The following is a 115,343-nucleotide window of genomic DNA, read 5'->3' as shown; positions in this document are numbered from 1 at the left end:
TCTTTTCGATTGCGGTTTTGATTATATCAGGCAGCATTAAGTTTCTGACGGGTGGCATGGAAGCGGCAGCGCCTGAATTCGGAACAAGTCTGTCTCATGTGAGCATGTTTCTGCTGCTGAAGGCATTCAGCTCAGGCTGTTCCGCTCTGACCGGCGTGGAGGCAGTCAGTAATGCCATTCCGAACTTCAAGCAGCCTGCGGAGAAAAATGCAGCCGGGACATTAATGCTCATGGGATGTATTCTCGGGGTCATGTTTATCGGGATCACCTTGCTGGCCTTCGGATACGGAGTGAAACCGGATCCCCATGCTACGGTCATTTCACAGATTGCCGAAGCAACCTTCGGCAGAGGCTGGATGTATTTTATCATTCAGGGTGTAACGGCACTGATCTTGTTCCTGGCAGCGAATACGGCCTATTCCGCATTCCCGCTGCTGTCCTTCATGATGGCCAAGGACAAATATATGCCTCATATGTTTATGGTTAGGGGAGACCGGCTGGGCTTCTCGAACGGCATTATTTTTCTCAGTGTCATGTCTGCCTTACTGGTTGTTGGATTCAAAGGAAATACGGAAAGTCTGATTCCGCTCTACGCGGTAGGCGTGTTTATCCCATTCACCCTGTCGCAGCTCGGCATGATGATTCGCTGGATCAAGGTTAAGCCGTCTGGCTGGCAGATGAAGCTGCTGGTGAACACAGTCGGTATGCTAACCACACTGTCGATCACTTTGATTTTTATTTTCACCAAGTTCACGCAAACGTGGGTCATCTTTATCTTTTTGCCACTCGTCGTATATGTCTTCATGCGTATTCACCGCCATTACTGCAACATTGCAGATGAGCTGCGCATTGATATCAAGCTCGATAAGCCGGCCCACAAAGGCAACACGATAGTCATTCCGGTAGCTGGGATCACGCGGGTGGTGATGAACACAATCAGTTATGCGCAGACGATGTCGGATCATGTGGTTGCCCTGTATATCGGATTCGATGATGAGTCCATTCGCAAAATGGAGCAGAAGTGGGAGGAATGGAATCCAGGTGTGCGGCTGGTTGTTATTAAATCGAGATATCGCAGCATTATGGGCCCGTTGAAGAGATTCATCGATACCGTGGAATGGAAAACGGCCGAGACCGATCATATCACGATTTTGATTCCGCAATTCATCACCAAGCATTGGTGGCAAAATGTACTGCATAACCAGACCAGCTTCATGATCCGGGCCTATTTAATTAATTATAAAGACGTGATCGTGACGACGGTGCCGTATCATCTTAATCGGTAGATTGCTTTTACCGGAGACTTAACCGAATCGACAAGTTCATTGGACTTATTGTAGATAATTGTAAAAAAAGGATGAGGATATTACGGCATTCCTGTTTATATTTTGATTACACAACGAACCGCAGGAAAACCCCGGAATGGGGGTTCTTGCGGTTTTTCCGTTCGTTTATAAGCACTTAACCTGGCTATGTGAAAGCTTGTTCAAATGGTAAAGCCTCTTGTCCACGATTAACGCTGCGTTGATTCTGAGTGAATTCTGCTGTGACATTCGACTTTTACACTAGATAACGTGGTGTTGAAGTTTAAGTAACGTTCACACACCGAATGCGTAGACCAAGGGGGAAGAAAATCCGATGAGTGAGCTTGACAACCGGATCAGCTTGCCCGCCGCCAGACGGCGCGTATCCGGTACCCAAGAGCGCCGGACAGCTTCGCTGCGAGTGCAGCGGATGCGGGAGAATTTGCTGGCCTATGGTTTCCTGGCACCATCGCTGCTTTTGTTTGCAGTGTTTCTGTTTTACCCAATGTTTAAGTCTGTTTATCTGAGTTTGCACTCCACAGATCCTACCGGTCAAATCGCGGCTTACGTGGGACTGGACAACTTCAAGGCTGTGTTTCAGTCGGGGCTGTTTTTGCAGGGAATGAAAGTAACGCTGCTGTTTGTCCTGTTCACTGTGCCAACCGGCATACTGGCTGCCTTGATTCTGGCAGCATTGACTCACAACCGTTTCAAGGGCATGCGCTTGTTCCAGTTTGTATTCTCTCTCCCGGTTGTATTATCGGTGGGTTCGTCGGCCGTCATCTGGAAGTTCCTGTTCCACCCGACTCTAGGCATGTTGAATTATCTGCTTAGCAAGGTGGGCATCGATCCAATTCCTTGGCTGACCAGTCCGGATTGGGCGCTAGTCTCCATCTCCATCATGACGATCTGGATGAATCTCGGATTCAATTACATCATCTTGTCCAGCGGATTGCAGGGCATCCCGGATGAGATTTATGAAAGTGCGAAGATTGATGGTGCAGGTCCGCTGCTTACGTTTCGCAAAATCTCCATGCCACTGCTTTCACCGACCCTGTTTTTTGTAACAGTCGTTTCGATCATCGGTGCTTTTCAGTCGTTTGGACAGATTAACATATTAACCCGTGGTGGCCCGATGGACAGTACCAATGTATTCGTCTATTCCATCTATCAGGAAGCCTTCGTTAATTTCCGCTTCGGAACGGGAAGTGCACAGGCACTCATCCTATTCGCGGTTATTATGCTGCTGACCCTGATTCAGTTCAAGTGGGTGGAAAGGAAAGTACACTACCAATGAAAACACCATGGACGAAAACACTGTTGTATGCATTGCTTACCATCTGTGCGGCGCTTGTGCTCTATCCGGTGCTGTACACCTTTTTCATGGCAGTCATGACACCTGAGGATGCCAGCGCCTATCCGCCGCATATCATTCCACAGTCGATCGATCTATCCAATTTTACCGAAGTGTTCGATATTGTTCCCATCGGCTCCTTCATCGGAAATACGTTCCTGGTTGCAGGTCTTACGATGCTTGGACAGCTGATAACAGCGAGTATGGCTGCGTATGCTTTTGCCAAAATGCAGTTTAAAGGCAAAAACGTCATCTTCAGCATGTTCGTTGCAACGATGATGATCCCATGGGAAGTCACCATGATTCCCAATTATCTGACGATCCGCAGTTGGGGATGGCTGGATAGTTACCAAGGGCTTACCGTGCCGTTTCTGGCAACGGCATTCGGCACATTCCTGTTAAGGCAGTTCTTCATGCAGCTGCCGAAGGAGCTGTTCGAGGCAGCGAAGATCGATGGATGTGGACATATCCGCTATTTTGTATCGCATGTTCTGCCGCTGTCCCGTCCTGCATTAGGAACGCTTGCGATCTATTCATTCCTGAATATGTACAACTCCTATCTGTGGCCACTGCTTGTAACAAACACGCCAGAGATGAGAACGGTGCAGATCGGAATTTCAATGCTGGAGTTTCAGGAATCCACGGCATGGAACCTGGTGTTTGCCGGAACGGCACTGGTTATCCTGCCTTCGTTGCTGCTGCTCGTTTTCGGGTTGAAACAGCTTGTCCGGGGGATGGCTGCAGGCGCACTGAAGGGCTAGTTAAGTAAATATGTTGTGCATTCAGGTTGGCGGGTTTTGTTACCCAGGAGCGAATAAATAAGGCGCACTCTTAAAATCATTTTTGGAGAAACTGCGAAAGTAGTGGAGGGGACGAAGTCGATTCTGAAGAAGCGAAGCGTTTGCGTTTAGCACCGGATTATCCCTCTAAAGAGTGGATAAAAGAATCCGGGGATAACAGCAATCTGAAGAACGATTCGTGACCGCAACGGCCACCTTGCAGAATTCCCAAGATTGATTTTTGAAATGAGCCACAAAAAAAGGAGAGAGATTATGCGTTTGAAAAAAAGAGGCACATTTGCATTGATGTTGGCTGCACTCATGTTGGTGATATCCGCCTGCGGCGGCAAAACAGAGACAAGCAGTCCGGTAAGTGGAGCTCAAGCGGATGCGGCATCTGCTGAACCAACTCAACTGACGTGGTGGCATTCCATGTCCGGAGCAGGGGAGAAAGCCATTAACCAGCTCGCTTCCGATTTCAATGCAAGTCATCCGGATATTCAGGTGAAAGCAATCTATCAAGGGAAATACGATGAGAGTCTGAACAAGCTGAAAGCATCCATGGGATCGGACAGCGGTCCGGACATCATCCAGGTATACGAGATCGGCAGTAAGTTCATGATCGATTCGGGCATGATCACACCAGTACAGAATTTCATCGATAAGGACAAGTTCGACCTGTCCCAACTGGAGCCGAATATCATCCGTTATTACACGATTGATGGCAAACTGAACGCGATGCCTTTTAACACATCGAACCCGATTCTGTACTACAACAAGGATATGTTTAAGGCAGCAGGTCTTGATCCGGAAAACCCGCCGAAGACATATGAAGAGTTTGAACAAGCGGCCAAAGCGCTGGCAAAAGACGGCAAGCCAGGTGCATCCATGGCGATTTACGGCTGGTTTATGGAGCAGTTCTTCGCAAACCAGAATGCAGATTATGTAAACAATGGTAACGGAAGAGACGGAGCTGCAACGGAATCTCTCTTGAACTCCGAAGCGGGTGTAAAGACGCTGACATGGTGGAAAAAGATGATTGACGAGAAGACCCTCTCCAATCTGGGTCGCAGCACAGACGATACAACGGCAGCGTTTACCGCAGAGCAAATCGGCATGACACTGGATTCCACCGCTGGGCTGCGTAAAATCGTGGAGGGCGCTGGTGACAAGTTTGAACTGGGAACAGGCTTCCTGCCTCGTCCGGCAGATGCCAAAGAAGGCGGCGTGGTTGTAGGTGGCGCAAGCTTGTACATCATGAACAACAAATCGAAAGCACAGCAGCAAGCTGCTTGGGAATTCATCAAGTACTTGGCTACACCTGAAGTACAAGCCAACTGGAGTGTTGCGACAGGATACTTCCCAATTACGACAGCAGCCTACGATCAGCAAGTATTAAAGGATAATATGGCGAAGTACCCGCAATTCCAGACAGCAGTCGACCAATTGCACGCTTCCGCTGATTCGACAGCAACATCCGGGGCTGTAATGGGCGTATTCCCGGAAGCCAGACAACTTGTCGAAGGAGCGATCGAGACGGTACTGAACGGACAAGGTACACCGCAAGAAGCGCTGGATGCAGCTGCGAAGCAAATTACAGACAAGATTGCACAGTATAACAGCACGGTGAAGAAGTAAGGTATTATTTTATAGTTTGGAAGAGTGGGTACAGCAATTAGGCTGTATCCACTTTTTTTACTTTCATGAAGAAATTGAGAATGTATTAAAACCAGTTAGATGGCAATTTAGAAGAAAAATAATAAAAAGAAATGAACAAAAAAATATGTATTAATTTCTCCAAAATAGAATTATGATCTTCATGAAAGACATGAAAATAGAGAGGGGGATTTCCTGAATTAGAGATTTATTAATTTAGTCTAATACATAAGTAAGCCAAGACCATTAGATCGGGTTGAATGGATACTGGTTCTGTAACTGAATTACCAGCAACACTATGAAAAGGAGAAAAGTAAAATGAAGAGAATAACCGTTTTATTAATGTTTTTTATGTTTTCACTTGTATCGGTTGCATATGCCCAGGAGCGCGAAATTAAAGATATTCAGCTTATGCCTAGTAAAATCGAAGCGAAAGTTGGCGACAAAATTGATTTTGATGTTGCTTTGATTTATGACGAAAAGAATATGATGACCAGCGTGGATTATCCCTTTCTAGGTAATCATATAGCACTCTCCAAAACAGACTACACGATAACCAAACCTCATTTACTCAATCTCTTGAGTAATGGGATGTTAAAAGTGACGGGGGTGGGTTCATCAAAAGTCACAGTTAAGGTAGGAAATATTGAGAAATCGGTTATCATATCAGGCAGCTTGGACGATGCCGTTGATGGGGGATATATAAAAAATGGTGTTACTCTTCTTCCGATGAAAGAGGTATTCAAGGCCTTAGGAGGGAGTGTTACATACGTAGCTCAACAGGATAGCTTTACGATAAAAGTTGGTACTACCTTAATAACCCTTCCGAAAAGCGGAACAAAGGCAACTTTAGATGGGGAGCCATTAACGCTCAAGTCACCACTTCTTATTCAGAATGGCGTAACTTTGTTTCCTGCTTCTCTTCTCTCGGATGCTTTGGATGGAATATTAGTCTATAATGCCAATGCCAAGAAGATGGAAATATCTATAGATAAAGGAAAAATGGCTGTTAATATCGAACCATCTCAAAAACAAAACAGTGGAACATCAGTGACTTCAACTAAGGGAAAACTTTATGCAGTTGCGGCTACTGGGGATATGATGGGATGGAGCATTCTTAAGGGGCATCCCTATGAGAAGAGTATACGTGTTTACTTTAAAGTGAGCGGATCGAGTGTTCAAATCCATACTAAAGATATTCGTAAGGTCGACCTAAATAAAAAAGTAACATGGACAGATCTGGATGGTAAAAAACACACAAACACTATAAAGCAGTTGTATGTTGTTTTCGGGAAGTTAAGCAACGAATATACAAGTGAGATACTATACAAGATGTTTGGGAAAACCTATTCCGACTGGATTTTTGCATCTTCAGTAAATGCAGAAAGATATGTTGATCAGTATTTGGAACAAAAAGGATTAATCGAATCACCAGGGAGTAATATTACGTTGTTACCTGAAACCGAAGTTTATTAGCAAAAGTGTGTTAGTAACTAGGAAGTATTAATAGTGAGCTTTAATTTATATTCTAAACCACAAGAAACTCTCTGAATTCGGAGGTTATCTTGTGGTTTTCTTTATTGTAGATATTAACTTTTTACATACCTGCTCCAAAATTAACATTCCATTAATTAGGTTTGACTATGTTTTTAATATTTCAACTTTAGAATAGTGAAATGTGGTGGTCCAACTTGATCGTCATATCGTTTTGTCATGTGAAAAACATGACTTAAGTCCTGGTTCCAAGTGGATTTAAGGAAGAAATACTTGTCATCATATGTCGAAATTTTAATGGAGAGGATTATTTGTATGTTAATTTTAATGACGTAATTAGTTTGATTCGCACATAAATGTGACCTCGAAAGAACAAAATGACATATTTCTAATCAGGAATTAGTCCTATTTATCGATTTTTTATAAGTTTAATTCAAATTGTGTAATGTATATGTTCTATTTTATATCGTTTCATAAAAATAATGTTTACATCAGCTAATGGTTCAGTTATCTTATATTTGAACTAATGTACAAGCTCATTGAACAAATGATTGGAAATCCAAAACATGGGGGTAGGAAAAAGATGCACAGTAAGCAAATAAAGAGTTGGCTCAGGTTATTCTTAGCCATGGTCCTGCTGATAACAGGGGCAATACCGGCTGGGTTATTTACTAGCAAGGCAGCTGCAGCGGACGAGCCATTAACAGTTGCTCAGGCACAGGCTAAAAATTCTGACAAATCAATAGCAACTGTCGAGGGCTATGTTGTTGGTTACTACAACAGTGGATCTTCTATCCAGTTAAATCCTCCGTTTACTTCAGACACCAATTTTGCATTGGCAGATCGTCCTGAAGAAACGGATGTAAGCAAAATGATGCCAGTTCAAGTCCCAACCAATGCTCCTCGTAGTACTTTTGGTTTACAAAGTAATACTTCCTTGTATCATTCCAAAGTCCGTATTAACAGCGCTTCGCTGGAAACCTATTTCACGGTTAATGGAATTAAAAGCACCTCTTCAACCACCTTCCAACTAATTGATGAAACGCCTGAAACCAAGGTGGCAACCGTCACCGCAAATCCCTCCTCTGGTGCTGTTCCGGCTGGAACAAAGGTTACTTTGGGAACGACTACAGTTGGTGCAGCTGTTTACTACAAGCAGAATGGAGACACCGACTATCTCCCTTACACCATACCGATCACAGTAAATGATGCAACTCATATTGAAGCTTTTGCGGCAAGAGATGGTCTGGAAAATAGCGATGTTACGAATTTCGATTACACGATCGTGGACAATACTCCAATCTCCATCTCCAATGCCAGAAACCAATCGGAGAATACCCCGGTTACCGTTCAAGGGATTGTAACCTACCGAGAAGAGTCCGGAGGCCTAGCGAATCTGTATATTCAGGATGAGAATGCCGGAATCGTCGTTCGCGGAACGGATTCCACAGTAGAGCCGGGAGACCGTATTGAAGCGTATGGTCCACTGACTATTTATAACGGTTTGCTTCAGATAGAGAAAGACAAAACAGGGTTCCCAGGCGGTTACATCAAAATCCTGGATAAGAATCAAGAAATCCCTGAACCGATCACACTCACGTCCAAAGACTTCGCGCCTGCTGAGGGCGGAGGCAAGGGTGCAGGCGGTATTTTTGAGGGGATGCTTGTCGAAGTAAATGCAGTTACAGTGACAAGAAGCAGCAGTTCTACCTTTTTTGCGACAGATGCCGATGGTGCAGAAATCACGATCTATGCAAAAAATAGTCCAACTGCACTGGCAACAGGCAAAACATACGAAAAAGTGACAGGCGTCATGACGTATCACACAAGCTATGGCCTGGAGCTGATTCCACGTACGGCAGCAGATGTTGTCGAAAATCTGCTCTCAGTAACAGCTAGCGCTCCGTCCGGCGGTATCGTCAAAGGATCAGCCGTGACGTTATCCTCACCAACAGCAGGAGCAGAAATTTACTATACGATTGATGGAACAGAACCAACCCAAACATCTACACGCTATAGTGGCCCGCTCACAATAGACGAAGATACGGTTGTTAAAGCGATTGCCGTATCAGCTGGAAACACAAGTGGTGTATATAGCTTTTCGTACACCGTTCTTCAGGAACTGGACAACTTGAGAATCCACGATATTCAAGGAGGATCTCATAACTCCCTGTATAATGGTCTGGCTGTCCAAAATGTGGAAGGTATCGTGACTCATGTTGTAAATGCAAGTTCGTTCTACATGCAGGAGATTCCTGGCATGGAAGATGACGACGAAAAAACGTCTGAGGGTATCCTTATTTATAAATCTACGCATGGAATGGCGATAGGCAACAAAGTCACCGTATCTGGTCAAGTGAAGGAATATGCGTCAGCAATGACCGAGCTGGCGACAACTGAAATTGTTGCTACAGCCATTACGGTTGAAGGTGAAAATCAGACACTGCCTGAACCTGTTATCCTTGGGAAGAATGGGCGAATGATCCCTACCGTAATTGATTCGGATCAGTTTGGTGAATTTAATCCGGATGTGGATGCAATCGACTTTTATGAGAGTTTGGAAGGCATGAGAATACAGCTTGATCAAGCCACGATTATTGGTCCGTATTCCAGTGAGCCAGGATTGGCAGTCGTAGTAGATAATGGTGAAAATAATCTGTTACGAACGCCTGCAGGAGGCGTCATTCTGACAGGTGATGGTGCGGAACCATTCGAGAGTTCCCTGAATCCACAGCGGCTGTTTATCAATAAAAAGCCATCTCAGGCGGTTAAAACCGGAGACAAGCTCGCTGATTCAGTCAAAGGTGTGATGACTTATGCTAATGGAAATTTTAAGGTAGCTCCGGAGGGGAATCTGCCGACAATCATTTCGAGTGACCTCAAACAAGCGACAACAACAATTCAGCACTCCGAAGATAAGCTGACCATTGCAACTTTCAACGTGGAGAATTTCAGTCAGAAGGATGCTGCAAGAGCTATCAAAATCGGTGGTATTGTAGTCAACAATCTCAAAAATCCAGATATTATTGGCATTATGGAAGTACAGGATAACGATGGAGCTACCGACAGCGGGACAACTGCTGCGGATGCAAGTTTTCAGACTTTAATTGATGCCATTGCCAATAATGGTGGTCCAACTTATAAGTACACGGATATTGCTCCGGTAAACAACCTGGATGGTGGCGCTCCGGGTGCCAACATTCGTGTGGGATTTCTGTACAACGAGGCACGTGTTTCTTTGAAAGAAGGAACGAAAGGGGATGCTACAACAGCAATCCAAGTGAAATCGGATGGAACACTGTCCCTGAATCCAGGGCGTATTGATCCAACAAACGATGCATTTGCCAGCTCACGTAAACCTCTTGCGGCTGAGTTCGAATTTGGCGGGGAACGAGTGGTCGTGATTGCGAATCACCTTAACTCCAAAGGTGGAGATCTGAAGCCTTATGGTAGCATTCAGCCTGCGACACGAAGCAGTGAAATACAGCGTGCTAGACAGGCAACGGCAGTGAATGGTTTTGTGAAGGAACTCTTAGACAAAGATCCTAACGTAAATGTAGCGGTGCTTGGGGATTTCAATGACTTCCAGTTCTCCAAGACTTTGAATATTATTGAAGGTAATGAAATGGACAATCTGGTGAATAAACTGCCAGAAAATAAACGCTATTCCTACATCTACGATGGTAATTCACAAACGCTGGATCACATCTTGGTGAGCAAGAATCTGTCCGAAACGGCAGCCATCGAAGTGGTCCATGTAAATGCGGATTTTGAAACAGCTGACGGACGAGTGAGTGACCATGATCCACTGCTTGCACAGTTGAGCATTGGCAGCAGTGCGGAAGAAGGTGACTTCGATCTTCGTGTATTGCATACGAATGACACGCATGCGCACCTGGATAACATTCCGCGCCGCGTAACGGCAATCAAGGAAACTCGCAATGATAATACTTTGGTTTTGGATGCTGGGGACGTGTTCTCCGGAACCTTGTACTTCAATCTCTTCAACGGTCAAGCGGATCTGGAGTTCATGAACATGATCGGATACGATGCGATGACCTTTGGTAACCATGAGTTTGATAAAGGGACGGGCGTGCTGAAGGAATTCATTGAAAAAGCGGAGTTCCCATTCGTGAGTGCCAATATCGATTTCACAAAGGATGCCAACCTGGGCAGCCTGTACAAAGATACCATTGGTCAACCGGGTGAGGCAGCCGAGATCTATCCGGCAATAATCACGGAAGTGGGCGGTGAGAAGGTAGGGATTTTCGGCTTGACGACTGCGGATACCGTATCCCTGTCTTCACCAGGAGATGACCTGAAATTTGAGAATTACATTGCAAGTGCACAGGCAACAGTTGCAATGCTGCAAGAAGAAGACATTAACAAAATTATTGCACTGACCCATCTGGGCTATTCGGAGGACCTGAAGCTGGCAGAAGCTGTAGCTGGTATCGACATTGTAGTGGGTGGTCATTCACACACGATTCTGAACAAGCCGGTTGTGGTGGATACTCACACAGACCCAACGCTGGTTGTACAAACGGGAGAATATGATGTTTCCCTGGGTCAATTGGATGTCACATTCGATGCAGAAGGCGTATTGAAATCGTGGAATGGCAAATTACTGAGTCTGGACGCGAAAGATTCCGCTGGTAACTATGTATATGAAGATGATCTGGCTGCAAAAGAAAAGCTGGCAGAGTATGCGCCACAGCTGGAAGAGTTCAAGAAAGAAGTCATCGGCAAAACGAACGTATTCCTTGATGGAGAACGTGGTAACGTGCGCAAGCAGGAAACCAACCTTGGGAACCTGATGACAGACGGCATGCTGGAGAAAGTGAAATCCATCGTCAAGGAAAACGATGTGAAGGGATACGTAGCCATCCAAAACAGTGGTGGTATTCGGGCATCGTTCCAGAAGGGTGACATTACCTTGGGTGATCTGCTCACTGTCATGCCATTCGGTAACAATCTGTCTGCACTGAAAATGACAGGAGAGGAAATTACGGCAGCTCTGGAAAATGGCGTGAGCGGTGTGGAAACGGGAGAAGGACGCTTCCCGCAAGTGTCGGGCATGCGCTTCTACTACGACTCCACAAAACCGGGCGAGAAGATTGATTCTACGACCAACACTGTGACACAAGAAGGTCAACGCGTGGTGAAAGTGCAAATCAAGAATGCGGATGGAACGTACACGGATATGGATCCAAACGGATACTACATCGTGGCGACCAACTCTTTTATGGCAAATGGCGGAGACTTCTACCGCTCCATGAGAGCAGCGAAGGATGATAACCGATTCTATGAACTGAATTTGGTAGACTATGAGATATTCCATGAGCATTTGGATCGAGTAGGTGCAGTTAATCAGACAACAGAAGGCCGCAGTACGGATCTGAAAGGATCTCCGCTTCCGGGTGACGGAAACGGAAGCAATCCTGGTAATGGTGGGGGCAACAACGGTAGCAATCCGGGCAGTGGCAACAGTGGTGGAGGTACAACAACACCAACAACACCGGTAACACCAACCAAGCCAACAACACCAACAACGCCAACTGTTCCGGGTAATGAAAACGGCGGTGGAACAACAACACCGAATCCGGGCGTCATTCTCAAGGATATCGGCAATCACTGGGCAGCTGCTGCAATCGAGCAGGCCATTTCCCGGGGAATTGTAAACGGATATGCAGACGGTAATTTCCGTCCTAATGCTCCGGCAACACGTGCTGAATTTGCAGTAATGCTTGCGAGAGCATTCGAACTTCCAGCCAGCAACAAGGCGTTAACGTTCAAAGATGCTGAACAAATCCCGGCTTGGGCACAATCGTTTATAGCTCAGGCGGTTGAGCAAGGCATTATCAGCGGATACACCGATGAGACATTCCGTGCATCAGGCAAAGTATCACGCGTGGAAATGACAGTCATGCTGGTAAGGGCACTGGGACTTCCGATTGAATCAAATGCAACGCTAAGCTTCGCTGATGCAAATAAAGTTCCGGCTTGGGCAGTTCCTTACATTGCGGCAGCTTATGAAGCCGGATTGGTTAAAGGATCAGGCAATAACATGTTTAATCCGCTTGTGGAGGCAACTCGTGCGGAAGTGGTTACATTGCTAATCTCGGCAAGTGATCTTTAATTGAATCCGTAATCGAAGAAATCTTGTTTACAAACAAAAAACAAATCAGGGTTGTTCTAACCTCTAATGTGTTTTAATGAGTTTGACTTCTAGCGCTCGATTGAAACGGTTTGCAGATCACAATCTGTAAGCCGTTTTTTTCTATTTAATTACTGTCCAATTTCGCCGTGAGCGCGTATAGTAGACAGGATTATAATGGAAGGAGTGACGGGATAGCATGCAGGATCAGCCCGTTTTGCTTGCTTTGGTAGCGATCATCGCAGGGATTTTCAGTATGGTGGGCGGTATGAAAAATTGGGATTGGTTTATGAATACCTTTCAGGCTGGAATTTTCGTGAAAACGATCGGGCGTCAGGCAGCGAGAGTTGTCTATAGCATTTTGGGAGTAGTACTCATTGCCATTGGCGTGTTATTGTTCATGATTGGATAAGAAATTAGAAAGTTTACGTATACTTACATAGCTCCATTAGAAACGCACTGTGAAGATTAGGAGATCGAGATTAGGCTCGAAACAAACCCGTTTATCCGATGGTGAAAAAGTAGCCCATAAAAAAGACCACCGAATTCGGTGGTCTTTTTTCCAAATTGAGGTTGATTCAACTCGATCTGGTTTAATTATCTTTTAAATCGTTAATGGATTGAATATCCATATACGCCGGGACAACAAGTCCGGTTTTGACACCTGTCATGTTGGCACCCAGATCATCGATCTGATCTTTGTATTTATCCCAGTAGTCTGCATGTGTGAGCGGAAGCCAGGCAGCTGGTGAAGCATCGACATCACCTGTGGCTACCCCGGTCCACATTGGACCAGCTTCGACTTGCAGGGCGTTGACAGTATAACCCAGTTCCGTCTCAAGCACGTACTTCAGGAGGTTGGTGCTTGCAATTTCAGAGTCCCATGCAACATAACCGAGACGCAGGGTTTTACCACTAACCGGCGTTAAACCTTTGGTCCATTCGCTAATTTGATCTGCATGTTTTTCGGCATAATCCTTAGCTGCCTGTTCTGGTGAAGTGCCACCTTGGATGGCGATCATCATCTCGCCCATTTCTTCCGAGGTCCATTGGAATCGGGACAGGAATTCATAGGCAACAGGTTGATCTTCTTTCAGTCCCTTGCGTGCAATGGTGTGAATCTCTTCAGCATCACCGTACACTTTGTCGGGATCATCCAGATACTTCAGGTCATATTGATTGAACATCCAGTGGGGTGTCCATCCCGTAATGATAATGGGCTCTTCATTTTTGAAGGCTTTATCGAGTGTAGCTGTCATGGCCGCACCGGAACCTTCAACGAGGTTCCAGTTGGACAGACCGTAATGTTCAATTGCATTTGCTGTGGATTTCATGATGCCGGCGCCTGGATCGATACCGATGATCTGATGGTTCACTTCATCGCCTACTTTGGCATTAGCCGTTGGCGCGGAGGAAGCAGCACCTGTTTCCAGATCTTCGATCGAATTCACGTCCGTCATGTATGAAGGAACAACGAGACCTGTGCGTACACCGGTCATATTGGCTCCCAGATCTTCCACTTGGTCTTTGTAACGTTCCCAGTAGTCAGCATGCGTGAGTGGCAGCCAAGCTGCTGGAGAAGCGTCTACGTCACCTGAGGCAACGCCAGTCCACATCGGTCCAGCTTCAACCTGAAGGGCGTTTACTTTATAGCCCAGTTTGTTCTCCATCACATATTTCAGCAAGTTGGTGCTGGCAATTTCGGAATCCCAAGCAACATAGCTAAGTTTAAATGCATCGCCGTTAACAGGAGTCAGACCTTTGGTCCATTCGTTAATCTGATCCGCATGTTTCTCAGCGTAGTCTACGGCAGCTTGTTCAGGAGACGTACCATCCTGAATGGCAATCATCATTTCGCCCATATCTTCCGAAGACCACTCGAAGCGGGACAGGAACTCATAAGCTACAGGATGATCTTCCTTCAAACCTTTACGTCCAATGGTATGAATCTCTTCGGCATCACCGAAGGATTTCTGAGGATCTTCCAGATATTTCAGATCATATTTGTTGAACATCCAGTGCGGAGTCCAGCCTGTAATAATAATTGGTTCTTCCGCTTTAAGTGCTTTGTCCAATGTGGCTGTCATGGCTGCACCAGATCCTTCGATCAGAGTCCAGTCAGACAGATTATAATCATCAATGGCTTTGGCAGCAGATTTCATGATCCCTGCACCTGGGTCAATACCAATGATCTGATAATTGACTTCTTCGCCTACAGCATTTGCTGCGGAGTTGTTGCCGCCGGCAGAAGTACTGCTGCCAGTGAAGTATTGAGAGAATCCGGCAACGAGTACAACGAGTGCAGCTGCTGCAGCAATCCACGCTTTCTGTTTGGAAGATACGCGGGAGGTCTTTTTACGACCTGGCATAAACAGGTTTTGCGTGAAACGGTCGAGTACAATCGCGAGTACCACGACAGCCAGACCCGCTTCAAAACCTTTACCGATCTGAAGCTGCGTTACCGCACGATATACTTCCGCACCAATACCCTGTGCACCGATCATGGATGCAATGACAACCATGGACAGCGACAGCATAATGGTTTGGTTGATACCCGACATCACGGTAGGCAAGGCGAGAGGAAGCTGTACTTTGAACAGTTTTTGCATGGAAGTCGAACCAAATGCATCGGCCGCTTCAACCAGTTCGCCAGAAACCTGTTTAATACCCAGATGGGTCAGACGAATGGTTGGCGGAATCGCGAAGATAACCGATGCGATAACACCCGGAACGACACCAAGACTAAAGAAGGTTACAGCTGGCAGCAAATACACAAAGGCAGGCATCGTCTGCATGAAATCAAGCAAAGGCGTAATAATGCGTGCTGCGGTTTTGCTGTAAGCCAGCCATATTCCGACCGGTACACCAAGCAGGATCGAGATCAATCCTGATGTGATAACCAGGCCGAGTGTATCCATGGATTGGGCCCAATATCCCAGGTTATCTACGAGCAAGAACCCGATCACCGTAAATAGCGTAAGTGGCAACCGGCCAAGAAGAAACGCGAGTACACCAAGTATCGCAATAAACAGGAGTGGATGGGGGAGCATGAACAGCCCTGAGAAAAATCCGACAACCTCCTGAATAACAACAGAAATGACGTTAAACAATCCGGAGAGCGAGGAGCTCATCCAGTCAACGATGGCTTCAATCCACGACGCTAGTGGTATTTTGGGAATCATTCACGAGTTCCTCCTTTACTGCAACTTCACCGCTAAGTGCACCCAGCAGGGCACCGCGGACGATAACACCTTGCAGACGGCCATTCTCACCGACGACAGCGAGAGGCACATGGGCTGAACTTGTAATCTCAAACAATTCGTGAATCAGAGTTTCAGGTGGAACCGTTGGTCCATCTGTAATCAGAATGTCATTCAATTTTTTGCTTTCACGCATCGCACGGGACGCATCTTCTGCAGTGATGACACCAAGCAATTTCTTCGAACGGTCAATGACAAACAGGTTGGAAATACCACGTTCGCGCATTAATTCGAGGGCAACACGAGGACCACGGTCAAGCGTAATCGTTTCAGGGCGCCGCATAACATGTGATGCAGTGAGGACTTTGGACAAGTCCACGTCTTCGACGAAGCGGGCCACATATGAGTTGGCCGGTTGAATCATAATTTCTTCCGGAGTACCGATCTGCACGACAGCGCCGTCCTTCATGAGGGCAATACGATCGCCGATGCGCAGCGCTTCGTCCAAGTCATGGGTAATGAAAATAATCGTCTTTTTCATTTTATCCTGAAGCTCAATCAGTTCATCCTGCATATCCCGGCGGATCAGTGGGTCAAGCGCACTGAACGCTTCATCCATTAAGAGTACTTCCGGGTCATTGGCAAGCGCACGAGCCAAGCCGACACGCTGCTGCATACCACCACTCAGTTCATCTGGCATCTTATCTTCCCAGCCTTTAAGGCCAACCAGCTCAAGTGAGGTTTTTGCTTTCTCCCGGCGAACAGCTTTGTCTACCTTTTGGATTTCAAGTCCATACTCCACATTATCAAGAACGGTACGGTGCGGGAACAACGCAAATTTCTGGAATACCATGCTGATTGTTTTCCGACGTACTTCGCGCAATTGTTCTTTGTTCATTTTACGTAGATCCTTGCCATGAACGAGAATTTCGCCGGACGTTGGTTCAATCAGTCGATTGAACATCCGAACCAGTGTGGATTTACCACTCCCCGAAAGTCCCATGATGACAAAAATCTCACCTTGCTTAATTTCCATGTTGACCCGGTTGACACCAACCGTTATCTGTTTTTCTTTGGCCAACTTTTCTTTTCCCCAACCTTGCTCTAGTAATTGTAGACCTTGCTCGGTTTGGGGGCCAAACAGTTTACTTACATTCTTTACTTCAAGTATGGTCATGTTTTCACCCCTTCTGATGTGTTGTGCACTTCGAACGGCTTTCAGCATCCACAAGCCCATACACTTGTGCGCCCAGCCACGAAATCCGGTAATTGTTGCTTCGCTTCCCGTCTTTCTGGGTAACGTTTTGTATTGTATCAATACTTAACCAGTATATCAACCGAATAAACAGTACATAATGTTTGTACAGTAAAAACTGTACAAAGTTTTCCTTCCGAATGCTCTATCTTTCTCCTTATTCTGGCTAATAAGTCGCCTTTACATTTGATTTTGCTTTTCCTACAATAGAAAATGAGCTAATTTAAGCTGTTTTTGGTTAAAAGTTAGTCGTAGGCAGATGCAACCTGGTAAGGTTCCATTTTCATACATTGGGTGAATGAAAGCCCTCTGGCATATAGGATGTCCGGCCGGATGCTTTCCCATGTAAGCAGGATCTTGTATGGTTGCAATTATTTGTGCCAAGACTGGGAATGTTCAGAATGGAGGTTGCAAGCATGGGCTTGGACCATTTACAAGAAGAACAGCAGGCAACCGTGCTTAGAATCCGTAAACGCGTCATTGAAGCTATCGGGCGTAATATGGATCTATACGGTGTTACGCTGTCCACGGGACACTTATATGGATTGCTTTTTTTTGCAGACAAACCAATGACCCTTGACGATATGGGCCGGGAAATGGAAATGAGCAAAACGAGCATGAGTACCGGCGTACGTACACTGCTGGATCTGAAAATGGTGAATAAGGTATGGAACAAAGGCTCACGGAAAGACCTATATGAAGTGGAGTATGACTGGCACCAAACGTTTACGGATTATTTTGCGATTAAATGGAGAAAAGCTGTGGAGAGTAACCTGCAGGTGCTGCGCAAGTCCGTTGAGGAGCTGAATCGATTGATTAAGGACCTGGACGAACATGCAGATGCCGAACTTCTTCACATTCTAAAGGAAGACAAAAATAAAGTGTTGCAAGCGGAAGCATATTACAAATGGCTGGACCGACTGATCGACACCATGGAAAATGAAGAAATCTATAAACTGGTTCCGCGGGAAGAGATTCAAGATCACTCTTAAGTAGAACCAATAAGTAGAACCAAGAAGGCGCTCTCCTGAATGGAGGCGCCTTTTTGTTGTCTATTTATTAATGAAGAAACTAATTTGATTTCGTTCCCGGATGGATTACAATTGTCCGATGAGTCCGGCATGAGAGAGGGCTGCATGCTGTTCTGCAATGTGCACTAGTTCATCCATAATTCGGTGGCGTCCCGAAGGCGTCCAGCTCATCATCAGCCAACTTGAAATATCATGCACATTGCCACCAAGTACAGCAGGCGAACGATTCCATGAGGACGTTTGTTTCAGTCGTCGCAGCAGTTTTTCGCTGGCCGGATGCATGGAGAGACGGTGAATGAACAAGTGATCCGTATCCAGCAAAGGAATGTGCTCGGTGGGGTAATCCACCCACTGGTGTTCTGGCGGAGCGATCTGTGCAGGCTGCAGCCTCAATTCGGTATACAACAAATCACTCAGGGGATGATTGATGGAACCCTGAAGCCGAATCATTGGGGGCTTAACCTCGACAAGTGTAACCCGTTCATGATCAAAAAACTGTTGCAGACGTTTGCCCACATCCAGCGTTCGGAATTCAAGCTGTTTGAAATGATCCATGGCTTGTTTCTCCCGCCCAACCAGCTCGGCAATACGGGCATGAATTTGTTTCCAGTCCTGAACAGGTTCAAGTAGGACGGTTGGCGCAATACTTTTCAGTTTATCGTAATAAGGTTCATGGTGTGTGTCGGCAATAATCAGATCAGGCTTCGATTGACGGAGCTTGTTGAATTGCATTGTTAGCCTACGCTGGTGATCCTTATCGCTCAGTTCCTGATCATTGAATCCGTTCAGAGTCGCGATCGCTTCCAGCCCTAGTGAGGATAAATTATTCTCCAGGCCCAGTACGGATGCCGTCGCTATTCGTAATTGCTCTCTCTTCATATATATACTGGGTGCAATGCCTACGGCCTGTTTAAATTTGCGGTTAAAGTAATATTCGTTGCCATAACCTACGGATTCAGCGACATCTTTGATCGAACAATGCTCCTGCTGCAGTTGTTGTTTGGCTTCGTTAATCCGTAGTCGATTCAGGTAGTCCGTTGGTGACATGTCTTTGGCCTTTTTGAAGCTGCGGGAGTATGAGCTCGGAGTGAGTCCGGCGATCTTGGCCAGCTGGTCCATACTTATCCCTTCACCCATGAATCGGTGCATATACCTAATGCTACGCTCCAGCGCAGGGTCGACCTTCTCTTGATTAGCTTCTAGACGATTCTCGGAAATGTACTGCAGCAATTCGTGGAGCTGGGTGTGTATATTGATAAAATGTTCCTGCTGAATGCCTTGGTAGGCTGTATATAATTGTTCAATGCGCGAGACCATCTGCTGCTCATGGCGAACAGGCATTGGACCGGTGGACCATTGGAAGGGTAGACAGGAATCTGAATTCATCTTCCATTCACCACGCACTTGCTTTAAATGGACCGTATCCATGGATAGGAGAATACATTCTGTTATTCCGGACCGTGAGGCAGCCTCAATTGTGGTTCCTTTTTCTAGCACAAATAGTTGATGGGCGCGCGCTTTATGTATTTGATCATTAAGGATCAGGACACCTTCTCCTTGCAAAACAAGACACAGCATAGGCCGGGAAACCGTCTTGCCATGCACACGGAAATTCTCCCCACGGCGCACACGGCACATGGAAGAGAGGAGTGGTAGAGTTGAGGTTTCAGAAATGAAGGGGAGCTGTTCATTCATACGGACCATCCTTTTGTCTTATTTTCTTAATGATAACAATTATCATTCTCATATGGAAGACGTTTTTCAAAAATAGTTATAAACATATAAAAAAAGAGGATACCAGGAGCCGCAGGGCTGCAGGGTAATCCTCTTTATCTTTGTAAAAGGTTTAGTTTGGTGTTATCAACAGAATGTCGTCCAGGAAGACTTCACTTAACACATTGTTGCTCGATCCATTTGCCTGGATATGATACAAACGATAGAGGTCTTTGGCGTTAATGTAGAACATGCCGGGTACGTCATCTCTGAAATGGAAGGTGTCCCATTCATCTCCGACGAGTTTAGTTACTTTGAGCGCCGAATTTACAGCGTAGAGACCATTGTCCCCGGAAATGTAGGCAAGTGTTGCTGTGCCATTGGTCAGCTGATCCGCAACGTAATTCACATTGCTCAAATTCAGATTGGTCGTTTTGGTGACCTTGCTACCAGATACGGTTTTTGCGTACGCTTTTTTCGCTGCATCAATGATGACTGCCTTGTCTGTGCCAAGTGCACCTACTTCTCTGATGCTCTTGCTATGAAGCTGGAATGTCTTGCCTGAAGTCGTAAGGGCAAAAGCTTTACCTGTTGCGTAGTTATAATCCTTGTTGCTGTCTAGGCTAATTCCTTTGTTATACACGTAAAACGAGCTGCTCCAGCCACCGGAATATACTGCATTAACATCCAGCTTGGCTTTTGGATTCACAGCACTCGCCTTGCCTGTACTGTAGTTAACGGAGTACATGACCACCGCATTGGTGGAGTAGTACGTTTCATAAGGGTTGGTGTTAACCATCAGTTGCAGTTTGTTTTTGGCCGGGTTCATAAAATAACTGCTCTCCACCGCGCCTTCAGCAATCCGTTGTACCGTTCCGCTGCCATTTGTGGCTTTGGAGACGACCCAGGTATTGCCGTTAAGAAGCGCGTTGTAATAGACACGGCCCTTGATGACAGCGAGCAGCGGAAAATCTGTATCCGCTTTGTCCGCGATCTTTTTGACGGAAGATGGTTCACCATCACCACTCGCACGATAGATCGAACCTTTGGCATCCATGTAATAAATGAATCCGTTATCCGTATCGTAACGCAGAACGTCCGTTGCAAACGTCTCGGCGGTATCGCGCGATCCGTCATTCGGGACCCGAAGCAGTGTGGTGGACGTTTCGGATGAAGTGTAGTAGAGGTGAGAACCTGCTGCTACAAGGTCAACACCCTGAAAATCAAGCAAAACTTCTGTCGTATTGCTGCCATCCCCGGATACTTTGTACAATACACCATCCGAATCATAATACACGGTAGATTGATTGAGGGAGGCTGCCTGTACTGCAGTTCCTCCACCCAATATTGCTGCAGTGACCAGTGTAAACAACAGGAAGGTACTGATCTTGCGCTGCATGCCTGTAAACCATTTGCTCATAAATCCATCGACACCCTTCATCCATATGTATGTAGTTCATTCCTTAAGTTATATCGGTAAACAAGGGAAATAATGTTATATCTCCGCTGCCTGATGCTGGAAGCATGAAATTGAATTTCACATTACCCCATGCCAAGAATTGAATTTCGCATGATGCGGCCATTCCTTCTCCAAAGCGTTCACCGTGGGTCAGCTGCATGATAACATAGCGCTTAGATAGGGAGCTTAGTATTATAAATAATCAATCAAGTAATGGACTGTAGAAAAAGAGGAGCGGAACAACCATGAATATAGCAACCATTGGAACAGGATTTATTGTAGATGCCATATTATCGGCAATAGATGAAGTGGATGGAGTGAAATGTACCGCAATATACTCCCGGAAAAGGGAAACAGCAGAGCCGCTTGCGGACAAATATGGGGTACAAACGATCTACACGGATCTGAACGAACTCTACGTTGATCCAAAGGTGGACTTTATTTATATCGCATCACCTAATAGCATGCATTATGAGCAGGCCTATCAGGCACTTCAGCATGGCAAACATGTCGTCTGTGAGAAACCTTTCACATCAACGGCATTGGAAGCACAAACGCTCATCGAACTGGCCCGGGAAAAAAATCTGTTCCTGTTTGAGGCGATCTCCAACATCCATCTCCCTAACTACAACAAGGTGAAGGAGCAGCTGTCCAAACTGGGGAATATCCGGTTTATTCAATGCAATTACAGCCAGTATTCGAGTAAATACAATCAGCTGCTTGCCGGGGAAACGCCAAATGTATTTAACCCTGAATTCTCCGGTGGTGCGCTGATGGATATCAACATATACAACCTTCATTTTGTCATGAAAATGTTTGGCAGCCCGGATACCGTATCCTATACGGCCAACCGACACGCCAATGGAATTGATACATCAGGGGTTGTGGTTCTGAAATACCCCGAGTTTATTGCGGAGTGCGTAGGATGCAAGGATACCAGCAGCATGAATTTTGTCCTGATCCAGGGAGAGAAGGGATATATTCATGTCGTGGGAGGAGCCAACGGGTGCAGGGAAATCAAGGTCCAGATTGGACAGGAGCCACCGGAGATCATCAATGTGCAGACACAGTCAAACTGGCTTTATTATGAGTGGGAAGCCTTTAGGGATATCTATTCCAATCAGGATAATATGAGGTGTGATGAGCTGCTGAGCCACAGTCACTCTGTAATGAATGTATTGGCAGAAGCACGCAAGGATGCAGGGGTTGTGTTTACGGCTGATCAGGTTTAATATTTGTCACGAATACTGCTCATGTACAAGATATCGAAGATATAGAGTACAGAAACCATGGAGGACATCTTGGAAAGTCTCATTTGTTCATTGTAGCCATAGGTGAGCAGGGTTTCAGTAGCTAGTCTGGACAGGCCCGAATGGTTATTGCCCGTGACTGCAACGACGTTCATTTTTTTCTCGTTCAGAATTCTGGCGGCATCAATCATCGATTGATTCTCCCCGGTATAAGAGATGACAAAGGAAAGTGTGGATATGTTGGGGTTCATCGTGTTCAGATAATGCATATTCGGACTGTTGTGTGCAATGGCGGATATGCCGAGTTCATTCCACTTGGTGCAGGCTTGCTGTGCAAGATAGTAATTCATATTACTGCCATAGATATCAATCCGGCCGGATTCCTTCACCCAGTTTGCAATTCGCTGCATGACAGAAGTGTTCAGCAGACGGCGTGTTTCTTGCAATGCCTGATGATAAAGGTAAGGTACGGAATCCATTGCAGAACGCACATCATCCAATTCGGTGTAGGGATGATCCAGAGGTGTGATCGTGGCAGGAGCCCGCTGATAATCGAGGGCAAGCTTCAACTGGAAGTCTGGGTACCCTTGGGTACCCAGCTTTTTGCATAAACGAACAACGGTTGAAGAGCTTGTATACGTGGCTTGAGCCAGTTCATGAGCCGTGGATTCAAAAACGACTTCGGGATTGTTCAGAATGTAGTCCACAATATGCTTCTCCTGTGCCGTTAATTGCTGTGCATATTTCATTTTTTGAAGCAGACTGTGTTCCATCGTTATTTCCATTCCTCTCTGCGGTCATTCCCAAGTGCATGTCCTCCTATCATAACCCGTTGGTTTTGTTTTCTCAATCTGTCCACCATCTGAAAGACTTGTTCTTGCTGTCCCATAATCAGATCTGACTCTCGGCCAGCTGCTGGCGGCTGTTCCAGAGCGCAACCAGACGAAGCAAGACCAGGCTGATGAGTAGAAGTGCAGCTCCGATCAGAAGCAGCAATACGGGACTGATCAGCAACATTCCGCTTGCCTGACCGGCAATTAGTGCAAGCAGTGGAATAACGACAAGGCCTCCCAGCTGGTAAGCTTCCTGAAATCCACGAACCTTGGCCGAGATCAGCACATTGAGCAGGATGACCATAAGACTGCAGGACGGAACCACCCACAGCACGAGAATGATCCAATTCCAGTTGGGGAACATGATGGCTCCGAACATGGGGTACATCAGAATATTGGCAATGACCCCATAGATGAGAAAGGTAATCCAGGACAGCATAATGGAAGGAATCAGAGCAGCCAGTACTTTGCCTTTGAACAGCGTATCCATGCTGATCGGTGTGAACAGAAGGCCTTCAAGCGTCTTACGTTCCTTCTCGCCTGCGAAGCTGTTCGCAGTAAGAATACTGGAGGCCATCACTGGAATAATCAGAAACAGTGGTGCGAACATATATAAGGCCAGATAATAGATAATTCGATGGTTGTCTGTTGGCATAGAGGCCAGTTCCGGAATCTGTCCCGAGCTGCTTAATAGATCAAGACTGTCGAGCAGGAACCCGAGATTGCCAATGGAACGGATTTCGACTCTGGAGGCCATCCATATGAGTAAGGCGGGCATGATAACCCCGACTATAAGCGGAACGATCAACATGGGAAGCCATAGCTGAATGCTGGCTGTGATGGCCCGGATATCTTTGCGAACAAGTGCCTTTATAGCTTGATGATTATTCATAATGGTGTGCCTCCCTGATGGCAAAATAGATGCTTTCCAGATCACTGCCGATCATGCGAGCCTGATAGACTTGTCCCTTCGTGGTTAATTGTCTGAGCAGCATGGGGATTTCCTCACGGGACTGGAGCTGGAATATGGCTTTGTCCGTGGAGATGATCTCCGGATTAAATTCAGATGCCGCACTCCATCCATCAGTCAAGACGGCCTCTATCTCAAGCCGTGGCGCAGTAAGATAACGATTCACGATCTCCTGCTCCGAACCTTCCTCAACCTTGCGTCCCTTTTCCATAAAAATATATCGATCACATACGGCTGAGAGTTGGGACAGGACGTGCGAGGAGACCAGAATGGTCATCTTTTCCTCTTGGTTCAACCGGCGAATGATACGGAGTACCATCTGAATCCCGTCAGGGTCCAGACCATTGGTCGGTTCATCCAGAAATAGAATGGACGGGCGATGAAGCAGAACTCTGGCAAGGCCAAGCCGTTTCTTCATGCCTGTGCTGTAGGTGCCCACTTTGCGGTGCTGGTACTCCTGTAGTTCGAACAGCTCTGCAAGCTCGTCAATTCGTGCGGTATGCTGCTGTACACCAAAAGCCTCTGCGAAGAACATGAGATTGTCACGTCCGCTCATATTCTCATACAGTCCACTCTGTTCCGTGAGTGTGCCGCACATGGCCAGCACCTTCTCCGCATGGGTGGAGGGATCCAATCCGTTAATCGTTACGGATCCGCTTGTAGCCCCAAGGACACCGTTCATAATGCGGATCAGTGTGGTTTTGCCCGAGCCGTTGGGGCCAATTAACCCGGTAACACTGCCTTGTTCAATCGTGAAGCTGACATCACGCAGGGCCTGATGCTCCTTGAATTGTTTGGATATGCTGCGAACTTCAATCATATGCTTTCACCATCCGTTCTGAATTTGAAGATGATACGTTTAGCTGGACAAAATCGTTCAAATGGATTGCAAAAAAAATATGATTCCGTCAAAAGTCCCACGGGAAAAAATTCATTTCCACCCTAAAGTCCGGGAAAATCGGGTCTCAGGTGTGTTTTCTCATTCTCTTGTTCATTGTATTGTGGTTAAAAGGATGCAATATTCCGTTTCATTGCCATCGATAATGAGGTAATGAGAAGGAAGGCCTTATACATATGATGTAAGCCTGAATATTCATCTAACGCCGGTCTTGGTTACCACCAGGGCCGGCTTGGCGTGGTCGTTTGGCATGTTGTGATATGAAATGCCGATGTCATAGAATTACATATCTGATAATTTATAATTCGTCTAACACATTGTACGTACACATATGAAGCCTTCTGAAATAATGCAAAATGCTGATATGAAGTCGAAGTTTCGGTGTGTTGGACCAGAGGAAGGTGAGCAAAATGGCAGCATCTAATGAGTATCGTTTTCAGGTCAACCTGAGTGGCATGATTCAGATCTTATCGAACCATCTCTACAGCAGTCCCAAAGTTTTCTTGCGTGAGCTGATGCAGAACGCGACCGATGCCATTACAGCACGAAGCGAGGCAGAGCCCGGGTTTCAGGGTGAAGTGCGCGTTGAGCTGACAGGCACGGGTGAGCAGTTAACGATGATGGTGGAGGATAATGGCATCGGATTAACCGAAGCGGATATTCACGAATTCTTGGCCATGATCGGACAATCCTCGAAGCGTGGACAGCAAGCCCTGCTGGATGGAGAGACTTCTTTTATTGGACGATTCGGAATCGGGCTGTTGTCCTGTTTCATGGTGAGCAATGAGATTGTCATGCTGACCCAATCCGCGAAGGGCGGACCTTCGATGGAATGGCGCGGCAAGCCCGATGGAACCTATACCATTCGGCAGCTGGAGACCCAGTTATCCCCGGGGACCAAAGTGTATTTGCGTTGTACACCGGATGCCGCCCATTATTTTGAACCGGAATATGTGAAGGAAGCTCTGTTCTACTACGGAGCCTTGTTACCTTATCCCGTGACGCTGCAGAGCGGAGGTGTACAGGACATTGTCAATGCCGAGTCGCCTGTGTGGCTCACACATCCGGAGCTTGCCAAAGGTCGCAAAGCGGAGGTGCTTGCGTTTGGTGGGCGCCTGCTTGGGGAGACATTTGAAGATTTCATCCCATTGACGACAGCCTCAGGTCGTACCGGAGGAATTGCATTTGTCCTTCCACACGCCGTGAATCTGAATGCCAAGCGTTCCCACCGGGTATATCTGAAGCGGATGCTGATCTCGGAGAAAGCAGAGAATATTTTGCCGGATTGGGCTTTCTTTGTGAAGTGTCTGATCTGGACCGATGAGCTTCAACCGACGGCTTCGCGTGAACATTTTTATGAAAATGAACAGCTGGAAGAAGTACGTTCCGAACTTGGTGACGCACTTCGTCAAGGACTGTCCGACATGGCAGAGAATCAGACGGAACGTCTGAAGAAGCTCATACGCCTGCATGCACTCTCCATGAAAGCACTGGCTGTGCAGGATCAGGGTTTTTACGCGATGATATATCGCTGGCTGCCATTTGAAAGTACCCGGGGCCACCGGGAACTTGGAGAGTTAATGGATGAAGGAGAAACATTATACTTCACGACTACGGTCGATGAGTATCGTCAGATTCATCATGTCGCTTCTGCACAGTCCCTGCTCGTTATTAATGGCGGGTATATCTATGACAACGAATTAATGGCGACCTTGCCGCTTGCGGTACAGGGTGTGCATACAGAGCGACTTCAGCCGGATCAGGTTTCGCTTAGCTTCACCGATGTTCCTCCAGCCGAGCGCAATGATTATTATGATGCGCTGCGTCTGGCCGATTCTGCACTTCAACGCTTTCGCTGCCGTGCCGAGGTAAAAGGATTCAAACCGAAAGATCTGCCCGTACTGTTCACGCTATCACAGGAATCTTCTACGCTTCGTGCATTGGAAAAAGCGAGTGAGGAGAGTACAGAACTGTTCTCTTCCGTACTTGGCTCATTATCCGCTGGTATCAGTTCTGCTGGCTACTCAACCTTGTATCTGAATGTGAATAATCCAATCATTCAGCGCGTGTTAACGACGCCGGATCCCCAAATGACGCCGATTGCTATTGAAATGCTTTATGTGAATGCGCTGATGATGGGGCACTATGCCATGAACCGGCAGGAGCTTGAGGTGCTGAATCAGGGCATCGTTCGTTTTATTGATTGGGGTTTACGCGCTAATACGGATCGTAAGGGGGATGCTTGATGAATACAGAGATGGATTTTGAGGATTTGATGGATGAGGCCTATGGCTTGCCTAATGGAACAGCGAAGCTGGGCATGCTTGAAGAAGCAGCCAGAGTGGCTGACGTAAATGGCATGGAGGAAGAGGCATACGAAGCACGGTCCGAGATTGTAGAAACAGCCACATTCTGCGGATATCCGATGAAAGCTCTGATTGCCTTTTCCTGGCAGCTCGGCAAGTTTGATCAGCAGCCTGAACGATATGACGAAGAGACATTAATGTGGTCGTACAAATGGATCTTGGGCGAACTCTCGAGTTTCCCTGAGGTCTCTCGCGATAAGATGATGGAGCTGCTGGAAGACTTCGGACGACGTTTCAAATCCTTTGGTTACAGTGAGCGTTCATACTGGTATTACCGTTTCCGCATATTCATGGATCTTGGCGATCTGGAGGAAGCAGGAAACAGTTATGCCAAGTTCAGAACGATGGACCGTGACTTTATGAGTGATTGTGAAGCCTGTGAACAGGATGAAATCATGCGTTACTGGATTCTTGTGGGAGATGACGAGAAGGTCCTGGAAGAGGCCAAGCCGATCTTGAAGGGACGTATGAGCTGCGCTGAGATTCCGCACCTGACGTTATCCGAAGTCCTGATGCCGCTATATCGGCTTGGACGGATTGAAGAAGCGGACAAGCATCAGCAGAAGGGTTACCGGATGATCAAGGGCCAAAATGATTTTGTGCAGAGCTTTGCGGAGCAGATGGATTATTTGGCACGAACCAACCCGTCGAAGGGAATCGATGTGTTGGAAGAAACGCTGGTAATGGCCTTCGATCATGAGGATCCTTTTGCCAAAATGATGTTCTACGCCAGAGCAGCCCAGCTGCTTCGCCGCTGGGCGGACGAATCACCAGGATACCGATTGCGGCTCCCTGCTTCATTCCCGTATGAAGGAGACCCTGGAGACTTGCTTGCATTGGCTGATTATTTTGCGGAATATGCTAAGGCGGCTGCAGAGAAATACGATCAACGGAATGGCAATCATCATGTTTCTACGTTGCTTGCCGGAGTATAACCGGACACAATAAGAAAACAGGCTTGTTCAACGAAGGTATGAACCTTCCGAACAAGCCTGTTTGACGTCTCTAGAGATGCGTTACACTTTGGTCATTTAAGGTGTTTCAGTATTGGCAGATGATGGCTGCTCCTCAACAGCTTCACTAGCATTGGAGGTTTCCGATTTAGGCTGCTTAGCCATAAGTTCAGCCACAATCATATCCGTTGGCTGAGTAAACAATTGATACATGATGGCAGCCTCTTCTTGGCGAATAAGCGGTTTGCGAGCGAGGACATCGACAGATCCATCCTCGAGTACTTTCACTTCCGGACCATGGATTCCGAGCTTAACCATCATCTGGATTGCAGGTACAGCCCACTTATCCGCTTGGCCTGCAAGCTTCACATCCTGGAACAGCTCATTCGGATACTGCAGCTGCAGTGATCTCCAGATCATGACCATTGCTTCCTGGCGAGTAATGACTTGATCCGGCTTGAACTGTTCCGAATCCGCACCTGTGATCATGCCGGACTCGTAGCCGAGCTGAATGTAGCCAGCTGCAGAGTGACTGGCCCAATCGCTATCAGCGGGCGGTGTTGTTTTACTTGGTTTGAGTCCGCTCATTTTCAGTACATCTTCAATGAATTCAGCACGTGTAACGGCCGACTTGGGCTGAAATGCTTCGGTTGCATCATTGTCATAGTGACCGAGCGACTGTAATCCATAGATGGCCTTGGCATAAGGGCTCTCCGGACGAACATCCCGGAATCCCTGAGGCTGCTGCCCTTTTTTCTCATATCCAAGTGGATTGAGGTAGGGTTCTTTCATATAGATCGTTCCATCTGCTTGTTCCTTAAAGGCTGTAAATTGACCCGTTAACTCATCCTTGAACAGATTCTCATCAACCTGGATCAGGGTACGTGGGCCCAGGAAGGCATCTGAAATGCTCAATTTCCCGGGTTCCGTGCCCCCGTTTTGGAGAGAACTGACAATTGTGCTAAGTCTTAAGTCAGCATATAGCCCGGCGAAGCGCTGCAGTTCATTGGTGGATTGGGGCGTAAAACCCTTGAATTCGACCGGTTCCGCATATTGCGGGAAGAAGGTCTGAATGAAAGCCGGGTAGAACAGATTACGAAGAGCACCCGCTTGGTTGTACGTAAGGAAGACGCCTGTATTTTGCTCCGGAATAAGGAAGAGATAAGAGCTGAAACCGATCAGGTCGCCTGCCTTGGTAATAATCTCGGGACTGCTGCCCGCACCAGGCAGCTGAAATGCTGCTTCAAATCCATACGTAGTGTCCGGGAGTGTCGGATGAATGGAAGAGCGATATTGCTCCATGCTTTTTACGGTGGATTCCTTCAGAATACGCTCATTGTCCTTCACACCATCATTCAGGAAAGCGATCATGAAGTTCCCGATGTCCTCAGCTGTGGACAACATGCCTCCTTGAGGCATCGGAGTTGGAGCGATGGTGTACAGATCGAGCGGGTTATGTACCGCATCATACGCTGTCGCGAGCTGATCCTTGAACTTGTCGTTCAGCACGAAACTGCTGTTAGCCATACCAAGTGGTTTAAAAATATGCTGCTGCATGTAAGCCTCAAACGGTTCGCCGCTGACATTCTCCACAATCATGCCAAGCAGCAGGAATGAGAAGTTGTCGTACATGTAGGCACTGCCTGGTTCTCTGATGACAGGAGGCATGTGCTGCTGTGCATATTCCTCCATGGAGACGGTTTTGTTGAAGTCGGCGTGAATATCTTCCTGCTGCGGATCGCGAATCTCGAATCCAGTGGTGTGTGTAAGCAGGTTTTCCACAGTGACGGGTTTGTCAAAAGGGTTATCAAACTCAAGTCCCTTCACATACGTTTGAAAGTCCGCTTGCAGATCAACCTTGCCCTGCTCCACCAATTGCATGACGGCTGCAGCCGTAAATGTTTTGGAGACAGAGGCTACGCGGAAAGCCGTGCTCTTCGGATCGACGGGCGTTTTGCTCTCCTGATCGGCATAGCCGTAGCCTTTCTCTGCCAGGACTTTGCCATCCTTGACAACAACAACGGAAGCACCGACATATTGTGCCTTAGCTTCAGCTGAATCAAAAAACGTATCCAGAAATGATGTTACTGATTCGGTGGTCAGTGCTTGGGCTTGTTCCTTTTCATTGACCTGAATGGATGGGGTTTCCGCATGAACCGCTGGTGCCCAGAGACTTAACGAAAGGACGAAAGCCATAAATGCTCCCGTTAGCGAGGTGGATCTGAAGCGGCTCCTTCGATTGAATAAATGCATGTAAACACTCCCTTGCGCAAATTTTGGCAATAAAGCCTGTTCACTGTGTATTACTCCCAATTGGTGCGATAGGTTTCACGATAGTTAGATTACGAAATTTGAAAGGTTTTCTACCAATGATGAGCTTATGAAGCATCCGCACATCGCTGGGACTCGCTCGGTTCGGCTGAAGGCCTGAGCGATTGACGGAAAAATACGAGTGCAGAGACGCCGATGAGGACATACAGGCCGGCCATGGCGTATGAAGGCAGCACAGCTCCAATCGTCAGCCCTAAACTGCCGAGCAGGGCAGCGACATTATAACTCATACCATCTGCGGCCATGTATGCCGCACGATCCGAATCGGGAATCATCCCGGCAAGAAGCACCTGACGTACTGGAGAGTACATCAATTCGCCAATCGTCAGCAGGACAGCAGACCCGATGAGGAGGAATGCCCAGTTGCTGAATGCAAGTACGGTGAACCCGGCGGTGTAGAGGCACATGCCTACCGTCATGATGGATCTGGATTGAAACCGTGCCATCCATTTGGAGAATGGAATAGCGACCAAGGCAACCAGTACCGTGTTGATCGCCAGGATTAGGCTGAACATCTGCAGCCCCGAAATGTTCCAATGAAATAGCTGTGCACTGAACTCGCTTTTCAGACGGACAGCGATGTATTTATCCAGTTGGAATTCGAGAGAGACGGCCAGAACCGTGGCAGTGAAAAAGACCATGAACTTTTTGTCCCGGAGTACACCTCCATAGGTTTTCAGCATGTTTTTCCTGACAGGAGCCACGGTCTGAGCAGAGCCCGTTCTTTCTGTTCTTTCCATGGTTTCCTGAATGAAAAACAATAGAATGAATAAGGTTACCAGGCTCTCCACGCACACCAGACTGAACAGGATGAATCGGAAAGAGTCGAATAACAACCCGCCCATCAACGCGCCAAACGTAATGGCTACATTGGTCGTCCAATACTGTAATCCGTATACATAATGTCGTTCCTGTTCACTGCTAACGTCCACGATCATCGCACCCGCGATCGGGATGGTAATGCCCGAGCTTAGACTGCTAAGAAAAAACATGATGCAAGTCAGTTCTACCGAGTCCAGCCAGGGCGAATTCGCCGCAGCCAGCCAGAACAAGGCGAACACTTGCACACATTGAGCGGTAACCATCATTTTTTTACGACCAATCCGGTCAGACCAGTATCCTGCGCCCAAGCCAGCGATCATGGAGGAGACAATGTTAACCGTCAGCAGCAAACCGGCCCAACCATCTCCCATCTGGACGCTCAGATAGATCGCCATGAACGGAATGATTGATTTCTGAGTCAAGTCTGTAAAAAAATCAGTGATAATACGAATTTTAATGTTGCGGTGCAAATCGGCATATTTCATCGGTTGCATTTCTTCCTTCCCGCTTTGTCATGTGGATGTTACTGAGTATAATGGAGAAAAACCTGAAGAAAAACTGTAGAAGCGAATGAATGGATTTCGTATTTTAGCAGGATGAGAAGGGCAGGGAATGTCATGGAAGCAGCTGACCATTATATTCAATTGCGTACGGCATTTCCGCACGTTCATGACGATGAAGAATGGCAAACGACGATTGGAGAGCTGGCGCAGCATTTGTGCTGCACGATGCGCAACATGAATTTAATCATGAACAAGTTCATGGATAACAACTGGATTCGGTGGAGCCCGAAGCGTGGCAGAGGCAAAAAGTCCGTGCTTATTTTTCATGCACCGCTAGTTGATGTAGCCCGTGAGCGTTTTGATCGCCTCCTGCAGGGCAACAGGCTGGAAGAGGCCTATGAGTTGGCTGCGAGTCTTCCGTTTTCGTTACGGGAAATGTTAATGCATGGTTTGCAGGATCCGTTTGGTCTACGTTCAGACCAGAGTGCCAAGGGAAGGATAGATACGCTGCGGATACCACAAAACTTTCCGTTTGAGACATTGGACCCGACCCAGGCTGCCATGTGGGGAGAAGTGGGCATTGTGGCAGAGGTATTCGATCGCCTGGTCCGTTATAATGCTGAGCGTCGCAGCTGTGAGCCGAGTCTTGCCGTGGCATGGGAGAGTAATCCTGAAGGGACGGAATGGACATTTTATCTGCACAAAGGTGTTCTATTCCATCATGGAAAAATACTGGATGCAGTGGATGTGAAGTTCACATTTGAACGAATTATTGAGGATATCAATAATCCCTGCCGTCCGCTATTTGGTACCATTGCGAAGATCGAGACATTTGATGAGCTGACGGTACGTTTTACCTTATATAGCCCGAACTTCATGTTCCCGGATCTGATGAGCAGCATGTGTGCATCGATTTTGCCGCGGGATGTTGAACCTGACCGGATGCATCCGGTTGGGACAGGACCTTATCGTTTAACGAGGAATCACCCCAGACTGTTGGTGCTGGACGTATTTCCTTCCTATTTCAGAGGGCGTGCCTACATTGATCGGGTTGAGGTGTGGCAGCTCCCGCAGTCCGAACTCGTAGAGTCGGTGATCAAGCAGGATTTGTTTTCGGATGGACCGCCTCATGCGGTACAGCATGAAGTTCAGGGCGGAGTGTATATGACGTTTAATATGCGAAAAGAAGGCCCGCAGCAGGATCTGTATTTCCGCCGGGCTGTGCAGCAGCTGCTGAATCAGCAGGAGTTGATCCATGCGTTCCCGGGTACATCTACTCAGCCTGCATACAGTCTGGTTCGGGATAATTGCGGGGAAACAACGGGGGGAGGGACTCGAAGAAGCTCCTCTATACGAGAGAAACGGACAGGAGTGTTGGAATCCACTAGGGAACCCTCAGTGGCCCAAGCGGAAGAACTGCTTAAGCGAAGCTGCTATGCGGGGCAGACGCTGCGGTTATGGGTGGAGGATGGGAAGAAAATGGAGACAGACATGCTCTGGTTCGTGCAGCGCTGTGAACGGATTGGAGTGCATATCGATATCGTTCCAGGTGACCCTGTTCGTGCGGTGTACCATGATGAATTCAGCTCATGTGATCTCGTGTACACCGGGGAAGTGTTCGATGATCATATCATGCTGAGCCTGGTCACCATGTTTACTTTTCAGAATACCTTGTTTCTGGTTGCCATGGATGATGATCGGAAGAGGGAATTGGACAAGGAATGCAGGCGCATCGTGGGAATTCGCGATGGAGGAGAACGACTGGCAGCGCTGCTGGGCGTGGAGGCGAAACTTATTGAAGAGGCATTGCTGCTTCCCGCCTATAGTTTCAGAGAGGAGCATGCCCATCATGCCTCCCTTCGTGATTACAATGTGGTGGGGTATGGGATGCCCGATCTGCGACGTTTATGGGTAAAACGCAAACCAGACGCTGATCATAAGGAAGCGAGCTATCCGGCTTACATCCCGCTGTGGTAAGTAAGACACAGGCGGGATGAGCCTTGTAGTGGGCAGTTAATCTAGCTTTTCTTGATGAACTCGATAGGTTTCGTACCTGGTTCCATCAGAAACGGAATGGAAATGGAATGAGCGTTATTTTCTTGATCAACTTGGAAAGTAAACGTGATTTTGAGTCCAAATAAAACTAGCAGGACGGAAAAGGTGTCATTTCCCGTGTATTCCATGGGCATATCAATTTCGTTGAATATCGCTTGTAAGCCGTCATCTTTCAGTTGAATGGACAATTCTCCGTAACCGGCATGATAATAGATACCTGCGTAGGTAGTTACAGGTCGGTCAAGGGAGACGACGTTTGCATTATCCGTTTTTTCCTCTGTATCGGCCACGGGTACTGCTGCGGGGTCTAGCGCTTCTGGCGTATCCGGAACTGCAGATTCCGCTGATTCGCCGCCACTCATTAACTTGGCCATCTTCTCGCTCCAATCCACAGGTTCCATTCCAAGCAATCGGTCTATGATGTTAAATGTAACGGTATAAGGGATAATGCTTCCATGGGTATTGCAGAGTACTACGATCCCGATCTCTTCCTCTGGCAAAAAGGCAACCTGTGAACTAAAACCATCAATGGCGCCCCCATGATGAATCAACGAATGTCCACGGTAAGGTTCGATGATCCAGCCCAGTCCGTACGTGCTGATAGGCATCTCTGGACCATGAAACGGAGAATCACATGGCATTTGCGGACTGTGCAATACTTCCATTTGTTCCTTGGAGACGAGTTGCTGTCCATCATACTGTCCCTGATTCAATTGCAATCGCAGCCAGGCGATCATGTCTTCCAGATTGCTGTTAATGGAGCCTGCCGGGCCAACAGCATCGATGTTTCGATAAGGAATTCGTACATTCTCGTCGTCTTTTTCCATATACGGAACGGCATAATCAGGCTGGGTTTGCATTTCCTCCACAGAGAACAGACTGGATGTCATCCCCAATGGCTTAAACAGGTGATCCTGAACGAGCTTCTCCCAGGTAGTCTCCTTTAAGTTCCCGACCAGATATCCCGCAGTCATGTACATCAGGTTTTGATATTGCCACTTATTCCTGAAATCCTCATTTGGTTCAAGATACTGTAGAGCGTTTACGAGTTGCTCTCTGGTCCGTTCAGAGTTGTACCATACCATCTCATGCCTGGGTAGTCCCGAGCGGTGACATAACATATCACGAATGGTCAGGCGTTCCGTAGCTACAGGATCGAACATTTTAAATTCTTCCATATACGTTTTTACGGGCATATCCCATTTCAGCAGGTCTTGATCAACTAACATGGCAGCCGTTGTTGCCGTAAAAGCTTTCGTACTTGATCCGATGGCAAAGAGGGTGCTTGGAGTCACTTCGAGTTTGGATTCCAGGTCGCGATACCCGTAGCCCTTTTGCCAAATGACCTCGTTCTTGTGAATAACAGCGACAGCTGCTCCAACACCCTTCCAGGTTTGCAGCTGTCCGGCTACAAATTCATCCAATCCGTCCAGTAATGAGCGATGTTTGGTTGTAGTCATTATTATCCCTCCAATGTAAATATAAAGTGAGATCAAACCAAGAAAACAAAACTCGTATGTAGTTGTCATGCATGAGGTGTTCATTATCAACTATGCCTTTTTTGGATAAAGTTAACATCCGACCCGAGACTGATTTACCTGTCAGCGCTTGTCCTAACAAGGGAACAGAAAGCTTGTCAAACCAGTCCGCATAAATCGAACAAGTCCCTCATAGACATGTACTAATCAAGTAGGGGTTCTGCAGTACGCACAATCCTGAAGTGAAAACATGTGCTAAAGGGGATGATGTCATGCGCCGAATATCATGGATGCTTGCCATGGTATTGGTCTTATCGGCCTTACTTGCCGCCTGCGGGAAGAAGGATGCGGCAGCCGTGGTCAAAGATCTGAACGAAGTCGTAGGAGAGATGGAGAGTTACCAGGGAGCAGGCGTCATGACGCTGCATACCGGAGATACGCCGCAGCAGTATAAGGTCGAGGTATGGCATCAGAAGCCTTCATATTACCGAATCGCGCTTACCAATGCCAAAAAGGATGTCACCCAGATTGTACTCCGGAACGATGAGGGCGTATTCGTCCTGACGCCAAGCCAGAATAAAAGCTTCCGGTTCCAAAGCAACTGGCCGGATAATCAGGGTCAAGTTTATCTCTATGAGACATTGATCCGCAGCATTACGGGCGATACGACACGTCAGTTCGCAGATGAGAAGGAAAGCTACGTATTCGATGTAGCTGCCAATTATAATACGCATGCACTGGTCAGACAGAAAATCTGGCTGAACAAAAGTGATTATGCTCCCAAACAGGTGGAGGTATCAGACTCCAATGCAAACGTGGTCGTTGACGTGAAATTTGACAGCTTCAAATTCGGTGCAGAATTCGGCAAGGATGCATTCGATATGCAGCGCAACATGACAGCAGGGACAGACGGAAACAGCGGAACGGATACAGGTACGAATCCGGCCGAACAGGCAGGAGAGAGTGGCTCCAAGGAGCCGGCAAGCTCCGAGACTGCCCCTGGTCAAGAACCGACAACAGGCTCTGCAGAAGGAGTCAGTGATGGACAAACCGGTGTGAGCGAGAATCCGGAACAGCAAGAAGCTCAGGATCCGGCGAGTGTTGAACCAGGCACAGAGGAGCCTACCATGACCGAACCGGAAGGAGCCGGCAGTTTTGGAGTGATCGAACCGACTTACGCTCCGGAAGGCGTCAAGCTGAAGGATGATCAAATTGTGGAGGAATCCGGCGATTACTCGGTCATGCTCCGCTACGAAGGAACATATAACTATACGATTTTCGAAGCCAGACCGCAGGACAGAGCCGTATCACTCGCGCCATCTCGCGTTGTGGATCTCGGATTCACATTGGGCATGATTAGTGGAGACGCTTTACAAACGTTAACATGGATGACCGATGGAATTGAATACAGAATCACGAGTGCAGATCTGCCGGAGAGTGAAATGGTCCAAATTGCAACATCCATGCAGGAGCAGTCAGGTAAATGATGTAAAAGGTATAGTCGCTAGGGCATTAGGAATGCTAAGGAGCATCGGGGACTTGTTCTCCGGTGCTTTTTGATGTACACAGTTAGGTTGGCGCAGCATATTATGGAGAGTAAAAACAGGACGTTTCGTAATAGGTATTGCTTGAGAAGTGAGCAGTGAAATGGGCAGGTTGAACCAATAAATACAAAACACGCTTATATGCGGGATGAACCGGGTAAGTAATCGGTATAGGCAGATAGAGATGGCGTGAAGCTGCATGTAGTGACTCATGCCAGTATCGCTTATCAGCCTGTTTCTTCATCCGCTTCCGGCCTCGAATTATGCTGGGCACGCTTTTGGAGTCACTGTTCTTCTGCTCATTTGACAGTCACATGCTTGAGCATTACGATGGAGTCTGATATGTGAGCCGGATTAAGATGACTAGAGAAGGTGACAGAACGTGCAAGGACAATATCGGCCGACCCAAGTGGAAATCAACTTGGATCATTTGAGTAGCAACGTAGACGCTTTCCGCTCAGCCCTGCCGCAAGGCATGAAGTTTCTAGCTTGTGTCAAGGCGAACGCTTATGGACATGGAGCTGTGGAGACGGCCAGAGAATTGGAACGAATCGGAGTGGATTATCTGAGTGTCGCTTTTCTGGACGAAGCGCTTGAACTGCGACAAAACGGAATCAAGGCTCCGATTTTGGTATTGGGTTATACACCGCCTGAAGGCATTGCTGTGGCCAGAGAACATGATGTGACCATAACCCTGTTCAGCAGGGAAGTGCTTGAAGCCATTCGTGATCTGGATACAGGATCGTCCCGGAAACAACTGAAGGTTCATATCAAAATTGACAGTGGTATGGGTCGCCTGGGGCTGCTGCCCGGTGATGAAGCTCTTGCTTTCATACAGCAAGCAGCATCAATGGATCAGATCCTGCTCGAAGGTATGTTTACCCATTATGCCAAGGCGGATGAAGAAGATAAGACCTATACACTGGAGCAGTATCGACGGTTTCGAAGCGTGGTTGAAGCGCTGCGGGATCAGGGATGTGTCATCCCGATTATACATACGGCGAACAGTGCCGCTGCCATTGATACACCGGAATTATCCTATAACATGGTTCGAGTGGGTATCAGTCTGTATGGGCTGTACCCTTCAGCCGAGGTGAATCATCAGGTAGTGAAACTGGTCCCGGTATTGACACTGAAGACGAAGGCGGTTCTGGTCAAGACGCTGCCGCCTCATTGGGGCGTCAGCTACGGAACCCGTTATGTGACACAAGGGAACGAACGAATTGCGACCCTGCCTATCGGCTATGCAGACGGATATTCAAGAATGCTGACAGGTAAAGCTCAAGTGCTTGTACGTGGCCGCCGCGTTCCCGTCGTCGGTACGATCTGCATGGATCAGTGTATGGTGTCGCTGCAATCTTTCGCTGAGGAGGCGGAAGAAATTCAAGCCGGCGAAGAGGTTGTCCTCATCGGTCATCAATCTGATGGTGTCATTACCGCAGATGAAGTGGCCTCTCAGCTTGGTACGATTGCCTATGAGGTGATCTGCATGATGGCTCACCGGATTCCGCGAATCTATTTCCGGAACGGTATGGAAGTCGCCAAGATCAATCCTCTTTTGACATCCTGACAAGTCAACTGGACGCTATTACCAATAAACTTTTTTTCGGAACAGAAGGAAAACTGTCGGAGCATCTCGAATGTTGTTATATTGACGAGGATGAAAAATCCTGAAAAGAGATGTTTGGTCTGTACGAATATTGCCCCCCATGTTTATAATGGAGTACAGCATACTTGATATACTCGGGGCATATATATTCCTTTGTATAAAAGTTCTGGAAAAACGTAATACTGGTTCACAATGGCGAAAGGTTTGTGGGGGTGGAAGATAGGTGGCCAACTTGCAGAACACCAAGCGGATTATGATCAGTTTGCCTGATCATCTCCTGCAGGAAGTGGATGGCATCGTAGCGCTGGAGAATTCCAACCGCAGCGAATTGATTAGGCAGGCCATGAAGCTGTATTTGACCGAACGGAAGAAGCGTTACATCCGTGAGTCCATGCAGCGCGGGTACATGGAGATGGCAAAAATTAATCTGACCATGGCATCCGAGGCCTTTCACGCGGAGGAAGATGCGGACAGCACTCTGGACCGCTTAGTTAGCGGGGTGTAGACATTGATCGTAAAACGCGGTGACGTTTTTTTTGCGGATCTTTCTCCCGTTGTCGGTTCCGAACAAGGTGGAGTCAGGCCGGTGCTGGTCATCCAGAATGACATCGGCAACCGGTTCAGTCCAACGTGTATCGTGGCGGCTATTACCGCCCAGATTCAGAAGGCAAAGCTGCCGACGCATGTCGAGATTGATGCTGCGGCTCATGGCTTTGACCGGGACTCTGTCATTTTGCTCGAACAAATACGGACGATTGACAAACAAAGACTGACTGACAAGATTACCCATCTGGACGAGGAGACCATGAAATTGGTCAATGAGGCGTTACAGATCAGTCTGGGTTTGATCGATTTTTAAGTTGCAAGGCAGTCTGTTTGGGCTGCCAGCAATCCGTCCGCTGCGGGATGTTCCTTGCGGGGAACACACAATTACAGACAACAGATCAGAGGAGCGTATCGCGGCCCAAGGGCAGCGGTACGCTCTTTTGATTAAACTAAAATGAAAGCGTAGAACATTGGCGTGCTTTTCGCTATAATGGAACCTGAGAAACCGTTTACGCCAAAGACGTATATAGAGGTGGAGGAGACGTATGAGCATTTATATCAATCAGGAGAAACTACAATTTCATTTACAAACCCGCAAGGCAAGTTATGTATTCCAGGTGCTTCCTTCGGGATATTTGGTACATCTGTATTATGGCAAAAAATTGCGCGACACGGATCTGAGCTGGCTGCATGTTCGGACCGAGCGTGCTTCCTTCAGCCCGAATCCGGTACCGGAGGATCGGACGATTTCATTCGATACACTTCCGCTGGAACTGCCAGTCTATGGAACAAGTGATTTCCGTAACCCGGCAGTCCAGCTTCAACTTGAGAATGGTTCAAGCGTCTCGGAATTCACGTATATCGGCCATCGGTTGGAGAAAGGGAAACCTGCTCTTCAGGGATTGCCGGCGACCTATGTGGAATCTGCAGATGAAGCTGATACACTTGTAATCGAGATGGAAGATCGCGTGGCAGGAGTTCGCATCGAGCTCTCCTATACAGCTTATTCTTCCTTCAACGCTATTACGCGGTCCATGCGTATCATAAATGAGAGCGCTACCTCGGTGAATGTGGCTCGTGCCCTAAGCACATCCGTAGATTTCCCACATGCCGATTATGAGCTGCTGCAGCTGTCGGGTGCATGGACGCGGGAACGCGATATTGTTCGTCGCCCTCTAGCTTCCGGTTTGCAAGGCGTCGAGAGCCGCCGTGGTTCAAGCAGCCATCAACAAAACCCGTTTATCGCATTGATGACGCCAGGTACGGATGAAGATCAGGGAGAAGTATACGGCTTCAGTCTCGTATACAGCGGAAGTTTTACAGCGCAAGCGGAAGTGGATCAGTTCCACACCACGCGTGTATCACTCGGCATTAACCCGTTTGAGTTCAGCTGGAAGCTGGAATCCGGAGAAGCTTTCCAAACGCCTGAAACGGTCATGGTATATTCTGATGCAGGACTTGACGGCATGTCCCAGTCTTATCACGAACTTTATCGCGAACGGCTTGCACGCGGCAAATTCCGCAATACAGAGCGCCCGGTATTGGTTAACAACTGGGAAGCAACGTATTTTGGTTTTAATGCGGACAAGATTGAACAGATTGCGCGTGCAGGACAGAAGCTCGGTATTGAGCTGTTTGTACTCGATGACGGCTGGTTCGGACATCGCGACAGCGACAACTCCTCGCTGGGAGACTGGATTGTGGACAAGAACAAGCTGCCTCAAGGTCTGGAGGATCTGGCGAGCCGGGTAACCGGATTGGACATGCAGTTTGGACTGTGGTTCGAGCCTGAGATGATCTCGCCGGACAGTGAATTGTATCGCAAGCACCCGGACTGGTGCCTGCATGTGCCTGATCGTCGCCGGACAGAGGGCAGACAGCAATTGGTGCTGGATTTCTCCCGTCAGGACGTCCGGGATGAAATCGTACGCATGCTGAGCGATGTGCTGGGATCTGCACCGATTTCTTATGTGAAGTGGGATATGAACCGGAATATGACGGAGGTGGGCTCTGCGCTTCTGCCTGCGGATAGACAGCGTGAGACAGCTCACCGCTATATGCTTGGTTTGTATGAAGTGATGGAACGGATTACGTCCTCCTTCCCTAATATTTTGTTTGAGAGCTGTTCAGGCGGCGGGGGCCGCTTCGATCCGGGAATGCTGTATTACATGCCACAAACGTGGACAAGCGACAATACGGATGCTGTCTCCCGTTTGCGCATCCAATACGGGACAAGTCTGGTGTATCCAGTAAGTTCCATGGGATCGCATATCTCGGCCGTACCGAACCATCAGGTTAACCGCATCACATCGCTCGAGACCCGCGGACATGTTGCCATGTCGGGCAACTTTGGCTACGAGCTTGACCTGACAAGTTTCACAGAGGAAGAGAATGCCATTGTGAAGGCTCAAGTGGAGCTGTACAAGGAGATTCGGAGCACCATTCAGTATGGCACGTTCCGTCGTCTGCTCAGTCCGTTTGAGGGCAATGAAACCGCATGGATGTTTATTGCACCGGATGGAAGCGAAGCGGTTGTATTCTATTTCCGCGTGTTGTCTGAGCCCAATGCGCCGCTCCAACGTCTGAAGCTGAAAGGATTGGATCCGAATGCCGATTACCGCCTGAAGGGCAGTACGGAGACGTACACGGGGGATGCATTGATGTATGGTGGAATTTCTGTAGGCCGTGCATCGGGTGATTACCTGAGCGAGATGTTCCGATTCGAACGGGTATAGTTAATCCTGCGTTTAATGCAGTGCTTTTCGGGGAAGACCGGAATACGTCGGGGTGACGTTTTTCGGTCTTTTCTTATGGGTTACGCGAAGCGATGAACCATGGACTCCACTGTAAGAACTTGTAACTGGTATGAATGCTGGAAAACTGAACGGGATTTTGTGATAATATAGGGAAGAGCAATCTGCATGAATGCAGATTTGATAATGTGATTACAGCAGCATAGCTGCCCTGAACATGCTTAATCTGAAACGATTCAGGAAGGAAAGAGGGATTTATTTGTCTGAACAGGGAACGGTTCTGGAACCCAATGAAGAAACAATAAAGGCGGAACGCCAGGAAAGAATCATCAAACAGGTAGCCAAGGAACTGTCACTGGCCTTGAAGCAGGTGCGCACGACGTCAGAGCTTCTGGAAGAAGGCAACACGATTCCGTTTATCGCCCGCTACCGTAAGGAAATGACTGGAGAGCTGGATGAGAACCAGCTGCGACTGATTGAGGAACGTCTCGTATATCTGCGTAACCTTGAGGATCGCAAAGTGGAAGTCATCCGTATTATAGAAGAACAAGGTAAACTGACGGGAGAACTGAAAAAGTCCATTACCCAGGCTGTGAAGCTGCAGGAGGTAGAGGATCTGTATCGTCCTTATCGCCAGAAGCGTAAAACACGTGCCAGCGTAGCCAAGGAAAAAGGTCTTGAGCCCTTAGCTGTATGGATCTGGAGTCAACCGAAACAGGGGAATGTGCTCGAGGAAGCTGCGCGTTACATCAATGCCGAGCTTGGAGTGGACGATGCAGAAGCAGCCCTTCAGGGAGCCAAAGACATTCTCGCCGAGAACATCGCTGATGATGCGACCATTCGTGCGTGGATTCGTCGCTATACGCTGGATCATGGCATGCTGACTTCGGAAGCGAAGGATGCCGAGCAGGAATCCGTATATGAGAACTACTATGATTATCGTGAGTTGGCTAAAAAGATGCCTCCGCACCGGATTCTCGCCATTAACCGAGGTGAGCGTGAGAATATTCTGAAAGTAGGTCTGGAAGTGCCATCTGATCCGGCCCATCGTCATATGGAAGGTCAGATCATCAAAGGGGCATCTGCGGTGCAGGACGTATTGCGCGCTGTCATTGAAGATGCCTACAAACGGCTGATTGCACCTTCGATTGAGCGTGAGGTCCGGGCAGAATTGACAGAAAAGGGTGAAAGTCAGGCGATCTCCGTATTTTCTGCCAATCTGCGTAACCTGCTGCTTCAGCCCCCGATCCATGGCAAACGTGTGCTTGGTGTCGACCCTGCTTATCGTACTGGCTGTAAACTGGCTGTAGTGGATGATACGGGCAAACTGCTGGAAGTGGCTGTTACGTATCCAACGCCGCCGCACAACAAAAAGCGCGAAGCAGCCGAGGTATTTCACCGGATGATCAAGCAGTATGATATCGGATTGATCGTTATCGGTAATGGTACAGCTTCCCGTGAAACGGAGCAGTTTGTGGCCGAGATCATTCAGGAAAATGGCGATGAGAGCCTCGTGTACCTCATTGTTAATGAAGCTGGAGCAAGTGTGTATTCCGCTTCCAAGCTGGCACAGGAGGAATTCCCGGATCTGGATGTGGCCGAACGCAGTGCAGCTTCCATTGCCCGTCGTGTACAGGACCCCCTGGCTGAACTGGTGAAAATTGATCCAAAAGCAATTGGCGTAGGACAATACCAGCATGACGTCTCTCAGAAGATTCTGGAGGAAAGTCTGAAAGCGGTCGTGGAGTCAGCGGTTAACCATGTAGGCGTGGATGTGAATACGGCCTCGCCATCACTGTTGTCCTATGTTGCCGGCGTGAATGCGACCATTGCCAAAAACATTGTAAAGTACCGCGAGGAGAACGGACGGTTTACGAACCGTCGTCAGTTGCAGAAGGTACCACGTCTGGGTGCCAAAACCTATGAACAATGCGTAGGTTTCATGCGTATTGGTGAAGGTGAGAATCCGCTGGATCGTACACCGATTCACCCGGAATCCTACAAAGTCGTCGATCAGTTGTTCAAAGAACTTCAGGTGGAACTGGACAAGCTTGGCAGCAAGGAGTTGTCTGTGCTTCTATCCGAGCAGCAGCCTGAACAACTGGCGGTGAAACTGGACGTGGGTGTGCCTACACTGCGCGACATTCTCGACAGCTTACAGCGCCCGGGACGTGACCCGCGTGAAGAAATGCCACTGCCTATTTTCCGTACGGATGTCCTTAAAATTGAGGATCTGGTCGAAGGCATGGAACTTCAAGGTACTGTTCGCAACGTTATTGATTTTGGTGCCTTTGTCGATATCGGGATCAAAAGTGATGGACTTGTCCATATTTCACAGCTGAGCAACGGTTACGTGAAGCATCCAATGGATGTTGTTTCTGTCGGTGACAATGTAACGGTATGGGTTATGAATGTGGATACCAAAAAGGGCCGGGTCGGCCTGACCATGAAAAAGCCTGCTTCGAAGCAGACTTCCTAATCCCAAGATCCGAGAACAGCCTTCCCAGTTACGGGAAGGCTGTTTGTTGATCGGCTCGAATGGTGTTGTCGTCCGTTCCATATTCTTCGAATGAGTTCATGAAGGAAGAGTGAATTGGTTGGGGACATGAAGAGTGAGGTCAGATTCTAGAGTTCACGATCCGCGCTGCGCGGTGTGCCATTTGCAGGTTTGTTCCGGTAAAAGAACCAGCATTCGTTCAGCAGCTTGATCTGTCTGCTGTCCTTTTTGTGAAATGCACGCATCAGTTGATTGCAAAGCCATTGAGGCAAAGGGATCTCCTCCTCTTGCATAATTCATCTGTACGTTAGCATATGTGGCAACAGCCTGGACTGTGCGGATTAACCCGCTTGGAGTGAGTAAAAACAATGTCCGGCTCGTCAACCGTCCTGGTTGACTCTAATAAGATAAAAAGCGCAAATCCGGTTTACGGAAATGCGCTTACAGGTTAGGGTGTGCAGTTTTAGAAAACGATAAATCAATCAGAGTGATTCCATTTCTTCTTCGTACCATTGTTCCAGCTGGGCTTGAAGGGCCCGAATTTCAGTAAGTAAGGAAATCAAGGGATAATGCGTCTCACGCAGTTGGGCGAAACTATGCTCAAGCGCATTGATGTACTCCAGCCCTCCGATGATGCTAAGCTGCTCGTTCAGAAGATCAAGGTTGTCACATTCAGCGATGGCCCAGGGCAGTACAGGTACATCCGCCGCGGTAAGTTTATCAATCTCTTTGTGCAGACGCAGGTTGAGTGCACTGAGCTGATAGGCGTAATCGGCAGGCATTTCAACAAACTGCAATTGCTGCTCCTGCTGCAGGATGACATAGCGCATTGTAGGCATAACGAGTAATAATCTCCCCTCATACATTCTACTTGACAGTGTAGCCTACGAAACGGTTAAAATTCAAGTGTTATACTGGAAAATCAAGCGTTCCGAGGGGTGAGAAAGGAGGGGAAGCCGGGTGGATAATGCTGAGTTGCAGCAGTGGATTGAGCAGGTATCTCTCGATCATTTCGGGGTTCCGTTCACCCACGAGGCCTTGTTTAATCGTCGTCTGACGACAACTGGCGGGCGATATATGCTGAAGAGTCACCGAATTGAGATTAATCCACATCAGCTTGAAGCGTACGGCCGGGAGGAAGTCGAGAAGATCATCAAGCATGAATTGTGTCACTACCATCTGCATATACGCGGACGCGGCTATCGCCATAGGGACCCGGAGTTCAAGGCTCTTTTGCAAAAGGTAGGCGGTTCAAGGTTCTGTCAATCCTTACCGGATGGCAAGGGCAGGAAGCCGCTGCCTTATCGGTACAAGCTGGTATGCAAGAGTTGTGGTACGGAATATTTGCGTAAACGAAAAATGGATCCCAAACGTTACAGGTGCGGCCGATGCGCCGGTAAGCTGGGACTCCAAACCATTTCAAACGTATAGTATCAATTACAATAGGCATAACCTGTTGAATAGGGTATAAAATGTACCTTTATAATTAGCGTTTTCTCCCTTTTTTACAACTAGCCAGAAAGTGTAGACAAGGTTATTGACTTGGCTTATTAATCATGATAAATTATGTTTATTCGAGATTATTCCCTGATAGCTCAGTTGGTAGAGCACTCGACTGTTAATCGAGTTGTCACAGGTTCGAGTCCTGTTCGGGGAGCCATTTCTTGGAGAGATACCCAAGTGGCTATAAGGGGACCCTCTGCTAAGGGGTTAGACTGCGTAAGCGGTGCGAGGGTTCGAATCCCTCTCTCTCCGTTCTGAATATACTTCTCTGCAAAGGGATGAGAACCCTAAAGGTTCGTCGGAGCATAGTCTTCGATAGCGACACATCGCAGTCTCGAGCGAAGTGAGAGTATCCCTCTCTCTCCGTATTGATTATACGAATAGAATCCCCTTCACATGAACCGTTTTATGGTTTGTTGTGAAGGGGATTTTTGGTTTTTATCTTCCTTTGATAACAGCTACAATTTAACCTACCTACAGTGAGATTCCCAAAACCTCGTATAAACCCTTCTTGCCTTCCTCCGTGACTTCAACAGAGCGGCTGCCTGGTTTCTTCCGTGTCCAGTTCAGCTGTGACAGTCTGCGTTCCATTTGTTCTCCGAGCAGTCCGGAAATGTGATGACGCCGTTCACTCCAGTCCAGACATTTGCGGGCAATGGCACGTCTTGATCCCGGTTTCACCTGAAGATCAAGCCCGAAGGAAGTGAACCATTGAACTCCTTTCTCTGTAATGTGATAATCCTTGGCCTGATCTTCTTCCGGCTCCAGAAGATATTCCTCCCGTAATAATGCATCGCACAAAGAAATCCCAAGCTTACCAGCGAGGTGTCCGTAACAGGTACGAGCAAAACTCAGGTGCTGGAGCTGGTTGGACTGTTTGAGTGACCTCACCTGAACAGGAGGAGCGATACTGCCCATCGTCTCAATCAGAAAGGCAATCTCCTGACCTGCCAAACGGTAATAGCGATGTCTGCCTTGCCGTTCAACGACCAGCAGCCCGCCGTCCACAAGTTTGGCGAGGTGGTTGCTCGCGGTTTGGGGTGTGACACCAGCCATATAGGCCAGCTCGCCTGCAGGCAGGGCCCGTCCATCAAGCAGTGCTTCGAGGAAGACTGCGCGACTCGGATCCGCAATTAATGAGGCGATAACAGATATATTTGGATATGCATTCATACTTCGATGATACTTGAACTATTGGCATATTACAATTGGGATAGGCCACCGCAAAGGTCGAACTTGCATCGAGGGCCAAGTACGTGAGAGACAGGAGATGGAGCAAACCAATGAATACGGAAAACGCCAGAAAACGATTTGCTGAGGAGGCCGTAATGGATCAGCATGAAACGATTCACCCAAGCATTTTATACTATGGAACGCCAGTACTTCTCTTGAGCACCTTGAACGAGGACGGGACAACGAACCTGTCGCCATTGTCCTCTTCTTGGGCATTGGGGGATTGTCTTGTTCTTGGTTTGGGTATACAGGGAAAAGCATATGAGAACTTAAAAAGACATCCTGAATGTGTCATTAATTTGCCGGATGCGTCCATGTGGAGAGCAGTCGAATCTCTGGGGCGTTATACGGGTACATATCCGGTTCCTGAGGAGAAAAGACACATGGGCTATGAATTTTGTTCCGAGAAATTTGAAGCAGCCGGGTTAACAGCTCAGGAATCGCTTCGGGTTAAACCTCTGAAAATAGCGGAATGCCCGCTTCAGATTGAGGCGTCTGTGCAGCATATCCGCACGCCGGAGCATACGCCTTTTATGGCCGTAGTCGAAGTGAAATCGCTGGAGGTACATGCACATAAGAAGCTTATCTCTGGACTGAATAAAATTGATCCGGCGAAGTGGAGCCCGTTAATTTATAATTTCCGCCATTATTATGGATTAGGAGAGAGACAAGGGGAGAACTTCCGCGCTGAATAGGGATCGATACAAACAGAAAGGATAGGAACAGACCATCCTTGTAATACGGGGAATTAAAGTGGAGGCCGTACAGGTCTTCTTTTTTATATGTCCGTTGAAATAGAAGGAAGTTGCTGTGTGGATTATTGATTGAACAGGGAATGGGTAAATAGTAAAGAAGGATACATGTAAGCATATACATAAGCATATTGCATAAATCCGGTAAGCAACGATCAATCTGCAACATGCTGACATAAGAGAGGTGATGAGCATGGAAATGGAATATTTGATGCGAGTTCTCATAGCGGGGATCTGCGGGGTCCTCATCGGGTATGAACGCAAAAACCGGATGAAAGAAGCGGGAATACGCACTCATTTTGTGGTAGCTGTTGGTGCAGCGTTAATGATGATTGTATCGAAGTATGGGTTTCAGGATCAGGCAGGCTGGGCTAATCTGTCGCTCGATCCTTCCCGAATTGCAGCGCAGGTGGTTAGTGGTGTGGGTTTCATTGGGGCGGGAATGATTTTCACACAGCGTCATACCGTCAGGGGGTTGACGACAGCCGCGGGCATCTGGGCAACGGCAGGCATGGGACTGGCAGTGGGTGCTGGACTCTATTGGACAGGAGCAGGCGTAACCCTGCTGATTGTGCTCGCCCAGATGCTGCTGCATCGACCGACACGCTGGCTTGTTTCGGCGAGAACAGAAACGTTAACCATTCGTCTGGGACAGGAAGAAGACAGCCTGAAAGCCATATTGGGGCTGCTGGGACAGGAGAAGATTTCGGTCATCGGATTCAGGACGGAACATCAAACAAGCACAGACTCGGCTCAGGAGACTGTGCTTGAATTCACCGTTCAGATGCCCGGATCCTTCCGGGGAGAGCAGTTAATTGTTATGCTTCAGGATGTGCCACATGTGAGATCCGTTGAGTTGAAGTGAGGAATCGTGTGATTTCCTGACAGGACCGTGTTTATTGACCGCCTTCAGCAACGGTTTCGGGCCGGGAGATCGGTTTGCCGTCCAGTACAGAGTGGATAGCATGGGCGACACCATGTTCCACATTGGTCAGCGTTATCGCCTTGGCAAGAGCCTGAATCTCCGGTTCACCATTGCCCATGGCGATGCCAAGTCCTGCCATTTTCAGCATGGAAACATCATTGAAATTGTCGCCGATGGCTGCCGTATCTTCCATAGAGATGTTGAGATGAGCGGCCAGTTTAGTGAGAGCATTACCCTTGGACACATCGGGATGCTGCATCTCGAAGTTGTGTTCAGAGGATACCACCATTGCGACATCCGATCTGGAGGCAAAGTAGGCTCTTCCTTTCTGCAATTGATCCGGGTCAAGTGAGAAAGCCATAATATTGTAAATGTAAGCTTCTGCAGGAATCTCTTGATGGGAATGAACACGATGGTAGTCTTTCTTGTCATAATGCTTTTTAACGGCGCGAATCAGGCGCTCCACGTCCTCACCAGGACTTGTACCCAGGATCCGGTCCATCTCGGCAAGCATCGTATCATGGCTGCTGATTGGGGCATATATTCCTTGCTGGGTGGAAGCTTCGTAATAACACTCATGTTCTTCCAGCCACTGCATAACGGATGCTGCTGTCTCACGATCAAGCGGAAGATGATACAGACGGTTCCCGTCGGCGTCATGAATGGTTGCTCCGTTTGACCCGATGACAGGTGTGTTAATCCCGCCTTCTTGGCAAATGCCCACAACGTCAGAATAAACGCGTCCTGTTGCAATCGTAACCTGCAGTCCTTCTTGCTGGGCCCGGTGAATGGCGGCTGCATTTTCCGGGCTAATCTGGCTGTCTCTGTTAAGCAGTGTTCCATCCAAATCCGTAGCAAATAATTTCATAACCTTACAACTCCTTATCTTCTGTTGGTTCAGGAATGAGAATCTCAACCTGTTGTTCATTTAAAAAGTTACGCCATTCGTCCGAGGGCCATTGGTCGGTAATTAGTACATCAATCAGTGACCAGTCGGCAAAACGGTATCCGTAACGTTTATCAAACTTGGAATGATCAGCGAGCACGATGACCTCTTTGGCAGCCTGCATCATTTTTTGCTTAATCTTGCCTTCTTCTTCGGAAGCACTGAACCCATCCATCGTAATCCCGCCAATGCCGATAAAGGCTTTATCCACATAATAATGGGAGAGTGTTTCAATCACCGAGGCGCCGTAGACATAACGTTGTTCCTTGTCGACTTTACCGCCGAGCAAACGAATATGGACAGCCGAGTGATTGGAGAGAAGATCTGCGGAATGAATGGAATTCGTGATAACCGTGCAGGATTTTCCATTCAGATGCTCAGCACAGGCCTGAACGGTGGTCGAAGAATCCAAAATGATATTTTCTCCCTGGCGGACCATGGCCGCAGCAAGTTTCCCTATTGCTCTTTTTTCTTCCGAAACATGAAGCAGACGATCCTTGTATGAGATATATTCACGTGGAGGAGAGGGGAGGATGGCGCCGCCGCGTGTTCGGATAATGGCGTCCTGTTCTTCCAGCTTAATCAGATCCCTGCGAGCTGTGTCTCGCGAGACATCAAAAAGGGAAACGATCTCGTCTGCCGAGATCCGGTTGTGTTTGCGAAGATGTTCGATAATCAGCTGCATTCGTTCTTCTTGAAACAAACATGCCGCCTCCTTGCTAATGAGTGACCGTAATACTGATAACCTAATTATAAGTATTTGCAATTTAATTTGCAATATTATAAGTGAACATAAGTTTTTATAAGTATTTTGATATTGTTTTAACATGATGCAAGGATTCTGATGACAATGATATGAAAGTCGATATTGCAGATGGTAAAGGCCAGTTAACCGAGCCTATTTTCTTGAAAAAGCCTTTAAGAGAAGCTCTAAAGAAAAATAAAAAAAAGTGTTGCACTATTTTAATATGGTATGATATACTCATTCTTGTCGCCAAGAAAGACAACTTGTTAATAAGGCCCGTTGGTCAAGGGGTTAAGACACCTCCCTTTCACGGAGGTAACAGGGGTTCGAATCCCCTACGGGTCATATCTTCACCACCTTTTTAATAAGGAAACCTCGTAAGTCATTGTTCTTAAAACAAGAGATGATATGGCACATCGGTGAAGTTACAGCAAGAGCCATTAGCTCAGTTGGTAGAGCACCTGACTTTTAATCAGGGTGTCGAAGGTTCGAGCCCTTCATGGCTCACCATTTTTACATTTGAATATGCGGTCGTGGTGGAATGGCAGACACGCTATCTTGAGGGGGTAGTGGGCGTACGCCCGTGGAGGTTCGAGTCCTCTCGACCGCATTACATGCACAACATCAGGAAATAGACTCTCATGGTTATCCATGAGAGTCTATTTTTGTGTTGTTTATATATCTGAATGTACGTACCCCAGGGATTAAGAAGGGCTGAGGATTGATAACTGTTGTGGTATAATTATCTATATCGTGTTGCCCGAGGATTAGGTTATATTGCAAGGATGAATATTAGATATTATGGTTGGAAGGCGGTTCTGTATGCAGTCGATATATGAGCGAATTGAACACCTGATTGCCGAACGAGGGATGACGAAAAAAGCGTTCTGTCAACAACTGAAGATCAGCACCGGGAATTTGGGTGACTGGAAACGTGGGAAGTCTATTCCAAGCACGAATAAACTGATTGAGATCGCTTCATTTTTTGATGTGAGTCTGGATTGGCTCATGATTGGACGTCCATCCAAGGAAGCGATGGTGCGGGAAAAACGGGAGGATTATTTTTTTGGCGTGTTGCGGCAATTGGATTGCCAGGAGAGTGAATTATCGACTGAGGAGCAGTCTTTTATCAGCGAATACATTGAATTTACCCGTTATCGTAAGTCCAAGGAAAGTAGAAATGCTGCTGACTTTCGATACAAGGAAGATGATACACCCGAAACGGATGAATCAGTTTAATGCAAAACCTCTGAACAAACCCGGATGGTTACCGGAAATGCTCAGAGGTTTTTTTGTACGCATGTGAGATTGAACGCAATCATCTCCGTGTTTGTATTCATGAGAATATGTGCAGTTCATTTGCGGAACGTAAGATTCTCGTTGCCTAGTAGCTTCGGTCGAATGGTGTTCCAAATCTGCAGGCACTGTTCCTGAAGTTCCCAGGCAGCCATGCCGAGCAGACGAACCCCGATTCCTCCACTTGCGAGCAGGCTTGCGCCAGCAAGCATTCGTCCGTCCGGAGGCAGTGCTGACCTGATGCTTTCCAGTTCGGCTGTACCCAGCCCGGGGGCGATCATCCAAAGGGCGGCCGTATGGGTGAAATTCAGCAATGCAGCTGATTTTTGGGGATCATCGCGTCCGGGTTCCATTCCGAATCGGTCCCATACAGCCAGCTGATCGCCTTGCCATATTTCGGTCAAATTCCGATACTGGCTAAACTGAAAAGCCTCACCTCGGTGAATTCGTCCGGCTGACCATACATCTGCATAAGCGAGAACAGCCTGTTCTTCCAGATGGAAGGTGGCAGTAAGTGAAGAAGAACTGCCTTTGAATGGAATAACGCATTCCGGGAAGTATTCAAGCACAGCGCCTTTTCTGATCTGGAAGTGATGATTAACCGATGAGGGGAGCGAAGGCGTAGGATGAAGGCGTGTCGCTGATGTACTGCTCAACATCACATGGGTGCCTTCGTCCAAATACCACTCGGAATGATAATGATCTCCGTTAAGAACACCGGGAGAGACGTCGGATGTGTAGATACATAAACCACTCCCGCCGCCCGGAGTGCGAAAGGACCGACTAAACCGGAGAGGGGCACTATAATAACGATCCGTCATCACCGTGCGTCCCCCTTGAAGAGCGAATGTGGCTCGAAGCTCGCTGCGTCGCATCACGGCTCCTTCAGCATGAATGCCCGACTTCGTTTTGGTTCCTTCCGACACGGGAAATGAATTAATGGCTGTGGGCTGAACCGTGGTCATGGCTGTGTGAATGCAGATGCGCAGCGGCAGCATCGTCATCCATGTATTGGTGCTCAAGCCAGTGAACGATCTCGGATACTCCCTCACCGCTCATGAGATTCGACATCACATATGGGCGTCCTTCGCGTACCCGCTCGGTATCATCCTTCATGACCTGTAAACTTGCGCCAACATATGGTGCGAGGTCCGTTTTGTTGATCAGCAGCAGGTCTGAGCGTGTAATACCCGGACCGCCTTTGCGAGGCAGCTTTTCCCCTTGAGCAACGTCAATGATATAGATGAAAACATCTGCGAGTTCTGGACTGAATGCAGCAGAGAGGTTATCGCCGCCGCTCTCAATGAAGATTAATTGCAGATCAGGAAAACGCTCGATCAATTCGTCTACGGCTTCAAAATTCATGGAAGCATCTTCACGAATAGCTGTGTGCGGACATCCGCCTGTCTCCACGCCAATAATGCGTTCAGGCGCAAGGGCGTTCTGGCGCAGCAGGATTTCGGCATCTTCCTTGGTATAAATGTCGTTCGTAATGACTGCCAGGCTATAGCGAGTACGCAGTGCCTTCGACAGCTTCTCCACAAGGGCAGTTTTGCCAGAGCCTACCGGGCCTCCAATACCAATTCGCATCGGTCTGTTGCGATCGAATGCCTTGCGTTCCCACTCCGGATGATGCGTATGATTAGCTCCTCCACACATAACAAATTCCTCCTTGGATTATCTGCTTTTTTTAAGAAAGGCGTAGTTTATAAATAGGGTTATCAGGACATAAACAGTCGAGCAGATAAGCTTTCATGCCGCATAGCGTAGATTTCCTGGGCAATACCGAAGCTGTGCATGTCTTCCGGGTCGTCATCCCGTATCCGAATCCATTCGGAGTCGATGTCATCGAGCAGTTTCTGAATGAGCATCTGTGCCTCGGTTTGCCCAATCGGCAGGAGGCGCAGTGCGCTGTTTACATAAGCATTCACTGAGGTATACAAATGACCGGTAACCGCTTCGTCCAGTCCGACCTCCAACTGATAATTGATGTAACCGTGAATGGTAGTGATCCCGCAAAAGGCGCCGTGTTCCTGCACGGCCTCGTCCATAAGCGAGAAGTCCATCCATGGATAGAGCGAGCGAGCAAGTTTCAGTAGACGTTTACCCATCTTATGTCCGCTTTCCCTGATCTCCCGGGGGGTTCGCTGGGCGTGTACCCGCTTATCATAGAGGGCGAGTAAAGCGGCGTTCTGTTTCTCCAATGCTTGGTAGACGCCTTTGATAGCAAGTCCATCGAGCCGAACAAGGCTGGAGTGCAGCTGGTTGCGGATGAATTGTTCAAGCTCGGTGGTTGTTTGAATGGTGCCCTCATGAGTGTATGCTTCCAGACCGAAAGAGTGGGAGAACCCGCCGATGGGCAAGGCCGAGTCGAGCAGTTGAACATATCGAAGCAGCTTCGTACCACTTTGCATCATGCAGAGAGTCCTCCCTTCTCAAAACATGAAATAGCGCTGTGCCATCGGCAGCTCATCCGCAGGCTCGCAGGTAAGCAGGATCCCATCGGCTCGCACCTCGTACGTCTCAGGATCCACTTCAATGTGAGGTGTCACATCGTTGTGAATCATATCCTTTTTGCTCACCGAGCGGCAGCCTTTGACAGCTTCCACGCGCTTGTTTAATCCAAGCGTTTCCTTAATGCCTGTATCAGCAGCAGCCTGAGAGACAAAAGTGATGGACCCTTTGGCGATAGCACCGCCATATGACCCGAACATCGGTCTGCCAAACACGGGCTGAGGCGTCGGGATGGAGGCATTTGGATCTCCCATCTGAGCGAAGGTAATCATCCCGCCTTTAATCACCATTTCGGGTTTGACTCCGAAATAGGATGGGTTCCAGACGATCAGATCGGCTAACTTGCCCACCTCCACAGAACCGACGATATGGCTGATGCCGTGAGCGATGGCAGGATTGATCGTATATTTGGCGACATATCTCTTGATTCGGTCGTTGTCAGAAGGGGAGCCTGATTTCAATTCCAGCTTGCCGCGCTGTTTCTTCATTTTGTCCGCGGTCTGCCAGGTACGAATGATGACTTCGCCTACCCGGCCCATCGCCTGAGAATCGGAACTGATAATGCTGAACACACCGAGATCATGCAAGATGTCTTCTGCTGCAATGGTTTCGGGACGAATCCGGGAATCGGCAAAAGCAACATCCTCCGGAATGGCCGGATCCAAATGATGGCACACCATCAACATATCGAGATGTTCTTCAACTGTATTGCGCGTATAAGGACGCGTCGGGTTGGTTGAAGAAGGAATCACATACGATTCACCGGCAGCGCGGATAATGTCCGGTGCATGTCCTCCGCCCGCGCCTTCCGTATGATACGTGTGGATCGTGCGGCCATTAATGGCCGCAAGCGTATTCTCGAGAAATCCCGTCTCATTCAGGGTATCGGTATGAATAGCTACCTGGATATCGTGTTCTCCGGCAGCTGTCAGGCAGGCATCGATGGCGCTTGGGGTGGTTCCCCAATCCTCATGCAATTTCAAGCCGATGACACCGGCTTCGATCTGCTCAATGAGTGGGGCAGTGGTTGAACTATTGCCTTTGCCAAGATAACCAATATTCATAGGAAAGGCTTCGGCGGACTCCAGCATGCGGTGAATGTGCCAGGCTCCTGGTGTGCAGGTGGTTGCTTTTGTACCTGTTGCTGGTCCTGTACCTCCACCGATCATGGTGGTTACTCCGGAAGACAAAGCTGTTTGAATCTGCTGTGGACAAATGAAATGAATGTGGGTATCGATCCCGCCTGCCGTGACGATCATGCCTTCGCCGGCGATAATCTCCGTGGAAGCGCCAATCACAAGGAGGGGGTCGACCCCGTCCATCGTATCCGGATTACCGGATTTGCCAATGGCACAGATGATTCCGTCACGGATGCCGATATCTGCTTTTACAATACCCCAATGATCGATAATGATGGCGTTTGTAATGACGGTATCCGGCGTGCCGTGGCTGCGAAGGGCGGTTGCGGACTGGCCCATGCCGTCCCGGATGACTTTCCCGCCTCCGAATTTGCTCTCATCCCCGTATACAGCGTAATCATGCTCAATTTCTGCCCAGAGCTCCGTATCTGCCAGTCTTACGGCATCCCCGGTAGTTGGACCAAACATGGAAGCGTATTGCTCGCGAGACATGCGTTTCATGCTGGACCTCCTCCATCCTGTGATGGAGCTGGAGCGAACGCCTTTAGGAATGCTTCAAGCTTCTGTGGGTCTGGCGGCTGGTCCGCCGATCCTTCTGTTAATCCGTTAAATCCGTAAATCTGGCGTTTGCCGCCAAAAGTAGTGAGTTCAACCGGCTTCTCTTCGCCGGGTTCGAAACGAACGGCGGTGCCTGCAGGGATGTGCAGACGATGTCCGAACGCTGCAGTGCGATCAAAGTCGAGTGCGGCATTCACTTCATAGAAGTGAACATGAGAACCGACCTGCACGGGACGATCACCGCGGTTCAACACGATTAGTCGTATCGTTTGGCGATCGGGATGACAGGCGATCTCATCCGGTTTCAATCGATATTCGCCTGGGATCATGGCATTCTCCTGCCTTTCTCAACGTATGGGCTCATGCACAGTAACCAATTTTGTTCCGTCTGGGAACGTAGCTTCCACCTGTACTTCGGGGATCATATCGGGGACACCCTCCATACAATCATCCCGTGTAAGGATCGTGCCGCCATATCTCATCAAATCCGCCACGCTCATTCCATCTCGTGCTCGTTCCATGAGCTCGGAGGTTAACAAAGCGATGGCTTCAGGAACATTTAGCTTCAGTCCACGTCCTCTACGTTCGCGAGCGAGATTGGCGGCTACAGTAATCAGCAGTTTTTCTTTTTCCTGCTCCGTCCAGTGCAAGGGCTATCCGACCTTTCCCATAATAGTATATATCTTCATGAATCGTGTTATATGTTAAATATACTCACACAGGGTGAATCCTTTGTCAATAAGGTTCGAAACATATTAGCAGCATGCATGAAACGAGTAGGCGTGAAATAAAATTATGTAAGCATTATTGACATGAAGAGTTGAACCCTCCATAATTTGGATCAACGAACATTTCGGAGTTAAATGACCTTAATGTTCGTCAATAGACTAAAAAAAGGGAGTGTAGGCTATTGAAGAAGAGGTCGGTCAGATTATGGGGTATTTTGCTGGGTGCGGTCATTGCTTTGACGGGATGTGTGGAAGGGGGAACGCCGCCAGAAGCTTCGAATTCCAGTGGGACGGGAGAGGCTGCTGCGTCCGATGAGACGATCAAGGTAGGCATTCTTCATTCCTTGAGCGGAACGATGGCGATCAGCGAGGTGTCTGTCAAGGATGCCGAGATGCTTGCGATCGAAGAGATCAATGCAGCCGGTGGTGTCCTGGGCAAACAGATTGAGCCTGTCGTTGAAGACGGGGCTTCAGATTGGCCGACTTTTGCGGAAAAGGCCGGAAAGCTGCTTCAGCAGGATAAGGTGGCCGCTGTTTTTGGCGGATGGACCTCAGCGAGTCGAAAGGCAATGCTCCCAGTGTTTGAGCAGAATAAAGGTCTTTTGTTTTATCCGGTGCAGTATGAAGGACTGGAGTCATCTCCCAACATTTTTTATACAGGTGCAACAACAAACCAACAAATTGTTCCTTCCGTAACCTGGTTGCTGGAGAACAGGGGCAAAACATTTTATCTGCTTGGTTCGGACTATGTTTTCCCGAAAACAGCCAATCAGGTCATTAAAGCTCAACTGGAAGCTGAAGGCGGAGAAGTGGTTGGCGAGGAATACACACCGCTGGGTCATACCGATTACAGTACCATCATAAGCAAAATCAAAGCTGCGAAGCCGGATGTGGTGTATAACACGCTTAATGGGGACAGTAATGTAGCTTTCTTCAAACAACTGAAGGATGCTGGCATCACCTCGGAACAGATGACGACGCTGTCGGTCAGTGTGGCCGAAGAGGAAATTCGGGGCATTGGAGCAGATGTGCTGAAAGGGCACCTGGCTTCATGGAACTATTACCAGACAACAGATACTCCAGAAAACAAGACATTCGTTGAGAAATATAAAGAAAAATATGGTGCTGACCGGGTGACGGCCGATCCGATTGAGGCGGGTTACGTAGCGGTTTATCTGTGGAAAGCAGCTGTTGAAAAAGCGGGATCAACCGATGTGGAGAAGGTCAGAGAAGCGGCGAAAGGATTGGAATTTGATGCTCCCGAGGGAAAAGTAACCGTGGATGGAGAGAATCAGCATATTTACAAAACCGTCCGGATCGGAGAAGTGCAGGAAGATGGTCAATTCAAGGAATTGTGGAACTCCGGTTCTCCTGTCAAGCCTGATCCTTATTTGAAAACCTATGAATGGGGAGCTTCTCTAAGCAATCAATAAGTAAGTCCTTCATGTCCAAACTTCTGAGATCACGGATGAGGGTGGGACAGCGCACCCTCGTACAATATTACACTAAAGCGTTGGTGCGAAGTCTCGGTGATGCTTTTGGATTAGGAGAGGCTTTTAGTATGTGAAAGGGTGATCGGGATGGATATGTTTGTTTTGCAAATGTTCAATGGCCTTAGCATCAGTTCGATCCTGCTGCTGATTGCACTGGGGCTCGCAGTAACTTTTGGTCTCATGAATGTCATCAACATGGCTCATGGTGAGTTGATCATGATTGGTGCATATGCAACGTATGTGACCCAAAATCTGTTCATTTCATATGCTCCTGCAGCGTGGTTCGAAGTTTATTTTATCGTGGCATTGCCGATTGCCTTTGGAGTGGCTGCACTTATCGGCTGGCTGCTTGAAGTGATTTTGATTCGGCACTTATACGGTAGACCCCTGGACAGTTTGCTGGCTACATGGGGTGTGGGGATGATGCTGCAGCAGCTCGCACGTACCATCTTCGGGGCGCCGAATGTGGGTGTATCCAGTCCATCCTGGCTTAACGGCGGTCTTATGATCTCTGACGGTATCGTATTTCCGTATAAACGGCTCTTTATCATCGCGCTTGTTGCAGTTGTCCTATTGTGTATGTATCTGTACATATACCGCACTTCTTCCGGACGACGGATGCGGGCTGTCATGCAGAACCGGAGCATGGCGGGCTGTCTCGGGATTTCGACCAGACGGGTAGATGGCATGACCTTTGCCATTGGTTCAGGAATCGCGGGTATCGCGGGTTGTGCTCTGACGCTCATTGGGCCGATTGGCCCTTCGCTCGGAACCTATTATATTGTGGATGCATTTATGGTCGTTGTTCTTGGCGGGGTCGGCAAACTGGTAGGGACGGTATGCGGAGCGCTCGGGATTGGCATGTTCAATACGTTGTTTGAAACCTACACATCTGCCTCCATCGGCAAAGTGCTGGTGTTTGTATGTATCGTTGCTTTTCTGCAATGGAAGCCGCGGGGCCTGGTTGCCATGCGGACTCGCAGTCTCGACTAACGTGAAGAAGGGGGTTATATGATGTCAGCACTTCTGAAGTCAGGCAGTTTGAAAACGAGAATCATCTGGGCGGTCGTACTCATCCTGATGTGTCTTGCTCCGCTAATCTCTACCGAGTTTCGGCTTAGCTTGCTCGCTAAATTTCTGGCACTGGCCATTTTGGCTATTGGACTGGATCTGATCTGGGGTTATGGCGGAGTTCTGAGTCTGGGGCATGGGGTGTTCTTTGGTCTTGGCGGCTATGCCATGGCTATGTATCTGAAACTGCAGGCGAGCGGCACATCCCTGCCTGATTTCATGGGGTGGAGCGGCTTGTCAGGTCTTCCGTGGTTCTGGGAACCATTTCGTTCATTTCCAGTGGCGTTGATTCTGGGTATTGCTCTTCCTGCATTACTGGCATTTGTGCTGGGCTGGTTTACGTTTCGTAACCGGATTACCGGGGTGTATTTTACGATTTTGACGCAAGCTCTTGTGCTCATCACGGTTACCTTGTTTATCGGCAAACAAGAGTGGACCGGGGGGACCAATGGTATAACCGGATATAACTCCATTTTCGGTTTCACTCTTCATTCTGCAGGGACAACAATTGTGCTCTACTATATTACGCTTGCCATCCTGGTGCTCACGTACCTGCTCTGCAGGAAAATAGTGAACAGCCGGTTTGGTCAGGTATTGGAAGCTTCACGGGACGGAGAAAACCGGGTACGTTTCCTTGGTTATGATCCGGCGGGGTATAAAACGCTAACGTTCGCCCTTTCCGGGGCTCTTGCGGGAATAGCAGGTATGCTGTTTGTTCTTCAGGTCGGGATCATCTCGCCGTCCATGATGGGGATCGTTCCCTCAATTGAAATGGTGTTATGGGTTGCCTTGGGTGGTCGCGGCACGCTGATTGGGGCTGTGATCGGGGCAGTGGTTCTGAATGCGGCCAAAACCGGGATAAGTGAGGCGTACCCTGAAGGCTGGTTGTTTGTTCTCGGTGGGCTGTTTGTAACGGTGGTGTTGTTCATGCCTAACGGACTCGTTGGAGTCTATCGAAACGTCGTTCGATTGCTGAAGCGGAGAGGAGAGGTTGTGCATGTCCCAGTCAGTCAGGAAAAACCTAAAGTCTACTGAAGCTTTGCCTGTATTGATGGCTGAGAATATTACTGTAGCTTTTGGCGGATTCGTCGCAGTTAATGGCATGAACCTGAAGCTGCATGAGCATGATTTACATTTTCTGATCGGCCCCAATGGTGCGGGGAAAACGACAATGCTGGATGTAATTTGTGGAAAAATCAAACCCCTCTCCGGCACGGTGCGGCTGGAAGATGGCACAGAGCTGACGCGTTTAAAGGAGCATCAGATCGTCCGAAAGGGCGTGGGTCGTAAATTCCAGGCGCCGTCCATCTTCGGAGGCCTTACCGTACAGGAGAATTTGGCCTTGGCGGCGGAAAGTCAGCGTTCACCTCTTCGGACTCTTGGTATTCCGCGGTTTGGGAAAATAAACACTGCAATGGAACGGATTATTCAGCAAATTGGATTACAAGACCGCGTGTATACACGAGCAGGGGCGCTATCTCACGGCGAGAAGCAGTGGCTGGAAATTGGCATGCTGCTGCTTCAGAAACCGCGCGTGTTGTTGCTGGACGAACCGGTTGCCGGGATGACGGACGAGGAAACGCATAAAACAGGCAGGTTGTTACAGGGGATAGCGCGTGAACGTTCGGTCGTGGTTGTGGAGCATGATATGGAGTTTGTCCGTGAGTACGCGGCGAAAGTAACCGTGATGCATGAAGGGAAGCTGTTGAAGGAAGGTACCATGGCTGAGGTGCAGGAAGATCCTAGGGTGGCCGAAGTCTACTTGGGAAAAAGGAGAGATGACCATGCTGTCGCTGCAACGAATTGAATCCGGCTACGGGGAAAGCAATGTGCTGCGTGGTGTTAATCTCGATGTCCTGCCCGGACAGGTGGTCTGCCTAATGGGCCGGAATGGTGTAGGCAAAACGACGCTGATGAAAACGTTAATGGGCCTGCTCAAAATAAGGAAGGGGGCCATCCACTGGAAAGGGCAGGATATATCCGCTTTGGAGCCGGCCAAACGCGCCAAGGCGGGTATTGGATATGTTCCTCAGGGACGTGAGATTTTCCCTCAGCTCACGGTAAAGGAAAATCTGCTGCTCGGTCTGGAGACATCTGCGCCTGGGGTGAAGACGTTTCCTGAAGATGTACTCGCGATGTTTCCGGTACTTGCGACCATGTATGGACGGCAGGGCGGCGATTTGAGTGGTGGCCAGCAGCAGCAGCTTGCCTTTGCGCGAGCGCTCGCCTCGCGACCTGGACTATTGTTGCTGGATGAACCAACGGAAGGTATACAGCCTTCGATTGTCGAGGATATCCGGCAGGTCATTCTGCGAATCAAGGCCAGGGGTGACATTTCGGTGCTGCTCGTCGAACAGAGCATTGACTTTGTACGCGGTGCTGCGGATTTTATCTATGTCATGGACAAGGGAGCAATTGCACTGCAAGGAACACCCGAAGAATTGGATATGTCCCAATTTGAACACCACCTGTCCGTCTAGGAGAGGTGGTTATTTTTTTTTGTTTTGTTCAGGAGCGCTTATCCAAAATATTGGAGTACTTCGGGTATAGCCTGCGAATGCAGTCCGGACAGATGTCGTGTGTGAATTCTGCATGGGTATGTCTCTCCAAATAACCTTCGACTGAATTCCAGACGTCCTGCTCGTCCTTAATCTGTTTGCAGACGGCGCATATGGGAAGCAGTCCGCGTAGTGTCCGCACTTCTGACAGAGCCATCTTCAGTTGCTGTTCAGTCCGCTTCTGTTCCGTAATGTCTGTGTGCGCAATCAGAGCTAGTCCCATGGGCGACGGAGGGTCTGTCTGAGTCAGGGGAGTCAGCTCCAGACGGAACCATCTAAGATCCAGGTTCGCAGGCTGCAAGGATATGTCATATGTATGGCAGTGAACAAAAGGGTGTTGAATATTCTCTAGCTTCTCAATAATCGACGAATTTTCCGTTTTCTCCTCCTGGGCTGCCCATGTCTGCAGCAGCTGAAGATAATGAAACGTTTCGTAAGACGGTTGGCGGATGTCTGATTTGTACTGCAAGAGATGCAATCGCCCGAGTCCGTTCTGCCATGCGGTATTGCAGCTGCGGATTCTCCAGTCGCGGTCGACAATGATGAGCTGATGGCGGATGGACTGAAAGGATAACCTTTCAAGGTCGGTCGTAAAGAAGCTCATGTAATAGGCCCTCCTTGGCAATCGGTTAAGGGATCGGGACGACATGGCAATGAGTGTGTCATCGTAGTTCATCAGGAATTTGCAAAATGTCTGCGACCTGGTTTCGGAAACGGGTTGCTTTTCGTGTACCATGAATGAGATTGGATAAACGGTACGGCGGGATGTCGTACTTCTCACAAAACGTTTTCTGATCCATCTGAAGCTCCGTTAGGCGGCGTTTGATGGCCCATCCGAACGGAGTCACGGGTTTCTTTTTGTTCAAAAGGGTTCACCCTTCATAGAAGTATTCAACCCGCCTTCGGTTGTGGGGAATAATGGGAGATGCGAGCTGTGTATCTTATTATATACGTAATTACGTCATGTAACAATTAAAAATGATGAAATTTAGTGTTTATATGTCTAATAATGACGTAAAAGCGTGTACTGGAGAGGCGGAACGAAAAAAAGCACGGCAGCAAGGAGGCTGCTGCGTGCTTTTTTTTTTCAGGGAAATATAAGGGGAGTCTTGGGGATGGAAAGGTTAGGCGCGGTAAGCATGAAGGCCTGCGCCAAGCATGTGGAAGCTGGGGAACAACGATTTCATGGACATTGAGGTTGGCTGTGTCGGTCCATCCGCAGCAGAGGTGCTCACGGTATTCCATTCATGCTCCAGATCTGCGGCCAGGCGAACCAGCAGTTCCTGGGTTGTTTCGTTATCCAAGGGGAGGACTTTGGATGCTTCGGTTATGCAGGCACTCATGGCTGAGTGCAAGTAACCCATTACCGCTTCCTCGACGGGGATATCGAGGTGGTGGTTGATCCAAGCGTGAACGGTGGAGAGGCAGCCAACAGACTCGTATTTGGCAAGGGTGTGCTCGAGCTGGCTGAATTCAATCCAGGGGTGAAGGGCCCGGGCCAGCTTGATCAGTCTTTTGCCCATGGCAGTGGCTTGTTCCCTTAGGTCAGCAGGGGTCCGCTGAACATGAACCAATTTGTCAATGAGAGCCGTTCGCCAAGTGTCGTTATGATCAGTTGCACTGTAGATGCCTTTAATTGCCATGCCTTCAAGTCGAACGATACTGGGATGCAGCTGACAGCGCATGAAAGATTCCAGATCATCTGCATTTCGTATGCTGCCTTCGGCAATGAGTACATCCATACCAAAGGAATGGGTAAAACCTCCGACATGAATGGAGGAATCAAGCAGTTTGACATAATCGAGCAGCTTATTCCCGCGGTTCATGGTCTTTCGCCTCCTACGTTCTTTTAATGTCAATTTAATTAACATTAATATTTCTTTTTTAATTCATTTATGTTTAAAATCCGAATTATATGATATATATAATCACATAAACATCCGTATTTTGTCAATAATTTCTTGATATTTTGTGCGTTTGTTATTTTAATGTTATTATTAGTAACACAATAAGGCTGGAGACTCGAGGAAATCAAAGTGTGGTGTTCAAAATGTTGTCTTATCGGGAGATAAAGTAACATATATTAATGATCAAAATGAATTGAAATTTAATGTATGCAATAGTTAAGAAATCATGACGATAAAAACCAATTTATGGAACAAAAACGCAAGTGTAGATTCGTTTTTGAAAAGTGCTTTACTTTTACATCATAATCCTGTATAATCATTTTTGTTGCCGATTATTTACGACATGCGGTCGTGGTGGAATGGCAGACACGCTATCTTGAGGGGGTAGTGGGCGTATGCCCGTGGAGGTTCGAGTCCTCTCGACCGCATCATAATGTACGACAAGAAGAGGTTTTCCGAATACGGAGAACCTCTTTTTTTGCGTTTGGAGAAGACGTGCTGATAAAAAAAGGCCATTCACAGAGAACCTGGCTTTCCCTGGTTCCTTGTTATCATGGCCTCTCCGTGTTGCTTTATTTCAGCAGTTTCTCAATATCTGCCTCAATTTGGTCAGGAGTCGTTTTTGGTGCATAACGCTTCACGACGCGTCCGTTCTGATCAACGAGGAATTTGGTGAAGTTCCATTTGATGGCTTTGGAACCGAGCAATCCCGGTGCCTCTGTTGTCAGGTGCTGGAAGAGAGGATGAGCGCTTGAACCATTGACATCAATTTTCTCAAACATAGGGAAGCTTACACCGTAATTCATTTGACAGAACTCTGCAATATCATCGGAAGATCCCTTTTCCTGAGCGAACTGGTTACTCGGGAAGCCCAATACTTCAAAATGCCGATCTTTGAATTTGTTATAAAGTTCCTGTAAGCCTTCGAATTGCGGGGTCAGGCCGCATTTACTCGCAGTATTTACTATGAGCAGCACCTTGTTGCGATATTCGGACATCTCCACTTTCTGGCCTCGAAGGGTATTGACTGTGTAGTCATAAACGGTCATGATTCGTCGCCTCCATTTCGTATAATAGGGTTAATGATTCGTATAACTACATTATATTGCTTACAATTAGATAATGCAAAATTAATTAAATGATAAATACCTTTCTATTCTTACCTACAGAATCCTTAAATTACATACGTTTTTTATAAGGACGAGAATTAGCGAGCTTAATAGAGATGGATAGAGAATGGATGGGTTGTAAGCGATATCATTAATGTGTAATGCCTTAAATTCGTCCATTCGGTGATCTGACCAGACTTTACACTAACATGGCGCGGGTGTATGATTCATATCGTAATTTCAAATTCAATTCAACTTAACATGAACAACGAAACAAACGATAATATCGCTCTGATCAATACATGAAACAGGAACGATGTTTTAATCGCTGAGTTTCCATTCATTCATGGGTGGGAAACGGGGGAACCAATCGGAATGGCTGTCAATGCAGCTAATCCATGGGGTGAATTTTTCGGTGCAAGCCGGAAATAGGGCGACTCTCGCGCCCGAATCCGTCAGCTAACCTCGTAAGCGTTAAAGGGAGAGGCAACAAGCCGTACGCATATTCATGGCGTTTTCGTCATGGGTTATTCAAGAAGCGTTCGGGAGGCCTTGGTCCCCCACGCTTCTTTTTTGTTGTCTTTTCACGCCAAGGGAGGAACGAATGATGGATAATGAGATGATTTTAGTAACAGCACCGAATGAAGCAGGCCGCAAGTTTATCAGGCTGTTGATGTACAAAAAAATGCCGTTTGCCGTTCTGACCAACAGTGCAGGGGAAGAACGGAAACTCCGGAGAATCGGAGTGGAGAACGTCATTCGCATGAATACAGCTGAAGCTCAGAAGTGGTTTCTACCACAATCGAGCGTAGGTAACGTTTTCATATTCGAGAATAGTTTGAACCTGACCTGCCGCTATTTGCAGATCTGCCGTTCCTGGACCTCCAAATCGCTGTGTGTGATTACCGAACAGAGTCACCCCAAAGGCATTTACCGTGGGATGGGAGCTGACCGAATTGTGTATTCCCTCAATGGAGAAGTTGGCTTCTTACTTAATGGTTAATGTGATAGCTGCCGATTGATCCGGTGTAAGGTGCCTGTTATAATTGAACTTATGAAAAAACGGAATTCTGAGGAGACTCATGCAAGATGGTGGGTCTTCTTTTTTTATTTGAGCATTAATGCACAGTGTTGATTCATAAAGGTTGCGTTCATGGCTAACAAGGAGGAATAGGCGTGCCGGATGTACGTGGGTTAAAATGGTTGTTCTTTGATGTAGGAGATACGCTGGTGGACGAATGGGATCCGGTAGATGATATTATTGGGCAGTTTGTTGAAGAAGCCTGCTTGCTTGGATATCCGGTGAAGATAGAGGAAGTGCGAGAGATTTTCGCCTCCTGTTACCGAAATTATGAGCAGTGGCCCATGAGGGTAGCCATTCGAACGCTGATTAGCGATGAACGTCATAGGGAGCAGATTCAGGAGAAGTTGAAGTTCCGGAAGGAACTGGAGAAGCCATTCGCTTCGGCTGACGCGGTGTTGAAGGAATTGTCACACCACTATCGAATCGGCATCATTGCCAACCAGAGTCCAGGGACAGAGGGGCGCCTGGAAAGCTACGGTCTGCGGAGGTACGTGGATGTTCTGGCTTGTTCGGCAGAAGAAGGTGTATCCAAGCCGGACCCGGAGCTATATGCGGTAGCTCTGAAACAGGCGGGTTGTGAACCCGAGGAAGCGGTCATGATTGGAGACCGGATTGATAACGATATCATTCCTGCCAAGAAGCTGGGGATGCGAACGATACGTATTTTGCAGGGCTATGGACGGTTTCAGCCTGAGCTGGAGGGTCAGGGGCATGCAGACTGGACGATCGAAGCCCTGGAGCAGCTTATTCCTCTGCTTGTGTCTGCGGAAGATTAGTGCATAAGATGGAAAAAGAGATGACTTCACGTGTCTTTAAATAGTGGACAAGGCAAATGTACGGCAAGCTAAAAGGCTGATCCCCTCAAGTTATATATTCTTGAGGGGATCAGCCTTTTTTATCAATTTCTGGTTAAAGAAAATATGTTTTTACCACATATTTAGATTAGAACAGCATGATGGTCTGGATGATCAGATAAACATTCAGTACTACAATCACGGCAGCGATGATCCAAGAGACCATTTTGAGCCACAACTTGTTGGCAAATGCCCCCATGCTTTTTTTGTCACTGGTAAACATCACAAGTGGAATAACGGCAAAAGGCAGCTGCAAGGATAGAATAACCTGGCTCAAAATCAGCAATTCTTCCGTTCCGTGCTCTCCGGCGATAGCTGTCACAATCACGGCAGGAATGATTGCGATTAACCGGGTCACGAGCCGGCGAAGCCAAGCCGGAATCCGGATGTTCAGGAAGCCTTCCATGACAATCTGTCCGGACAGTGTTCCTGTAAGTGTTGAGTTCTGACCTGAGGCCAGTAGAGCGACACCAAACAGGATACTTGCAATGGTTGTGCCCAGCAGGGGGGTGAGCAAGTGATAAGCATCTGCAATCTCAGCGACCTGCGTCATACCTGCGCTGTGAAATACAGCGGCTGACACAATGAGTATGGCAGCGTTGATAAACAGGGCCAGGGTCAAAGCGATCGTTGAATCCATAGTGGAGTATCGAATCGCTTCTCTTTTTCCCCGAGTGGTCTGTTCGATCTGCCGGGTCTGCACGATGGAAGAATGCAAATACAGATTGTGTGGCATAACCGTTGCTCCGATGATTCCGATGGCGATATATAGCATCGCTGGATTCTGCAGTATCTCGGCGCTGGGTACAAATCCGGTGAGTACTCCGCCCATATCCGGTTTGGCAAGAAACAGGTCAATCCCGAAGCAGAGGGCTATGGTTGCCATCAGCACGATGACCAGCGTTTCCAGGGCACGGAAGCCTTTATTTTGCAGCAATAGGATAAGCAGAACATCCACAGCCGTAATAATAACGCCGTATAACATCGGGATGTTGAACAGAAGCTTCAGTGCGATGGCTGAACCGATGACCTCAGCCAGATCCGTGGCTGCAATGGCCAATTCGCACAAGACCCAGAGCATAATGACAACCGGCATGCTGAACCGTTCGCGGCAAGCTTGGGCCAGATCCCGTCCGGTTACAATACCAAGCTTGCCTGCAAGTGACTGCAATACGACTGCCATGAGGTTTGAGATCAAAATGACGGATAATAGCGTATAACCGAACTGGGAACCGCCGGCAATATCTGTTGCCCAGTTCCCCGGGTCCATATAGCCGACAGCGACCAGATAACCGGGGCCGACAAAGGCGAGGAATTTTTTCCACCAGGCGGCGTTTGTCGGAACTTTCATGGAGCTGTGAGCTTCCCCGAGGGAGGGAGCCATGCCTGCTGCAGCCAATGGCTCAGCCGAAGGAGAATTGAATGGATTTTTTTTACTCATAAATGTTCACCTGACTTTTTATTAATGATCGTATTGATATTCCTTATAATGAAAACCGGAGCCATTCACTTTTATATGTCTGAAAATATATGTCGTTACTTACATTGTACTCATTCAATAATTTTTGTCTAGTGCAACTTTTATGTAGGTGGACAAAACGAGTCGGAAAATGGATTAGGCCCCTAGTATATTACCCAACCTCAGAAAATTTACCTCCGAACTAGAAATGGTGTTATGAGGATGAAGAGCTGATGTATGAAAATGAAAAAGATGCAGAAGCTGATTTGGTGACCGGAATCCGTTTCAAAATAAGCCAGAAGTTTAAATTGAATTGTAGGCAGCAAAAATATTCGAGTAAAAGGAGAGATTCTAATGGAAGCTTTATATACAGCAACTGCAACAGTTAAAGGTGGACGCACTGGTTCGGTAACATCTTCAGATGGTGTGCTTAAACATGATCTGAAAATGCCAAAAGAGCTGGGTGGACCCGGTGGTGAAGGTACGAACCCTGAGCAGCTCTTTGCAGCAGGATACGGTGCATGTTACGAGAGTGCTCTAGCCAACGTGGCGCGTAAGGCAGGTATTAAACTGGAAGATGTGGTTGTAACAAGTAATGTATCCATTGGAAAAGACCCTGCGGATGACGGATTCCAGTTGTCGGTCCGGCTGGATGTAAGTATGCCCGGTGTGGACCATAGTCAGGCAGAGGATCTGGCTCGCAAAGCTCATGATTTTTGCCCGTATTCCAAAGCGACTCGCGGCAACATTGATGTCGTACTGAACGTGGTATAAACCTATACTCGCTGGAGTAAAGGGAGAGATAAATGAAAGCAGGCTATCCTGGATACCTGTTGTTCGGTACAAGCCCTGCTGGCAAACGGCAGGGCTTTATATTTTAAAATCATATGAAATGCAGGAGATTGCAGGTCAGATCGCGTACTCTTTTACATAATTATACTCTTGCTTCATGCCAGGCATCTGATAAAGGGGGAATGCAAATGAGTATTGAAGAGATGATTGAGCGAAGGTTTGTATGTACGAAATGTCGGGGAACGGATTGCAACATTAAGGAAGTGTCCATGTCGGGGGCTGGTCTTAGCAAAATGTTCGACATTCAGCATAATCACTACTTGTTCGTAGCCTGTTCCTCATGTGGCTATGTGGAAGTGTTCGACCCCGATGTATTGAAAGGCAAAAAGCAGGGTCAGGTAGGAACGATATTGGATATTTTGTTCGGCGGATAGAGTGGCATAACTTGGTGGGCATGGAATCAATTCATAATAAGCTGGAAGGTTAGTCCTCCCTGAGTTGACATCGAACTAAAATTTCTTTAATATGACTTAGTACTGAGAAAAGTCATGCAGGAAACAAATTTGAAATGACAGGTGATATCCATGTCTTATAGACCAAGTATTGCAAAATTGCAAGTAGCCAGCAAAAACGAAAAAGACGGATTGTATGAATTTACGATGAAGCTGGTAGATGGCACACAGTGCCGCGTATTCTACTCCAAATCTCCGGAATGGAAGATGACAGCGATCAGCCGTCTGCAGAAAACGCCTTGTCCAGTATGCCGCAAAGATTTCATTTGCAAATGCATGGACCAGTGGGCGGGAGACCTGCATCAACAAATGATTGAAGATGAGTGGATGGAAAAGGCAATTGCTGAGTAATTGTCCGAACAGATACGAGCGTAGGCTTTAGAGCCTGCGCTCTTTTTCTATTCTACTTTTGATTTGTATAATTATTGTGATAGCCGAACGTGAAGGGGAAAAGTGGGTAAGTTAATCTAACAGCCATATATGAGGAGGCCTCTTGATTATGACATCAATTCGAGCGGATCAGCATCAGGGACACCCCATTGTACTCGTGGACGGGGTTTGTCACTTTTGCCAAGGATTAACCAAATGGATTATCAAACGTGATCCGGAAGGAAAATATCATTTTGCATCGCTCCAATCCGATGTAGCCAAGGACTTGCTGAAAAAAGGAAACCTGTCTACAGACAGCATGGATACGTTTGTACTTATTGAAAATGACCGTTACTATACACGTTCTACCGCTGCACTTCGGCTGGCCAAAGGTCTGAAATTTCCATATCCATTATTATATGTCTTCATCCTTGTGCCCAAATTCATTCGTAATGCTGTATATAACTGGGTTGCCCGTAATCGCTACCGGTGGTTTGGCAAGGATGAAGCATGTATGCTGCCGACACCTGACATCAAGAATCGCTTCTTGTAAATCATGCTAGCGCAACGGTATATACAGCAAACATGATTAATAAAGGAAACATTTGGGTAATGGATACGGATCATATTTATTTTGGGAGGAAAAACAGTTGAAGAAGTGGACTACATTGATTATCGGGGCATTATTGGCAGTAAGCCTGACAGCATGCGGAGACGATGCAGATAACAGCACTGCAACGCCGCCGGCTGGCAACGAAGCAACAAACGAAGGGAATACGCCTGCAGAGCAGCAGACACAAGTCCCTACATTGGAAGAATTGATTACCAAAACGAATGAAGCAGCCAAGGAAATGAAAAGCTTCTCGAGCGATGCAACCATTGATCAGAATCTGAAGCTGGAGGGTGGCGAGCAGTCACAGGATCAGCAGGTTAAAACATCACTGAAGATGGATATCATCAAAGATCCGATGATGATCTATCAGGAGATGAAGATGGAAATGTCCGGGCAGGAAGCACAAAACGTGAAACAGTACATTACTTCCGATGCCATCTATTCGCAGGTGGGAGATCAATGGGTCAAAATTCCCGACGATCAAACGAAGCAGCTAATTGAGCAAATGAAATCAAGCTTGAACCCGGAAGATGAATTGGATCAATTCAATAAAATTGCGGAAGACACCAAAATTACCGAAGAGGGCGACAATTATGTCATTAACGCAGACGTATCCGGTGATAACGTGAAGGAATTGGCTCAATCCGTTATGGAGCAGAACGGAACGGACGCCCAAACACAAGCCATGCTTGAGCAAATGAATATTACAAGTATGCAAATGAAATATATGGTGAACAAGGAGACGTATCTTCCTGTGGGTACGGACGTAAATATGGTGATGGAGATGGAGCAGGAAGGCCAGAAAATCACGATGAACATGAAGATGACCAGCACCTTCTCCAACCATAACCAAGTAGAAGAGATTGAGATTCCACAGGAAGCATTGGATAGCGCGAAATAGGGAGAGATAAAGCTTGCTAAAAGCATCCCCTTTTTCAATGCATAACGTGGTGTCAAATTTGAAAACATCTTAGATCCAAGTATGAGTGAACCCAGAGAGGTTACCCGCTTGGATCGAAGGTGTTTTTCTCTTTGCCACAACTGGTCAGGAAGCACGAAGGTATAGTATAGTCGTGTAAGCGATTAACTTTTTTTATTAATATCATATGACTTGGAAGGAGAATTACGCGATGATTGAATATGCTCATATACATCATGTTAGCCTGGCTGTGCGTGATCTGGATGTTGCCAAGCAATTTTATACCGGACTGCTGGCTATGCAGGAAATTGAACGTCCGCCTTTCCGCTCTACAGGCACATGGTACGCGATTGGCAGTCAGCAGCTGCATCTGCTCCAGCATCCGCAAGGACATACGCTTCGTGAGGCGGGAATTGATACGACGGATGGTCACTTTGCCATCTGGGTGAAAAGTCATAAAGAAACGATAGCCTGGCTGGAAAAGCAGGGGATTGAGTATGAAGCGAGACCGGATAGTGTGGCCGGATTTGCACAGATCTTTGTCCTCGATCCAGACCGCAACATTATTGAATTTGATGCACCTTATCATTCATGAGGATGGCATCGTATTATTGTTAATTGTATAAATCGCTTGCTCGTCCAGAAATTGTATGCTATATTATCCATACATTCATAGCACGTGACGGAAGCACCGTCCATTATCTGCATATTTTATGCGGATCGTGGTCGGTGCTTTTTTGTGCTTTTTTACAGGGAGGGAAGAAGAATTTGATTGTGCTGAAGGCCGTTCTTGCTTCAAAAGACAAGGAGTATATCAGTGCATGGCTTGACTTTGTGCAGGGGAGTTCGTTTGGTGCATCGATGCGCTTTATCGCCTTTTCACAGTGGGAATCGTTCCAGGAGTATATGCATGAACATGAAGGAAAGGAACTGCCGGATCTGGTTATTGCTGAACCTGAGTTTCTGAATCCCTGGCTGGAGAGTATGGGCGAAGGGACGGGTGTGCCTTGGCTGCTTCTCAGTGAAGGTGATGAGGATGTGGAGGAAGACAAGCGGTTAATGAAATATCAACCTCTGCCTGCATTGTTGGATTCGGTTCTGAATGCAAGCCGGCAGCCGCGTCGCAAAAAGGTGCATCGTCCCGGACAGCAAACCATTTCCATTGGGGTGGTGTCAGCTTCGGGAGGAAGCGGCAAGACCGCAGTGGCACTGCATATGGCGAAGCAGCTCGGACTGGCAGGCTACGCCGTGCTCTATCTTAATCTGGAGACGCTGGATAGCGTGCTGCCATTCCTGGAGAAGGGATTATCCCGAAGTGTGCAGCGTGTGGCAGATGTGGAAACGGGGCTGTCCCGACTGCTGTATGATCTCAAGGTCGGGAGGAAGGAATCGGGCAAGCACTGTCAGACGACTACCCAGGCTCCTTCCAAGGGCATCGATGATTATGTGCTTCGTCATGAGGGACTGAAGGCAGATGTGTTCTGGCCATTATCGAACCGGAAGGAATTGCTGCAGATGTCGTGTGAAGATACGACGGGGCTCCTTCATTATTTGTCTGCTTCCGGACAGTATGACGTGTTAATTCTGGATGGAGATTCTGGTTGGGATGGACGCAGCCAAGGTATTTTGGAAGCGGCAGATGCCTTGGTATGGCTGGTTGAAGATGACCTGTCCGCCATGCATCGCTGGGGACAGTGGCTGCAGCATGCGGAGCGGACTAAGCCTGACTTGGTTGAAAGTGTGCTGGATCGTGCCCGCTTTGTCGTGAACAAATACCGGGACAGCGTAGTCAATGCTGTTCCACGGCCTGAGCTGCAGTTGGATGCGGTGCTGCCTTATATTCCTTCCTGGAAGCAGCTTCACCAGGAGGAAGTAATGCTAAGCTCTCCCATATTCCAGCGTGAGGTGAAAAGGTTGTGTGCCATGCTTGTACAGGACGGAGAGGATAATCTGAAGCTGACGGGTCGCATCCATAAGGGAGATGGGTGGGCATGATGAGTGATGCATCCCATAGCGTTTTGGACCGTGAAGAACAATATCAGAACATGCGCCGCGAAGTCAGGGCAGGCCTTGACTTAACGTATTCAGCGGGGGACAAGGAACTATGGCAGGGGATTGAGCGCAAGGTGTTATCTGATCCTGCACTGGATGATCTGACCTCTGGAGAACGACATGCGCTGGTACAAAGGCTGTTTGATTCGTTTCGTGGGTTGGACATTCTTCAACCGCTAGTCGATCATCCCGATATTTCGGAGATTATGATTAACAGTCATCGGGAGATCTTCGTCGAGCAGGAAGGGGAAGTCCACCAAATCCAGCTCGAATTCGAATCCAGAGAACGGCTGGAGGATATTATCCAGATGATCGTATCCGGGGTGAACCGGATCGTGAACGAGTCGTCCCCCATTGTGGATGCGAGGCTAAAGGATGGTTCACGGGTCAATATTGTTTTGCCGCCGATTGCGCTGAAGGGTCCTACCATGACCATTCGGAAGTTCCCGAGTGAACCGATGACCATGTCGGACCTGATTGGGAAAGGTGCCCTGCATGAGGAAGCGGCAGAGCTGCTGCAGCAGTTGGTGCGCAGCAAATACAATATCTTCATCGGGGGCGGAACGGGTTCAGGGAAAACGACTTTTCTGAATGCATTATCACAGTTTATCCCTGCGGATGAACGGATTATTACGATAGAAGATTCCGCTGAGCTGCAGATTGTCACGGTGCCGAATCTGGTGTCGCTGGAGACACGTAACGCCAATACCGAGGGCAAGGGTGAAATCTCCATCCGGGATCTGATCAAGTCCTCCCTTCGGATGAGGCCAAACCGCATTGTGATAGGTGAGGTGCGGGGTGCGGAGGCACTCGATATGCTCCAGGCCATGAACACCGGGCATGACGGAAGTCTATCCACTGGGCATGCCAATAACATCCCGGACATGATCAGCAGATTGGAGACGATGGTACTTAGCGGGGCCGAGCTTCCCATTTCGGTTGTGCGGCAGCAGATCAGCTCGGCAATTGATGTCTTTGTTCATCTATCCCGGCTTAGAGACCGTTCGAGGCGAGTAACGGAAATCAGTGAAGTCATTGGCATGAAGGACGGGGAAGTGCTGCTGAACCCGCTCTTTCGTTTCCAGGAGTGGGAAGAAAGGGAAGGCAAGATTATTGGAGGCTTGGTACAAGTCGGTAAGTTGAAGCAGGTTGAGAAAATCCAAATGGCCGGGCTTGGGGATTGGCTGAGTGAATACATAGCACGGTACTACAGAGAAATAGAAGAATCAGATAACAACGTGAATTAAAGCAGTTGGAAGGTGATTAGGTTGGGTGAGTCCAGACAGGCGCTAACGGATTACACCGTATACATGCTATCCGGGAGACAACGGACCGTCTGCATGTTGATTAGTGGACTTCTATTCTTCGGTGTCGGTATGTTGTTCTATCATCACTGGCTGGCAGGGGTGATATTGGCTGCGGGATGCATATGGGTGCCAAAACATTGGACAAAGGTACTGCTGGAACGAAGAAGAATGACGCTTAGTCTACATTTTAAACAAGCGTTATATGCGTTATCCTCCGCACTGGCTGCAGGGAAATCCGTGGAAAATGGGTTTAAGGAATCGGTTGAGGATCTGCGGATGCTCAATCCCGAAGCGGATACCGACCTCATCCGGGAGTTTACCATTTTGCGGACAAGAATGGAGTATGGGCAACCGATTGAGGAGGCGCTGCAGGACTTTTCAGACCGGGCTAACATTGAGGATATAACGAATTTTGCAGATGTATTCATCACGTGCAAGCGGACTGGTGGAGATCTGGTCGAGGTGGTTCGCCGAACCTCTGCAGTGATTGGCGAGAAGCTGGACATCCAGCAGGATATCATGGTCGCCGTGGCACAGAAAAGGTTCGAGTCCAAGGCGATGTTTGCCGCGCCTTTTATTTTTCTTATTTTTTTGAATTTGACGGCCAAGGATTTCATGGAACCACTGTATAGCGGTATGGGGTATCTGATCTCCAGCGGGGCTTTGGTATTGCTCGCCTGCTGTTATCTGTGGATTACACGCATTATGGATATCAAAGTATAAGGAGCTGATTCGATGCTGCTTCCCGTTATATTCGGAGGTTTGCTCGGAGCAGGGTGGCTGGTGCTGGACCGAACACGAGGACAGACCTACCGGCATCTGCGCAAACTTCATATGGAAGGATTGCGTCTGAAAAAACTGCATGGTCCCTTTCTGTTTTTACTGGACAGATACGAGGTAGGCCGCAGATTGCCCGTTCTGATGTACCGCATGCAGCATGCCATCCAGAAAATGTACGGCCTACAGCACAGCGGAGAGAAAACGATGCTCTATAGTGCAGAAATGCTGACGTATGCCTGGCTGATGCTGCTTGTGGGCTGTCTGTTATCACTCGTTGGTGATATGGGAAATGGAGGTCTGTTAGGCGGGCTTTCCCTGGCTGTTGCACTGCCTTTTGCACTCTATAAAGATCTTCATACCAAGGTACAGCGAAGAGACCAGGACATTCTTATGGAGCTGCCCGAGTTGTTAAACCGGATTGTGCTGCTTGTAGGGGCAGGAGAAACCGTGCAAAGGGCTATCGTTCACTGTGTTGCGAGTCAGGGGGAGCGTGACCATCCGCTCTACAACGAGCTGCGAAAGACGGTCGGCGATTGGAATAATGGGTATTCTTTTCAACAATCGTTTGAACAGTTCAGCCGCCGCTGTGGTGTGCAGGAAGTTACGATTTTTACAACGACAGTACTGCTGAATTTCCGGCGTGGGGGAGGTGACTTTGTACTCGCGCTGCGGGATCTCTCACATGTGTTGTGGGAGAAACGCAAGGCTGTCAGTCGGGCAAAGGGAGAACAGGCTTCTTCAAAGCTCGTGTTTCCGATGGTACTGATCTTTTTTACGATTGTGGTCATGATCGGAGCACCTGCTTTTATGATGATGAATATGTAGGGGGAATAGGAATGCGGGAATTAATGAAAAGCAAAGCAAGTACATTTTGGAACGAAGAGGACGGGCTTGGAACGCTGGAGCTGATTCTGATTATTGGCGTTATCATTATTATTGCGTTGATTTTCAAAGATCAAATTAAAACCTTGGTGACTCGCTTGCTTGGTCAAGTTAGCAAGAAGAGCGATGAATTCTTTGAGTAAACGATTCAAAAGGGAAGATGGAAGCTTCACGATCGAGGCTTCCTTGGTCTTCCCGGTGGTGCTGTTTGTTCTCGTGTTAATTCTGTTTTTCTCCATGTATATGTATCAAAAAACCTTTTTAAACCAGCATGCATATGCAGCATCGGAACGAGCCGCCTACAGTTGGGATAACAGTCACAAGCAGGCCATGACAGGTGAGGTAGCGGCAGGCGAACATGACAATCTCTACTGGAGATTAACGGATGACCGATTGCTCGGCGCTCTGTTTGGCTGGGCTGGCGCGGATCATCAGATCAGTGTTCCATTGCCCGCAAGTGAAGGCGGGAGCCTGACTGAGCAGAAGTTGTCCCAAGCCGTTCAAGGCATGCCGAGTGGCATGCGCGGAACGATCGAATATCAAAATTCTTTGGTACAGCGAAAAGTGACAACTGAGCTGGAGCAGGTTATTTCCTTGCCGCTACCTTCTTTTTTGTTTGATTCGGGTAACCGGGTTCTGACGCAAGGTTCATCAGCCGTTGTCGAGCCGGCGGAATTTATCCGAACGGTGGATCTGGTCCGTTATTATGCTGCCAAATTTAAAGGGAACGGCAGCGGGGCAACCGGAACAGCAGCTGAAGCAGGACAGGTCCTGCAGCATTTTGGCAAAACCAAAAAGTAGAGAGAGGAGGAGAGCGGCGCTGTTCAGAAAAAAAGACGGTGAATCAGGTGCTGTAACCCTGTTCTTGATCTTAATCCTGGCGGGCATCTACATGTTCGTAGCGGTATTCATTGATTATGCCCGGATAGCCGCCTTCAAAGTTCAGTCAGAACGCATGGCCCATGCAGCTATGAGATCGGTGATGTCTGCTTATGATACTTCACTCAGGGAGTATGGCCTGTTTGGCTATGGAGACAGCAGTGGTGAAGCCATTATGGCTAAGGTGCTGAATGATAGCGTGAAGCCATCCGATGTGAAGAACGGATTCCCCATTCTGGATATTCAGTGGGATACAACATCCCTGAGCATGGAGCGGGAATTGGGCAGGTATGATATCTTCAACCGCCAGATTCAGGAGGATATGAAATATCGGGCTCCGGTTGACTTCACGTTAGAGGTGGTCAATCGTTTCAAGCCGATGTCGGAGGAAATGAAAGAAGCCGCGCATACCGTAGACTTGCTCAAAAAATTACAGAAGCTGTATGACAAACGCGAGGAATTGCTGGATGAGGCGATAGCCAATCAGATGGATTCGGGCAATAAACTGAAAGATCTCCCAGCTCTGATTATGAACCCTCCTTCACCTGCCATTTACGATGAAATGATGGAAGAAACACCGGAGACTGCTGCCGAGATCGCAGCACGTTATACGGATTACTTGAGCAAAAAACAAGCAGACGAAGGACTGCCATTCAATCAGCAGCAGTATATCCTGGAGCTGGCTCGTTACCGGACAGGCGTTGGTAATGTGGTGACCGGCATTAGTATGGTTCTTCAACCGGCACAACAGGCTCATCAGACGAAACTGGAGGAAGCTCAGAATCTAGTTGAAGAGGCGCGCAAACTCAACGAGGAAATGAAGCGGGTTATTGCTGAAGGGGAGAACCGATCGCAGAATGTGAGTTATGAAAAAGTAGGGAATTCATCCCTCCCTGGGCAGAGTCCACCTTCTACCGGATCGGGCAGCGAAGCCAAAAGTACACGTTCACTTGCCTCTGAGCTGGTAAGAGCAGATTCCTTGTTCGATAAGTTAAATGAACATATCCGTTCCCAAACTTCAGATTTTAATCATGTTAGAAAAGACAGTCTTGAGCTGAATACACAGCTTCGCAATGTGACGGGTCAGAGTGGTGTGCCTGTTAAGCAGGCAGTAAGACAGGCAAGTCAGGTCACAGAACGATACATGGACACTTATGTACGAAGTGGCGCTTCCAATGTCATTCTTCAAAGCAAACAGCTGCTGGAGGAAGGTCGGGGATCTGATGCGCAGCGCAAGGCGAATGATAAGGAGTCCAAGGGAAAATTAAAGGACGTAAAGCGCATATTATCACAGATCGAAAAGGGACATTCGGGATCAATGGAAGCATTCAAGCAGTTGGAGCAGTATTACAATGCCAACATTGCATTTAACCAGGCAAGCCGGGGGGAGGCCAAAAAGGCAGAAATTGCAGGTGATCCTTACGATTCAGGCGGTGACGCCATGAACGGAATGGACAGTTTATTTAGCGGAATGTCTGGTTTGCTGGATAGCCTTGGGGATGAATTATTCCAGAATGAATACGCACTCGCTTATTTCAATTCGATGGATTTTGGACAGTTACTGGATTGGACTGAAGGGGGCGGAGATTCGAGTGAAGTCTTCAAATTGGAGAATCAGGAGCTGGAGTATATCATCTATGGGTTTCACAATCCTTCAGGTAACATAGCTGCTGCGTATGCAGAGATATTTGGTATGCGCTTGGCGATTCGAACTGCAGAAGGATTAATTGAAAACAGTAAACTCGGCAATCCCCTTCTGGTGTTATCTGCTGCAATTTTATACGGAATTACCCACGCCATAGCGGATATGGTGAAACTCTCCAAAGAGGGTAGTGTGGAATTGTCCAGATATATCAAGGTCAAGCTTACATACAGGGATCATCTAAGACTATTCCTATTAATGCATAGTAACAATGAACGTAAAATGTCCAGAATGCTGGCTTTGATCCGGCTGAATACGGGCGAGAATCCCGATGAAAAACAAACGTATGCATCAGGAAACATACGCAGCAGCGTAAAATTATGGTTTTTGCCTGGAGTGATCGAAAGTATAGGTGCCGTTATGGGGAATGCAGATCAGGTCGAAGATGGCCGATTATTCATAGAACGGAAGACGGATTATTCCTATTGAATCATGCAGTACTTTTTAACGTGGAGGGATTATGGAGAAGCAGGAGCTACAACAAAAAGAAGGTGTGCGATGGCTGCTTCGATTATCATGGTTGCGCAAACTGGAAAAATTGAAATCTCTGCAGAAGCAGACATGCTCTTCAAAAAAGGAACAAGGCAGCATCGTATTGGAAGCTTCGCTCGTTCTGCCTGTGTTTCTGTTCTTTGTCATGTTCCTTGTCTACATCGTACAAATGACACTGATCTCGACAGCTCTGCAAAGTACAGCGGGTGAAGCTGTAAAGCAGCTCTCCGCCAAGATCTATCCAGTCTCTCTTGTCTTCACTCCCTCTGATTCGGCTGGGGGTGGAGAGAAGGGAAGCGGCTGGAAAATACCAGAGCTGTCTCTGACGGAATGGGCTGAAGAGTATGCCCCATCACTGCCGGAACCGCTAAGCAATTGGGTGCGTGCGGCTGCAGCCAGTGGGGAGCAGCCTTTGCAGGAGATTAAGACATCCGTTATCGAGACTGTACTGGATCCAGCTGTAAAACCTTTGCTTCAACCTTTTATAGATCCGGTATTGCTGGATACCGAGCGATTACATGTGAACGGGATATCTGTGCCGGATCTCAAAAACAAAACCAATCCGTATTTCAGGCTGGAGCTAAGTTATGAACTGCCGATTAAAGTGCCTTTCCTGGGCAAACCATTACGAATCCAGGCTGCTGCCGCTGAACGCGTATGGATCGGAGACACGGGAGAAGGTTCAAGCCCTGGTGAGGGTGATGGGAATGCTTCAGGTTCAGTAACTGTGTTATCCAAGCCGGAGCCTGCCTACATAGGCAATAATGCGACAATCAAGGTTCAGGTGGAGCCTGGGGCCACTGCAAACCTAACGATATTTTACAAGTCGGGAGAAAGCACAGCTAAACATATTGGCTGGGCGACTGCCGATGAGAACGGCGTAATTGAGTGGAACTGGTTTGTAGGTACTCGTACGACGGAAGGGACCTGGACATTTGTAGTGGAAACAGCTGATGGCAGCAAGACAACAACCGAGTTTAATGTAGCATCGAGAAAATAGTGATATGGATAGAGGAGTGATGGGGGTGGAATGGTTCATTATAGCCTGTGGCTTATATGTGGTGGCTGCCTTTGTAACCGATGTACGATCCATGAAAATTCCGAATCTGCTGACCTTGCCCGTGACCGCTTTGGGTGTGCTGGCCCATGGAATCTGGGATGGATGGGAAGGGTTGTTGTTCTCTGCTGCCGGGTTCGCAGGATGTTTTGGCATTTTGTTTTTGATGTACGCTATTGGAGCAGTAGGAGCTGGCGATGTAAAACTGTTTGGCGGGATTGGGGCGTGGACAGGCATCGCTTTTGGGATTCACGTAGTCGTGTATTCTGTTCTGTATGCCGGGGCAATCGGCCTAATTATTCTGTTGTTCCGCAGGGATTCAGCCAAACGGATTCGTAACATGGCCGGTGGGCTTGCAGGCTTTTTCATGCTGGGTTCGCTTAAACTGGTCAGCAAGGAGAAAACGTTGAAGTTCCCGTTCATGCTGGCTGTATTGCCAGGTTTTATTAGTGCCTATGTTTATATGATTTCATAAAACGATACAAGACAAATAAGTTAAATATGAATTTAAATCGGAAAGAGAGGATTGGCATGTATGGATTAACAAAAGATTTTATACGGAACGGCGGAGCATTTATGGTTTTGGAAAAAGCCGAAGGATTACGGATGGACGAATTAAGCCGTGTACAGACGGGGATGATGTTCTCCAATGATATTCCACGTTTGCTGCCTCTCCACATTCGTGAGATGGATCGGAATGTTACTCTTCAATATGATATTTCCGGGTACAAAATGTTATCCCAGATTTTAAAGGCAGGCCAAATCAAACTGCGTGTGCTGTACGGTCTGTTGTTCCAACTCGCAGACACCTTCACGGAATGCCGACAATATATGCTCGAATCCCGTAAGCTAATGCTGCAGGAAGATAGTATATTTGTAAAAGGTTCACTGGAGCAAGGGGAGCTGGGTATGGTTTATGTACCGATTCAGGATTCGGTGGCTGCAGATCCGACTCCGGGGCAATTCCGTGAACTGGTCATCCGGCTGATGGCTCATGTGCAGGAATTGCAGGGTGAAGGCATTCAGCGGGTTCTGCAGCTATGTGATCACGAACGGTGGGATATCGGACAACTGCGGGAATTATTATTGGAACTCTACGCGGATGAACAAGCGGGACCCGGTAGCTCTACATTCTTGTCCTCACGTGGCAGCGAATCAAGAGAGAGTGGGACAGTGAACGAACGTTCTGTTTATGTTGAATATGAACCTGAGCTTTCGAAATTGCCACGGTTACATAGACAAAATGACCACTCGAAGCCTGACCAAGACAAAATGCAGGCTGAAAAGTATTCCAATTTTCGTCAACAGCCGGATGCAAGGTTAGAGCAGGAAGGGGCGAAAAGTAACAGGTTCAGTCCAAACTTCCTGAGCACACGTCCCTCTAGAGAAGTTTCATCCCCTTTTGCAGACAGGACTGATCAAGCAGTAAGCAATTCTAACGAAACTACGTTTGATGAGAACATGGAAATGGAACAAAAGGCTGGAACATCGAAAGTGACGTACATTATTCTTATTTGCATGGTTGGTATAGCTCTGGTATGGAGATTCGCTTACATGGAGCAGCCCGGGCAGACACCTATGATAATATCCATCGTTCTAAGTGTCGCCTTATTAGCGGTTGCTGGCTGGGCTTGGATTAGCAAGGGGAAATTCGGCATATCCAAAGCGGCAGGGCTCAAAAAGATTGATCAAGCTTCTTTGCTGAAATTAGGTAATAAAAGAACTAAAAACGAAGAGGAAGCAGAGGAGTTATATCAGGAGAGCTGGCGCTGGAACGCTTCAGAGCCGAAGATTGACAATGACCCATCTGTACAGGGTTATGCGAGTACAACCCTGAATTCGCGATTTCAACGTTTACATACCGAACCCGAATCAGAACCAACACCCATGATCCAACATTTCGATCATACCACTGCACCAACGTCTGAGCTGACTCGGAATGAGCATGGAACGGAGGCAACAGTAAATCTGCAAAGTATGACTGGGGAAGCGGTAACGGGCGCAGGTCCTGTAACACCATCCTTTTATCTGGAACGTCGATCAAAGGCAAGTGACCGAAATGAGCGGATGGATGTACAAGGAGCTTCTTTTGTCATAGGCAGATCGGCAGAGATGGTTCAGTGGGTGGATTCGACAACCGGTGTGTCCCGTGCTCATGTGGAATTGAGCCGGAACAAATCGGGCTATGTCATTAAGGATCTGGGTTCTGTGAATGGAACCCTTCTGCAGGGCAAGCCTCTTGCACCTTATAAGGAGTATCCACTGGAAGACGGGGACACGTTCACTCTGGCAGAGTCCGTCTACACCTACCGTTCAGTCGGATAATCCGCGATGTTTCAAGTCTTCCAGGGCATCGGTTAAGGTTGGAAAGGTGAATTTGAACCCGTGATCCAGCGCCTTCTGCGGAATGACACGCTGCCCCTGAAGCAATACAACAGAGAGTTCTCCGACCACTGCTTTAATCAGGAAACCGGGGACCGGGAACCAATGCGGGCGATGATAGACTTTGCCAACTATACGTCCAAACTCGTCATTGGTCACGGGATTCGGAGCGGATGCGTTCACCGGGCCCGAGATTTCCTTATTATGTATCGTAAAATCAATAAGCCTTACAATATCCAAGATGTGTATCCAGGTGGTCCACTGTTTGCCACTGCCGATTTTGCCGCCTACACCAAGCATATATGGCAGCTTCATTAACGGAAAGGCTCCTCTTTTATGACCAAGTACGAGGCTGACACGAATTTTGACCAGTCTCACATCTAGGATAGCATCTGCAGCGATCTCCCATTGTTCGGCAACTCGAGACGGAAAGTTCATTGATTTTTGCGGGGAATTTTCATCAAATGTCTCCGTAGGGGAGGTTCCGTAAATAGCCATGGCGGACGCCTGTACAACAACTTCCGGTTTATGTTCAAGTTTATCCAGCAGCCGGGCTACCTTGGATACAGTCGTTACCCTGGATTCCACAATTTCCAGCTTGGCCTTGGTCGTCCAGCGCTGATTCAGTGTTTCCCCGGCAAGGTTAACCAGAGCATCCAATCCTTCAAGCAAATGAGGCCTTTCCTCAAGCTGTTCCCAAGATATATATGTAAGGCGTTCTCCGGGATCATGAAGATCAGGCAGTTTGCGCGTGATTATCTGAACCTGATGTCCTGCTTGCAGCCAGTAATCCACAAGTGCACTTCCCACAAATCCTGTTCCTCCACATATAGCAATGTTCATGCTTCAGCCCTCCTTTGTGAACTTCATAAATGACGGATCAACAAACAGCCCCGGCGGTAAGCAATGCCTGTCTGCGAATGACTTACCTGATGGAGCTCGTGTGTTGGAGATGAGTGTGGTAGTCCGTCCACAATTGAAACGTTCTTATTTATTCATCAGATGTTTATAAGGCGAGTAGTCAATTTGGTTTTTCTCCAAAAATTTGACCAGAAACTTATTATCACGCTTCGGTGTGGCTATAATGTATCCTTTGATGCAGTGATCTCGGGACACCTCGGTTGCCTTGTTCTCAACAGCGATCTTGCCAATCTCTGCTGCAATGGAATGTTTGGCGATATCGCGAAACGGACCGGGCACGGGCTCTACGAGTTGATCCAGAAAAGCCTTGGCTTCATCCGTCCACAGGTGGCGGCTTGTTTCGACCCAGTAATTTTGCCAGTCCAGTTTGGATTTGCCGTCCGCTTTTGGGAGCACTTTCAAAAACTTGCGCATCATAAAAAATCCACCAATACACATGCTGCCTAGCAAAAGAAAAGTCCAGAATGCGATCGTGTTCATAAACCAGTTGCTGGGGGAACTGCTGACTAACGTCATCGCGTAGGAGCCGAAAATCATTACGGAGTCACCTCGGTTCATTGATTTTCACGGAAAGACGGATTCCGCCCACCATGTTCCAAATTAGCTGTAAAAAATAGCCTGTAACCCGAATTATAGCGCATTTCTAGATTTATTTCGATAATCGCGTTAGAATAAGGGATAATTCAGAAAAAGGGGGATCAATGATGCTGAAAATCGGCTCCCATGTGTCCTTTTCGGACAAGGGATTATTGAGTGCAACGAAGGAAGCGTCCTCGTACGGTTCCAGTTCGTTTATGATATATACGGGTGCACCGCAGAATACGCGCCGCAAGCCTATTGAGTCCATGTATATCGAGGAAGGCAAGCTTGCCATGCAAGAAGGCGGAATGGAAGATATTGTTGTCCATGCGCCATACATTATTAACCTTGGTTCCTACAAAGAAAACACGTATGAACTGGCTGTAAGCTTCCTTCAGGAAGAAATTCGCCGTACGCATGCCATTGGTGTCAAAAATATCGTGCTGCACCCCGGCGCTTTTACGGACAAGGATGCTCATTATGGCATTGGACGGATCGCCGAAGGTTTGAATGAAGTGCTCGATGGTGTCAAAGAGACCGATGTTAAAATTGCCCTTGAAACGATGGCTGGCAAAGGGACCGAAATGGGCCGCAGCTTCGAAGAGATCGCACAGATCATGGAGAAGGTTACGCACAACGAACGTCTCGCCGTATGTATGGATACATGCCATATTCATGATGCAGGCTACGATATCGTGAATGATCTGGACGGTGTGCTTGAGCAGTTTGATCGTACAGTAGGGCTTGACCGCATTACCGTAATGCATATTAATGATAGTAAGAATACTGTTGGTGCGCGTAAGGACCGTCATACACCTATTGGTTCCGGCTGGATTGGTTTTGAAGCGATTAACCGTATCGTTCATCATGATGCGCTTCAAGGACGTCCATTTATTCTGGAGACACCTTGGATCGGTAAGGAAGCCAAGACACAACGCCCAATGTATGAAGTGGAAATTGCATTGCTTCGCGGAGATGTGAGTGGCCGATTTGGTCCGGAATTCCTGACAGAGGTGGAGCAGCTGCAGCACTTCTTCAAAGGAAAAGAAATTGACTCCCGTTCCTATATTCTTGACGTTTGGACGCTGCTCAAGAACGATGCGAAAGCCAAAAAGGCAGATCCGCGTGAACCGCTGGAGCGGTTGTATGATCTGGTAGCGGAAGCCGCGTTGTTCCCGCACTTGAACGAAGAGCAACTGAATCATCGCTTGATTGCCTGGCTTGCAGGTAAAGAACTGCTTGTCACGGCTTAATTGAAGGAGGAAGAATAGCCCGATGGAGATTCATGCAAAACAAGTACGTCCTGATTCCAAAAACCGCGCCGATCGGGCGCGGATGCTTATTTCCTGTCCAGACGGACCAGGAATCGTAGCTGCCGTATCGCACTTCCTGCACCAGCATGGTGCAAACATCGTTCAGTCGGACCAATACACCATGGACCCGTCTGGCGGCATGTTTTTCATGCGTATTGAATTCGACCTGCCGGAACTGACAGCGAGTCTGGCCAAATTGGAAGCTGATTTTGCTGAAGTGGCGGAACGCTTCAAGATGGAGTGGTCTCTCTCTGCGGTTAGCCGCAAGAAGAAACTGGCCATTTTTGTATCCAAGGAAGATCATTGTCTTGTTGAATTGCTGTGGCAATGGCAAGCTGGAGACCTTGATGCTGACATCGCTCTCGTGGTAAGCAATCACCTGGATATGAAGGAATACGTGGAATCATTCGGCATTCCTTATCATCATATTCCGGTAACGGCTGACACGAAGAAAGAAGCAGAGCAGCGCCAGCTGGACGTCATCGGTAACGATATTGATGTGATTATTCTTGCACGTTATATGCAGATTATCTCTCCGATGTTCATCGAGCATTACCGCAACCGGATTATTAATATCCATCATTCCTTCCTTCCGGCATTTGTCGGTGGTAAACCGTATGCTCAGGCGTACAACCGTGGTGTTAAGATTATCGGAGCAACAGCACATTATGTGACCGAAGAACTGGACGGCGGGCCGATTATCGAGCAGGACGTTCAGCGCGTAAGCCATGGAGATGACGTGACTGAATTGAAACGGATTGGACGTACCATTGAGCGCGTTGTACTTGCACGTGCGGTAAAATGGCATGTGGAAGACCGGATTCTGGTTCACGAAAATAAAACGGTTGTATTTTAGCTTTATGCTTTAATACTGTGCAAGGTTGATTCGGAACCATATGAATTGTGTATGATAAGAAAGGCGATTTCCTATTAGCAAGCCAGGGAATCGCCTTTTTGCCTTTTCCATACCCGTCCGCATACGCCAAGAAGGATACCGAACAACAGATGTCCGATGAGCCAAAGCAATATGGCATGGAAATCCATTAAGCCGGGGACTCGTGAAGATAACTGGGAGAGCGGAATATACAGCAGGGAAGAGAACACACCGAGCAAAACGCCTTTAACCAAGGGGAAACCGGAACGCTGAATCCACCAGAAGTAGAAGATGCCGATGATTACAGAAACAATGAGATGGAGTGTGAATTCAAGCCATTCAGGCAACATTGACGGAAGCCAAGGCACAAAGTCGACATTCAGAAGCAGGGTGTATACCTTTTCGCCTGTGTAAGCCTGAGCCCCTTTAAGAAAAAAACCTAGGAATACGCCAGTGATGATGCCTGTTAAAGTCCCCGATATCCAGGGTAATGGATGATTTAGCGACTTTTTCCGCATAGCCTGAGGTCCTGACATGAGGCAAGCCTCCTTTCTTTCTGAAAGTAACGCAGTCGCAGTGATTTCGAATCAGAATCATGTACGATTCCATTTCAAAAAAACTTCGGGCTGTAAAAAGTGTATGGTTTTCCGGTTAAAGGTTATACTTCATCCGATGGATTAGCGAGGCTTGCCAAGCCGGACATGGGCTCAGATGCTCTACCGAACACCTTTTATTCTGCGCTGGAATAAACCCGCCTCACCCACAAACAACCGAATTTTCCGGAACTTCTAAAAGAAGGTTATGGAAAAGCTTCACGCCAAGTGATACAATACAAAAGTGAATAAGTCAAAATGAAACATTCAAGCGGATTCACTTATTGTTATATACGGTTTGCTTGTATGATGAGAGGGATTCGCTTGCGCACCCGACTTATCTAAAGACATGAGGAGGACAAACCATGACTGACAAGAACGAAGCGATTCAAAAGGACGAAAACAACACAATCGACAACCTGTCGATTACGACTGTACGTACTCTGGCAATTGATGCAATCGAGAAAGCAAAATCTGGACACCCGGGAATGCCTATGGGCTCCGCTCCAATGGGATACCAACTTTTTGCAAAAACGATGACACATAACCCGGACCACCCAACTTGGGTTAACCGGGACCGTTTTGTGCTGTCTGCAGGACATGGTTCCATGTTGCTGTACAGCTTGCTGCACCTGAGCGGCTACGATCTTCCTATGGAAGAATTGAAACAATTCCGCCAATGGGGAAGCAAAACTCCGGGTCACCCGGAATTCGGACATACTGCAGGTGTTGACGCTACGACTGGACCACTGGGTCAAGGGATTGCAATGGCTGTAGGTATGGCTATGGCTGAAGCACAACTGGGCGCAACTTACAACAAAGATAAATTCAACGTAATCGACCACTATACTTATGCAATCTGTGGTGACGGTGACCTCATGGAAGGCGTATCCCACGAAGCAGCTTCCCTTGCTGGACGTCTGCACCTGGGCAAACTGATCATGTTGTTCGACTCCAACGACATCACGCTTGATGGTGAGTTGAACCTGTCTTCTTCCGAAAGCATCGCAAAACGCTTCGAAGCTTATGGCTGGCAAGTGCTGCGCGTAGAAGATGGTAACGATCTGCCTGCAATCGAAAAAGCAATTCAGGAAGGACAAGCAGATACACTGCGTCCTACACTGATCGAAGTGAAAACCGTTATCGGTTATGGTAGCCCGAACAAACAAGGTAAAGGCGGCCACGGCGGTACTCACGGTTCCCCACTGGGTGCTGACGAAGCCAAATTGACCAAAGAATTTTACAAATGGGTTTACGAGGAAGATTTCCACGTACCAGCTGAAGTTCGCGATCACTTTGCTCAAGTCAAAAATCGTGGTATCTCCGCAAACAAAGCTTGGGACGAGAAATTCGCTGAGTACAAAAAAGCATTCCCTGAGCTGGCAGCTCAGTTCGAAACAGCAATCAACGGTGACCTTCCAGAAGGTTGGGACCGCGATCTGCCTAAATATGCTGCAACAGACAAAGCTCTTTCCACTCGTGTTGCTTCCGGTAATGCACTGAATGGTTTGGCGCACAACGTGCCTCATCTGACTGGTGGATCTGCTGACTTGGAAAGCTCCACAATGACACACCTGAACAACATTGCAAACTTTGCTCCAGAAGATTACTCTGGCCGCAACATCTACTTCGGTATCCGTGAATTCGGTATGGCTGGAGCAATGAACGGTATGGCACTGCACAGCGGTGTGAAAGTATTCGGTGGTACATTCTTCGTGTTCACTGACTACCTGCGTCCGGCTGTTCGTCTGGCTTCCCTGATGGGTCTGCCTGTGACATACGTCCTGACTCACGACAGTATCGCTGTTGGTGAAGATGGTCCTACGCACGAGCCAATTGAGCAACTCGCATCCCTGCGTATCATTCCTAACCTGACAGTTATTCGTCCGGCTGATGGTAATGAGACATCTGCTGCATGGGCTTATGCGCTTGAGAACAAGAACAACCCGGTAGCACTCGTACTCACACGTCAAAACTTGCCGATCTTGGAAGGAACAGTAGAAGGATCCCGTGAGAACGTTAAACGCGGTGCTTATGTTGTTTCGGATGCAAAAGACGGCAAACCAGTAGCACAAATCATCGCTACAGGTTCCGAAGTGCAATTGGCTGTCAAAGCTCAAGCTGCACTGGCTGAACAAGGTATCCAAGTTCGTGTAATCAGCATGCCGAGCTGGGATCTGTTCGAGAAACAGGACAAAGCGTACAAAGAATCCGTCCTGCTTCCGGATGTTAAGGCTCGTCTTGCGATTGAAATGGCTTATCCAATGGGCTGGGAGAAATATGTTGGCGATCAAGGCGACATTCTCGGAATCAGCACATTCGGTGCTTCCGCGCCTGGCGACCGTGTTATCGAAGAGTATGGCTTCACAGTCGATAACGTGGTTAGCCGCGTAAAAGCGTTGCTGTAATAGCTTGAAAAACGCTGCTATGGATGGAACAGTCCATCTGTTTTATTCATAGCAGCAAAGTTATTTCGGGCAGAGAAAGGATGAGGATTCATCCTGATCTGTTTTGCCTTTTGTTTTCATTAACTTCAGGGGGAGCGGGTACGCATGTCACAGTTTGATCAAGTCAGTGTAGTGAAAGAGGCCAACATTTATTATGATGGCCAGGTAACCAGCAGAACGGTTATTTTGGGGGATGGCAGCAAAGTGACTCTGGGCATCATGCTCCCAGGCAGCTATGAGTTCGGTACGGATTCCCGTGAAATCATGGAGATTCTGTCCGGCGATCTGAGAGTATTGCTTCCCGGAGAAGAAGATTGGCAAGAGATTCAAGGTCAAGTTGCGTTTCACGTGCCTGCCGAATCCAAATTCAAACTGGAGATACGCAGCGTTACCGACTACTGCTGCTCGTACCCGGCGGAATAATACAAGAAGGGTAGCCAAAACCCGCAATCAGCGGATATGGTTTACCCTTTTTGCTTCTTGAATTTGAAGTGACAAAGTTCAAGCTGCAAGCTTGTCAGCCCCGTGGATTTGAAGTATCCTTATGCTAAGTTGTTTGAATGGAAAACGGAAAAATAAGCTACCGATATCAGGAGGTTTTTAGATCATGGCAAAAAAAGTGAAGTTTGATTACAGCACTGCCTTGCAATTTGTAAACCAGCATGAAGTGGACTATTTCGCTGAACCGATTCGTCTGGCTCACGAGCAGCTCCACAACGGAACAGGAACCGGATCCGATTACCTGGGCTGGATTGACCTGCCAACCGCTTATGACAAGGAAGAATTCTCCCGTATTCAAAAAGCGGCTGCCAAAATCCAAAGCGATTCCGAAGTGCTGATCGTTATCGGTATCGGTGGTTCATACCTGGGTGCACGCGCAGCGATCGAGATGCTGACACACTCCTTCTATAACAATCTGCCAAAAGATAAACGCAAAACGCCTGAAATCTATTTCGCAGGAAACAATATCAGCTCCACGTATGTAACTCATTTGCTGGATCTGGTGGAAGGCAAAGACTTCTCCGTGAACGTCATCTCCAAATCCGGTACGACTACCGAGCCTGCCATTGCTTTCCGTATCTTCCGTGCAGCACTGGAGAAAAAATACGGTAAAGAAGAAGCACGCAAACGTATCTATGCTACAACAGACAAAGAGCGCGGCGCACTGAAAAAACTGGCGAACGAAGAAGGTTACGAGTCTTTCGTTATTCCGGATGATGTAGGTGGACGTTACTCGGTTCTGACAGCAGTAGGCTTGCTGCCAATCGCTACAGCTGGCATTAACATCGAAGAAATGATGCAAGGTGCAGCTGACGCATCCAAGGAATACAGCAACCCGAATGTTGCTGAGAATGAAGCATATCAATATGCTGCTGTTCGTAACGCATTGTACCGTAAAGGTAAAGGAACAGAAATCCTCGTAAACTACGAGCCGTCCCTGCACTTTGTATCCGAATGGTGGAAACAACTTTATGGAGAAAGCGAAGGTAAAGATTTCAAAGGAATCTATCCTGCTTCTGTTGATTTCTCCACGGATTTACACTCCATGGGTCAATTCATCCAGGAGGGAAGCCGTAACATCTTCGAAACGGTCATTCAGGTCGCTGAAGTATCTGAGCATATCTCGATCGAATCCGATCCGGATGATCTGGATGGTCTGAACTTCCTTGAAGGCAAAACAATGGACTTCGTCAACAAAAAAGCATTCCAAGGCACTCTGCTTGCACATACAGACGGTCAAGTTCCAAACCTGATCGTGAATATTCCGGATATGTCTCCATATTCTTTCGGATATCTGGTATACTTCTTTGAAAAAGCATGCGGCATCAGCGGATACCTGCTCGGCGTTAACCCGTTTGACCAACCAGGGGTAGAAGCTTACAAGAAAAACATGTTCGCATTGCTGGGCAAACCAGGCTTTGAAGAAGAGAAAGCCGCGCTTGAAGCGAGACTTTCTGAATAATTCATGGTTTGACTCATATAGTTAAATAAAGCGTGTGTAGTGACACCCGGGTTTCATTGTGAGATAGAATGCAGTGATTCCCGGATGTTTAAACCAAGGCAGTTCATCCGCGTCCGCGCGGGGAACTGCTTTCTTGTAAAATGGATTAAATCAGAAAGTTGGATTGAAATGCTTGAACGTTATCGCACGGTTCGAGGACCGGGCAATCTGGAAATTGTCATCAAGAAGTCGCGATTCATCGGTCATATTATGCCAGTTACAACGGAAGAAGAAGCAGTTGCTTTTATTGATGAAATTAAGAAAAAACATTGGAATGCCACTCATAACTGTTCTGCATATATGATCGGGGAGAGAGATGAGATCCAGAAGCAATCCGATGATGGAGAACCAAGCGGAACTGCAGGGAAACCCATTCTTGAAGTCATCAAAAATCAGCAGCTGAAAAATGTGGCTATTGTGGTTACGCGTTATTTCGGGGGAATCATGCTTGGAGCAGGCGGTTTAATCCGAGCATATACGGATGGCGCTGTAGCGGCTATTGAAGCTGGAGAAGCCATTACCAAAGTGCTTCATCGTGAAGTGTTTGTGGAACTGGATTACACGTGGCTGGGGAAAGTGGAAAATGAATTAAGAAGCCGGGAAGTCCGTACGGGTGAAACTGGATTCACCGATAAGGTTACGTTGACTTGTCTTCCGCCGGATAGTGAAACCGAGGCATTTATCGCCTGGATCACGGATTTGACGCAAGGGCAATCCCGGATCACGGAGGGACAGCGGCTTTATTTTATTGAAGGGGAATAAAATATATGGCTAGAAGAGCAGTCGAACAAGAGTTGTCGAGGGAGCGGATCCTGGAGGCGGCGAGACATCTTTTTATTACCAAAGGATACCGCGCCATTTCGATGCGAAGCATCGGCCAGCATCTGGGCTATAGTCATGGGTCGCTGTATTATCATTTTAAGGAAAAGGCAGAACTGTTCTATGCCATTGTGGTAGAAGATTTCAATCATCTGGGACATTTGCTGCTGCAAGCCATGGTCAGGCCAGTCGTGGGCGGTATGAGCAAGGTAGAGCATATCATGTTGGAATTCATTCGTTTTGGTTTGGAGAATCCGTATCAATACGAGATTATGTTCATGATTCGGGATGAGGAACTGTTATCTTATTGTCGCACGGAGCAGGGAAGATGCTTCGAATTGTTTGCTTCAATTGTGAGGCAGTATATGAACGAAGAAGGCTGTACGGAAGAAGATATCCAATGTGTGCCGCGCACACTGTTTTTGTCCATGCACGGATTCATATCGTATTATATTCAGGATCGTGTAACGTTTGCTGAGATTGAATCGTCGGCATTATCTCATGTCAAAGTACTATGCCGCAATCTATAACACCAGCCTGGCGTCCAATAAAAGACGCTTTTGTCGCACTCCTATACTTCAGGGCGGTGAATTGTCATAACATTAATTCTTTATAACGTTGTCTCGCGAAAGTTTATTAGCGCGAAAGACCAAGACAGGCGGATCGTAGCCCTAAATCAGGGTTGTCCGCCTGTTTGTGTTTGGTGAACTTATCCTTCCATGATCTTGATATAATATTCCCGCTCTCGAGGACCGTCAAATTCGCTAAAATAAATGCCCTGCCATCTGCCGAGTAATAATCTGCCTTCATGAATGATCACCGTTTGAGATGGACCGGTTGTGATCGATTTCAGGTGGGAAGCGGTATTCCCCTCGGCATGCCGATATTGAGGATGTTCCCAAGGATACACTTCGTTCAGACGAAGCAGCACATCGTGTTTAACATCTGGATCGGCATTTTCATTAATGGCAATGCCTGCTGTCGTATGGGGACAATAGACAAGGGCAGTTCCGTTTTGCACACCGCTATTGCGGACAACCTGCTCTACTTCTCTTGTAATATCCTTGATTTCATCCCGTCTGGAGGTCGATATATTTTTCGTAAATAACATCTGGTAGCACTCCTTATCCTCGTAAATTTTCTTCTAGATTGTACCTTAACCACTCTAATTCAAACAAACCACAATTCACGGGTAAAATTGTTACAAATCATCTGCTAAACGCCCCGATTATATACAATAAAAGCATTGACGGTTAGCACTGCAAACTGGTAAAGTATCAGATAAGTAAAAAAACCAAGTAGACTAATGGGAATAATAATAAAGTAATATAATCCAACTCAGGAAAATGAAAGTATCAAAGCAGGGAGACTGCCGACCGGATATGGAACCGGAGGCTGGGAGGGAATGCAGCAATGAATACCGTTCTTCGTCACAAGGGATGGACTTGGGGATTCCGCAGTACTGTATTGCTATATTTTATTGTACTCATCGTGCTTCCAATTATCGGTGTGTACGTCAATTCCTTCTCTGAAGGATGGAGCAATTTTGCCGAGAGCGTCATGGATCCAATCGCGTGGAAAGCCGTATTGCTGACGGTTCGACTGGCTGTTGTCGCTACACTGATTAACGTGGTATTGGGCACCATGATTGCCTGGGTGCTCACGCGTTATCGTTTCTTTGGGAGATCGTTTCTCAACAGTCTCGTAGATCTGCCCTTTGCACTACCTACTGCAGTTGGCGGATTAATGATTATGCTGCTGCTTGGACCAGTCAGTGCTGTAGGCAAGCTGGCTGAAACCATGGGAATTGAAATTGTGTTTCATCAGCCTGCGATCGTCATTGCGATGACCTTTGTTACGTTTCCATTCGTGATTCGTGCGGTCCAGCCGCTGCTAGAAGAGATCGACCCTTCTGAGGAAGAGGCCTCCTATACCATGGGTGCATCGAAGGCGCGTACGTTCAGGCAGGTCATTCTGCCTTCTATGGCTCCAGGCATGATTAGTGGTGGTATGCTTGCTTTTTCCAGAGCGCTTGCAGAATTTGGAGCAGTTGTGCTGGTGGCGGGCAACATCCCGGGCAGAACGCTGACGGCTTCCGTGTTTATCTACGGCGAGATCGAAAGTGACAATCCTACGGGTGCAGCTGCTGTATCCGTACTGCTCCTCACGCTCTCTTTCCTGATCCTCTGGCTGATTAATCTGGTGCAGATGCGGGGGAGAAGACGATGAGACGGCTATTAATTGGACTTACGTTTGCGGTATTTATTGTGCTTCTGATTATTCCTTTGGGACGCATTTTGATCGGAGCATTTGAAGACGGTGCAGGAGGCTTCCTGGATGGGCTGATGCGCCCTGAAGCGCTGCATGCCTTGATGATGACCGGCCTTGTTGTGCTGGTTGTCACGCTGTTAAATACATTGTTCGGCATTATGATGGCTATTTACCTGGTTCGTGCCGGATGGCTCAGTGATCGGATCAAAGGATTGCTGAACAGTATCGTGGACCTGCCTTATGCGGTGTCCCCCGTCATTGGCGGGTTAATGATTGTATTGCTGCTCGGGCCGAACAGCATTATGGGCGGCTTTTTTGAAGGAATAGGGTTCAATGTGGTTTACGCCTTTCCGGGTATGGTCATTGCAACGCTGTTTGTCACATTCCCGCTGATGGTCAGGGAGGTTATGCCGGTCCTGCAGGAACTTGGTTCGCAGCAGGAAGAGGCGGCTTCAACGCTTGGCGCTTATGGTTGGAGAACGTTCTGGAGTGTCACCTGGCCTTCCATCCGCTGGGCTGTCGTATACGGGCTTGTCCTTACCGTTGCACGATCGCTTGGAGAATTCGGTGCAGTGCTGGTGGTGTCGGGCAATATTATGAACAAAACGCAGACGGCAACAACGCTTGTTTATCAGGATGTTGAGAATTTTAATGTCTCTGCCGCAAATGGTGTGGCATTGGTACTGGTTACCTTCTCTGTTGGGCTGCTGCTCATGATGGAATGGGCCAAGAAGCGAAAGGAAGTGCATTGAGATGCATGTGGAAGTCCGTGATCTGAACAAACATTTCGGTCAATTTCATGCGGTAAAAGATGTCTCGTTCGATATTGCCAAAGGTCATCTGATCGGTCTGCTGGGACCCAGTGGAGGAGGCAAAACGTCTATCCTGCGCATGCTCGCCGGTCTGGAAAGCCCGGGTTCCGGAGAGATTCGCTTTCACGGAAAGGTCGTGAATCATCTGCCTCCGCAGGAGCGGGGAATCGGATTCGTTTTTCAGAACTATGCTTTGTTCAAACACATGACTGTTTTTGATAATATCGCCTTTGGACTTAAGGTCAAAAAGACCCCCAAAGCCCAGATTCGTGAACGGGTTATGGAACTTGTTGAGCTGACCGGGCTAAAAGGTTTTGAACAGCGCTATCCGCATCAACTGTCCGGTGGACAGCGTCAGCGTGTCGCATTTGCCAGAGCTTTGGCTCCTGAGCCGCAGCTGCTGCTGCTGGATGAGCCCTTTGCAGCCATTGACGCCAAGATTCGCCAAGAGCTGCGTTCATGGTTGAGAGAGTTGATTGAGCGGGTCGGCATTACCTCGATATTTGTAACGCATGACCAGGATGAAGCGATCGAAGTCGCGGATGAAATCATGATCATCAGTCAGGGCCGTTTGGAGCAAAAAGGAACACCGTGGGATATCTACAAAAATCCACAGACTCCATTTGTGGCAACCTTTATCGGTGAATCTACTGTTGTGGAAGATGCTTCACAGCTCAAGGGTTTTGAACATGCGATAGAGGGAGATCACACACGTGCCTTGATTAGGCCCGAATATATCGAGATTGGTCTTAAAAACGAATTCTCCATGCTGTCAGCTACCGAAAAAGGCACGGTGAAGCATCTTCACTTCCGCGGAAGTCAGTGGATGGTGGAAGTTGAGGTGCAGGGTCACAAGCTGATCACATATCGTTCTCTTGAAAAAACGACACTGGAGATTGGTCAACAGATTCGGGTGCTTGTGCACCGGGCTTATCTGTTCAATGATGTAGATAGCTGGGTTGTTGAGAATCGCTTGAAGGAAGATCCAATGCCGGTTATGATCTAAAACGCCCCCGAAAGAGAGGCTGCCCCATGCAGACGATGAAGAAGAAAAGAAACCCCTTATACGTTGCCCTTATGCTTCTGCTCGTCTGCATGACCGTAGGCTGCAGCAATCAGGAAGCAGAAGGCGAGCAGAACGCACCCTCTGCAGATGAACAATCCAATACGCTTGTTATTGGTGCATACAGTGTAGCCAAGGATGCTGTCGGAGAGCTGCTGCCCAAGTTCAAGGAGGAATGGAAGGCCAAAACCGGACAGACGGTCAATTTCCAGGAGTCCTATGAAGCCTCCGGTACGCAAGCAAGGGCCATTGTTGGCGGATTTGAGGCTGATGTAGCACTGCTCGCCATGGAAAGTGACATCGATAAACTGGTCAAAGCAGATCTCGTGACCTCTGATTGGAAACAAACTCCGAATGACGGCATGATTACCCGTTCCATTGTTGTTCTTGGAACAAGGGATGGTAACCCGCTTGGAATTCGTGATTTTGAAGATTTGACCAAGCCGGGAGTCAAGGTGCTGTATCCCAATCCCAAAACGTCAGGCGGAGCCCAGTGGGATATCAATGCGATCTATGGGGCAGGATTGAAGCTGTCGGAAGAGAAGGGCCAGAAGGACCCTGCCGCTGCCAAAGCGTTTCTGGAGAAGGTGCATGTGAATGTGGAGTCGCTGGATAAGAGCGGGCGCTCTTCCATGGCAGCCTTTGAATATGGCGTCGGCGATGTCATCGTGACTTATGAGAATGAATTGCTTGCCCGCATTGCCCAGGGTGTAAAATACGATATCGTTGTACCGAAGAATACAATCCTGATTGAGAATCCGGCGGTAGTGGTAGACAAATACGCGGATAAACACGGGAACCGGGAATTGGCTGAAGCCTTTGTGGAATATTTGCGGACCCCGGAGGCTCAGCGAATATTCGCCAAGCATGGTTTTCGTTCGGTAGATCCGAATGTATTTGCCGAGACGGAATCCATGTTTCCAACCCCTGAAGGCCTGTTTGACATCAACTACCTTGGTGGATGGGATGAAGTGCGAAGTACGCTGTATTCCAAACGCGGAGTCTGGTATCAGGTGCTGGCGGGATTATAAATGACTGGCATGTATCACCAGCATTGACATCAAGCCTTCATTTCGCTGAATATAGTAGAGATGAAGGTTTTTTGCTGTAAAAGGAAATCATAGAGTAGTGTGGAGACCATCCTACCAGGAGGTCTTGCAGGAAGGTGTGAGATGATGAGTAGGGAGATCAAATTATCCCAAAGTACGGCCATTCGCCTGGAACAAGCCCGTGGCAAAGGCATGCCTGATGCTGCGATCCTAAAAGCCATACAGGCCAAGGACGTGGCTGCTTTTGATGCGGTATCTGAAGAGGATTACAAATACGACGAGTTTTTTTCGTATGCGGATGAGCATGGTGAAAATCTGGAAGCCGCAGTTCAAGATGGCTATCGGATTACATTTAACACCCGTGGCGGACTCGGAATCTGGATCGAGAAGGCTTTTGGTCTACAACCGGAGCGTGATTTCACGGTCGGTGAGGGCGTAGTGACCGGGCTGAAGTTGAAGCCGGAGCAGGCAGAAGTGCTGGCGAAGCGCCTGGCATCGAATTGGGTGATTACGGATTCAAGGGATGTTCCCGAGGGTCAGGAATTGACGTTGAAATTGCGTTCCTTGGTCTAGGCGACAAGCGGACCGAATAGAAGTTATATACTCTGAGGACATGCGGTCAGAGATCAGGCTTTCCCTGGTGCAGGATTTGAACTGCATAGGGAGGGCCTTTTTTTTGCAAAAGCAGGGGGCGAGGATATACAATTTAAGAAAAGAAACTTCTTCGTAAGTACAGCTTCGGATAGAGAGGGGATCACTGTATTGAATCAGCTAACATTTCTGGGAACCGGGGATGCCATGGGCGTGCCGCGTGTATACTGTGATTGCGTAGTCTGCACCGAGGCGCGCCTAACCGGGATCAACCGTCGTAAACGCTCTTCTGTTCTGATCCACTCAGATGGCGAAGCCGAGCCGTTTATGATTGACTGCGGACCAGACTGGAGATCACAGATGGAGGATCAGGGATTGCGTATGGTGGATACGTTATTGGTGACACATGCGCATTTTGACCATATTGGAGGTTTGCCCGAATGGGCGGATGCCTGCCGCTGGCTGGGAGTCAAGGGTAAACTGTACGCACCGCGCGAAGTAATCACAACCATTCAGAGTCAATTCCCTTGGCTAAGCCGGCACATGAACTTTCTGGAAACGGATGCTGATATCCAGCTCGGCGGATGGAACGTGCATTCTTGGAAGGTGTGCCACGGTAAAAATGGTTATTCTTATGCGTATCGTCTTGAACGGGAAGGGTACAGCTGGGCATATTGTTCGGATGCCATCGATCTGAAGGAGGCAGAGAAGGAGCCGCTGCACGGGCTGGATCTGCTGGTGCTCGGAACGAGCTTTGTGCATGAGCTTGCGGAATTCTCCACACGTTCCGTATATGACATGCGTGAGGCGCAGGAACTGCTGCGGGAAGTGAAACCGGGACGCACCTATTTTACCCATATGTCTCATGACGTGGATGTACAGCAAAACTACGATTTGGACCCAGGCATTACGCTGGCGCTTACAGGTATGAAGGTACAGCTGGGCAATCGTCTGAATTAAAACGGATTCGGAGAAATAAAAAAATAAATACAGAAGAGCGTATCCTTTGCCGGAGGTTCTTCGTTTACATAGTGTAAGACCATTAGAGTAAGTCATTGAAAAGTAAGCCATTGGAGCAAGATCAATCAGGAACCAACAAAGGGGGGCCCCCAACATGGCCTTTGTGAAGTCCGTGGATTGCAGAATCAACAGACCACATGATAACCGTAACCAAGTTAAACCATATATCCAGACTGGTCATCAAGCCGAATACAGCATGGAACAGAAGTTGGAACGTGTGCTGCCGGATCTGATGAGTACCCTGTACGCGTATTGCCTGTCTTTGACCGGTTCAGTCTGGGAGACAGAGGATCTGGTTCAGGATACCTGCGTGAAAATACTGGCTTCTTCGGCTATGCAGACCTTAGGTACGAAGCAAGAGATGAACTGGGAAGCGTATCTAATCCGGATGGCGCGCAACACGTGGATTGACGTCATACGGAAGCGGGAGAAGCTCGCTTGTAAATTGGATAGCCTAAAACCGTTTATGCAAGAATTTGCGGAGGAGGAGCGATTCGAGGAGATCGAGTCTGCTGTCCAGATCCTTGTAGTTGAGCTGCCACCGTGGCAGCGCGCGATATATATATTACGTGAGTTAATGGGTTACACGACGGCAGAGACTGCGCAGATGCTGGATACATCGGAAGGAGCGGTCAAAGCTGCGCTGAATCGCGCCAGATCAGCTCTGGAACGCGTCAGACGAAGCCACCAGGAAACGGAAGGCGGAGCAGCGAGTGGCGCAGGTGAAGATTCAACAAGCGCAGAGCAGCTGAGAAGTTATTTGATGGCTTTTCGCAGTGGAGATACCGCACGTCTAATTGATCTGTGCCTGAACCGCACGGATGATCCGGTGGCCGTAGCAGGAACCATTCTACAGCAGTCCTTGCCGTCTCCATCAACGCAGCCAATGATGTACGGGTATTCCAATGCCAGCATGACTTCAATGATGTATGGAGGAGGATACGCCGCGCTCATGGTTGCATAAATTAGGAGGCGACAGGCATGAACCATGTACCTTATGTAGTTGAACAGACAGCCCGTGGCGAGCGGAGCTATGATATTTATTCACGTTTGCTGAAAGATCGAATTATTATGGTGTCCGGGGAGATTGAGGATCAGATGGCGAATGCCATCGTGGCACAGCTTCTGTTTCTGACCGCTGAGGACCCCGAAAAGGATATCCAGATGTACATCAACAGTCCTGGTGGATCTGTTACAGCCGGATTTTCGATCTATGACACGATGCAATTTGTAAAGCCGGATATTTCAACGATCTGCACTGGCATGGCCGCAAGTTTCGGTACGATTCTGCTGGTAGGTGGAACCAAAGGGAAACGGCTCGCCCTGCCAAATAGTGAGATCATGATCCATCAACCGCATGGGGGTACGCGCGGGCAGGCATCGGATATGCTGATTCACGCAAACCGGATCATTCAGCACCGCCAGCGGCTCAACGAGCTGTTAGCGAATCATACAGGACAACCGCTGGAGCGCATCGAGAGAGATTCGGATCGGGATTATTTCCTGACCGCAGAGGAAGCGGTGAAGTATGGACTGGTGGATAAAGTGATAACCAGAACGGATTAAGCAGCTTTACAGTTCGCACTTTGGAAATAACGAAAAGAGCCTGGAAGGTCATAGGATCTCCCGGGCTTTTTTTGTTATTTCACTTTAATTTTATTGTTATTACCATATTCGTGAGAACATATTGGGGGCTAATCCACTCTTTTAGCCAGTTCCATGAGTCTGTTCATCCCTTCGCGAATCTGTTGTTCGTGTGCATAGGAGAAGGACAAACGCAGCTTGCGACTGGCGGAGGCGTCCGAAGGATCAAATACCGTTCCAGGTACAAAAGCGACGGAATGTTCCATGCACTGGTGAAGCAATCGCCCCGTATCAATGCCTTCCGGAAGCTCTGCCCAGATATTGAGGCCACCCTCAGGCTGGGTCCAATTCCAGTCCGTTTCTTGCAGGCACTGCTCCATGACTTCCATTCTTAACTGTATCGCGGTGCGCAGCTTGGACAAGTGCTGATGCATGCGCGGAGATTGAAAGTAACGGAGAAACAGCTTCTGGTTCAAAAGAGGAGTTCCGTTATCGGCCAACGCTTTTACTGCCTGCAGCCCCGGCATAAACCGGGGACGGCACATAATTGCGGCAATTCGCAGGCCTGGTACGACATACTTGCTGTAGCTGCGAATGTAGAGCGTATGTCCTGTCGTATCGTACGTAAAGATCGGCGCAGGAGGCTTCTCCTTAAAATAAATATCGTATGTGCTGTCATCTTCGACCAGAAAACATCCATACTGTTCCGCAAGTTCGGGAAGATGTTTCCGCTGCTCGGAGGGGATATTAATACCGGTCGGATTCTGGAAGGTTGGCGTCATGTAAAAAACGCGCGGTTTTTCCGTCTTCATCAGATGCTCAATCTGTTCCAGATCATAACCCTCCGGATGAATATCCGTGAAGATCAGGCGTGCACCCTGTTTGCGGAATATTTCCATGGCAGGTCCATAGGTCGGCCTTTCCATCAGAACACGGTCCCCCGGTCTAACCAGGCTTCGGGAGATCAAATCAATGGCCTGCTGCGCTCCCGTAGTAATGAGTACTTCTTCCGCCGAGATGTAAAATCGTTCTTTCAGTGTCAGGTGGCTTGCCAGCGCACTACGCAGTTCCACATCACCCTGAATGGTAGAGTATGTCCCGAGCAGGCGTGGATACTGATCCAGCAAATCCCGCATGAGTTCCCCCCAGTATCGGTTGGGAAGCAGAGCGGGGTCGATCAGTGACTTGGAAAACTGGTATTCGGCCTCAAGGGACTGCACGCGAGCGAGTGAGTCCCAATGCAGCCAGGCGGAAACAGCAGGGTCGTCTGCCTGGTCCGCGACAGGCGAAGGGTCGGCAGGACTGACATAATAACCGGACTTGTCCTTAACGTACACATTCCCGCGTTTCTTCAGCTCCTGATAGGCTTTGAACACTGTAAGCCGGTGTACGCCGAGCTGCTCGGACAGGCTTCGTACCGAAGGGAGCTTTTCATGTTCGGCCCACTCTCCCGCCTCGATCCGCACCACGAGATAATGAACCACCTGCTCATATAGTTTAAGGCTGTTATCTGTCATCAACATGGCTTTGCCCACCCGACTCACGCTCCTTTTGGACTCTATTGTAACAGGAAACGGGCAGATTCTGTTCTGTTTTCTTCATTCTGTTCTGTAGACAGTGCTATATGATGGAGAACAGATGAAGGAGGGGCTAGCATGGTTGCAGCAGCATTTACGGTAATGTGTCTTATTTTTGGAACAACGTTCCTGGCGATTAAAATTGGGGTCGAAGCAGGCATGCCGCCTTTTCTATCGGCCGGGTTACGTTTTATTATTGCAGGTGCACTGATGTTTGCATGGATGTGGATGAAAGGGAAGGTAAGCCTGTCCCTGCTGTGGAGAAAAGAAATGCTCCTGACCGGAGCAGGGCTGACCTTTGGTACATTTGCCACGTTATATTGGGCAGAGCAGTATGTCAGCTCAGGAGTTGGGGCCATTTTATCAGCCACAGGACCGCTGATGATTATGGTGATGCAGACCGCTTTGCTGCGGCAGAAAACTTCTGCCCGTATGATTGCAGGCTGCCTGATCGGTTTCGGTGGCGTGGTGCTTGTCGTGTTACCGGGTGTATCCATTGGCGGAGGTTCCCTGTGGTTATGGGGCTGTATCGCCGTACTTGTGGGAGAAGTATGTTATTCGGCAGGCGCCCTGTACTCCAAGAAGGTGATCAACCAGTTCAAGGAAGCGAGTCCCGTGGCGATTAATGCCGTGCAGATGATGTATGGAGGCTTGCTGTTATCCGGTCTCTCAGCTATGACGGAATCGTGGAGCACGGCAGGACTTGATTGGGCTCCGGCGGTCTTGTCCCTGATCTATTTGACCGTGATGGGTTCTATGGTAGGACATAGCCTGTTCTATTGGATTATGTCACGCACCAACCCGCTGTTCCCGGCAACGTGGCTGTACATTTCCCCTCCGATTGCGGTCGGTCTTGGAGCGGTTGTCTATGGTGAACATGTAAGCTGGATCACCTGGATCGGTGTTGTGCTGGTTGTATCCGGCTTGCTGGCGATGAATGAGAAAGTGATGAGCTGGCTGAAGAGAGGTAAACGGACCAATCCCTTGGTGCAAACTTCCAAACCTGTGGTAAAATAGGTGTTACCTTTTTTACAGTGGAATGAGGTGAGGAATCATGTTGAACAGACAAAGAATTGGTGCAATATTTCTGTTCGCAGGAATTATCCTTTATGGCATTATTCATATTGCGGCTGCTATACACATCCCGTCAGTAACCGTCTGGTCCACCAGATGGGGGCGTTATTTGGAAGCTGTATCCGAGACAGGTGGCCTCATTGGATTGGTTGTGGCGATCTTATTGTTTGCTGTTGGCGTTGTGCTTCTGTTGACTGTCCTGATGGCTGGTATGAACATGGGAAAGACGATACAAGAGATCAGGGAACGGAACCGCGAGTTTGATGAGCAGTACGGAGGCAGCATCCGAAGCTCACATGACGGCCAAGATCGATAAAAACAAGTGAAAGGGGAGAGCAGCATGATCAAATTCTGCGCAACGATCTGTTCGGCATTTACTCTCTCGTTCCTTGCTGCCTGGGTGGATCGTTATCCGAATTCTGTTGATACGGCAGCTGTATTGGGGCCTTTCAGCCATCAGATCCTGTCCGGTTTTTTTGATTTTATGGGCATTCTATCTGGTTGCAGGTTTGCCGCTCATGGCAGTGTTGGACCGTTGTCTCAAGCGAAAAAGCGGAATATCGAAAACAGTCGTTTATTTTCTTGTTGGCACTGTCGTAGGCATCTTGGCAATCCTTCTGCAGGTTAAAGGTCTCCATAGTGAATCAATTATGATTGCACTGCTGTTTGGTGTCGGAGCTCTGGTATTTCTAATGTTCAATTTACTATTGGGTTACTTTCGCAAAATATGGTTGAATTCCCGATATCAATAGGAATGATTCCGAGGATATAACAAAACAAAAACAGCCTCTGGTCTAGCGAGTTCATTCGCTGCCTAGGGCTGTTTTGTTTTGCAATATGCTTGTTGTTATCGTATTACTCCGCGTTCAGCACAAATTTCTCAATAACCTGCTTCACGCCGTCTTCGTTGTTGCTCGCCGTAATGTAATCTGCCAGCTCTTTAAGAGCAGGGATCGCATTGCCCATAGCCACGCCAAGACCGGCAACTTCCAGCATTTCATGGTCGTTCCAGGAATCACCGATCGCAATGCACTCGCTTAATTGGTGACCAAAGTGATCCGCCAGGAATGTCAGTGCATGGCCTTTCGTACCTTCGCGATGCATGATCTCGAGGAAGTATGGTTTGGACTTGGTGATATGCACTTCAGGTCCGAGCAATTCACGCAGGTCAACAGCAACTTTATCCAGATAATCTGGCTCATCAATGATGAGCAGTTTTGGTGTTTGTTGTTCAATAACTTTGATGAAGTCAGGCTCAATATGGTACTGGGTACCATTCAGCTTCGCGTAATCACGGAGTTTGTCGTTTTCTTCGCGAGCATACAGCTTGTCATCAATGTACGTTTGAAGGTGGAGATTGTTCTCCAAGCAATAGTCGTACAATTTGCGGGAAGCGTCCTGTGGAACATAGCGCTCATAGAGTACTTTCTCGTCCAGCAGGTTTTTGACCAAAGCACCTTGATACGTAATGATTGGCACGTTCAATCCCGTTTGGCGAGCAAGTGCTTGTGCAGAAGCATAGGCACGTCCTGTTGCTAGGGTAACGACTACACCATGGGCAACCGCTTGTTCCAGTGCCGTTTGTGTTGCAGGGGTTACTTCCTTGTTGTCGTTGATGAGGGTATCATCGATGTCGATTGCCATTAATTTGTAAGCCATCTGAGTTTCTCTCCTTTTATCTGTATCTATAATAACAAACGAATGGATCCATCATTACACGCGACCACTTTTTCCGTTAAAGTGTAATACTGGAATTCGTTCTAAAACTATACTTACATCTAAATCTATTCTTCCAGGAAAACGAGGCCGATAAAGTCCTCCAGCTCCAGGTTACCGAAGTAGTGTTTCACATCAAGGCCTTCAAGTGCCATACGCACTTCAGATTCTTCATAACGCTTGCCACGCAGCATATTTTCGATATCCGCCACATCGCCTACGCCGAAGAAGTCACCGAAGATTTTGATATCCTCGATTCGTCCATCCTTGATGTTCATGCGCAGATCGATAATGCCGACAGGGAATTTGCGGGTATGCTTCACATTGCTCTCCGGAGACAAGCCATAGTTCCAGTCCCAGTTGCTGTAACGCTCGGCGGAGATTTCCTTGATCTTGTCCCAATCTTTTTCCGTGAGTTCATATTGGGGAACATCCTGCGGCTCCATACGGAAAATGTGACGTAACAGCTCGTCCCGGAATTGCTCAATGGTCAGGTTGCTGTCGATCAGATCCCGAATGTTGGCCACCCGGCTGCGTACGGATTTGGTGCTCTTGGATTTGAATTTCTCGGGATTTACGTTCAGTGATGCCTGAACATGATCCAGATTGAGGTCAAACATGAGCGTCCCGTGACTGAACATGCGTCCGCGCGTGGAGAACTGGGCGTTGCCCGAGATTTTCTTTTCTCCGACTTGCAGATCGTTGCGTCCAGTCAGCTCGGCATTCACACCAAGCTCCTGCAGAGCTTCCACGACAGGTTGGGTGAACTTGCGGAAGTTGTGAAAGGATTGTCCGTCATCCTTGGTAATAAAACTGAAATTGAGGTTGCCCAAATCATGGTAGACTGCTCCGCCTCCAGAGAGACGCCGTACAACCTGCACACCGTTATCCTGAACATATTCGATGTTGATCTCTTCAATGGTATTCTGGTGTTTTCCAATAATAATGGACGGGCGGTTAATGTAAAACAGCAGATAACTGTCATCCATCGGCAGATGCTTCAAAATGTACTCCTCAATGGCGAGGTTTACAGAAGGATCTGTAATGCCCTGGTTATCAACAAACAGCATGGTCATTCCTCCATTAATGTATGTGAGGGACGCTGATCCCTTATGTAGTGTTACGCGTGCAAATCAAAATTCCTCTTCTATTGTAATCGAATTGTCGATTGGACACAAAGGAATTGAAGCAGGGAATGGATGGTTTAGGCAAATCAGGATTGACCCATGACAGTTACGCCATCCATAATAAAAATGACATGCAGAAAGGATGACGGACAAAAATGAGCGGTTTCATTGAAGTATTCGGACATGGCGGTGACGTGGAGACTGCTGCGTCAAGATTTGGCGGGAATCCTGGGGATTTCCTTGATTTTAGTGCAAACATTAACCCTTTGGGTCCGCCTAAGGACGTTCTGAAGGCGCTAGAGCAAGGGATGCGGGCGATACTTCGTTATCCTGATCCTGCGCATCGGACATTCAAATCATTGCTTGGCGAACGCCTTGGCCTGTCAGAAGAATATATATCTATAGGGAATGGAGCTGCGGAAAGCATGGCTCTGATCCTGCTCGGACTCTCTCCCCGGAAGGTGGGCACCGTGGAACCGGGGTTCTCGGAGTATCGTTCATTGTCCAAGCAATTTGGGGCAGAAATGCATCATGTTCTGGGGCAGGAGGAGCTCGAATGGCGAGCAGCTCCCCAAGATATCGAGAGGCTGATGGAACAGGTGGACTTGCTGTTTCTTGGACAGCCGAACAACCCCAATGGAGTACAATATCCCGTTGAAGTATTGCAGCGGCTGGCCCGTCATGCAGAGAAGACAGATACTGTCATGGTGATTGATGAGGCATTTATGGATTTCATTCCTGAAACGCGGCGACAATCCCTGGCTTCCCGATTACAGGATTACCCACAGGTGATCATCATTCGCTCGATGACGAAGTTCTATGCCATTCCGGGTCTTCGGCTTGGCTATGCGATGGGACGCCCGGATCTGATTCGTGCCATGACGGAGAAACAGGTAACCTGGAGTGTTAACGGATTGGCACTAATCGCGGGAGAAGCCTGTCTAAGCAGCGGGGAAGCTTTTGAACGGGAGACGTTGGAACAGGTGGCGTTTGAACGAGAGAAACTGGCAGCCGGCCTGGAGGCCTGTGGATGCGAAGTGACACGCGGGGAAGCGAACTTCTTGCTGGCACGTGTGCCGCAGCCATGGACAGCGGCAACCCTGCAGGCGGCTTTGGGAAAGAGGGGGATTCTGATCCGGAGCTGCGCCATGTACCCGGGACTTGGAGAAAGGCATATCCGATTGGCGGTAAAGGATGCGGAGTCGAATCTTCGTTTGGTGAACGAAATGAGAAGTGTGACTGGGCCAAAGCGTCCGGAGCAGAAGGGCGGGGGTGCGGAGCGATGACGCTGCCATTCTTTCCGTACTATACTCACGCGCAAGCAGCACAAAATGAATATGCTTCTTCTGCATGGCCTGGGTTAAAGATTAATGCATATGAACGTCATATTCGAGCATCCATCCCTACCCGGGTAAGTGCCCTTTCCAGTGCCGTGTACGGCGGAGGGATGATGGAGCTGGATCGCATATTCAATATCTATGTAGACAGGCATTATCGCTGTGACGATCCGCCGAGCGATATTACAGGCCTCCTGAAAGGATGGGAGGAGCGCACAACTGCATGCGCTGGATTGCTGACCGCCGTGAAGCTCGCGCACACTTCCGTTCAGGAATATATGGGCGATGAAGCGGGGATCTTGTGCTGCACAACAGCCGGTGTATCCAATGCTGCGCGGGCTGGCTCCGCTAGAACAGTGTTCGATGCTGCAGGCAACATGGCTACCCGGGAGGGAATGGCTGCAGAGTCGTCCTATACTCCCGGTACAATCAATATCATGTTATGGATCAACGGACGCATGACACCCGGAGCCATGGTCAATGCCATTCAGACAGCGGTGGAAGCCAAAACGGCAGCGCTTGCCGATTGTGGTGTGATGGATGCGGAGAACGGGCTGATGGCAACGGGAACGACGACGGATGCCATGGTGCTTGCCGCGAGTCAGGTGGAGGGGAAACCACTGATTTCCTACGCGGGCACGGCCACGGTGATTGGGGCAGCGATTGGGCGTCTGGTCTATGATGCCGTTACCGAAAGTTTGCAAGCCGGACAGGCGTGGAAAGAGAGGAATAACAAGCAATGATATCTCTGAGTCAGTGGGCGGACTGGCCAATATGGACAGGAATGACAGGGGCATGGATTATTTTAGCGGCATACATACTGGATCGCCTCATTGGAGATCCACGCTGGATCCCTCACCCGGTGATCGGCATGGGAAAGGGAATTTCTGCATTGGAGCGAGTGATAAGAAAGCGAGTGAGCAGTGATCAGGGTCTTAAAGGGGCAGGGCTGCTCTTTCCCATAGTTATTGCGGGTGGTTCATTTGTGCTTTCTTGGGGAGTGATCTACATACTTGGACTTGTTCACCCAGCGGTTGCAGTTCTAGCTGAAGTGGTACTGATTGCCACCACCATTGCTTCCAAAGGACTGAAGGATGCAGGCATGGAAGTGTATCGTCATCTGAGAGTAAGGGATTGGCCTGCGGCTAGACGTTCACTGGGCATGATCGTGGGGCGGGATACAGCGCATCTGGATGAACCGGAAGTGGTAAGGGGAACCGTGGAGACTGTAGCCGAAAATATCGTGGATGCCATCGTTTCTCCACTATTCTATGCCCTGATTGGGGGTGCACCGCTTGCAATGGCTTATCGGGCCGTTAATACGCTGGATTCCATGGTTGGTTATAAAAATGAAAAGTATTTACACCTCGGCTGGGCCTCTGCCCGCCTGGATGATTGGGCGAACTGGATTCCGGCGCGTCTTACCGCCTTGCTTCTGATTACGGGAGCATGGATCATGAAGCTGAATGCAAAGGGCGCGGCACGCATGGTTCGCCGGGATGCCAGATTGCACCCCAGTCCGAACAGCGGATTTCCGGAGTCGGCCGTTGCAGGAGCGCTCGGCATCAGGCTTGGGGGGCATAACGTCTATCACGGCGTAGCTTCTTTTCGAGCCTATATGGGCGATCAGGCACGGCTGATGGAAGCAGAGGATATCGTGCGAACCACACGTTTGATGTTCTGGTCGGCGGGAGCTTTTGTGCTGTTATGCTGGCTGGTAGCGTTCGGCATCTGGACAGCAGGAGGTGCACTGTTATGGAAGTAGAGCACGAGCATTGTGGAACTGAAATACGGGAAATTGTGTTTATCCGTCATGGGACAACTTCTTGGAATGTGGAAAAGAGATACCTCGGACATACCGATATCGGTCTTCTGCCAGATGCAGAGCGGGAAATGGCGCCGCTTCGCGAGTCCATTAGCGCGATCACATGGGATGTGCTATATTGCAGTGATCTGCTGCGCTGCCGGCAGACCATGGAACGAATTGCACCTGCGCAAGCAGAGCAAGCGCAGCTTGATCCGCGTCTGCGTGAGATTGATTTTGGGCAATGGGAAGGCCTGACTTACGATGAACTCAAGGACAATCCGCACTACCGGGATTGGATTGATGCACCGCAGGATGTGACGCCACCGGGCGGCGAGCCTTGGCAGGCTTTTGCTGCGAGGATTGACACCTTCCTGAAGGAGTGTCTTTTGTCCGCTTCGCCGGCGCGCTATTTCGGTAAAAATCCCGCTCCGGCGATAGCGGTAGTTACCCATGGCGGTGTAATTCGTTATGCCATATCACGTCTTATACCGGAACTGGGATTCTGGGATACACAGGTCATTCCGGGGCAAGCAATTAAGGTTCGACTTGAAAAAAGCGAAAATAGCTGGGTTTCAAGCAGGGTGTCTTTTCCGTGAATCGGGTTGTAAGGATGTGCAATATAACCTATAATCACAACAGAAGTGTGACTTCAGCATGAATACATATCTCGTTATGCGCTTAAGCGCTGATGGATGGGACATGCTCACTTGAATGGTTACAATATCAGCGACCACGGGTCCCTTGTGCAAGTTAGAAGATTTCATCGAGTATAGGCAAGCGATGGACGGCACAATGGGTGAAATAGGGAAGCCGGTGTGAATCCGGCACGGTCCCGCCACTGTAAATCAGGACGAGCAGTCCTGTAAGTCAGGTTACCTGCCCTGGACGTACAAACCGGTGTTCCTTCGAGGAAAGGACAGCGTTTCGGGCAATTCTATGCGCATGGACAGCGGGTATGCTGAAGATGTGCAGATCGCCATATGCGAGACGTCATCCCTGATCCTGAAGTAAGGATCAGGGATTTTTTTGTTCATATAGGATGAACCGAAATATTCACACGTAACGAAGAGTGCAGAACCAATCTGGAGAAGCGTAGCGTTCGCCTTTATCCCCGGATTTTCACGTTAATAAAAGAGAATCAAAAAAATCTGGGGATAACAGCGATCGGAAGATGGTACTGCAATCGTAGTGGCCTAGTGTGGTTTTCTAGGGTCATTTTATTTAGGAACACAAATTCAGGGGAAATGGTCAGGAGCACTACTTAAGAGAGAACATAGAGAAGGGGAGAATGAACAACATGAACATCAAGAATTGGAAAGGCATGGCGTCCCTGCTGACAGCAGCGATGCTGACACTGGCTCTGGCCGGATGTGGAAACGCAACAACGAGCGAGGGAACAGGTACGTCTACGCAGCAGCCGGCACAGGAGCAATCCCAAGGCCAGGAGCAGACGGATCTCAAAACACAATATCCACTTACGGTAACCGATGCGACGGGTGAATCTTTCACGTTTGAGCAAGCGCCAACCAAAATCGTATCCGTATCTCCGGCAGAAACCGAATCGTTGTTTGCACTTGGATTGGACGAGCAGATCGTAGGTGTATCCGACTATGACGATTATCCGGAAGCTGCAACAACCAAACCGAAAATGGGCGGTGTGTCGAAGCCTAATGAAGAGTCGATTATCGCAGCCGAAGCAGACGTCGTATTTACAGGGATTTCTATGAGCGAAGAAGCCGTGAAGAAACTGCGCGACCTGGGTATCACCATTTTCAAAACGGATCCCAAATCGGTAGACGATGTCATGAACAATATTGAAACGTTCGGCAAAATTACGGATCATCAGGAGCAGGCTCAGGAGCTCATCACGAAGATGAAACAGGATGTAGCGGACGTAACCGAAGCGGTTAAGGCTGTTAAGCCGGAAGATCAGAAAAAAGTATATGTTGAATTCTCCCCAGGCTGGACCGTGGGTAAAGGCGAATTCATGGATGAACTGATTACGGTAGCCGGTGGTTTCAACGTTGCTTCCGACCTCGTAGGCTGGAATGAAATTAACGAAGAGAACATTATTGCTTCCAACCCGGATGTCATTCTGTACGCTAATGATGTTATTGATGAAAACTCCAAAACACTGGATCAAATCATCAAAGAGCGCAGCGGCTGGGATCAAATCACAGCTGTGAAAGACGACGCAGTCATTGGCCTGGATGCCAATCTGCTGAGCCGTCCGGGACCACGTGTAACGGAAGGTCTGAAAGCTGTAGCCAAAGCGATCTATCCTGACCTGTTCCAATGAGTAAAAAGCTGGCAGTGTACGGAACAGCCGGAATTCTGCTGCTTGTGCTGACCGTGCTGATCTGTACGGGCATCGGTTCGGTGGCTCTGCCTGTCCGTGACATTGCAGGCATTCTGCTTCATCACATGCCATGGATCGGTGACTGGATCACACCTGACTGGAGTACGGCAGCCGAGCAGATTATATGGAAGGTCAGGTTCCCGCGGGTGCTGCTTGCTGTACTCGTGGGTGCATCGCTGGCCATCGCCGGAGCGGGCTTCCAGGGGGTCCTTCGTAACCCGCTGGCAGATCCGTTTACGCTTGGTGTATCGTCTGGGGCATCGGTGGGTGCAGCTTTTCTGATTTTCTTCGGATTGCAGTATGCACTGATCGGAATCTGGACCTTGCCGCTCGTTGCGTTTCTGACGGGCGTGCTTACATTATGGTTTGTACTCGCCCTGGCTCGTGAAGGGCGCAAAATGCCGACGCACAGCCTGATTCTGGCTGGTGTGGTGATGCAAAGCTTTCTGGGAGCGGTGGTCTCCTTCCTGTCGACCATGTCGAAACAGACGATTAACGAAATTATATACTGGACGATGGGAAGTCTGGCTCTGCGTGGGTGGTCGTATACGGCCATCCTTTTCCCGTATTTTATACTCGGTCTGATTTTCCTCTGGAGCCGTGCCCGTTCCTTGAACGTTCTTGCACTGGGGGAACGGCAGGCTGCACATATCGGTGTCCAGGTGGATGGGTTGAAGCTATCCGTCCTTGCCGTAGGAACACTGCTTACCGCCGGGGCTGTCTCGGTTTCGGGTGTCATTGGATTCGTAGGGCTCGTTATCCCGCATATTCTTCGGCTAATCGTTGGGCCTGACTATCGTTTGCTGGTTCCCTTGTCCGCGATTGGCGGAGCCATCTTCATGGTATGGGCGGATACGATTGCCCGCTCCTTGCTGGCACCGACCGAAATTCCGCTTGGTGTGGTGACGGCCTTTGTCGGTGCTCCTTTCTTCGCGTATCTGCTGCATCGGAATAAAAAGCTGCGAAAAGGGGGGATGCCATGAGTACGGACACGGGTACAAGCATGACCTCAAAAGAGCCGCTGATCGAAGTCGCTGGAGCAGGTAAAATGTACGGTCACCACCGGGCACTGCATAACGTGGACTGGCGTGTGACAGAAGGGGAATGGTGGGGTGTCGTTGGTCCAAACGGAAGCGGCAAATCAACGCTGCTCCAGCTCATTGCCGGAACCGAACAGCCTGGTGCAGGCAGCATCCGGATTGCAGGCCGGGAGATTACCTCATACAGTCGGAAAGATCTGTCCCGCATGATTGCGGTATTACAGCAGGACGGTCTGCCAGCCATTTCCTATCCCGTCCGAGATGTGGTGGAGATGGGACGTTATCCTTATCAGAATTGGCTTGGCAGGGAATCCGCAGATGGAGCGGCAGTGGTGGACCGGGTACTGGAAGAACTGGGCTTAACCGAAATGGCCGACAGGCCGCTTGATGCACTCAGCGGAGGGCAGAGGCAGCGGGTGGCACTTGCCAAAGTCATGGCTCAGGAGCCGAAACTGTTATTGCTGGATGAGCCAACGACTTTTCTTGATATCCGATATCAATTGCAATTCATGGAGTTATTATCTTCCTGGCGGCAAAAAAACAAGATTACCATTGTGGCTGTGCTGCACGATCTGAACCTCGCTGCGCAATTCTGCGATCACATTCTCGCTCTGCGTGAAGGCATGTTCGTAAGCAGTGGAACACCGCATTCGTTAATGACGGAAGAGAACATTCGGGATATCTTCCGGGTGAACCCGGCCATGGTGAATCATCCCGATACTGGATTGCCGCAATTGTTGCTGCGGCGAGAACATGAGTGAACGAAAATCGGGGGCGACCCCATATTTTGATGAAGGAAGTGCTGGCGGTATGAATAATGAACAGACGTTGGAACAGTTAATTGATCGGATTGTGGGTCCTAATGAAGAAGTGGCGGCAGAAGCCTCGGCGCATGTGGACTCATTAACGAAACCGCCCGGCAGTCTGGGTAAACTGGAACAGTTGGTTATTCGACTTGCGGGGATAACCGGTCAGGCTCGGCCTTGTCTGGATCGCAGGGCCGTCATCGTTATGGCTGCCGATCACGGCGTAGTTGCCGAAGGCATTAGTGCCTTCCCGGCAGAGGTAACCCCGCAGATGGTCCATAATTTTCTGGCAGGGGGAGCGGCCGTTAACGTCCTGGCGCGTCATGCAGGTGCAGATGTCATCTGTGTTGACATTGGCGTGAATGCCGATCTGGAACACCCCGATCTGGTCTCCCGCAAAGTGCGCAAAGGAACAGCCAACATGGCGCAGGGCGCGGCCATGAGCCGGGATGAAGCGATCCAGGCGATTCTTGCCGGAGCCGAGGTTGTTGCGACTGAGGTCGCCAAGGGAACCCGGTTGTTCGTAACCGGAGAAATGGGAATCGGTAATACGACGGCGAGTGCCGCAGTCATGTGTGCTTTAACCGGAACGGCACCCGCATCTGCGGTCGGCCGGGGAACAGGTGTTGACGACGCAGGTCTTCAGCGCAAGGCTGCCGTAGTCAGCCAGGCACTTAGTGTTAATGCACCGGATGCAGACGATGCCCTGGACGTGCTTGGCAAAGTCGGCGGATTGGAAATTGCCGGACTGACAGGTGTCATTCTTGCAGCAGCAGCTCATGGTTGCCCTGTTGTTGTGGATGGGTTTATCTCCACTGCAGCGGCACTGATTGCAAGACAGCTTGCTCCGGTCAGTGTTGAATATATGATTGCTTCGCATACATCGCATGAAAGTGGACATGCCGCGCTCCTGCGTGAACTCGGTCTCAGACCGATGCTTGATCTGGACATGCGGCTGGGTGAGGGAACCGGAGGTGTGCTCAGCCTTCATTTGATCGATGCGGCTTGCCGTATATTGAATGAGATGGCCACATTTGCAAGTGCTGGTGTATCGGGAGGCTCGAATGAGACTGGAGGCGCGAATAACTCATCGACAGCTGCTTCAGCGGTTCGGGGAGAGGTATCTCCATGAGCGTACTT

At 48.4% G+C, this 115,343-nt stretch carries 105 protein-coding genes, 6 tRNA genes and 2 riboswitches (2 of these 113 cut by a window edge); of the genes, 78 read left to right on the top strand and 33 right to left on the bottom strand.

Features of this window, described 5'->3' with window-relative positions; translation table 11 throughout:
* From ABGV42_RS14705 to ABGV42_RS14675, 7 genes are all read left to right on the top strand, one after another.
* Positions 1 to 1,286 carry the 3' portion of an APC family permease gene (locus ABGV42_RS14705; RefSeq protein ID WP_347383248.1) on the top strand. It extends 532 nt beyond the left edge of the window, so 1,286 of the gene's 1,818 nt are visible here — the last part of the coding sequence; its start codon lies off the left edge, out of view; its stop codon occupies positions 1,284 to 1,286.
* A gap of 448 nt (positions 1,287 to 1,734) precedes the next feature.
* The gene (locus tag ABGV42_RS14700; protein WP_431523649.1) at positions 1,735 to 2,601 is read left to right on the top strand and encodes a carbohydrate ABC transporter permease; all 867 of its coding nucleotides are present in this window, start codon (positions 1,735 to 1,737) and stop codon (positions 2,599 to 2,601) included.
* Entirely contained in the window at positions 2,598 to 3,419 is an 822-nt protein-coding gene (locus ABGV42_RS14695; RefSeq protein ID WP_347382292.1) for a carbohydrate ABC transporter permease, read from the top strand. The genes ABGV42_RS14700 and ABGV42_RS14695 overlap by 4 nt, the downstream gene beginning before the upstream one ends.
* A 291-nt stretch (positions 3,420 to 3,710) precedes the next feature.
* On the top strand, positions 3,711 to 5,075 hold the full coding sequence (locus ABGV42_RS14690) for an ABC transporter substrate-binding protein (protein ID WP_347382291.1): 1,365 nt from the start codon (positions 3,711 to 3,713) through the stop codon (positions 5,073 to 5,075).
* Between the two features lie 336 nt (positions 5,076 to 5,411).
* Positions 5,412 to 6,569 carry a copper amine oxidase N-terminal domain-containing protein gene (locus tag ABGV42_RS14685; protein ID WP_347382290.1) on the top strand — a complete coding sequence of 386 codons (1,158 nt, stop codon included), beginning with the start codon at positions 5,412 to 5,414 and terminating at the stop codon, positions 6,567 to 6,569.
* 601 nt (positions 6,570 to 7,170) lie between these two features.
* On the top strand, positions 7,171 to 12,726 hold the full coding sequence (locus ABGV42_RS14680; RefSeq protein WP_347382289.1) for an S-layer homology domain-containing protein: 5,556 nt from the start codon (positions 7,171 to 7,173) through the stop codon (positions 12,724 to 12,726).
* Positions 12,727 to 12,943: 217 nt separating this feature from the next.
* Positions 12,944 to 13,156, top strand: a complete 213-nt coding sequence (locus ABGV42_RS14675) for an immunity 17 family protein (RefSeq protein ID WP_347382288.1) — start codon at positions 12,944 to 12,946, stop codon at positions 13,154 to 13,156.
* A gap of 181 nt (positions 13,157 to 13,337) precedes the next feature.
* On the opposite strand, the gene ABGV42_RS14670 is transcribed toward ABGV42_RS14675, so the two are convergent.
* Both ABGV42_RS14670 and ABGV42_RS14665 read right to left on the bottom strand, forming a co-directional pair.
* Positions 13,338 to 15,926, bottom strand: coding sequence for a glycine betaine ABC transporter substrate-binding protein (locus ABGV42_RS14670; RefSeq protein ID WP_347382287.1), 2,589 nt, complete (start codon positions 15,924 to 15,926; stop codon positions 13,338 to 13,340).
* Positions 15,892 to 17,121, bottom strand: coding sequence for a quaternary amine ABC transporter ATP-binding protein (locus ABGV42_RS14665; protein WP_347382286.1), 1,230 nt, complete (start codon positions 17,119 to 17,121; stop codon positions 15,892 to 15,894). The genes ABGV42_RS14670 and ABGV42_RS14665 overlap by 35 nt, the downstream gene beginning before the upstream one ends.
* Before the next feature lie 494 nt (positions 17,122 to 17,615).
* Between ABGV42_RS14665 and ABGV42_RS14660 the strand changes: the two genes are divergently transcribed.
* Positions 17,616 to 18,191, top strand: a complete 576-nt coding sequence (locus ABGV42_RS14660; RefSeq protein WP_347382285.1) for a GbsR/MarR family transcriptional regulator — start codon at positions 17,616 to 17,618, stop codon at positions 18,189 to 18,191.
* A gap of 105 nt (positions 18,192 to 18,296) precedes the next feature.
* On the opposite strand, the gene ABGV42_RS14655 is transcribed toward ABGV42_RS14660, so the two are convergent.
* The gene (locus tag ABGV42_RS14655; protein WP_347382284.1) at positions 18,297 to 19,925 is read right to left on the bottom strand and encodes a helix-turn-helix domain-containing protein; all 1,629 of its coding nucleotides are present in this window, start codon (positions 19,923 to 19,925) and stop codon (positions 18,297 to 18,299) included.
* A 151-nt stretch (positions 19,926 to 20,076) separates the two neighbouring features.
* A complete protein-coding gene (locus tag ABGV42_RS14650; protein WP_347382283.1) occupies positions 20,077 to 21,363 on the bottom strand; it encodes a DUF5050 domain-containing protein in 1,287 nt (428 codons plus the stop codon).
* A 284-nt stretch (positions 21,364 to 21,647) separates the two neighbouring features.
* Here ABGV42_RS14650 and ABGV42_RS14645 point away from each other — a divergent pair, with 284 nt between their 5' ends.
* Positions 21,648 to 22,634 carry a Gfo/Idh/MocA family protein gene (locus ABGV42_RS14645; RefSeq protein ID WP_347382282.1) on the top strand — a complete coding sequence of 329 codons (987 nt, stop codon included), beginning with the start codon at positions 21,648 to 21,650 and terminating at the stop codon, positions 22,632 to 22,634.
* On the opposite strand, the gene ABGV42_RS14640 is transcribed toward ABGV42_RS14645, so the two are convergent.
* The 3 genes from ABGV42_RS14640 to ABGV42_RS14630 form a co-directional block, all read right to left on the bottom strand.
* Complete coding sequence (locus tag ABGV42_RS14640; protein ID WP_347382281.1) at positions 22,631 to 23,425, bottom strand: MurR/RpiR family transcriptional regulator; 795 nt, start codon at positions 23,423 to 23,425, stop codon at positions 22,631 to 22,633. The two genes, ABGV42_RS14645 and ABGV42_RS14640, sit on opposite strands and share 4 nt — an antisense overlap.
* Before the next feature lie 118 nt (positions 23,426 to 23,543).
* Positions 23,544 to 24,377 (bottom strand): ABC transporter permease subunit, encoded by an 834-nt coding sequence (locus ABGV42_RS14635; RefSeq protein ID WP_347382280.1) that lies wholly within the window; start codon positions 24,375 to 24,377, stop codon positions 23,544 to 23,546.
* Positions 24,370 to 25,275: an ABC transporter ATP-binding protein gene (locus ABGV42_RS14630; RefSeq protein ID WP_347382279.1), complete on the bottom strand. Its 906-nt coding sequence runs from the start codon at positions 25,273 to 25,275 to the stop codon at positions 24,370 to 24,372. Before ABGV42_RS14630 ends, ABGV42_RS14635 begins: the two co-directional genes overlap by 8 nt.
* A gap of 488 nt (positions 25,276 to 25,763) precedes the next feature.
* Between ABGV42_RS14630 and ABGV42_RS14625 the strand changes: the two genes are divergently transcribed.
* Both ABGV42_RS14625 and ABGV42_RS14620 read left to right on the top strand, forming a co-directional pair.
* A complete protein-coding gene (locus ABGV42_RS14625; RefSeq protein ID WP_347382278.1) occupies positions 25,764 to 27,599 on the top strand; it encodes an HSP90 family protein in 1,836 nt (611 codons plus the stop codon).
* On the top strand, positions 27,599 to 28,654 hold the full coding sequence (locus tag ABGV42_RS14620; RefSeq protein ID WP_347382277.1) for a hypothetical protein: 1,056 nt from the start codon (positions 27,599 to 27,601) through the stop codon (positions 28,652 to 28,654). The genes ABGV42_RS14625 and ABGV42_RS14620 overlap by 1 nt, the downstream gene beginning before the upstream one ends.
* A gap of 96 nt (positions 28,655 to 28,750) precedes the next feature.
* Here the strand turns inward: ABGV42_RS14620 and ABGV42_RS14615 are convergent, their stop codons facing one another.
* Both ABGV42_RS14615 and ABGV42_RS14610 read right to left on the bottom strand, forming a co-directional pair.
* Positions 28,751 to 30,925 carry a serine hydrolase gene (locus ABGV42_RS14615; RefSeq protein WP_347382276.1) on the bottom strand — a complete coding sequence of 725 codons (2,175 nt, stop codon included), beginning with the start codon at positions 30,923 to 30,925 and terminating at the stop codon, positions 28,751 to 28,753.
* 125 nt (positions 30,926 to 31,050) lie between these two features.
* Positions 31,051 to 32,319 (bottom strand): MDR family MFS transporter, encoded by a 1,269-nt coding sequence (locus ABGV42_RS14610; RefSeq protein ID WP_347382275.1) that lies wholly within the window; start codon positions 32,317 to 32,319, stop codon positions 31,051 to 31,053.
* A 123-nt stretch (positions 32,320 to 32,442) separates the two neighbouring features.
* Between ABGV42_RS14610 and ABGV42_RS14605 the strand changes: the two genes are divergently transcribed.
* Positions 32,443 to 34,305, top strand: coding sequence for an ABC transporter substrate-binding protein (locus ABGV42_RS14605; protein ID WP_347382274.1), 1,863 nt, complete (start codon positions 32,443 to 32,445; stop codon positions 34,303 to 34,305).
* Positions 34,306 to 34,346: 41 nt separating this feature from the next.
* Here ABGV42_RS14605 and ABGV42_RS14600 read toward each other — a convergent pair whose 3' ends face one another.
* The gene (locus ABGV42_RS14600; protein ID WP_347382273.1) at positions 34,347 to 35,843 is read right to left on the bottom strand and encodes a serine hydrolase; all 1,497 of its coding nucleotides are present in this window, start codon (positions 35,841 to 35,843) and stop codon (positions 34,347 to 34,349) included.
* 290 nt (positions 35,844 to 36,133) lie between these two features.
* Here ABGV42_RS14600 and ABGV42_RS14595 point away from each other — a divergent pair, with 290 nt between their 5' ends.
* The 6 genes from ABGV42_RS14595 to ABGV42_RS14570 all read left to right on the top strand — a co-directional run bounded on the left by ABGV42_RS14595 (position 36,134) and on the right by ABGV42_RS14570 (position 44,792).
* Positions 36,134 to 37,348, top strand: coding sequence for an outer membrane lipoprotein-sorting protein (locus tag ABGV42_RS14595; RefSeq protein ID WP_347382272.1), 1,215 nt, complete (start codon positions 36,134 to 36,136; stop codon positions 37,346 to 37,348).
* A gap of 439 nt (positions 37,349 to 37,787) precedes the next feature.
* Positions 37,788 to 38,975: an alanine racemase gene (gene alr / locus ABGV42_RS14590; protein ID WP_347382271.1), complete on the top strand. Its 1,188-nt coding sequence runs from the start codon at positions 37,788 to 37,790 to the stop codon at positions 38,973 to 38,975.
* Between the two features lie 262 nt (positions 38,976 to 39,237).
* Positions 39,238 to 39,519 carry a CopG family ribbon-helix-helix protein gene (locus ABGV42_RS14585; protein WP_056699650.1) on the top strand — a complete coding sequence of 94 codons (282 nt, stop codon included), beginning with the start codon at positions 39,238 to 39,240 and terminating at the stop codon, positions 39,517 to 39,519.
* A gap of 3 nt (positions 39,520 to 39,522) precedes the next feature.
* Complete coding sequence (locus ABGV42_RS14580) at positions 39,523 to 39,873, top strand: type II toxin-antitoxin system PemK/MazF family toxin (RefSeq protein ID WP_024630714.1); 351 nt, start codon at positions 39,523 to 39,525, stop codon at positions 39,871 to 39,873.
* 232 nt (positions 39,874 to 40,105) lie between these two features.
* Positions 40,106 to 42,295, top strand: a complete 2,190-nt coding sequence (locus ABGV42_RS14575; protein ID WP_347382270.1) for an alpha-galactosidase — start codon at positions 40,106 to 40,108, stop codon at positions 42,293 to 42,295.
* A 277-nt stretch (positions 42,296 to 42,572) separates the two neighbouring features.
* Positions 42,573 to 44,792, top strand: a complete 2,220-nt coding sequence (locus ABGV42_RS14570) for a Tex family protein (protein WP_347382269.1) — start codon at positions 42,573 to 42,575, stop codon at positions 44,790 to 44,792.
* 146 nt (positions 44,793 to 44,938) lie between these two features.
* On the opposite strand, the gene cmpA is transcribed toward ABGV42_RS14570, so the two are convergent.
* The gene (cmpA, locus tag ABGV42_RS14565) at positions 44,939 to 45,082 is read right to left on the bottom strand and encodes a cortex morphogenetic protein CmpA (RefSeq protein WP_095289070.1); all 144 of its coding nucleotides are present in this window, start codon (positions 45,080 to 45,082) and stop codon (positions 44,939 to 44,941) included.
* Positions 45,083 to 45,292: 210 nt separating this feature from the next.
* Positions 45,293 to 45,649: a hydrolase/acyltransferase gene (locus ABGV42_RS14560; RefSeq protein ID WP_347382268.1), complete on the bottom strand. Its 357-nt coding sequence runs from the start codon at positions 45,647 to 45,649 to the stop codon at positions 45,293 to 45,295.
* Positions 45,650 to 45,770: 121 nt separating this feature from the next.
* On the opposite strand from ABGV42_RS14560, the gene ABGV42_RS14555 reads away from it, so the two are divergent.
* From ABGV42_RS14555 to ABGV42_RS14545, 3 genes are all read left to right on the top strand, one after another.
* Complete coding sequence (locus ABGV42_RS14555; protein WP_347382267.1) at positions 45,771 to 46,241, top strand: SprT family protein; 471 nt, start codon at positions 45,771 to 45,773, stop codon at positions 46,239 to 46,241.
* Between the two features lie 153 nt (positions 46,242 to 46,394).
* Positions 46,395 to 46,470, top strand: a tRNA-Asn gene (locus tag ABGV42_RS14550).
* Positions 46,471 to 46,476: 6 nt separating this feature from the next.
* A tRNA-Ser gene (locus ABGV42_RS14545) sits at positions 46,477 to 46,565 on the top strand.
* Positions 46,566 to 46,787: 222 nt separating this feature from the next.
* Here ABGV42_RS14545 and ABGV42_RS14540 read toward each other — a convergent pair.
* Positions 46,788 to 47,486, bottom strand: coding sequence for an ArsR/SmtB family transcription factor (locus ABGV42_RS14540; RefSeq protein WP_347382266.1), 699 nt, complete (start codon positions 47,484 to 47,486; stop codon positions 46,788 to 46,790).
* Between the two features lie 155 nt (positions 47,487 to 47,641).
* On the opposite strand from ABGV42_RS14540, the gene ABGV42_RS14535 reads away from it, so the two are divergent.
* Positions 47,642 to 48,241, top strand: a complete 600-nt coding sequence (locus ABGV42_RS14535; RefSeq protein ID WP_347383247.1) for a flavin reductase family protein — start codon at positions 47,642 to 47,644, stop codon at positions 48,239 to 48,241.
* 250 nt (positions 48,242 to 48,491) lie between these two features.
* Complete coding sequence (locus ABGV42_RS14530) at positions 48,492 to 49,163, top strand: MgtC/SapB family protein (RefSeq protein ID WP_347382265.1); 672 nt, start codon at positions 48,492 to 48,494, stop codon at positions 49,161 to 49,163.
* A gap of 31 nt (positions 49,164 to 49,194) precedes the next feature.
* On the opposite strand, the gene ABGV42_RS14525 is transcribed toward ABGV42_RS14530, so the two are convergent.
* Together ABGV42_RS14525 and ABGV42_RS14520 are read right to left on the bottom strand one after the other, a co-directional pair.
* Positions 49,195 to 50,091, bottom strand: coding sequence for a Cof-type HAD-IIB family hydrolase (locus ABGV42_RS14525; RefSeq protein ID WP_347382264.1), 897 nt, complete (start codon positions 50,089 to 50,091; stop codon positions 49,195 to 49,197).
* 4 nt (positions 50,092 to 50,095) lie between these two features.
* Entirely contained in the window at positions 50,096 to 50,872 is a 777-nt protein-coding gene (locus ABGV42_RS14520; protein ID WP_347382263.1) for a DeoR/GlpR family DNA-binding transcription regulator, read from the bottom strand.
* A 315-nt stretch (positions 50,873 to 51,187) separates the two neighbouring features.
* Here ABGV42_RS14520 and ABGV42_RS14515 point away from each other — a divergent pair.
* The 4 genes from ABGV42_RS14515 (at position 51,188) to ABGV42_RS14500 (ending at position 52,153) form a co-directional block, all read left to right on the top strand.
* A tRNA-Glu gene (locus ABGV42_RS14515) sits at positions 51,188 to 51,259 on the top strand.
* An 89-nt stretch (positions 51,260 to 51,348) separates the two neighbouring features.
* Positions 51,349 to 51,424, top strand: a tRNA-Lys gene (locus tag ABGV42_RS14510).
* Positions 51,425 to 51,441: 17 nt separating this feature from the next.
* A tRNA-Leu gene (locus ABGV42_RS14505) sits at positions 51,442 to 51,524 on the top strand.
* 212 nt (positions 51,525 to 51,736) lie between these two features.
* Positions 51,737 to 52,153: a helix-turn-helix domain-containing protein gene (locus tag ABGV42_RS14500; protein WP_347382262.1), complete on the top strand. Its 417-nt coding sequence runs from the start codon at positions 51,737 to 51,739 to the stop codon at positions 52,151 to 52,153.
* Between the two features lie 116 nt (positions 52,154 to 52,269).
* On the opposite strand, the gene ABGV42_RS14495 is transcribed toward ABGV42_RS14500, so the two are convergent.
* From ABGV42_RS14495 to ABGV42_RS14470, 6 genes are all read right to left on the bottom strand, one after another.
* Positions 52,270 to 53,232: an urease accessory protein UreD gene (locus ABGV42_RS14495; RefSeq protein WP_347382261.1), complete on the bottom strand. Its 963-nt coding sequence runs from the start codon at positions 53,230 to 53,232 to the stop codon at positions 52,270 to 52,272.
* Positions 53,147 to 53,869, bottom strand: coding sequence for an urease accessory protein UreG (ureG, locus tag ABGV42_RS14490; protein ID WP_347382260.1), 723 nt, complete (start codon positions 53,867 to 53,869; stop codon positions 53,147 to 53,149). Before ureG ends, ABGV42_RS14495 begins: the two co-directional genes overlap by 86 nt.
* A 62-nt stretch (positions 53,870 to 53,931) precedes the next feature.
* Entirely contained in the window at positions 53,932 to 54,627 is a 696-nt protein-coding gene (locus ABGV42_RS14485; RefSeq protein WP_347382259.1) for an urease accessory protein UreF, read from the bottom strand.
* Between the two features lie 18 nt (positions 54,628 to 54,645).
* Positions 54,646 to 56,364, bottom strand: a complete 1,719-nt coding sequence (gene ureC, locus ABGV42_RS14480) for an urease subunit alpha (RefSeq protein ID WP_347382258.1) — start codon at positions 56,362 to 56,364, stop codon at positions 54,646 to 54,648.
* Positions 56,361 to 56,750 (bottom strand): urease subunit beta, encoded by a 390-nt coding sequence (locus ABGV42_RS14475; protein WP_347382257.1) that lies wholly within the window; start codon positions 56,748 to 56,750, stop codon positions 56,361 to 56,363. Before ABGV42_RS14475 ends, ureC begins: the two co-directional genes overlap by 4 nt.
* A gap of 18 nt (positions 56,751 to 56,768) precedes the next feature.
* Positions 56,769 to 57,071, bottom strand: coding sequence for an urease subunit gamma (locus ABGV42_RS14470; RefSeq protein WP_095289358.1), 303 nt, complete (start codon positions 57,069 to 57,071; stop codon positions 56,769 to 56,771).
* Positions 57,072 to 57,331: 260 nt separating this feature from the next.
* On the opposite strand from ABGV42_RS14470, the gene urtA reads away from it, so the two are divergent.
* The 5 genes from urtA (at position 57,332) to urtE (ending at position 62,193) form a co-directional block, all read left to right on the top strand.
* The gene (urtA, locus tag ABGV42_RS14465) at positions 57,332 to 58,582 is read left to right on the top strand and encodes an urea ABC transporter substrate-binding protein (RefSeq protein ID WP_347382256.1); all 1,251 of its coding nucleotides are present in this window, start codon (positions 57,332 to 57,334) and stop codon (positions 58,580 to 58,582) included.
* Positions 58,583 to 58,729: 147 nt separating this feature from the next.
* Positions 58,730 to 59,635: an urea ABC transporter permease subunit UrtB gene (urtB, locus tag ABGV42_RS14460; RefSeq protein ID WP_347382255.1), complete on the top strand. Its 906-nt coding sequence runs from the start codon at positions 58,730 to 58,732 to the stop codon at positions 59,633 to 59,635.
* 18 nt (positions 59,636 to 59,653) lie between these two features.
* Positions 59,654 to 60,748, top strand: coding sequence for an urea ABC transporter permease subunit UrtC (gene urtC, locus ABGV42_RS14455; protein ID WP_347382254.1), 1,095 nt, complete (start codon positions 59,654 to 59,656; stop codon positions 60,746 to 60,748).
* Positions 60,711 to 61,520, top strand: a complete 810-nt coding sequence (urtD, locus tag ABGV42_RS14450) for an urea ABC transporter ATP-binding protein UrtD (RefSeq protein WP_347382253.1) — start codon at positions 60,711 to 60,713, stop codon at positions 61,518 to 61,520. The genes urtC and urtD overlap by 38 nt, the downstream gene beginning before the upstream one ends.
* A complete protein-coding gene (urtE, locus tag ABGV42_RS14445; protein WP_347382252.1) occupies positions 61,498 to 62,193 on the top strand; it encodes an urea ABC transporter ATP-binding subunit UrtE in 696 nt (231 codons plus the stop codon). Before urtD ends, urtE begins: the two co-directional genes overlap by 23 nt.
* A 28-nt stretch (positions 62,194 to 62,221) precedes the next feature.
* Here urtE and ABGV42_RS14440 read toward each other — a convergent pair whose 3' ends face one another.
* The 3 genes from ABGV42_RS14440 to ABGV42_RS14430 form a co-directional block, all read right to left on the bottom strand.
* Positions 62,222 to 62,875, bottom strand: coding sequence for a hypothetical protein (locus tag ABGV42_RS14440; protein WP_347382251.1), 654 nt, complete (start codon positions 62,873 to 62,875; stop codon positions 62,222 to 62,224).
* Between the two features lie 58 nt (positions 62,876 to 62,933).
* Positions 62,934 to 63,137 carry an XRE family transcriptional regulator gene (locus tag ABGV42_RS14435; protein WP_347382250.1) on the bottom strand — a complete coding sequence of 68 codons (204 nt, stop codon included), beginning with the start codon at positions 63,135 to 63,137 and terminating at the stop codon, positions 62,934 to 62,936.
* 258 nt (positions 63,138 to 63,395) lie between these two features.
* Complete coding sequence (locus ABGV42_RS14430; protein ID WP_347382249.1) at positions 63,396 to 64,097, bottom strand: urease accessory protein UreF; 702 nt, start codon at positions 64,095 to 64,097, stop codon at positions 63,396 to 63,398.
* A 426-nt stretch (positions 64,098 to 64,523) separates the two neighbouring features.
* Between ABGV42_RS14430 and ABGV42_RS14425 the strand changes: the two genes are divergently transcribed.
* A tRNA-Leu gene (locus ABGV42_RS14425) sits at positions 64,524 to 64,606 on the top strand.
* Positions 64,607 to 64,750: 144 nt separating this feature from the next.
* Here ABGV42_RS14425 and ABGV42_RS14420 read toward each other — a convergent pair.
* Positions 64,751 to 65,227, bottom strand: coding sequence for a glutathione peroxidase (locus tag ABGV42_RS14420; RefSeq protein WP_347382248.1), 477 nt, complete (start codon positions 65,225 to 65,227; stop codon positions 64,751 to 64,753).
* 376 nt (positions 65,228 to 65,603) lie between these two features.
* Positions 65,604 to 65,776: riboswitch (cyclic di-AMP (ydaO/yuaA leader) on the top strand.
* A gap of 115 nt (positions 65,777 to 65,891) precedes the next feature.
* Here ABGV42_RS14420 and ABGV42_RS14415 point away from each other — a divergent pair.
* Together ABGV42_RS14415 and ABGV42_RS14410 are read left to right on the top strand one after the other, a co-directional pair.
* Positions 65,892 to 66,290 (top strand): hypothetical protein, encoded by a 399-nt coding sequence (locus ABGV42_RS14415; RefSeq protein ID WP_347382247.1) that lies wholly within the window; start codon positions 65,892 to 65,894, stop codon positions 66,288 to 66,290.
* Between the two features lie 173 nt (positions 66,291 to 66,463).
* Positions 66,464 to 67,147, top strand: coding sequence for an HAD family hydrolase (locus ABGV42_RS14410; RefSeq protein WP_347382246.1), 684 nt, complete (start codon positions 66,464 to 66,466; stop codon positions 67,145 to 67,147).
* A 166-nt stretch (positions 67,148 to 67,313) separates the two neighbouring features.
* On the opposite strand, the gene ABGV42_RS14405 is transcribed toward ABGV42_RS14410, so the two are convergent.
* Positions 67,314 to 68,609, bottom strand: a complete 1,296-nt coding sequence (locus ABGV42_RS14405; protein WP_347383246.1) for an Nramp family divalent metal transporter — start codon at positions 68,607 to 68,609, stop codon at positions 67,314 to 67,316.
* Between the two features lie 429 nt (positions 68,610 to 69,038).
* Between ABGV42_RS14405 and ABGV42_RS14400 the strand changes: the two genes are divergently transcribed.
* From ABGV42_RS14400 to ABGV42_RS14325, 16 genes are all read left to right on the top strand, one after another.
* Entirely contained in the window at positions 69,039 to 69,458 is a 420-nt protein-coding gene (locus ABGV42_RS14400; RefSeq protein ID WP_347382245.1) for an organic hydroperoxide resistance protein, read from the top strand.
* Positions 69,459 to 69,664: 206 nt separating this feature from the next.
* Positions 69,665 to 69,910, top strand: coding sequence for a zinc ribbon domain-containing protein (locus tag ABGV42_RS14395; protein ID WP_024629326.1), 246 nt, complete (start codon positions 69,665 to 69,667; stop codon positions 69,908 to 69,910).
* A gap of 150 nt (positions 69,911 to 70,060) precedes the next feature.
* Positions 70,061 to 70,339: a hypothetical protein gene (locus ABGV42_RS14390; RefSeq protein WP_175398259.1), complete on the top strand. Its 279-nt coding sequence runs from the start codon at positions 70,061 to 70,063 to the stop codon at positions 70,337 to 70,339.
* Between the two features lie 148 nt (positions 70,340 to 70,487).
* The gene (locus tag ABGV42_RS14385; RefSeq protein WP_347382244.1) at positions 70,488 to 70,910 is read left to right on the top strand and encodes a thiol-disulfide oxidoreductase DCC family protein; all 423 of its coding nucleotides are present in this window, start codon (positions 70,488 to 70,490) and stop codon (positions 70,908 to 70,910) included.
* 97 nt (positions 70,911 to 71,007) lie between these two features.
* Positions 71,008 to 71,871, top strand: a complete 864-nt coding sequence (locus ABGV42_RS14380) for a DUF6612 family protein (RefSeq protein ID WP_347382243.1) — start codon at positions 71,008 to 71,010, stop codon at positions 71,869 to 71,871.
* A gap of 229 nt (positions 71,872 to 72,100) precedes the next feature.
* On the top strand, positions 72,101 to 72,484 hold the full coding sequence (locus tag ABGV42_RS14375) for a VOC family protein (protein ID WP_347382242.1): 384 nt from the start codon (positions 72,101 to 72,103) through the stop codon (positions 72,482 to 72,484).
* 179 nt (positions 72,485 to 72,663) lie between these two features.
* A complete protein-coding gene (locus tag ABGV42_RS14370) occupies positions 72,664 to 73,884 on the top strand; it encodes a ParA family protein (RefSeq protein WP_347383245.1) in 1,221 nt (406 codons plus the stop codon).
* A complete protein-coding gene (locus ABGV42_RS14365) occupies positions 73,881 to 75,188 on the top strand; it encodes a CpaF family protein (RefSeq protein ID WP_431523619.1) in 1,308 nt (435 codons plus the stop codon). The genes ABGV42_RS14370 and ABGV42_RS14365 overlap by 4 nt, the downstream gene beginning before the upstream one ends.
* A gap of 63 nt (positions 75,189 to 75,251) precedes the next feature.
* Positions 75,252 to 75,971, top strand: coding sequence for a type II secretion system F family protein (locus ABGV42_RS14360; RefSeq protein WP_347383243.1), 720 nt, complete (start codon positions 75,252 to 75,254; stop codon positions 75,969 to 75,971).
* Positions 75,972 to 75,983: 12 nt separating this feature from the next.
* A complete protein-coding gene (locus ABGV42_RS14355; protein ID WP_347382241.1) occupies positions 75,984 to 76,853 on the top strand; it encodes a type II secretion system F family protein in 870 nt (289 codons plus the stop codon).
* Positions 76,854 to 76,864: 11 nt separating this feature from the next.
* On the top strand, positions 76,865 to 77,053 hold the full coding sequence (locus tag ABGV42_RS14350) for a Flp1 family type IVb pilin (RefSeq protein ID WP_347382240.1): 189 nt from the start codon (positions 76,865 to 76,867) through the stop codon (positions 77,051 to 77,053).
* Complete coding sequence (locus ABGV42_RS14345; RefSeq protein ID WP_347382239.1) at positions 77,037 to 77,711, top strand: TadE/TadG family type IV pilus assembly protein; 675 nt, start codon at positions 77,037 to 77,039, stop codon at positions 77,709 to 77,711. The genes ABGV42_RS14350 and ABGV42_RS14345 overlap by 17 nt, the downstream gene beginning before the upstream one ends.
* 91 nt (positions 77,712 to 77,802) lie before the next feature.
* Positions 77,803 to 79,920 (top strand): hypothetical protein, encoded by a 2,118-nt coding sequence (locus ABGV42_RS14340; RefSeq protein ID WP_347382238.1) that lies wholly within the window; start codon positions 77,803 to 77,805, stop codon positions 79,918 to 79,920.
* Between the two features lie 31 nt (positions 79,921 to 79,951).
* The gene (locus tag ABGV42_RS14335; protein ID WP_347382237.1) at positions 79,952 to 80,983 is read left to right on the top strand and encodes a TadE/TadG family type IV pilus assembly protein; all 1,032 of its coding nucleotides are present in this window, start codon (positions 79,952 to 79,954) and stop codon (positions 80,981 to 80,983) included.
* 19 nt (positions 80,984 to 81,002) lie between these two features.
* Positions 81,003 to 81,515, top strand: a complete 513-nt coding sequence (locus tag ABGV42_RS14330) for an A24 family peptidase (protein WP_347383242.1) — start codon at positions 81,003 to 81,005, stop codon at positions 81,513 to 81,515.
* Between the two features lie 56 nt (positions 81,516 to 81,571).
* Positions 81,572 to 83,365 (top strand): DUF6382 domain-containing protein, encoded by a 1,794-nt coding sequence (locus ABGV42_RS14325; protein ID WP_347382236.1) that lies wholly within the window; start codon positions 81,572 to 81,574, stop codon positions 83,363 to 83,365.
* Here the strand turns inward: ABGV42_RS14325 and ABGV42_RS14320 are convergent.
* Together ABGV42_RS14320 and ABGV42_RS14315 are read right to left on the bottom strand one after the other, a co-directional pair.
* Positions 83,354 to 84,265, bottom strand: coding sequence for a TIGR01777 family oxidoreductase (locus tag ABGV42_RS14320; RefSeq protein ID WP_347382235.1), 912 nt, complete (start codon positions 84,263 to 84,265; stop codon positions 83,354 to 83,356). The genes ABGV42_RS14325 and ABGV42_RS14320 overlap by 12 nt on opposite strands.
* Before the next feature lie 144 nt (positions 84,266 to 84,409).
* Positions 84,410 to 84,880, bottom strand: coding sequence for a DUF2621 domain-containing protein (locus ABGV42_RS14315; RefSeq protein ID WP_095360610.1), 471 nt, complete (start codon positions 84,878 to 84,880; stop codon positions 84,410 to 84,412).
* Between the two features lie 167 nt (positions 84,881 to 85,047).
* Between ABGV42_RS14315 and ABGV42_RS14310 the strand changes: the two genes are divergently transcribed.
* On the top strand, positions 85,048 to 86,175 hold the full coding sequence (locus ABGV42_RS14310) for a deoxyribonuclease IV (protein WP_347383241.1): 1,128 nt from the start codon (positions 85,048 to 85,050) through the stop codon (positions 86,173 to 86,175).
* Between the two features lie 22 nt (positions 86,176 to 86,197).
* A complete protein-coding gene (gene purU / locus ABGV42_RS14305; RefSeq protein ID WP_347382234.1) occupies positions 86,198 to 87,091 on the top strand; it encodes a formyltetrahydrofolate deformylase in 894 nt (297 codons plus the stop codon).
* A 74-nt stretch (positions 87,092 to 87,165) separates the two neighbouring features.
* On the opposite strand, the gene ABGV42_RS14300 is transcribed toward purU, so the two are convergent.
* On the bottom strand, positions 87,166 to 87,645 hold the full coding sequence (locus ABGV42_RS14300) for a hypothetical protein (protein ID WP_347382233.1): 480 nt from the start codon (positions 87,643 to 87,645) through the stop codon (positions 87,166 to 87,168).
* A gap of 422 nt (positions 87,646 to 88,067) precedes the next feature.
* Here ABGV42_RS14300 and tkt point away from each other — a divergent pair, with 422 nt between their 5' ends.
* The 5 genes from tkt (at position 88,068) to ABGV42_RS14275 (ending at position 93,500) form a co-directional block, all read left to right on the top strand.
* A complete protein-coding gene (tkt, locus tag ABGV42_RS14295; RefSeq protein WP_347382232.1) occupies positions 88,068 to 90,110 on the top strand; it encodes a transketolase in 2,043 nt (680 codons plus the stop codon).
* Positions 90,111 to 90,254: 144 nt separating this feature from the next.
* Positions 90,255 to 90,572 (top strand): pyrimidine/purine nucleoside phosphorylase, encoded by a 318-nt coding sequence (locus ABGV42_RS14290; RefSeq protein ID WP_347382231.1) that lies wholly within the window; start codon positions 90,255 to 90,257, stop codon positions 90,570 to 90,572.
* Between the two features lie 184 nt (positions 90,573 to 90,756).
* Positions 90,757 to 92,112: a glucose-6-phosphate isomerase gene (locus tag ABGV42_RS14285; protein WP_347382230.1), complete on the top strand. Its 1,356-nt coding sequence runs from the start codon at positions 90,757 to 90,759 to the stop codon at positions 92,110 to 92,112.
* A gap of 168 nt (positions 92,113 to 92,280) precedes the next feature.
* Positions 92,281 to 92,913: a YigZ family protein gene (locus tag ABGV42_RS14280; RefSeq protein ID WP_095289361.1), complete on the top strand. Its 633-nt coding sequence runs from the start codon at positions 92,281 to 92,283 to the stop codon at positions 92,911 to 92,913.
* Between the two features lie 5 nt (positions 92,914 to 92,918).
* A complete protein-coding gene (locus ABGV42_RS14275; protein ID WP_347382229.1) occupies positions 92,919 to 93,500 on the top strand; it encodes a TetR/AcrR family transcriptional regulator in 582 nt (193 codons plus the stop codon).
* A gap of 179 nt (positions 93,501 to 93,679) precedes the next feature.
* Here ABGV42_RS14275 and ABGV42_RS14270 read toward each other — a convergent pair whose 3' ends face one another.
* Entirely contained in the window at positions 93,680 to 94,081 is a 402-nt protein-coding gene (locus ABGV42_RS14270) for a secondary thiamine-phosphate synthase enzyme YjbQ (RefSeq protein WP_347382228.1), read from the bottom strand.
* A 302-nt stretch (positions 94,082 to 94,383) separates the two neighbouring features.
* Between ABGV42_RS14270 and cysT the strand changes: the two genes are divergently transcribed.
* The 8 genes from cysT to clpP all read left to right on the top strand — a co-directional run bounded on the left by cysT (position 94,384) and on the right by clpP (position 101,342).
* The gene (gene cysT / locus ABGV42_RS14265; protein ID WP_239304078.1) at positions 94,384 to 95,199 is read left to right on the top strand and encodes a sulfate ABC transporter permease subunit CysT; all 816 of its coding nucleotides are present in this window, start codon (positions 94,384 to 94,386) and stop codon (positions 95,197 to 95,199) included.
* Complete coding sequence (locus ABGV42_RS14260; RefSeq protein ID WP_153977377.1) at positions 95,196 to 95,993, top strand: sulfate ABC transporter permease subunit; 798 nt, start codon at positions 95,196 to 95,198, stop codon at positions 95,991 to 95,993. The genes cysT and ABGV42_RS14260 overlap by 4 nt, the downstream gene beginning before the upstream one ends.
* Before the next feature lies 1 nt (position 95,994).
* Positions 95,995 to 97,059 carry a sulfate/molybdate ABC transporter ATP-binding protein gene (locus ABGV42_RS14255; RefSeq protein ID WP_347382227.1) on the top strand — a complete coding sequence of 355 codons (1,065 nt, stop codon included), beginning with the start codon at positions 95,995 to 95,997 and terminating at the stop codon, positions 97,057 to 97,059.
* A 26-nt stretch (positions 97,060 to 97,085) separates the two neighbouring features.
* The gene (locus ABGV42_RS14250; RefSeq protein WP_347382226.1) at positions 97,086 to 98,147 is read left to right on the top strand and encodes a sulfate ABC transporter substrate-binding protein; all 1,062 of its coding nucleotides are present in this window, start codon (positions 97,086 to 97,088) and stop codon (positions 98,145 to 98,147) included.
* 141 nt (positions 98,148 to 98,288) lie between these two features.
* Complete coding sequence (locus tag ABGV42_RS14245) at positions 98,289 to 98,738, top strand: hypothetical protein (protein ID WP_347382225.1); 450 nt, start codon at positions 98,289 to 98,291, stop codon at positions 98,736 to 98,738.
* Between the two features lie 189 nt (positions 98,739 to 98,927).
* Entirely contained in the window at positions 98,928 to 99,716 is a 789-nt protein-coding gene (locus ABGV42_RS14240; RefSeq protein ID WP_347382224.1) for an MBL fold metallo-hydrolase, read from the top strand.
* A 154-nt stretch (positions 99,717 to 99,870) separates the two neighbouring features.
* Positions 99,871 to 100,740: an RNA polymerase sigma factor gene (locus tag ABGV42_RS14235; RefSeq protein WP_347382223.1), complete on the top strand. Its 870-nt coding sequence runs from the start codon at positions 99,871 to 99,873 to the stop codon at positions 100,738 to 100,740.
* 17 nt (positions 100,741 to 100,757) lie between these two features.
* Positions 100,758 to 101,342 carry an ATP-dependent Clp endopeptidase proteolytic subunit ClpP gene (clpP, locus tag ABGV42_RS14230; RefSeq protein WP_347382222.1) on the top strand — a complete coding sequence of 195 codons (585 nt, stop codon included), beginning with the start codon at positions 100,758 to 100,760 and terminating at the stop codon, positions 101,340 to 101,342.
* Positions 101,343 to 101,470: 128 nt separating this feature from the next.
* On the opposite strand, the gene ABGV42_RS14225 is transcribed toward clpP, so the two are convergent.
* The gene (locus tag ABGV42_RS14225; RefSeq protein ID WP_347382221.1) at positions 101,471 to 102,895 is read right to left on the bottom strand and encodes a PLP-dependent aminotransferase family protein; all 1,425 of its coding nucleotides are present in this window, start codon (positions 102,893 to 102,895) and stop codon (positions 101,471 to 101,473) included.
* Positions 102,896 to 103,015: 120 nt separating this feature from the next.
* Between ABGV42_RS14225 and ABGV42_RS14220 the strand changes: the two genes are divergently transcribed.
* The 3 genes from ABGV42_RS14220 to ABGV42_RS14210 are packed head-to-tail and all read left to right on the top strand — an operon-like array spanning position 103,016 to position 104,639.
* Entirely contained in the window at positions 103,016 to 103,954 is a 939-nt protein-coding gene (locus ABGV42_RS14220; protein ID WP_347382220.1) for a DMT family transporter, read from the top strand.
* Positions 103,955 to 103,991: 37 nt separating this feature from the next.
* Positions 103,992 to 104,327 carry a hypothetical protein gene (locus tag ABGV42_RS14215; RefSeq protein WP_347382219.1) on the top strand — a complete coding sequence of 112 codons (336 nt, stop codon included), beginning with the start codon at positions 103,992 to 103,994 and terminating at the stop codon, positions 104,325 to 104,327.
* 24 nt (positions 104,328 to 104,351) lie between these two features.
* A complete protein-coding gene (locus ABGV42_RS14210; protein WP_347382218.1) occupies positions 104,352 to 104,639 on the top strand; it encodes a hypothetical protein in 288 nt (95 codons plus the stop codon).
* 227 nt (positions 104,640 to 104,866) lie between these two features.
* Here the strand turns inward: ABGV42_RS14210 and ABGV42_RS14205 are convergent, their stop codons facing one another.
* Together ABGV42_RS14205 and ABGV42_RS14200 are read right to left on the bottom strand one after the other, a co-directional pair.
* Entirely contained in the window at positions 104,867 to 105,670 is an 804-nt protein-coding gene (locus tag ABGV42_RS14205) for a Cof-type HAD-IIB family hydrolase (protein WP_095289219.1), read from the bottom strand.
* 125 nt (positions 105,671 to 105,795) lie between these two features.
* Entirely contained in the window at positions 105,796 to 106,797 is a 1,002-nt protein-coding gene (locus ABGV42_RS14200; RefSeq protein ID WP_347382217.1) for a lipoate--protein ligase, read from the bottom strand.
* A gap of 212 nt (positions 106,798 to 107,009) precedes the next feature.
* Here ABGV42_RS14200 and cobD point away from each other — a divergent pair, with 212 nt between their 5' ends.
* The 9 genes from cobD to cobU all read left to right on the top strand — a co-directional run.
* On the top strand, positions 107,010 to 108,140 hold the full coding sequence (cobD, locus tag ABGV42_RS14195) for a threonine-phosphate decarboxylase CobD (protein ID WP_347382216.1): 1,131 nt from the start codon (positions 107,010 to 107,012) through the stop codon (positions 108,138 to 108,140).
* The gene (locus ABGV42_RS14190) at positions 108,137 to 108,934 is read left to right on the top strand and encodes an adenosylcobinamide amidohydrolase (protein WP_347382215.1); all 798 of its coding nucleotides are present in this window, start codon (positions 108,137 to 108,139) and stop codon (positions 108,932 to 108,934) included. Before cobD ends, ABGV42_RS14190 begins: the two co-directional genes overlap by 4 nt.
* 41 nt (positions 108,935 to 108,975) lie before the next feature.
* Complete coding sequence (cbiB, locus tag ABGV42_RS14185; RefSeq protein WP_347383240.1) at positions 108,976 to 109,956, top strand: adenosylcobinamide-phosphate synthase CbiB; 981 nt, start codon at positions 108,976 to 108,978, stop codon at positions 109,954 to 109,956.
* Positions 109,947 to 110,594, top strand: coding sequence for a histidine phosphatase family protein (locus tag ABGV42_RS14180; protein ID WP_347382214.1), 648 nt, complete (start codon positions 109,947 to 109,949; stop codon positions 110,592 to 110,594). Before cbiB ends, ABGV42_RS14180 begins: the two co-directional genes overlap by 10 nt.
* A 163-nt stretch (positions 110,595 to 110,757) precedes the next feature.
* Positions 110,758 to 110,896, top strand: a riboswitch (cobalamin riboswitch).
* A 399-nt stretch (positions 110,897 to 111,295) separates the two neighbouring features.
* Positions 111,296 to 112,297 (top strand): ABC transporter substrate-binding protein, encoded by a 1,002-nt coding sequence (locus ABGV42_RS14175; RefSeq protein ID WP_431523618.1) that lies wholly within the window; start codon positions 111,296 to 111,298, stop codon positions 112,295 to 112,297.
* Positions 112,294 to 113,340 (top strand): FecCD family ABC transporter permease, encoded by a 1,047-nt coding sequence (locus ABGV42_RS14170; protein WP_347382212.1) that lies wholly within the window; start codon positions 112,294 to 112,296, stop codon positions 113,338 to 113,340. The genes ABGV42_RS14175 and ABGV42_RS14170 overlap by 4 nt, the downstream gene beginning before the upstream one ends.
* Positions 113,337 to 114,158, top strand: coding sequence for an ABC transporter ATP-binding protein (locus ABGV42_RS14165; RefSeq protein WP_347382211.1), 822 nt, complete (start codon positions 113,337 to 113,339; stop codon positions 114,156 to 114,158). The genes ABGV42_RS14170 and ABGV42_RS14165 overlap by 4 nt, the downstream gene beginning before the upstream one ends.
* 49 nt (positions 114,159 to 114,207) lie before the next feature.
* Complete coding sequence (cobT, locus tag ABGV42_RS14160) at positions 114,208 to 115,335, top strand: nicotinate-nucleotide--dimethylbenzimidazole phosphoribosyltransferase (RefSeq protein ID WP_347383239.1); 1,128 nt, start codon at positions 114,208 to 114,210, stop codon at positions 115,333 to 115,335.
* Positions 115,332 to 115,343 carry the 5' end (the start) of a bifunctional adenosylcobinamide kinase/adenosylcobinamide-phosphate guanylyltransferase gene (gene cobU / locus ABGV42_RS14155; protein WP_347382210.1) on the top strand. 549 nt of this gene lie beyond the right edge of the window, so only the first 12 of its 561 coding nucleotides appear in the window; the start codon lies at positions 115,332 to 115,334; its stop codon lies beyond the right edge, outside the window. Before cobT ends, cobU begins: the two co-directional genes overlap by 4 nt.

It is taken from the genome of Paenibacillus pabuli, assembly GCF_039831995.1.
Classification (GTDB): Bacteria; Bacillota; Bacilli; order Paenibacillales; family Paenibacillaceae; genus Paenibacillus; species Paenibacillus pabuli_C.
Note: the sequence above shows the minus strand (reverse complement) of the source record. Positions and strands in the feature narration are given on the sequence as shown.

Bases quoted from the DNA above. Each gene is read 5' to 3' on its own strand.
- ABGV42_RS14165 (WP_347382211.1), top strand. From the start codon at position 113,337: ATGAGTACGGACACGGGTACAAGCATGACCTCAAAAGAGCCGCTGATC.
- ABGV42_RS14645 (WP_347382282.1), top strand. From the start codon at position 21,648: ATGAATATAGCAACCATTGGAACAGGATTTATTGTAGATGCCATATTA.
- ABGV42_RS14430 (WP_347382249.1), bottom strand. From the start codon at position 64,097: ATGAACCGCGGGAATAAGCTGCTCGATTATGTCAAACTGCTTGATTCC.
- ABGV42_RS14390 (WP_175398259.1), top strand. From the start codon at position 70,061: ATGTCTTATAGACCAAGTATTGCAAAATTGCAAGTAGCCAGCAAAAAC.
- ABGV42_RS14205 (WP_095289219.1), bottom strand. From the start codon at position 105,670: ATGGCTTACAAATTAATGGCAATCGACATCGATGATACCCTCATCAAC.
- ABGV42_RS14300 (WP_347382233.1), bottom strand. From the start codon at position 87,645: ATGTCAGGACCTCAGGCTATGCGGAAAAAGTCGCTAAATCATCCATTA.
- ABGV42_RS14625 (WP_347382278.1), top strand. From the start codon at position 25,764: ATGGCAGCATCTAATGAGTATCGTTTTCAGGTCAACCTGAGTGGCATG.
- ABGV42_RS14670 (WP_347382287.1), bottom strand. From the start codon at position 15,926: ATGATTCCCAAAATACCACTAGCGTCGTGGATTGAAGCCATCGTTGAC.
- ABGV42_RS14180 (WP_347382214.1), top strand. From the start codon at position 109,947: ATGGAAGTAGAGCACGAGCATTGTGGAACTGAAATACGGGAAATTGTG.
- ABGV42_RS14360 (WP_347383243.1), top strand. From the start codon at position 75,252: ATGCTATCCGGGAGACAACGGACCGTCTGCATGTTGATTAGTGGACTT.
- ABGV42_RS14695 (WP_347382292.1), top strand. From the start codon at position 2,598: ATGAAAACACCATGGACGAAAACACTGTTGTATGCATTGCTTACCATC.
- ABGV42_RS14560 (WP_347382268.1), bottom strand. From the start codon at position 45,649: ATGCCTACAATGCGCTATGTCATCCTGCAGCAGGAGCAGCAATTGCAG.
- ABGV42_RS14605 (WP_347382274.1), top strand. From the start codon at position 32,443: ATGGAAGCAGCTGACCATTATATTCAATTGCGTACGGCATTTCCGCAC.
- ABGV42_RS14335 (WP_347382237.1), top strand. From the start codon at position 79,952: ATGGAGAAGCAGGAGCTACAACAAAAAGAAGGTGTGCGATGGCTGCTT.
- ABGV42_RS14250 (WP_347382226.1), top strand. From the start codon at position 97,086: ATGCAGACGATGAAGAAGAAAAGAAACCCCTTATACGTTGCCCTTATG.
- ABGV42_RS14255 (WP_347382227.1), top strand. From the start codon at position 95,995: ATGCATGTGGAAGTCCGTGATCTGAACAAACATTTCGGTCAATTTCAT.
- ABGV42_RS14685 (WP_347382290.1), top strand. From the start codon at position 5,412: ATGAAGAGAATAACCGTTTTATTAATGTTTTTTATGTTTTCACTTGTA.
- ABGV42_RS14285 (WP_347382230.1), top strand. From the start codon at position 90,757: ATGGCAAAAAAAGTGAAGTTTGATTACAGCACTGCCTTGCAATTTGTA.
- cobD (WP_347382216.1), top strand. From the start codon at position 107,010: ATGAGCGGTTTCATTGAAGTATTCGGACATGGCGGTGACGTGGAGACT.
- ABGV42_RS14525 (WP_347382264.1), bottom strand. From the start codon at position 50,091: ATGAAATTATTTGCTACGGATTTGGATGGAACACTGCTTAACAGAGAC.
- ABGV42_RS14280 (WP_095289361.1), top strand. From the start codon at position 92,281: ATGCTTGAACGTTATCGCACGGTTCGAGGACCGGGCAATCTGGAAATT.
- ABGV42_RS14405 (WP_347383246.1), bottom strand. From the start codon at position 68,609: ATGGCTCCCTCCCTCGGGGAAGCTCACAGCTCCATGAAAGTTCCGACA.
- ABGV42_RS14440 (WP_347382251.1), bottom strand. From the start codon at position 62,875: ATGAGCTTCTTTACGACCGACCTTGAAAGGTTATCCTTTCAGTCCATC.
- ABGV42_RS14275 (WP_347382229.1), top strand. From the start codon at position 92,919: ATGGCTAGAAGAGCAGTCGAACAAGAGTTGTCGAGGGAGCGGATCCTG.
- ABGV42_RS14340 (WP_347382238.1), top strand. From the start codon at position 77,803: ATGTTCGTAGCGGTATTCATTGATTATGCCCGGATAGCCGCCTTCAAA.
- ABGV42_RS14260 (WP_153977377.1), top strand. From the start codon at position 95,196: ATGAGACGGCTATTAATTGGACTTACGTTTGCGGTATTTATTGTGCTT.
- ABGV42_RS14215 (WP_347382219.1), top strand. From the start codon at position 103,992: ATGTTGAACAGACAAAGAATTGGTGCAATATTTCTGTTCGCAGGAATT.
- ABGV42_RS14395 (WP_024629326.1), top strand. From the start codon at position 69,665: ATGAGTATTGAAGAGATGATTGAGCGAAGGTTTGTATGTACGAAATGT.
- tkt (WP_347382232.1), top strand. From the start codon at position 88,068: ATGACTGACAAGAACGAAGCGATTCAAAAGGACGAAAACAACACAATC.
- ABGV42_RS14600 (WP_347382273.1), bottom strand. From the start codon at position 35,843: ATGACTACAACCAAACATCGCTCATTACTGGACGGATTGGATGAATTT.
- ureG (WP_347382260.1), bottom strand. From the start codon at position 53,869: ATGTGTGGAGGAGCTAATCATACGCATCATCCGGAGTGGGAACGCAAG.
- ABGV42_RS14665 (WP_347382286.1), bottom strand. From the start codon at position 17,121: ATGACCATACTTGAAGTAAAGAATGTAAGTAAACTGTTTGGCCCCCAA.
- ABGV42_RS14610 (WP_347382275.1), bottom strand. From the start codon at position 32,319: ATGCAACCGATGAAATATGCCGATTTGCACCGCAACATTAAAATTCGT.
- ABGV42_RS14325 (WP_347382236.1), top strand. From the start codon at position 81,572: ATGTATGGATTAACAAAAGATTTTATACGGAACGGCGGAGCATTTATG.
- ABGV42_RS14345 (WP_347382239.1), top strand. From the start codon at position 77,037: ATGAATTCTTTGAGTAAACGATTCAAAAGGGAAGATGGAAGCTTCACG.
- ABGV42_RS14385 (WP_347382244.1), top strand. From the start codon at position 70,488: ATGACATCAATTCGAGCGGATCAGCATCAGGGACACCCCATTGTACTC.
- ABGV42_RS14640 (WP_347382281.1), bottom strand. From the start codon at position 23,425: ATGGAACACAGTCTGCTTCAAAAAATGAAATATGCACAGCAATTAACG.
- cobT (WP_347383239.1), top strand. From the start codon at position 114,208: ATGAATAATGAACAGACGTTGGAACAGTTAATTGATCGGATTGTGGGT.
- ABGV42_RS14535 (WP_347383247.1), top strand. From the start codon at position 47,642: ATGGATCAGCATGAAACGATTCACCCAAGCATTTTATACTATGGAACG.
- ABGV42_RS14235 (WP_347382223.1), top strand. From the start codon at position 99,871: ATGGCCTTTGTGAAGTCCGTGGATTGCAGAATCAACAGACCACATGAT.
- ABGV42_RS14650 (WP_347382283.1), bottom strand. From the start codon at position 21,363: ATGAGCAAATGGTTTACAGGCATGCAGCGCAAGATCAGTACCTTCCTG.
- ABGV42_RS14320 (WP_347382235.1), bottom strand. From the start codon at position 84,265: ATGAACATTGCTATATGTGGAGGAACAGGATTTGTGGGAAGTGCACTT.
- urtD (WP_347382253.1), top strand. From the start codon at position 60,711: ATGTCCCAGTCAGTCAGGAAAAACCTAAAGTCTACTGAAGCTTTGCCT.
- ABGV42_RS14575 (WP_347382270.1), top strand. From the start codon at position 40,106: ATGAGCATTTATATCAATCAGGAGAAACTACAATTTCATTTACAAACC.
- ABGV42_RS14660 (WP_347382285.1), top strand. From the start codon at position 17,616: ATGGGCTTGGACCATTTACAAGAAGAACAGCAGGCAACCGTGCTTAGA.
- ABGV42_RS14620 (WP_347382277.1), top strand. From the start codon at position 27,599: ATGAATACAGAGATGGATTTTGAGGATTTGATGGATGAGGCCTATGGC.
- clpP (WP_347382222.1), top strand. From the start codon at position 100,758: ATGAACCATGTACCTTATGTAGTTGAACAGACAGCCCGTGGCGAGCGG.
- ureC (WP_347382258.1), bottom strand. From the start codon at position 56,364: ATGAAACGCATGTCTCGCGAGCAATACGCTTCCATGTTTGGTCCAACT.
- ABGV42_RS14175 (WP_431523618.1), top strand. From the start codon at position 111,296: ATGAACATCAAGAATTGGAAAGGCATGGCGTCCCTGCTGACAGCAGCG.
- ABGV42_RS14475 (WP_347382257.1), bottom strand. From the start codon at position 56,750: ATGATCCCAGGCGAATATCGATTGAAACCGGATGAGATCGCCTGTCAT.
- ABGV42_RS14350 (WP_347382240.1), top strand. From the start codon at position 76,865: ATGCGGGAATTAATGAAAAGCAAAGCAAGTACATTTTGGAACGAAGAG.
- ABGV42_RS14500 (WP_347382262.1), top strand. From the start codon at position 51,737: ATGCAGTCGATATATGAGCGAATTGAACACCTGATTGCCGAACGAGGG.
- ABGV42_RS14330 (WP_347383242.1), top strand. From the start codon at position 81,003: ATGGGGGTGGAATGGTTCATTATAGCCTGTGGCTTATATGTGGTGGCT.
- ABGV42_RS14210 (WP_347382218.1), top strand. From the start codon at position 104,352: ATGATCAAATTCTGCGCAACGATCTGTTCGGCATTTACTCTCTCGTTC.
- ABGV42_RS14700 (WP_431523649.1), top strand. From the start codon at position 1,735: ATGCGGGAGAATTTGCTGGCCTATGGTTTCCTGGCACCATCGCTGCTT.
- ABGV42_RS14420 (WP_347382248.1), bottom strand. From the start codon at position 65,227: ATGACCGTTTATGACTACACAGTCAATACCCTTCGAGGCCAGAAAGTG.
- ABGV42_RS14675 (WP_347382288.1), top strand. From the start codon at position 12,944: ATGCAGGATCAGCCCGTTTTGCTTGCTTTGGTAGCGATCATCGCAGGG.
- ABGV42_RS14615 (WP_347382276.1), bottom strand. From the start codon at position 30,925: ATGCATTTATTCAATCGAAGGAGCCGCTTCAGATCCACCTCGCTAACG.
- ABGV42_RS14540 (WP_347382266.1), bottom strand. From the start codon at position 47,486: ATGAATGCATATCCAAATATATCTGTTATCGCCTCATTAATTGCGGAT.
- ABGV42_RS14530 (WP_347382265.1), top strand. From the start codon at position 48,492: ATGGAAATGGAATATTTGATGCGAGTTCTCATAGCGGGGATCTGCGGG.
- ABGV42_RS14635 (WP_347382280.1), bottom strand. From the start codon at position 24,377: ATGAATAATCATCAAGCTATAAAGGCACTTGTTCGCAAAGATATCCGG.
- ABGV42_RS14680 (WP_347382289.1), top strand. From the start codon at position 7,171: ATGCACAGTAAGCAAATAAAGAGTTGGCTCAGGTTATTCTTAGCCATG.
- ABGV42_RS14245 (WP_347382225.1), top strand. From the start codon at position 98,289: ATGATGAGTAGGGAGATCAAATTATCCCAAAGTACGGCCATTCGCCTG.
- ABGV42_RS14170 (WP_347382212.1), top strand. From the start codon at position 112,294: ATGAGTAAAAAGCTGGCAGTGTACGGAACAGCCGGAATTCTGCTGCTT.
- ABGV42_RS14290 (WP_347382231.1), top strand. From the start codon at position 90,255: ATGTCACAGTTTGATCAAGTCAGTGTAGTGAAAGAGGCCAACATTTAT.
- ABGV42_RS14400 (WP_347382245.1), top strand. From the start codon at position 69,039: ATGGAAGCTTTATATACAGCAACTGCAACAGTTAAAGGTGGACGCACT.
- urtC (WP_347382254.1), top strand. From the start codon at position 59,654: ATGATGTCAGCACTTCTGAAGTCAGGCAGTTTGAAAACGAGAATCATC.
- ABGV42_RS14220 (WP_347382220.1), top strand. From the start codon at position 103,016: ATGGTTGCAGCAGCATTTACGGTAATGTGTCTTATTTTTGGAACAACG.
- ABGV42_RS14365 (WP_431523619.1), top strand. From the start codon at position 73,881: ATGATGAGTGATGCATCCCATAGCGTTTTGGACCGTGAAGAACAATAT.
- ABGV42_RS14655 (WP_347382284.1), bottom strand. From the start codon at position 19,925: ATGAATGAACAGCTCCCCTTCATTTCTGAAACCTCAACTCTACCACTC.
- ABGV42_RS14315 (WP_095360610.1), bottom strand. From the start codon at position 84,880: ATGATTTTCGGCTCCTACGCGATGACGTTAGTCAGCAGTTCCCCCAGC.
- urtB (WP_347382255.1), top strand. From the start codon at position 58,730: ATGGATATGTTTGTTTTGCAAATGTTCAATGGCCTTAGCATCAGTTCG.
- ABGV42_RS14415 (WP_347382247.1), top strand. From the start codon at position 65,892: ATGATGGATAATGAGATGATTTTAGTAACAGCACCGAATGAAGCAGGC.
- cysT (WP_239304078.1), top strand. From the start codon at position 94,384: ATGAATACCGTTCTTCGTCACAAGGGATGGACTTGGGGATTCCGCAGT.
- ABGV42_RS14270 (WP_347382228.1), bottom strand. From the start codon at position 94,081: ATGTTATTTACGAAAAATATATCGACCTCCAGACGGGATGAAATCAAG.
- cbiB (WP_347383240.1), top strand. From the start codon at position 108,976: ATGACAGGGGCATGGATTATTTTAGCGGCATACATACTGGATCGCCTC.
- ABGV42_RS14595 (WP_347382272.1), top strand. From the start codon at position 36,134: ATGCGCCGAATATCATGGATGCTTGCCATGGTATTGGTCTTATCGGCC.
- ABGV42_RS14190 (WP_347382215.1), top strand. From the start codon at position 108,137: ATGACGCTGCCATTCTTTCCGTACTATACTCACGCGCAAGCAGCACAA.
- urtE (WP_347382252.1), top strand. From the start codon at position 61,498: ATGCTGTCGCTGCAACGAATTGAATCCGGCTACGGGGAAAGCAATGTG.
- ABGV42_RS14485 (WP_347382259.1), bottom strand. From the start codon at position 54,627: ATGATGCAAAGTGGTACGAAGCTGCTTCGATATGTTCAACTGCTCGAC.
- ABGV42_RS14355 (WP_347382241.1), top strand. From the start codon at position 75,984: ATGCTGCTTCCCGTTATATTCGGAGGTTTGCTCGGAGCAGGGTGGCTG.
- ABGV42_RS14630 (WP_347382279.1), bottom strand. From the start codon at position 25,275: ATGATTGAAGTTCGCAGCATATCCAAACAATTCAAGGAGCATCAGGCC.
- ABGV42_RS14375 (WP_347382242.1), top strand. From the start codon at position 72,101: ATGATTGAATATGCTCATATACATCATGTTAGCCTGGCTGTGCGTGAT.
- ABGV42_RS14310 (WP_347383241.1), top strand. From the start codon at position 85,048: ATGCTGAAAATCGGCTCCCATGTGTCCTTTTCGGACAAGGGATTATTG.
- purU (WP_347382234.1), top strand. From the start codon at position 86,198: ATGGAGATTCATGCAAAACAAGTACGTCCTGATTCCAAAAACCGCGCC.
- ABGV42_RS14690 (WP_347382291.1), top strand. From the start codon at position 3,711: ATGCGTTTGAAAAAAAGAGGCACATTTGCATTGATGTTGGCTGCACTC.
- ABGV42_RS14200 (WP_347382217.1), bottom strand. From the start codon at position 106,797: ATGCTGTTTGTTGATAACCAGGGCATTACAGATCCTTCTGTAAACCTC.